The sequence below is a fragment of the Novispirillum itersonii genome, assembly GCF_014205675.1.
Classification (GTDB): domain Bacteria; phylum Pseudomonadota; class Alphaproteobacteria; order Rhodospirillales; family Rhodospirillaceae; genus Novispirillum; species Novispirillum itersonii_A.
On sequence record NZ_JACIIX010000016.1, the window covers coordinates 1 to 109,008 of the forward strand.

The window sequence follows — 109,008 nt, forward strand, 5'->3', positions numbered from 1 at the left end:
CCGTCGGCAGCATCTGCGATCTCTACTCTCCCGACGAATGCTGGAATTACCTCAAGCATGCAGGATATGTATCAGATTAAAGGCTCGATGCTCTAGCATATCTGCGGCGCAGGAAGGCTTACCCCCGGATGATCCAGCCGCCGCCCAGCATGTGGTCACCATCGTAGAACACGCAGGCCTGACCGGGGGCGACGCCATCGACGCTGGCATCCAGAATCACCTCCGCCGTCCGGTCCGACCCGGAAAACACCGTCGCCGCCGCCGGACGGAAGCTGTTGCGGACCTTGACCGTCACCCGGGTGCCGTCCTCCTCGCTCAGGGGCTGCGCCCCCAGCCAGTTGACCGCCCGCAGCCGGAAGCGGTCGCGCCCCAGTGCGCTGCGCGGCCCGGCGATCACCCGGCGGGTATCCGGATCGACCCCGACCACATACAGCCGCTCCGGCAGGCCGCCGAGGTCCAGCCCCCGGCGCTGCCCGACGGTGTAATGGATGATGCCGTCATGGTGGCCCAGCACCCGGCCATCAACATGGACAATCTCACCGGGGCCGGACGCACCGGGCCGCAGCTCCCGCACCACCCGGGCATAATCACCGTCGGGGACAAAACAGATATCCTGACTGTCCGGCTTGTCCGACACCGCCAGCCCATGGCGGCGGGCAATCGCCCGGGTTTCATCCTTGCTCAGGTGCCCCAGCGGGAACCGCAGGAAATCAATTTGGTCCTGCGTGGTGGTGAACAGGAAATAGCTCTGGTCGCGGTTATGGTCACCGCCCCGCCACAGCTGCGCCCCGGCCGGAGTAGCCACCCGGCGCACGTAATGGCCGGTGGCCAGCGCCGCCGCCCCCAGATCGCGCGCCGCCTGCACCAGATCGCGGAACTTAACGGTCTGATTGCACAGCACACAGGGCACCGGGGTCTCCCCGGCGATATACGAATCGGCAAAAGCGTCCATCACGTCTTTCAGGAAGGTCGATTCGTAATCGACGACGTAATGGGGGATTCCCAGATGGTCGGCGGTGCGGCGGGCATCATAAATATCCTGACCGGCACAGCAGGTTTTGCCCCGCCCGACAGTGAACCCGGCGTCATAGAGCTGCATGGTCAGGCCGACCACGTCATACCCGGCCTCTTTCAGCACCGCTGCGGTGACGGAACTGTCCACGCCGCCGGACATCGCCACCACCACCCGGGTGTTGGCGGCATCAGCGGGCAGATCCAGCAGATCCGGGGTGAAAACGGCGGTGCCGTCACCGGGGGCGGTCAGGTCAGGGGAAAACGTCATGTCGGGGGTCCACTCTCAAAAGCCATCCACGCCCGGTGCAGACTGCGGGCTGAAACAGGGCGGACGGCGGCTGATCCGCCATACATAAGCGCATCACTCGGAAATGAAAAGCCCCCCGCTCCCGGCCCGGGAAACGCAAAACGCCCGGCACCAACGGGCCGGGCGTTTTGCATCATCAGCGGATGACCGGATCCGGTCAGTCCTTCAGGACGTTGCGGCTGCCTTCCGGCAGATGCACGACCAGACCGTCCAGATCACCGGTCATCAGAATCTGACAGCCAAGGCGGCTGGTCTTGGTCAGACCGAAGGCGAGGTCCAGCATGTCCTCCTCATCTTCGGTCGGGTCCTTCAGACGGTCGATCCAGTCCGGGTCAACCACGACGTGACAGGTGGAGCAGGCCAGCGAGCCTTCGCAGGCGCCTTCCAGATCCATGTCGTTGCGGTGGGCGATTTCCAGCACCGACAGACCCTCCGGCGCCTCAACCTCGTGGCGCTTTCCGTCCGGGCTGACGAAGGTCATTTTCGGCATTCTTGGTCCTCTCCCACCATGATTGTGTGACAAGTTTGCAGTGCAGAAATGGATAGCCTGAGGTCACCGTCGCGGCAAGCGTTTTCCTGTTTCGCGATGGCAGCCCCGCTCCGGACGCCTGTCACCGCGCCGCCGCCGCCAGCGGGGCATAGGCGGTCAGGAAGGCATCGACATCAGCCTCCGTACTGGCCCAGCCGAAGCTGACCCGGATCGCCTCCCGCGCGGTTCCCTCATCGGCCCCCATCGCCCGCAGCACCGGGCTGGGCTCCAGCTTGCCGGAGGAACAGGCCGACCCGGCGGAGACCGCGATTCCGGCCAGATCCAGCGCCATAATCTGCCGCTGCTGGGCCACGCCGGGCAGACCGATACAACTGGTGTTGGGCAGACGCGGACTGTCCACGCCCCAGATCACCGCCGACGGGGCCAGCGCCCGCACTCCGGCCTCCAGCCGGTCGCGCAGGGCGGCCAGACGACCCTGTTCTTCAGCGCCATGGGCCAGAACCGCCGACGACGCCGCACCAAACCCGGCGATTCCCGGCAAGTTCTGAGTGCCACCCCGCTTGCCGCGTTCCTGCCCGCCGCCGGTCATCAGCGGCGGCACCAGCTCTGCCACCCGGGCGATCAGGGCCCCGATTCCCTGTGGTCCGCCGATCTTGTGGCCGGAGATCACCAGAAAATCGACATCCAGCGCCGCAAAGCTGACCGGGATCTTGCCCAGCGCCTGTACGGCATCGCAGATCACCGCGCAGCCATGGGCCCGGGCCAGCGCCACCACCTGCGGCAACGGCTGGATCACCCCGGTTTCATTGTTGGCCAGCATCACCACCAGCGCCGCCGGGGCTGGCCGGGCCGGATCGGACAGCCGGGCTTCCAGCGCCACCAGATCCAGCAGGCCATCCGCCCCGACCGGCAGCCGTTCCGCCTGTGGGGCGGTGGCCGGGGCACAGGGATGCTCAATGGCTGACATCAGCACACAGCGCCCGGCAAAGCCGTTCAGGGCCAGCGCCATTGCCTCGGTGCCGCCGGAGGTGAAGATCACCTGCCGGGGGCTGGCCCCGGCCAGCGCCGCCACCCGGTCCCGGCTGTCTTCCATCAGGGCACGCGCCGCCCGCCCCGCCCCATGCACCGAGGACGGATTGCCCGGCACCGACAGCGCGGCGGTCACGGCAGCCACCGCCTCCGGGCGGGCCGGAGCGGTGGCGTTATAATCAAGGTAATGGATCACAGCCGCAGTCCGGAACCGGTGAAGGAGATGCGGTTATTCCGCTGCCGGAACGCTGTCACGGAAGAGGCCGCTGGTGCCCAGCACCCGGCGTTCCACCACCTGCTCCAGACTGACCGCGCTGAGGTACAGGTAGATCTGGTTCCCCAGTTCTTCCCACAGGTCGTGGGTCATACAGCGGCCCTTGTTGTTGTGGCAGCCGGCCGGGCTGCCCGGGGTACAGCGGGTGGTCTGGATCGGTTCATCGACCGCCAGAATGATGTCGGAAATCCGCATATCCGACGACGGGCGCGACAGCAGGTAGCCACCGCCCGGACCCCGCACGCTTTTCACCAGTCCGCCCTTGCGCAGGCGGCCAAACAGCTGTTCCAGATAGGACAGGGAGATTTCCTGCCGTTCGGCGATATCCGCCAGCGCCACCGGCTTGCCGCTGGAATTGCAGGCGAGATCCGCCATGGCCATCACGGCATACCGCCCCTTGGTGCTCAGTCTCACGTGGTCAGCTCCTTCATAAAACGTCTGTGCCCGGCCTGCCCGGAGGCAAAACCCTGAGGCGGTCATTCTGGTGTCGCGGTGTGTCCGGGCCGCACCGGCCCGTCAGTTCACCCGCTGTCCGTTCTCCGGTCCGGAAACGGCGGCCACCGCATCGGCGGCCTCCGGCGGGGGCATCCCCGCGCCATCCATCCCGGTCTTTTCCATCTCTTCCAGCCGTGCCGACAGCACGGCGATCTGATCGCGCAGGGCATCCATGGCCCGCATCACCGGGTCAGGCAGCTCATCCCGCACCACGCCATAGGCGCAGAACTCTTCCGCTTTTCCACGGTCCTTCGGCACGGCCGGGCGGCCGGGAATCCCGACCATAGTCACCCCCGGCGGCACATCGGTCAGCACCACCGCATTGGCACCGACGCGGGCCCCTTCACCGACCACCACCGGCCCCAGCACCTGCCCCCCGGCCCCGACAATCACCCCGTCGCGCAGGGTCGGGTGACGCTTGCCCCGGTTCAGCGAGGTACCGCCCAGCGTCACCCCCTGATACAGGGTGACATCGTTGCCGATCTCGGCGGTTTCCCCGATCACCACCCCGGTGCCATGGTCGATGAACACCCGCCGCCCGATGGTGCAGCCGGGATGGATCTCGATTCCCGTCACCATCCGCGCCAGATGCGACACCAGACGCCCCAGCAGCCGGAAGCCCTGCCGCCACAGCCAGTTGGCGGCGCGGTAGGCGATGATTGCATGCACACCCGGGTAACACAGCAGCACTTCCAGCCGCGACCGGGCAGCCGGATCGTGGGCCAGAATTGTGTCTATGTCTTCCTTCAGGTGGGTCAGAAACATATCCGGTTGATATCCGTGGCTGGTGATGTGCTAGTATGCGCCGGTCTCACCCCGGCCCGGGGACCGGAGATCCGACCGCAGGCAGGAGCAGACCAGCCCGGAACGGATACCGGCACCGGATACCGATGCGGGATACTTGGTCACCCCCCGCGACAGGCCACCGCCTTTCTGCAGGAGATCCACCGACCGGACTGAAGCGGACCACCGCGGACCCTGTGGCATTGCTGCCCGGCCGCTTTAGCCCTTCCAGTCTTAAGGACACTATAGGATCTCCGACAAAAGCGGTCAAGATTGAGGGGGTATATTGTTTGCAGGCTTTCCCTTGTCAATCCGGCGGGGGTCGCCTTTATTCTCAGTGCCTGACCCGGGCCGGGGCCGCCCGACCGGATTCGGGTGCCCACCGATGGTTCCGTCTTTTTTCTGATCACCGCGCGAAGAACCCAGAATCCATGCCAGAAGTCATCTTCAACGGCCCCGAGGGCCGACTGGAAGGCCGGTATCACCACTCCAAGGCCGAAAACGCCCCGATTGCGCTGATCCTGCATCCGCATCCGCAGCATGGCGGCACCATGAACAACAAGGTGGTGTACAACCTGTACCACGCCTTCGCCCGCCGCGGTTTCTCGGTGCTGCGCTTCAATTTCCGGGGCGTCGGCCGCTCGCAGGGGGCCTTTGACAACGGTCAGGGCGAACTCTCCGATGCCGCCTCGGCGCTGGACTGGATGCAGAGCCTGAACGCCAATGCCGACCAGTGCTGGGTCGCAGGCTTTTCCTTCGGGGCATGGATCGGCATGCAGCTGCTGATGCGCCGCCCGGAGATTGCCGGGTTCGTCAGCGTTGCCCCCCCGGCCAATATCTACGATTTCACCTTCCTTGCGCCCTGCCCGTCCTCGGGCCTGATCGTGCATGGCACCGGGGACGAAATCGTACCCGGTGCGGCGGTGCAGAAGCTGGCCACCAAACTCCAGAGCCAGAAGAACATCACCGTCGAATACCGCCCGGTGGACGGGGCCAACCACTTCTTCAACAACCACCTCGACCCGATGGTGGCTGTGGTGGATGACTACGTCGCCCGGTCGCTCGGCCGCAAGTAAGCCGCTTCCAGCGCAGACAGCAACAGGCCCGGTCTTCCGCCGGGCCTGTTGCTGTTTTCAGTCAGGGACTGTCAGGCCTGAATATTCAGGGTCTGGCCACTGGTGACGATCAGGCCGAGGGCCAGACCTTCGACATCAGCCGACATCTGTTCCACCACCCCCCGATAGCCACGGCCCTGCTCCGGCTGTTCCGGGCGTCGGTCCGCCGCCGGGTCCGGGCCATCCCCCGTCGCCCCGGTCTCCTCCGCCCGCTGTGTCTGCGCGGGCTGCTTCCCGATGCCCGTCTCCGGCGACGCATCCGCCTCGGCTCCTGCCGGATTTTTCGGCCGCATCGCCCGCAGAATCGCCACGATCTGGCGGGCAATCGCCACCGCCCTGGCCGCTTCGCCCTGCCCTTCAATCAGCACCGGATCGACCCCTGAGCCCGCCGCCTGACGGCCATCGGTGCCGGAAGACGGTGCCCCCGCCTGCTCTGCCTGCTGCTGTACCGCCTGCCGTTCAGAGGCATCGACGGCACCATCCCCGTTCAGATCCTGCCCTGCGGTGGCGGCGGCCTGTGCCTGCCCGTCCTCGCCAGAAACGGAAGCTCCGGACGCCGAAGCTCCGGCCTCTGGGGATACGGCGGCGGTGGATGTCGTCGCCTGTGCCTCGGCCCCCGCCGTCCGGGCCTGTGCCGGGTCACTGCCGGAGGCCCCGGCGCTGCCGCCTCCCCCCGATGCTCCGGTCAGGAAGGCTGTGGCTGATGCGCCGTGCAGGGTGCGCAGGGCAGAACTGATATCCCGCAGCACGCCTTTGACCGCCTGTGCGATTGACCGCGCCCGCTCCACATCCCCGGCAGCAGCGGCAGCCTGCGCCTGTGTTTTCAGGCGCTCCATTTCCTTGCGGGCTTTTTCCAGTTTCCGGGCCGCCTCCTCCTGCTCCGCCTTACGGCGGTCGGTCACCGTCTGCTGCTGGCGGGCTTTGCGGGCATCGTCCAGCGCTTTCTGGCGGATATCCAGTTCCGTCTCAAACCGGTCGGTCAGGGATTGCGCCTGTATCAGGGCTTTACGCTGGGTCTCGGTCAACCCGGTCAGCTCCATCACCGACAGCCGGGCACCGGACGAACGGCGCTGCCGGGCCTTGCGCAGCAGCGTGAAATAATCATCCCCCCCGGCAAAGGGGTTGGACGGGACCTGCGAAGCCATGGCGTTCTGCCTTTTGTCCGGGTCTGTGCACCCGGACAGCCCGGGGCGGCGGTTCCCGGTTCTTTTCCGCGCCGCCGCAAAGGCAGCCCTGAAAAAGCACCGGACCGGCCGCTATTCTCAGCGGCCGGTCCCAGTGTAACGGATTCGCACCCGCCCCGCGAGTGCCGTGGTTACAGGATTTCGCAGGCCTCTTCAAACGACAGGCGCGGATTGCGCGGACGGATCCCGGACGGATCGCCATAGCCGATATTGATCAGCATGTTGGCGGTCCATGGCCGGTCCGGGAAGAAAGCGGCCTTGATCGCATCGGCATTAAAACCGGTCATCGGTCCGGTATCCAGCCCCAGCGCCCGCGCCGCCAGCAGCACATAGGCCGCCTGTAGCGTGCTGTTGCGGGTGGCGTTGTCGGCGATCACCTCCGGCTTGCCGACATACCAGCTGCGGGCATCGGTCTGCGGATAGGTCTGCGGCAGCTTTTCGTAGAATTCCAGATCCTGCGCCACGATCACCGTCACCGGAGCCGCCATGGTCTTATCGACATTGCCCGGCGACAGGGTCGGACGCAGCCGGTCCTTGGCGTCCGCCCCGCGCACGAACAGCAGCCGGGCCGGCTGGGTGTTGGCCGCCGTCGGCGGCATCCGGGCCAGATCCCACAGGCGGTGCAGGGTGGCATCATCCACCGGCCGGTCGTGCCATGCATTGTGGGTATGGGCCTGAAGGAACAGGGTATCAAGGGCGGCGGCATCAACGGGGCGGCTGGCGGTCTGGGTCATGGCCTCAATCCGGTCAGAGAAAACATGCCCTCAGTGATGCCTCAAACTCCGGCGACGTGCCAGAGGGCCGCCGGTTACAACACTGTCTCGGTGGCGGAAACAATTGCATCACCGCCCCCGCCTCATGCCCGGAACCCCGGCATCACGGCGCAAACGAAACGGTCGCCGTCGCCCGGGCCACCTTGTCCGGTCCCCAGACCTGTACCCCACCCGGGGCGCCGCTGCCCTTCAGCACGGTCCCCTGCCCCGGCGCATCCAGCAGGACGCTGCCGTCGGCATTGCGTACCTCGACCTTGCCTTCCAGCAGGAACACATCCAGCGCCCCGTCGAGCGGACCGCCCCAGAACTGAGTCCCCCGGATCCCCAGCGTCGCCACCGGCGTCCGGATCACCGCCCCCGGCGTCGGTGAGGCCACCAGCAGGAAGGCCCCGTTCAGCAGGCTCATCACCTCCCGCGTGGTACCGGGCGGACCGACCACCAGATCATCCAGCGTCATCGCGCCATTCCCGCCCAGCGTCAGATCCGACTGATCTTCCAGCCGGGCCTGCACCCGGCTGTCCTTCCCACCGGTCAGCAGGGTATCGCCTTTGAACAGCTCCGCCCCCGGTGCCAGCCGCCGGGTCTTGCCTTCAAAAGCCGCCGAGACCTCCCCCTGCGTTTTGACGACAGTCCCGACCTTCTCCCGTGCCTGTGCCGGGGCACAGGCCATCAGCACAAGAACCAGACCGGCCACCACGGCCCCCCACGCTTTGTTTCGTCCTATGGTCACGCTGTGGCTCCTTTGCCTGACTGCTGGCCAAGATTAGACAGACTCCAGCCCCAAAAGAAAAGGCCCGCAGCACGGCCGCGGGCCTCTCCTCACAGACTTTTGAGCCGCCCCCGGGCGCACCCGGAGGGCGATGGGGGCTTACGCGCCCATCTTGCGGCGCAGACGGCCGTTCAGCTCTTCCAGGAACAGGGTGGTGGTCATCCACGGCTGTTCCGGGCCGATCAGGATCGCCAGATCCTTGGTCATCTTGCCGGATTCAACGGCTTCGACGCAGACGGCTTCCAGCGCTTCGGCGAACTTCACCACATCCGGAGTGCCGTCGAACTCGCCACGGAACTTCAGGCCACGGGTCCACGCAAAGATCGAGGCGATCGGGTTGGTGGAGGTTTCCTTGCCCTGCTGGTGCAGGCGGTAGTGGCGGGTGACGGTGCCGTGGGCGGCTTCGGCCTCGACGGTCTTGCCATCGGGGCTCAGCAGCACGGAGGTCATCAGGCCCAGCGAGCCGAAGCCCTGGGCGACGGTGTCGGACTGCACGTCCCCGTCATAGTTCTTGCACGCCCAGACGAAGCCACCGGACCACTTCATGGCGCAGGCGACCATGTCGTCGATCAGACGGTGTTCGTAGGTGATGCCACGGGCCTTGAACTCAGCGGCGAATTCGGCGTCGAAGACTTCCTGGAACAGATCCTTGAAGCGGCCGTCATAGGCCTTCAGGATGGTGTTCTTGGTCGACAGGTACACCGGCCAGTTGCGCAGCAGACCATAGTTGAAGCAGGAGCGCGCGAAGCCACGGATGGATTCATCCATGTTGTACATGCCCATGGCGACACCGGCACCCGGGAACTTGAACACTTCGTACTCAACCGGCTCACCACCGTCTTCCGGGGTGAACTTCATGGTCAGGGTGCCCTTGCCCGGCACCAGGAAATCGGTGGCGCGGTACTGGTCACCGAAGGCATGACGACCGATGACGATCGGCTGGGTCCAGCCCGGAACGTAACGCGGCACGTTCTTGCAGATGATCGGCTCGCGGAACACGGTGCCGTCGAGGATGTTACGGATGGTCCCGTTCGGGGACTTCCACATCTTCTTCAGCTTGAACTCTTCGACGCGCTGCTCGTCCGGGGTGATGGTGGCGCACTTCACGCCGACGCCGTACTGCTTGATCGCATTGGCGGAGTCGATGGTGATCTGGTCGTTGGTCTCGTCGCGCTTTTCGATGCCCAGATCGTAGTACTTCAGATCGACATCGAGGTACGGAAGGATCAGCTTGTCCTTAATGAACTGCCAGATGATCCGGGTCATCTCGTCGCCGTCGAGTTCGACGATCGGATTGGCAACCTTAATCTTGCTCATGTGGTCAGGCCCCTGTGGAGGTGAAGCAGGTTCAGAGCTGAAATCCGCCGGGGTGCGCCCCGATATGCCCACCCGGACGGGGCAGACACCCTGCCCCCTGCGGATGGTCACCACCGGCACCGGTTCGATGCCTCGGACGCCGCACATTATGCACAAGGCGGCGCTGATGCAAGACGGAATGGTTTTTTGGCATGGGTGGGATCAGCCTGCCCAAAGGGGCAGGCTGAGGCAAACGGAGCCAAAATCCCGGACCGGACCGGGATCAGAACCGCTCCGGCCGGGCCGCCGGGGCAGAGACGGGCAGCAGATCCCGCGCCGCCTGCAAGGCCTGCGGGGCACTGTCCACCACCGAAAACATCCCCAGATGTTTCTCCCGGATGAACCCGGCCTCCAGCATCGACCGGCAGAAGGTCAGCAGACCGTCCCAGTATCCGGCGGTATTGACCACGATCACCGGTTTGGCGTGCAGGTTGAGCTGCTTCCACGTCAGGATCTCGAAGGTTTCATCCAGCGTGCCGAATCCGCCGGGCAGAACGGCAATGGCATCGCTGCGCTCGAACATCATGCGCTTGCGGGTATGCATATCGGGCACAACATGCAGCTCGGTCAGGCCATCGAGGGCGATTTCCGCCGTCTGAAGGTGCTCGGGGATGATGCCGACCACCTCACCGCCATGCGCCAGCACTGCACGGGCCACCACCCCCATGATACCGATGCCGCCGCCGCCGTAGACCAGCCGCACGCCGTTCTCCGCCATGGCACGGCCCAGCGCCGCCGCCTCGTCGGCGTAGGCAGGCAGAGCCCCCGGCGAGGCCCCACAGAACACACACAATGACCGCAGTTCCGGCATTCTCTTTGATCCTTGTCTCAAATCCGCACTGATCTGGTGCCCTGCACAATCGCGGGGCGGTTCCCGGTCTGTCAAGGCACAGCCCGGAGACAGCCCGTCGGCAGCCTGCCATGCGATCAGAACGGCTTACGATCACTGCTGCATTGCAATGGGGTTCATCTCCGGTTCATGCTGCTCACTGTTTCGTGATTTGCTGCTGCCCCGTTCGCCCCTTACCAACAGAGGTTGCCTGAAGCAGCCCGAAGGCCTGCGGCGCGGCCCAACCAAACCTTATAATAATCCCGGAGTATCCCGTCATGCGTGTTATCCAGGCCCTGACCCTTGGCGCAGCCCTGCTGGCCACCACTGCCGCCACCGCTTTCGCCGGCGATGCCGATGTGGTCAAGTACCGGCAGAAGAACATGGAAATCATGGGCGCCCACATGAACTCCATCGCCGCGATCGTCAAGGGCGACGTCACCAACAAAGATCAGCTGGCAGCCCATGCCAAGGGCCTGTCCGCCGCCGCCGCCCTGGCGCCGGGTGCCTTCAAAACTCAGGCCCAGACCAGCGAATCGACCGCCAAGCCGGACGTCTGGGCTGACTGGGCCAAGGTTGAAGCCGGGTTCGAAAGCCTGCGCACCAAGGCTGACGCCCTGGCTGTCGCCGCCGCTGCCGGGGACCAGTCCGCCATCGGCGCCGCCGTCGGCGACATCGGCAAGAGCTGTAAGTCCTGCCACGACAACTTCCGTGTGAAGAAGTAAGCCTTACCCCCAGAAACAGGCTTCCAAAAGACAGGGTCGGAACACTCCGGCCCTGTTTTTTTCAGCGCTGTCCTGTTCTGCCCGCCAGAGGCACGTCCGCCTGTCAGTCCGCGTGACGCGGCAGGCGCAGGTGCAGGGTTGTTCCCTCTCCGCGCACCGAGACCACCTCCAGATCCCCGCCCAGCAGACGGGCCAGACGGCGTACCCCGGCCAATGGCAGCACCGAAGCCTTCAGGGACCCCGCCGTCCCGAACGGATCATCAATCACCGCCTGCTCATCCTCCGTCAGGCCGATTCCGGTATCCGCCACCGTAATCAGGACCGTCCCCGGCCCTTCCTCCGGATCCGGCTGCACCGCCAGCGTCACCTGCCCGTCCGCCGGAGTGAAATACAGCGCCGTCAGCATCATCGTCTGCACCGCCCGCTCCACCGCCTCGGGGGCGGCGGCGGCCCGCCCGGTCTGCGGATCGCAGTCAAAGTGCAGGATCACCCCTTTTTGGCGGAACGGCTCCCGGCAGTCCGACAGCACCCGCGCCAGCAGAGGCTGGATCTCCGCCTCATCGGCGGGCAGGGCCGCCACATCCTGTTCCAGCGTCAGCAGATCGGCGGCGGCCCCGGTCATCTGCCCGGCCAGCCGGGCCGCATCGGCAATCCCGGCCACATAGTCCGTCTGCCGGACATTCAGGCTGCCGTAATATCCGGCGGACAGGATTTCCGAGAAGCCAAGGATGGTGGTCAGCGGGGCCCGCAACTCCTCCGCCAGACCGGTCAGAAACGCCGACAGACCCGCCACCGTCGGTTCCGCCGCCGGAAGCCGGGACATCGCCTGAAGCTGGATCACCAGCACCGCCCCATCCGGCAGCGGCACCCCGGTGACATCCAGCCAGCGCCCGGCCCCGCCGCTCAGGCGGCCCTGCCGCAGGGTGCGGCCTGACGGCGGTGCCGTCACCAGCGCCCGCACATCCTGCCACGCCGCCGCCTCACGGTACTCCTCCGGCAGGGCGGCAGTCAGGTCGGCCAGCAGCGGCGCGGCTTCCGCCAGATCGGGCGACACCGCCCACAATGCCCGGAACGCCGGATTGGACAGCCGCAGGCGGCCATCGGCGCCAAACACCGCCACCGCTTCCCGCAGATGGTCGATGGTTTCCCGCTGCACCGCCACCAGTTCCTTCAGGCTGGCCTCCAGCGCCAGACGGTCGGTCACGTCCTCATAGGTCGCCAGCAATCCGCCCAGCGGATGCGGGGCCACCACCCGGCGCAGGGTCTTGCCATCCGGGCGGTGCATCAGGTCCTCAAACGGTTCCAGCAGGGACTTGAAGCGGGACAGCTCCTGTTCCTTGAAGGCCGGAAAATCAGCCACCTCCGGCAGTTTTCGGCGCTGACGCAGGGCGTCCAGCACATCGGAGTAGGTCGGTTCCTCGCTGTCGAGCCAGCTGTCATCCACCCCCCACAGCCGGGCAAAGGCGGTGTTGTGGAACCGCAGACGGGTGTCTGGCCCATAGATCACGATGGCGGTGCCCAGACGTTCCAGCACCGCCGCATGGCTGGCGGCTTCCTGTTCCAGCGTCAGGCGCAGGCTTTCCGCCCGGGTCTGGTCCAGCGCCAGCCCGACCGTCACCGTGCCCTCATCCCCGCTGGTGCAGGGGATCTCCCGCACATCCATCAGGCGACGCGCCCCGTTCAGCACCACATGGAAGGAGGCAGAACGGGCCTCGCCCGCCGCCCGCGCCGCCGAGGCCAGGGCCCGCAGCTCCCGCGCTTCCGATCCGGTCACCAGTTCCCGCTCGGCGTGTTGCAGATCCTCCTCGCCGGCAGCTTCCACCGCCCGCAGGAAGGCCCGGTTCCCCGAAACCACCCGCAGGTCAGCATCACGCCGCCACACCGGCAGCGGCAGGGCATCCAGCACATCCTGTACCTGCTGGGCCTGTTGCCGCCAGACACGGGCCTCGTCCTCCGCCAGACGGGCCGCCGTTTCCTCTTCCGTCACATCGCGGACCCACAGCACATCCCCCTGCGGCACCCCGTCGCCATCAAAGGCCCGGATCCCGCGCACCTGCACCCAGCGGCGCAGGTCACCATCATCAAACGGGCGCAGCAGCAGGGTCATGCGGAAGCCCTCCCCCTGCCGCCGCAACCCGAGCAGGGCCGCCCGCAGCCGAAGGGAATCCGCCTCAACAAAGGCATCCAGACAGTCCCGGATGGTGGAAGCCTGCCCGGCATAGAGCGACAGGATCACCGCCAGCCGCCGCGAGCAGTCCCCCCCGGCCAGCAGGCTGTCGTCTTCCGGGGTTGCCCCGTCCGCCGGGAGAGCGGCAGGCCGCGCCCACAGGAACCAGCCATCCGGCGCGGTATCCAGCGCCCGGTCCAGCAGAACGGAGCGATCCTGTAGACGGACCACCGTCTCATCGGCCCGGCGACGGCGGAACCATTGCCACCACAGGATCAGCAGCAACGGCGGCAGCAGCACCACCAGCCCGGACACGGCGGAGACCATGCCCTCGCCGCTGGCGGCGGGCATCAGCAGGGCCAGCAGCCGCATCCAGATCCCCGGCGGGGTGCTTTCCTGAAATTCCAGAGCGCTTTCCATCAGAACACCCGTTTCCCCACACCGTCCGCAGCCCCGTGGTACCGCGCCGCCAGAAAACCACAGGCGGCGAATCGGGCACAACCGCTTTCCCCGCCTGACGGCGGTTATCCACCGGCGATTTCATCGTCCAGAGCGTCCGGACTGTCGGCATCAATCACCCGCCGGGCGATATCATGGCTGAAGCCCTGCCGGGCCAGCGCCGCCATATCCCGTTCCCGCCGGTCTTCCCGCGCCGCGCCATCCCGCCATGGCCCCAGACGGCGGCGGCGGGCATAGGCGGCGGCCGCCTGAAGATCGCGCAGACGCGGATCCTCTACCCCGGTTTCCTCGGCCACCCGCTCCAGCGCCTGATCGATGACCTCGGCGGCAACCCCTTTCCGGCCCAGCGCCATGCGGATTCCCCGCTGCGAAGTCCCCCGCCCGGACAGGCTGCGGACCCGCCCTTCGGCGAACGCCTGATCATTCAGCAGCCCCAGCCGTTCCAGATCGGTCAGCAGCGCCTCAATCCAGCCCTCCACCTCTGCCGGATCACCGCCGTGATGGTCCAGCGACCGCCGGGCCTTCCGCCGCAGCACCTGCGCCACCGCCGACCGGCTGGCGGAAAACCGCTGCAAATAATACAGGGCGGCATTGCGCAGGGACGCCGGGGAGACCTTGCGCGGCACCTTTACCGCCCGTTTTGCCCCATCTGTCTCCGGCTTGCGTCCGCTGTCATTTGTCTGCACTGTCTGCGCCATCCGTTGCTATTCTCCCATGGGCCTTACACCAGAGGGAGGCCTTTCCACATGGGGTCCTTTTCCTCTGGCGGTCCGGTCCCGGCCCGCCCTATATGCTGGCCCTGACCCCGGATCCGAAACGAGAGCTGCCGTCCATGTCCGCCAACACCGTGCCGCCGGAACCCCGGCTGACCGCCCTTGCCACCGAACCGCTGTGCCAGCCGCGCCGCCTTGGCGTCGTCAACTGGCTGGGCCTGTGGGAACTGTATCTGAAGGAAGTCCGCCGCTTCATCAAGGTCTGGCTACAGACCATCGCCGCCCCGGTGGTGACATCGCTGCTGTTTCTGGCGATCTTCGCGCTGGCGCTGGGCGGTGACGTGCGGATGGCCGGACCGGTCAGCTTTCTGGAATTCCTCGCCCCCGGGCTGATCATGATGACGATGGTGCAGAACGCCTTCGCCAACACCTCCAGCTCCGTCATCATTGCCAAAGTGCAGGGCAACATCGTCGACCTGCTGATGCCGCCGCTGTCGCCGCTGGAAATCACATTGGGCCTGTCCCTCGGCGGTGTCACCCGCGGGCTGGTGGTCGGGCTGGTGGTCGGTGTGTGCATGCTGCCCTTCGTCACCCTGCACATTCACCACATCGGCTACATCCTGTTCCATGCCGTCGGCGCCAGCCTGATCCTCAGCCTGCTCGGCACGCTGGGCGGAGTCTGGTCGGAAAAGTTCGACCACATGGCGGCGATCACCAACTTCATCGTCACCCCGCTGTCGTTCCTGTCCGGGACCTTCTATTCCATCGACCGCCTGCCGGAATCCTTCCGCTTCCTCGCCCATATCAACCCGTTCTTCTACATGATTGACGGGTTCCGCTATGGCTTCATCGGCCATGACTCCGCCCTGCCGGTCACCGGGCTGATCGTGGTTGCCGCCACCAACGCCGTGCTGATGCTGCTGTGCTATGTGCTGGTGCGGTCGGGCTATAAGCTGAAGGCCTAACGGCCTTCTTTTTCGGTCCCTCACACGCCGGGCGCGGACATCCGTCCGCTTGGCTTACGTCCGCACGGGCGGACAGGCCCTCAATGGGCCAGTCGCTGCGCTCCGCTTTTTTGGTGGGTCCCTCAATCGCCGGGCGCGGACATCCGTCCGCTTGGCTTACGCGCGAACGGTCGCGCGGGCCCTCAATGGGCCAGTCGCTGCGCTCCGCTTTTTTGGTGGGCCCCTTGTATGTTTGGCCCCTCAGTCGGCGGGCGGGCGCATCCGCGCCCTTGCCTCACGTGCCCATGTGGGCACGGGGCCTCAATGGCCCAGTCGGCCCCGCAGGGGCCTCCAAGAACACGATGGAGATACGACCCTCAAAGGCCGGGCGAAACGCTCTGTCGGGACACAAAACCATCCGCCCCCTCCCCCTCCCCAACCTTTTCTTACCCTCCCGGCCCATCAAATCCAGCCCATGACCGCCGCCGCTGTCATGGGCTGTCCGTTGACAAGACCCCGTCAACCCCCCACAATCCCGCGCTTTCCGGGGATCTTTTCACCGTATCGGGGCATTGCCCCACTGACTTCCCACCGATCCCCCTGTTGAGGACACGGAAAGCGATGACCATCCCGGCTGTCATGCCCACCTATGCTCGGTTCGACCTCGCCTTTGAGCGGGGCGAAGGTGCCTGGATGTACACGGTGGACGGTCGACGATTCCTTGATTTCGGATCAGGCATCGCCGTCAACGCGCTGGGCCATGCCCATCCGCATCTGGTGAAGGTCCTTCAGGATCAGGCTGCCACCCTGTGGCATACCTCCAACATGTTCCACATCCCCGGCCAGCAGAAACTGGCGGAGCGGCTGGTGGCCAACACCTTTGCCGACACCGTGTTCTTCTGCAATTCCGGGGCCGAGGCACTGGAGCTGTCGATTAAGATCGCCCGCCGTTACCAGCAGTCGCAGGGCAATGGCCGCTATCGGGTCATCACCGCCCGCAACGCCTTCCATGGCCGCACGCTGGCAACGCTGGCCGCTGCCGGACAGCAGAAGTATCTCGAAGGCTTCGGCCCGGTAGTGGAAGGCTTTGACCATGTCGCCTTCGGCAACCTGAACGAAGCCCGCGCCGCCGTCACCCCGGAAACCGCCGCCGTGCTGGTGGAACCGATTCAGGGCGAAGGCGGGATCACCCCGGCCTCCGCCGACTATCTGCGCGGCCTGCGCGCCATGTGCGACGAATACGGCCTGCTGCTGATGTTTGACGAAGTGCAGTGTGGCGTCGGCCGCACCGGCAAGCTGTTCGATCACCAGTGGACCGGCATCACCCCCGACGTGATGGCCGTGGCCAAGGGGCTGGGCGGCGGGTTCCCGGTCGGGGCCTGTCTGGCCACCGAAAAGGCCGCCGCCTGCATGGGCGCCGGCAGCCATGGCTCCACCTTCGGCGGCAATCCGCTGGCGATGGCTGTCGCCAACGGCGTGCTGGATGTGGTGCTGGCCCCCGGCTTCCTCGATCAGGTCAATGCCACCGCCGCCGTGCTGTGGCCGAAGCTGGAAGCACTGGTTGCCAAATATCCGGGCGTCATCACCGAAGTCCGGGGCCGGGGGCTGATGATCGGCCTGAAGTGTGCCGTCACCAATTCCGATCTGGTGAAAGCCCTGCACGCACAGGGCATGGTCACCGTGGCCGGGGGCGACAATGTGGTCCGCCTGCTGCCGCCGCTGACCATCGGCGATGCCGAAATCGCCGCCGCCATTGAAAAACTGGACGGGGCCTGCGCCGCCCTGTCAGCCGGAGGGGCCGCGTAAGCCCCTCTCTCAAAAAGGGAGCCCGCCCGCAAGGGCGGGGTACTGTAACGATCATGACCATCAAGCACTTTCTCGATATCGACCGTCTGGACACCGCCACCCTGCGCACCATTCTGGCCCGGGCCACCGAGCTGCGCCGCACCCGTGAGCGACCTCTGAACGGCCAGACCCTGGCGATGATTTTCGAGAAGCCGTCCACCCGCACCCGCGTGTCGTTTGAAGTCGGCATGCGGCAGCTGGGGGGCGAAACGGTGGTTCTGACCGGAACGGAATGCCAGTTCGGCCATGGCGAGACCATTGCCGACACCGCCCGCGTGCTGTCGCGCTTTGTCGATGCCATCATGATCCGCACCGACTACCCGGTGAAGGTCGAGGAACTGGCCGAATATGCCAGCGTCCCGGTCATCAACGGCCTGACCCACGAAACCCATCCCTGCCAGATCATGGCCGACATCCAGACCTACGAAGACCGCTACGGTGCCGGGTCGATCGAAGGCAAGACCGTGCTGTGGACCGGGGACGGCAACAACGTCTGCCATTCGTGGATTCAGGCCGCCGCCCGCTTCGGCTTCGAACTCCGCATCGCCGGGCCGGAAGAACTGCGCGCCGACGCCCGGATCATCGCCTGGGCCCGCGAACAGGGGGCCGCAGTGCTTGAAGGCACCGATGCCATGGCGATGGCTGACGGGGCCGACATCGTCGTCACCGACTGCTGGGTGTCGATGGGCTTTGAACCCGGGGCCCGCCACGATCTGCTGCGCCCCTATCAGGTCAATGAAGCCCTGATGGCCAAGGCCAAGAAAGACGCCATGTTCATGCACTGCCTGCCCGCCCACCGTGGCGAGGAAGTGGTGGACGCGGTGATCGACGGCCCCAATTCCGTGGTGTGGGACGAAGCCGAGAACCGCATGCATGTCCAGAAGGGCATCCTCGCGTGGTGTCTTTCGGTGTAAGGCATCCTGCCCTATATGCAGTCCTGCTGTTCAGCCTGTGCGGCCCGCCGTGCAGGCTGACTGCTTTTTCCGCTCTCCCCTGTTAAGAACCGTCCCCGATTGTGCCCCAGCCCCCGAGATGACCATCATGACTGAGCCGCATACCCACCAGACCGCTGATTTCGCCCTGCCCTTCCTGCTGCACAACGGTGCGGCCCGTGGCCGTCTGGTGCGGGTCTCGGGGGCGGCGGAAGAGATCCTCAGCCGCCACGCCTATCCGCGTCAGGTGTCCCGCCTGCTGGCCGAGACCGCCGCGCTGGCGGTGACGCTGGCCGACGCGCTGAAGTTTGACGGCGTGTTCACCCTACAGGCCAAGGGCTCCGGCCCGGTGCGGCAACTGGTGGCCGATGTCACCTCCGCCGGGATGCTGCGTGCCTGTGCCACCTTTGATGCCGACGCCCCGGGGCTGGATGACGCCGGAACCGATGCCGAAGTCAGCGTGCAGGCGCTGCTGGGCACCGGCTATCTGGCCTTCACGGTCGATCAGGGGGACAACACCGACCGCTATCAGGGTATCGTCGAGCTGACCGGCCACACCCTGACCGAATGCATCCACGAATACTTCCGCTCTTCCGAGCAGCTCGAAACCACGATCAAGGTGGCCTCCCGCCCGCCGCAGGGCGAAGACGGTCACTGGCAGGCCGGGGCCCTGATGATCCAGCGCATGCCCCTGCATGGCGGCACCGACAGCCCGATGCAGGACGAAGAGGAGGCGGAAGACGCCTGGCGCACCGCCGTGGTGCTGCTGGGCAGCCTGACCGCCACCGAACTGCTGGATAACACCCTGCCGGGGCCGGACCTGCTGTACCGCCTGTTCCATCAGGAAGAGCTGCGCCTTTCCGCTGAAAAGACGCTGGCTTTCGGCTGCCGCTGCTCCCGCGAGCGGGTGGAACACACTCTCGCCACCTTTACCGTCGAAAGTCTGGACGAGATGCGCCAAGATGACGGCACTGTCAGTGTCGTCTGTCAGTTCTGCTCGACCGACTATGTGTTCACCGATGCCGATCTGGCGGCCCTGCCGCGTGAGGCGGCCTCTTAAAACAGTACCGCGTGAAGCGGCCTTTTAAAATACAACCGCATGAGGCGGCCGGTTAAAATTCTGCCGCGCAACGCGGCGACTTAAAATACAGCCGCGTAAGGCGGCTTCCCCTTCAGACCGCCCTTCCGGCGGTTGGCTGACCCGTTTTGCACAGGACGTTCCGATCCATGCGCTTTCCCCGCCTGTCTTCTCTCCTCCGCCCGCTGGCGCTGATGCTGGTGGCCGTGACCATGGCCGCCTGCGCCACCGAAGGCCCGCCCAAGCGCGGCACCCCGGAACTGCGGTTCACCAACCTGCCGCCGCTGAACGTCGCGGCACAGGGCCCGCGGATCCAGACCACCTACGTCTCGCCGCTGCGCAACCCCAACGTCGAACACCTGATGCCGGTGTCGCCGGAACGGGCAATCCGCCAGTGGGTGCAGGACCGCCTGCACACCACCGGTGCCGGGACTGACACCGTGGTGGTGGAAATCCGCGATGCGTCGGTGGTGGAAACCCGCCTGAACACCAAAAAGGGTGTCGTCGGCTTCTTCACCGACGATCAGGAAGCCAAATACGACGCCAAGGCCAACGTCGTGCTGCAAATGCGCGGTCCGGATGGCCGGGTGAAGGCCGAAGCCTTCACCTCCGCCTGGCGGACCCGCTCGATCAACGAGAAGGCCTCCCTCGCCGACCGTGAGCAGATCTGGTTCGATCTGGTGGAGGAGCTGATGCGCGACGTTGACCAGCAGATGGAAACCGGGGTGCGTCAGTACTTTTCGGACTACCTCCTGCGCTGATCAACCATAAAAGTTTGTAAAGAATTTCAACGGGCGGCACGATTTTCGTGCCGCCCGTTCCGTTTGCTGTGTATAATCATTGGGTGGGGACAGATTTTGGAAAAGGAGACGCTGCGGGTGCGCGTACTGATCGCCGACGATCATGGGCTGTTCCGTGCCGGTCTCAAGCGGGTCCTTCAGGACCTGACGGAAGATCTGACCGCCCTTGAAGCCTGCTCTTTCGACGAAGCGGTGATCCGCCTTGTAGAAGGAGTCGATATCGTTTTGCTTGATCTGGTCATGCCGGGCATGCCGTGGAATGACTGCCTGCGCCTGCTCAAGTCCCGTCACCCGGAAATTCCGGTGGTGATCCTGTCGGCCAGCGACGACCGCAAGCTGGTGCTGGAGGCGGTCAGCCTCGGTGCCTCAGGCTTTATCCCCAAGACCTCTTCGGCACAGGTGATGCTGTCCGCCGTGCGTCTGGTGCTGTCAGGCGGCGTCTATCTGCCGCCGGAAGTGCTGGGGGCCCAGCATGCCTCTGCCATCGCCCGCACCGCACCGGCTGCCAACCGCCCGGTGCCGCAGACCCCGGAAGACGTGCTGTCCACCCTGACCCCGCGTCAGCGGCAGGTTCTGGCCCTGATCGGACAGGGCCGCAGCAACAAGGACATCGCCTTCACGCTCGGTCTGGCCGAAGGCACCGTCAAGCTGCACGTCACCAGTATCCTGAAGGCCCTGAAGGTCTCCAACCGCACCGGTGCCGTTGTCGCCGCCAGCCGCCTTGGCGTCACCCCGGATGATCAGGCCTGACCCTCAGGCCCGTGGACACAGACCGACCACCGCCCCCCTTACCGGTGTGACTTGCGCCAGTCCTCCGGCGGCTGGAACCGCATGGCCCACAGGCCACGCCCGGCCGCTTTGGCGGCCTTTTCTTCATCTTTGAAATCATCGGTCCAGTAGGCGACGGCCCAGCCCAGAAGGACCATGGCCCGGTTCAGCTCCTGCGCCGGGTCCTTGCCCCGGGCCTCGACCGCGCAGAATCCGACCTTCCGGCCGTAACTGTCTTCCTCGATGATCCGGCAGATCAACGGGCGGTCGGCGATCAGCATTTTCAGCACCGTCGCCGCCTGACGCCCACAGGCCGCCGTCCCGCCGGACAGCGGCTTACACAGCTGTTCGCGCTCGGGGGCATCGATCCCCCGCAGCCGGATGTTCTGCTTGCCGATGGCCACCGTATCGCCATCCAGAACCCGGGCCCGTCCGGTGACTTTGCCAGCCGCCTGCGCCGGAACATCAGAAAGCACACCGAACAGCAGCGCAACCACCGCAAGACACCCCAGACTCCGCATCCTCATCCCTCCGCCAGCGTCAGTTCCAGCGCCCAGGCACCGATGGTCTGTCCTTCCCGCGCCACCGCCCCCCGCACCAGATAAGCCCCGTCCTCTTCCGCCAGCAGGAAGCACTCGGTCAGGCCATAAACGCCATCGTCTGAAAAGGCCTGATTGAGAAAACTGTCGCCGACGGCACAGAAATGCCCGGAAACATCACCCATGGTCAGGCTGTGCCACGACCAGAACGCATCCCGCCCGGCATTGTCCGGCTCATCAATCAGCATCACCGACCGCCACGCCGAATGCTCGCCATCCACCAGCACCAGCCGCAGATCGACATCCAGCCGCCAGTATGCCGGGGCCTCCGGCAGATCCTCCGGATCGTCTTCCGACAGGGAAACCCCGGTCAGGCGGGCATCCTCCGGCGTCGCCCGACGCAGACGGTAGCTTCCCACCGCAGGCAGAACCCGACCGCCCTCCTCGACATAATGGCCGATAGCGGACCAGATGACCCCTTCGGTAAAAAAAGGATGATCTGCCAGTGTCGGTGTCTGCACCATACCCCTGTCCTTTCCGCGCCCCGCCCCGTTCCGGCAGGCAGACATGACAACAGGGTCCGCACAGCCAGTGTGCGGACCCTGTAATCAGAATACCGAGCAGAAAGCTTAGGCCGCAGCGGCCTTGGCAGCTTCGACGCGCTTCTTCATGCGGCGCAGGTCGGTCGGCAGATCGACCGCAGCAGTGCCCAGCAGGAAGGCGTCAATGCCACCACGGTGTTCGATGGTGCGCAGGCCATTGGTCGACACGCGCAGCTTAACGGTTTCGCCCAGGGCTTCGGAGACCAGAGAGGTCACCTGAAGGTTGGGCAGCCAACGCCGGCGGGTCTTGTTATTGGCGTGGCTGACGTTGTTACCGGTCTGAACGCCTTTGCCGGTCACGACGCAACGACGAGCCATGATCCTATCCTCTTCTGCAAATTCGGTATGAAACTCGGTTCAGGAAGCGCGGTAGATATAGATCAAGGCCCGCCCCGTCAAGTGAAATCACCGGAACCATCTCCGGAGAACCCCGCTCCACTGCGGCTGTATTCGCGGTGGAAGCCGGTGTTTTACAGGAGTCGCCCCCGGCATGTCTTCAAAAACCACCGGTCCCGGCCCTGCGACGGAACACATCCGGGCCTTTTTCATGACGGCAAACCCTGTCCGCTGCCGGGCCCCGCCGGGTTATTCAGGGGCGACTCCAAGCGGAACCGCTGTCTCTGCCTTGTATGTCTCCATGACGAACAGCGAGCGGAACTTGACGACGTTAGGGTCATGCCCGAACAGCCGGTCACAGACCGCCTGATATTCCTGCATGTCGCACAGGTGCATCATCAGCATCACATCCGGGTCACCGGTCACCGCCCACGCCTGCGTCACCGCCGGTTCCAGCAGGACCCGACGGACAAAGTCCTGCCGCTGCGGCACCCCATGATGGTCCAGCATCACCTCCACCAGCGCGGTCAGTCCCCGGCCCACCGCCGCCGGATCCACCAGTGCCACGGTTTTCCGCAGAACTCCGGAGTCGCGCAGACGCTGAACCCGGCGCAGGCAGGACGACGGCGACGTGCCGATCCGTTCGGCCAGCGCGGCGTTGGTCAGCCCCGCATCCTGTTGCAGGATTTCGAGAATTCGGTGGTCGAGTCGGTCTAATGCCATTTTTCACCAGAAATATTTATTTTCTGACAGAATATTTCATCATAGCGCAAAGTTTGACCACCCTTTTCAGGGGTTCCCGGATACAACTCTGGCTGCCGGAGCCTTTTCAGACACGGCGGGTCTCCGGCCTGCGGCCGACCGACTCCTGACTCCCCGACAGAACCGGCCGTCAGCCCACCACTGCTGTCCCGTCACCGGATCCTGCCCCCTTTCCCTGCATAGGTGCGCCTGATGCTGTCCTTTACCCGCATGATTGCCACCCAGTCCGCCGGATTGTTCTGGACCCTGCTGAAGATCATGGTTCCGGTGATGATTCTGGTGCGAATCGCCGTCCACTTCGGCCTGATCGACCTGATGGGGGTGGTCTTTGCCCCGGTGATGGCTGTGGTCGGCCTGCCCGCCGCCACCGGTCTGGTGTTTGCCACCACCTGCCTGATTGGCATCTACGGCGGCATCGCCGTCCTGCTGGGGCTGCTGCCGACGCTGGATCTGTCCACCGCCGACCTGACCGTCCTCGCCTGTATGATGCTGGCCGCCCATAACCTGCCGGTGGAACTGCGGGTGGCCCAGAAGGCCGGGGCCAGCCTGACCCTGACCCTGCTGCTGCGGGTCGGGTTTGCCATCCTGCACGGGGCCCTGCTGCATCTGGGCTATCAGGCGGCAGGCATCCTTCAGGAACCCGGCACGGTGATGATCGCCAGCGCCGCGCCGCCCTCCGATGACTGGCTGTACTGGGCGATCGACTCCGCCGAGTCGCTGCTGATGATCTTTCCGGTGATCGTGGTGCTGCTGGTGGTGCTGCGGCTGATGGACCTGCTGGGGGTCACCGCCTTCCTGACCCGGCTGCTGCAACCGGTGTTGAGCCTGATGGGGATGTCGCCGGTGGCCGGACCGCTGACCATGGTCGGTGCCCTGCTGGGCCTGACCTACGGCGGCGGCCTGATCATCGCCGAAGCCCGCGCCGGACACCTGCCGGAACGTGACGTGGTGCTGTCGGTCTGGTTCATGTCGATCTGCCACAGCCTGATTGAGGATACCGCCCTGCTGCTGGCCATGGGTGGCCACTGGTCCGGCATTCTGGTCAGCCGCTTCCTGCTGGCGGTGCTGGTGATGGCCGTTCTGGCCCGGGTGGTCCACCGCCTGCCGGACGGCACCTTCCGCCGCTGGGTGTTCCGCCCCGCCGCTCAGCCCGCCACCTGATTACAACCCCGCCACACAATGGCAACAGCCCCGGCGCACAGGCACCGGGGCTGTCTGTTAAAATCAAAGCTCCATGGGCCGGATCAGGGCCGCAACAACACCGATCCGGTGGTTTGCCCGGCCTCCAGCACCCGATGGGCCTCCGCCGCCTGCTCCAGCGGCAGTTCCAGCCCGATCACCGGCCGCAACCCCTCCTGCAAACGGACAAACAGGGCCTCCACCGCCGTGCGGTAGGTCAGCGGATCACTGAAATAGCGGAATACGCTGGGGCGGCTGACCGACAGGGTCCGCCCCGGCCCGATCTCGCGCAACGGAATCTCCGGCAGGGTCCCCGACGCCTGCCCGACACTGGCAATCATGCCGAAGGGACGCACCGCATCCAGAGTCCGCAGCAGGGTTTCCCCCCCGATGCCATCGACGGCATAGGCCACGCCTTGCCCGCCGGTCAGATCACGGACGGCCCGCACAAAGTCCGTTTCCCGATACAGGATCGTATGGTCTGTGCCGTGGTGGCGGGCCAGAGCCGCCTTTTCAGCCGATCCGACGGTGCCGATCACCGTCGCCCCCAGCACTTTGGCCCACTGCGCCAGAATCAGCCCCAGCCCCCCGGCCGCCGCATGCACCAGCAGCGAGGTGCCGATGCCGACCGGAAACACCCGGGTCAGCAGCATGTGGGCCGTCACCCCGCGCAGCATCGCCGCCGCCGCCACGCGGTCCTCCACATCCTCGGGAATCGGCACCGCCTGCCAGTCCGGCAACAGCCGGTGGCTGGCATACCCGCCGACCGGCAGACCGGTATAGGCAATCCGCTGCCCGGGCGTCAGGCCGGTGACTCCCGGGCCGACCGCCTCGATCACCCCGGCCCCGTCCACCCCCAGCGGCACCGGCAGCGACGGCACCGGGTACAGGCCGGTGCGGTGATAGATATCGACGAAGTTGACCCCGATGGCGGTGTGCCGGATCAGGATCTCTCCGGCGGCCGGGGCAGGCAGGTCCACGGTCCGCGGCTGAAGGACCTCCGGCCCACCGGGGGCGGTCAGTACCATCTGACGGGCCTGAATCGTCTGTGACATTGCCATCTCCTTGACTGTGGCATCGGCTGTGGTGTCCCCGGCGGATCATCCGGGCACGATCAAGGCTACCGGCAGGATTTAATCTGGAAAATTCGGTATAAACTCATACTCTCTGTGCAATTCTGCACAGAGCAGCGGTAAGGGCAGCCAATGCACACCTGGGATGACCTGCGCTTTTTTCTGGAGCTGTCCCGCTGTGGCAGCCTGTCGGAAACCGCCCGGCGGCTGAAGGCGGACCACGCCACCGTCTCCCGCCGCATTACCGCGCTGGAAACCCGGCTTGGCCTGAAGCTGTTCACCCGTCTGCCCCGCGGCTATCTGCTGACCCCGGAAGGCCATGATCTGGCGGACCGGGCCACCGCCGTGGAAACCGCGATGCTGGCGGTGGAACGGCTGGCCCGGGGCAGCACCGACACACTGGACGGGACCGTGCGGATCAGCGCCCCGCCGGTGTTCGCCAGCCATTGGCTGACGCCCCGCCTGCTGCCATTGCGGCAGGCGCACCCGGCCCTGTGTCTGGAGGTGGTCGGCGAAAGCGGGTTTGCCAACCTGAACCGGGGAGAGGCCGATCTGGCCCTGCGCCTGTCCCGCCCGGAAGACAATGGCCTGATTGCCCGCAGTCTGGGGCAGATGCGGTTTGGCCTGTACGGGGCCACGGTTTATGTCGCCGCAACCGCCGAAAACGACCATGTCTTCCTTGGCTATCACGGGGAGCTGGCCGGATCCCCGCAGCAGGTCTGGCTCGACTCGGTGCGCGGCAGACGGCAGACCGGGCTGCGCACCAATGATCTGGCCACCCTGATTGCCGGTGTCCGCAGCGGCATGGGTCTGGCGGCCCTGCCGCATATGATCGCGCAGGATATCCCCGGCCTGACCTGCCTGTGTGATGCCCCGGCGGCAACGCGGGAGCTGTGGCTGGTGGTCCACCCTGACCTGCGGCAGGCGGCCCGGGTCCGGGCCGTTGCCGACCACCTGACCCGGATCACCGCTCCCCTGCGATTCCCCACAGAGGATTAACCTCAGGCGGGACTCCCGGCATCCAGCAGCAGGGACACCCGGTTCCGCCCGGCCCGTTTGGCCTGATACATCCCTTCGTCGGCCCGGTGCTGGAGCTCGACGATACTGTCCGGGGCCACCTCCGCCACCGCCACCGCCACCCCGATGCTGGCGGTAACCGTCAGGCACTGACCGTCACTGATTTCCGGGCACAGCCCTTCAATCGACCGACGCAGGGTTTCTGCCAGACTCAGGGCTCCGTCGCTTCCGGTATCAGGCAGCAGGACCGAAAACTCCTCCCCGCCGATCCGCCCGACCAGATCACTCTGCCGCAGGCCGCCGCGCAGGCAGGAGGCCACGGCTTTCAGCACCCGGTCCCCGGCTTCATGCCCATAGGTATCGTTGATCCGCTTGAAGTGATCGAGATCAACAAACAGCATCGCCAGCGGCGTCCCGGTCCGGCGGGCCTGCTGGGCCACCCGGCCACAGGCATCGTAATAGGCCCGGCCGTTCATCAGGCCGGTCAGCGGATCCCGGGCGGCCAGATCGCTCAGGGCCCGGTTGGCCACCACCATCGCATGGTGGAACGACACCGACTTCGACGACACCGCATGGAAAAAGGCGGCAATGTAGAGAATCGCCACAACGGTGGTGATCACCGCACTGGGGGAGTAAGGAGCCGCCAGCTGGCCGTTGGCCCACAGGACGAACCCCACGGAAACCGCCGCCAGAGCCATGCCGACCCGCCGCCCGGCCAGAATATAGGCCCCGGGAATCGACAGCGGATACCAGATGATCCGCATCTCATCGGCGGTGTTATGAAAAAACGCCACCGACACAATCAGGAACGAGGCGATGACCCCGACCGGGGTGATCTGCGGCAGCCGGTCCGGCCGGACCCGCAGGACAACAAAGATCCCCATCATCACGGCACAGTAGAGCATCCCCCCATAGACATAGTGGTCATCCAGCACCGCCAGCCCGCTCAGGGCCGTCAGAATGAACAGCGCCGTTGTCATCACGCTGAACAGGGTCAGGACACAGGCAAATCGATACTGAAACTGGCGGTATTCCTGCCCCTCCCCGAAAACCGCAGTCCCGAACAGCAGCCTTTGCAGGCCCATCACAGCCTCCCCCGGTTATGGCCTCCCCCGCCACTCCTGTAGTTTAGAAAAGGATCAGGCAAAGGCAAAGCACCGACCGGGCAGAAGAGGGCATGCCTGCCCCGCGAAAACCGCCGCAATCAAAACCGCAGGCTGATGAGCGGATCACCCCTGAAACCGCTGCGGCACAAGGCGGCGCAGCCGGAGGACAATCCCCTGCCGCAGCCGCGGATGATGGAGGCAATACCCCCCCGCCAGCCCGATCACACTGCCCAGACAGGTATCCAGAAACCGGGCCTGTATCAGCTCCATCGGATCGGTCTGGCCCAGTGTCGCCGCCTCCGCCAGCAGAATCGCCATCGGGGTGATGAAGGCGGCGGCGAAGGTGTAATGGCGGACCACCGCCGTTTCGATGACAAAGGTCAGGGCCATCATGATGAAGGGAACGGTCCACGGCGTCAGCGGCAATGACAGCACCGCCAGCGCCACCATCAGACCGATGGCGGTGCCAAGAATCCGGTGCAGCTGCCGGCTCCACACCGCCCGCAGCGAAGCCCCCTGAATCACCGCCAGACAGCTGACCGGCACCCAGTAGGCTTTTTCCATCTGGAAGAGCTGGGCCAACCCCAGCGACGCACCGACCGCCAGCGCAATCACCACCGATTCCACCACCACACCATCGAAAGTGGCCGGAGGCAGCGGCGTCACTGGCAGCGGATCGCGGATCCGCAGCACATACAGGCTGTAGAAAAAGCCGATCAGGGCCGCCAGCAGGGACCCCATCACCAGCAGTCCGACCATCAGCGGAATCTGCACCACATCCACCGGGGAAAAGGCCCCGATCGAGGCCGCCATAATAAAGAACAGGTTGCCCGGTGGCCCCAGCCGGTAAAACCGGCAGACCATGGTGACCAGCAGAGTGATGAACACCAGCACCGGCACCATCAGGGCCGGGATCAGGTGGCTCATCAGCCCCAGCGCATAGCAGGCCGCCATGCCGAAGGCCGCCGCCATCAGCACCACCATGCGGTGATGCAGGGGCGTGCGTGGCAGATACAGCAGACACAGCCCGCCCAACGAAGACACAAGGCCATAGGCCAGATGGCCGAACCACGCCCCGACCAGCAACGGAAGCCCGGTGGCCAGCGCCGCCGCAAATGGCAACTGCCACGGGCGGTCACTGGCCTGCACCGTCACCAGCTGGCGAGCTTCTTCCCGCAGGAACTCAAGGGCCTGAGTCCGGGTCCACATCTGTCCGTCTCTCCGGTGTCTGCCGCCGTTCCCCCATGGTGTGGGGTACCTGTTATAGGATACCGGCGGCAGACTGACACGTCTTCCGGACAGGGAGGAGCCGCAGAGCCTCCGGATCAGCCCCGGGCGGCCTGCTGCTGTTCCACCATCCGCAGATCATCGGCCCAGACCGTGCGGAACGACTCGCGGTCCGTCACCCGGGTCACATACTCCCGCAGGACCGGGTGCTCCGGCACCAGTCCGAACTGGAGGGTCCATTGCAGGGCGGTGGCCCATTGCAGATCGGCCAGACTGATCCGGTCCCCCAGCAGATAAGGGCCGGGAATCAGGGCCGCCTCAAAGGTCCGCAGCATCGAGTCGAAATCGCCGTAGACGGACCGCGACGGCTCCCCCGGATCATGGCCGTTTGCCCGGTCCAGCACCGCCGGTTCAAAGCAGGCGGCGTAATAGACCATCCAGCGCAGGTAGGTGCCCCGGGCCGGATCCTGCGGGGCCGGGGCCAGCCCGGCCTGCGGGAACTGGTCCCCCAGATAGAGGGCGATGGCAATCTGTTCGGTCACCACCACACCACGATGGCGGATGGCCGGGACCTTGCCCAGCGGATTAACCGCCAGAAACTCCGGCAGGCGGGTTTCCCCCCGGTGCATATCCATCACCTGCAGGGTATAGGCGGCCCCCAGCTCCTCCAGCATCACCCGGGTGCCGGAGGCCCGGGTCTGCGGGCAGTAATACAGGGTGACGGGATCAGACGTGGTCATCAGTGCGCTCCATTCAGTCCAGCCCGCCGTGCGGGCCTGTAAAGCACTGTAGGGCGACAAACCTGTCAGATTCTGTCATGTATAAAGTCCACCCCGAAAAAAAGATGAGGCCGCCATGCGCGCCAGCCGCCTGTTGACCCTTCTGACCCTTCTACAGGCGCGGGGCCGGGTCACAGCCCCCCAGCTGGCCGCCGAAACCGGCGTCTCCGTCCGCACCATTTTCCGGGATATTGATCATCTGGCGCTGGCCGGGGTGCCGGTGTATGCCGAGCGCGGGCCGGACGGCGGATACCGCCTGCTGGATGGCTACCGGGTCCGTCTGAACGGCCTGTCCCCCGCCGAGGCCGAAGCCCTGTTCATGACCGGACTGCCCGGCCCGGCGGCAGACCTCGGGCTGGGGGCGGTGGTGGCCAGCGCCGAACGCAAACTGGCGGTGGCCCTGCCCGAAGACCTGCGCCACAGCGCTGACCGCCTGCGCAGCCGGTTTCACCTCGACCCGCCCGGCTGGTACAGCGAAGCCGAATCGCCGCACTCCCTCGCCTCGCTCTCCGACGCGGTGTGGAACCACAAGCGCATCCACATGCGCTACCGCAGCTGGAAGAAGGAAAAGCAGGTCACCACCGAACCGCTCGGGCTGGTCCTGAAAGGCGGGGCCTGGTACATGGTGGCCCGGACGGACGGAACCGCCCGCACCTACCGCGTTGCCCGTGTTGATGACCTGCTGGTGACGGCGGAAACCTTCACGCCGCCGCCGGAGTTCGACCTTGCCGCCTACTGGCGGGACAGCACGGACCGGCTGGCGGCCGAGATGCATCCCGGAACCGCCCGGATCCGCCTGTCGGAGTGGGGGCGCAAGCTGGCCCCACATGTGCTCAGCCCCTACGCTTACAGCCGCCTGACCCTGAACGGTCCGCCCGACGCCGATGGCTGGCAGGACGCAACACTGCCGGTTGGGTCGCTTCTGCATACGGCCCGGGAGTTCCTGCGGTTCGGCACTGACGCCGAAGTGCTGGATCCGCCGGAGCTGCGGCAGGCGATTACCGAGGCCGTCGCCGGACTGGCGCAGATGTACCGCTGAACCGCCCCGGCGATCTCGGGCCAACACAGACCGGACAGACGGTACTGCTCAGGTGGGCCATTGCGGGCAATTGCCCCCGCAGACGACCGCAGCCACTTCAGCCCGGCCAAAAACGCACAGGCCCCCGGCCTGACCTTCCGCCCGGTAGAAGACACCCTGCGCGATGAGATTGACGGGTTCCGCCGCCATGGACTGATGCCATAAGCCAAAACGGAAAAACCCCTGCGGGCTTTCACCTGACCGGCGAAAGACTGCGGGGCGTAACACCTGATTTTGACAAAGGGGAGTTTCTGAATCCTGCATTCCTTCCGGTCTGCCCGGAAGGAATGGCGGAGAGGGTGGGATTCGATTTTTCCACCCCGCAACCCGCAGAAATCCTAGGTTTTCAGCAACCCGAAACTGCCCTTGGTGTAACAGTCCGGGGTATCAAAAGCAAGCTTAGAGGATCGCCCCATAGCGGCGCAGTTCGGCCACCGTCTTGGGCAGGCTTTGCGCCTCCAGGGTGTCCAGGTAATCGGACACCGATTTGGGCGGGTTCTTCAACCGCGCCCGGCAGGTCCGCACCGCTTCCAGCACTCGGGCCAAGTCAAGGTCCAGTTGGTAACGCAGGAAGTCGTCAGGGTGGATGGCTTCCAGCCCATAAGGCTCCAAGGCGGCGGCGGGGAAGTCCTTCAGGTTGAAAGTGACGATGGCGTCGGCTTGGGCGTGATAGGCGGCGGCGATGACGTGACGGTCATCGGCATCGGGGCAATTCTGGACCAGCCCGATCAGGGCTTCGTGACCGCTGACCAAGCTGTCGCGGGCGTGAAGGTTCATCAGGTCGCGCACCCGTTCCAAATCGGCCCGCTTCAGGTCGGGGCGGTTGGCCAACAGGTTGCGCATCCATTCAGCGTGGATCTGGTCGGTCCAACGGGCACGGAACAGATCGGCAGCGGTCAATTGCATCAACAGGTCGCGCAGCGGTGCCGGATACAGCACACAGGCATCCAGCACAACGGTGAAGCGTCCTGCGGCCATCAATAGCCCATCCCCAGTTCCTGCGAGACGCGGGCCAAATCGTCCAAGGCCTGCGAGCGGTTGGCGGTCAGGCGGTCCTTGTAGTCCCGCACATCCTGGAAGCGGACCCGGCGATGGGTGCCGACCTTGTGGAAGGGGATTTCGCGCTTTTCCAGAAGGCTGATCAGATGCGGGCGCGAGACGTTCAAGAAGTCTGCGGCTTCCTGGGTCGTCATCTCGGCATGGATGGGGATCATGGTGACGGCGTTGCCTTCCGCCATCTCGGTCAAGATATGGGTCAGCAGACGGGCGACGGATTGGGGCAGGACGAGGGTCTGGCCGTCTTGCAATTGCACCCGCAGCTCCTCGCGGGCGTGGCCCGCAAGAATACGTCCGGATTCCTCGGCGATCCGGGCCTCGGCTTCCGTCGGCACAACCGGGTCGTAGGCCTTCAGGTCCGACATTGGTTTCTCCCACCCTTTGGTCATTGGTTGGCGCGGGTTTTCCTACACGCCCCTCCCATATGGCACCTAACCGCAATAAACGCAACATCCGAAGCAAGCGCAATAGATCGCGGCGGCGATACGCGTCTTCAGGGCGCGTTCGTCAGAGCCAGGGAATCCAGAATCATGGAATCTTGGCCCGCCGACATGTTCACCTCGGCGAGAAACTGAAGGACATCCTCGCGGCCAAATTCCCCGTCCGCATCGGGATCGACCGAGGCGGCGACGCTTCCGGACACTCGGGCAAGATCATCCCGAATTCCCCACTGAGTAATGGAAATTTCCTTGATCCGGAAATCATCGGCACCACGGCCCAGGCGTCCGAACTCGACAGCCACGCCTTCCGCAATCAGGGGCTTCAGGTTGGCGATGGTGTTTTCCTGCCACCGCTCCTTGGCGGCCTTGAGTTCCTGAAGGTAGGCGTTGCGGTCGTACTGATACATCAGGAAGCTGGGGCGCAAGTCCTTGCCACCCACATAGATGTTCCTGTCGCCCTCTTCTCCAAGCCTGACCGATATGGCCTCGTCCAGTTCCTCGTTGAATGCAGCGAGGTCAAGGCCGGATTCCACCTCGTCAAACGACAGCTTCGTTCTGGCAAGGTCCGGGCCTGCGGCTTCTTCCAAGCTGAGCAGGATTTCCACAAGGTTGGCAAAGGTGGATACGAAGATGTTGATCTCGGTTCGCCCGATCATGGGGCGATAGCCTTCCAAGCCATGCCCCGCGACGGTGTCCTTGTTGCGCATCTCGGCGATGGCCTGGGCAAGGCCGGTGATGTTGCCCACCAATTGCTCGGTCCTGGCCCCCAGGGCGGTGCAGGCTTTCTTGATCAGCTTGGGCAGCTCAAGAAACTTGCCGTCGGGGCTTTTATACTCCTGCCCCCGATCCTCCAGAATGGCCTTGCAGATGGTTTCCAGCGCCGACTTCGCCCAGTCGATGGTCTCGGGGCGGAAGTCCTTCAGCGCCCCTTCCGCTTGCTCAAGCGTATAGCGCAGCCGCTCCAGGTTGTAGCGTTTCTCGAACTCATAGGCGCGGAGGAATGGGTTCGACATATCCGCCTCCGTCAGGCCGCCAGGGTTTGATCGATCAGAGCGACGGCCAAGAGGCGCTGCACCGTGCGGGATTCGGTGATCTGCGCTTTCAGAGTGTCGCAAAGGGCCAGGAGTTCATCGACCTTGGCAACGATGCGCTGCTGTTCTGCGAGGGGCGGGACAGCGAGCGGGGCGACTCTTAGCTTTTCTTGGGAGATGTTCATCTGGCTTTCAGCCATTCCAGATTTTGATGCCTCAAGAAATTCGGCTGTTATGCCGACATTCATAGACAAACAAACAAATCGGGCATCGATGCTATCACCCACGACGTGAATGCGAATTATTTTATCCGAGATCATAAGCCTTGGGCGTGTTTGCAGCACAAGACAAGAAACCCCCACTCTGTTTTTTGGGCCTGCCCTGGTTATGAGGATATCACCGGCCTTCACTTCATATTCTGGCCTTGGGCTGAGGCTTGACGGAAGATGCTTATTTTCAGATTCAATGTATCTTAGCGGCTGAACTGCCGTTGTTTTAAGTACGCCCCAAATATCTTCAGAAGGAGAAGGTTCTGTTAGACAAGCCGGACTCCAGCCAGAATCAATTGAACCGATTACGTCACCAATACATACAACGGACCAGCTTTGTGGAACATTGGTCTGTGCGAAGGACTGTGTCTGTCGAGACGGGTTCCTTTTGAGGATTCCCGCTCCAATCAGTCTTTGCTTCTCGGTCTCAATCCGCTTCAAGAGTTCGCTCGCCGGTTCATCCCTCGGGTCTTGCAGCACCAATTTTCCCCGTACCGCCATGCGCAAAAGCGCCTGCTTCAGCGCATCCACACTTGCTTCGGTGGTGAAGATGGTGGGGAAGTGCTGGCTGAGGCGGTGCCAGTTGGTGGCGAAGTCGTCGGCATCCTGGCTTTGGGTCAGGGTGTCCAGCAGGGTCTTGACCAGGGTGGCGTGAACGGCTTCGGCATCCGCCTGCTGCGCCTGCAACCGGTCGCACAGCGCCATCAACTCATCGACCTTGGCGACGATGCGGCGCTGTTCGGCGAGCGGGGGCAATGGGAACGGCGAGTAAGCAAAATAGTCTGACGGAATACGCTTCTGACCAGCGGTTCCGGTCATCTTTGGAACCCCTGCCGCTACAAACGATGGGCTTTTCAGAAAGAGCAGGATGTAATCAGGCTCGATTATGACGGGACGAACAATATGTAGTTCCGTTGTTCCGCTGCCAAAGCCACCTGTTAAATTCCGGAAAACCGTTGATTTCCCATTCTCGAAGCATGGCGTAATCTTCGCGAGGCCAACATCGCCTTCCGCAAAGTGTGTGTAGCCCTGCTTGATCTCACCCCAGGGGCGAACCTCATGCCCATTGGGCACACCATGCTCCGCCGCAATTAGCGACATCGGAACGAACGAAGCAAGCTGATCATCGTCCCCATCATTTCTGGGGCTGATGAACCCAACTTCAGCCAGTTGGCTCCATTGCCAAGTTTGAGGCAAGGCAGCATCAGGCGAGCTTGCAGAAATTGCACGAGAGGCTTTTTGCCTGCCAGCCTTTCCCAGCCCGACCAACCGCACCTTCTCCGCCGCAATCCGCTTCAACAGCTCACTTGCGGGTTCGTCCTGCGGGTCTTGCGGCACCAGTTTCCCCCGCACCGCCAAATCCAGGATCAGGCCGCGCAGGGCCTTGATGCCATCGGGGGCGGCGGCGATCAGGGGCAGGTTGTCGATCAGGGCCTGGGTCACGCCTTACCCTCCAGCGCGGCGGCCAGGGCGGCTTTGATCTGGTCGCGGGTGGCGGTCAAGGCGGTCTGAAGGTCGGCGTACTGCTTCAGTAGCACGTCGGGATCGTGGCTTTCGACCTCATCCCGATGGGGGTTTGTGAAGTCCAGATTGTAGTTCTTCGCCTTGATCTCGGCGATGTCCACGCACCACGCCTGTTTGTTGGCCTGACGGGCGGCGAAACCGTCCGCCTCGGTGCCCCACCAATCGCGCTCGGGGCCAAATTCCTCGACCCGCATGGGCTTGGTCTTGGAATAGCTTTTCACCCCCGCCGGATAGGGATGTTCATAGAACCAGGTGCGCCGGGTGGGGCGGCCCTTGGTGAAGAACAGCAGATTGGTCTTGATCCCGGTATAGGGGTTGAAGACGCCGTTGGGCAGGCGGACCACGGTATGCAGGTCGCAGGCTTCCAGCAGATGTTCCTTGATGCGGGTCTTGATGCCCTCACCGAACAAGGTGCCATCGGGCAGAACCACAGCGGCGCGGCCCCCGTCCTTTAACAGGTGGGTGATCAGCACCAGAAACAGATCGGCGGTTTCGCGGGTGCGGAAGGTGGCAGGGAAGCTGGCTTCGATGCCGTCTTCCTCGATACCACCAAAGGGCGGGTTGGTGACGATCACGTCCACCCGGTCCTTGGGGCCATAGCTGATCAAGGGCCGCGACAGCGTATTGTCGTGGCGGATGTTGGTGGGCACCTCAATTCCATGCAGGATCATGTTAGTGGTGGCCAGAAGATGGGGCAGCGGCTTTTTTTCCACGCCGTGGATGCAGCCCTGAAGCGTCTTTTCGTCTTCGACCGTCTTCACGTCATTCTTGCGGATATGCTCGATGGCGCAGGTCAGGAAGCCACCGGTCCCGCAGGCGGGGTCCAGCACCTGTTCGCCCAAGCGGGGGTTAACCCGTTCCACCATGAACTGGGTGACGGCGCGGGGGGTGTAATATTCCCCGGCGTTTCCGGCGCTTTGCAGATCTCTCAGAATCTGTTCGTAGATGTCGCCGAACAGGTGGCGTTCTTGGGCCTTGTTGAAGTCGATGCCGTCTTCGATCTTGTTGATCACTTGGCGGATCAACTGGCCCGACTTCATGTAGTTGTAAGCGTCCTCGAACACGCCCTTGATGACGAAGGCCCGCTTGTCGTCGCCCTTGGCTGTCAGATTCTGAAGGCCGGGGAAGAGCGTGGTGTCGATGAAGTCCTTCAACTCATCGCCGGTGATGCCCTCGGCATCGGCGGCCCAGTTGCGCCAGCGCAAAGACTCGGGCAAGGGCGAGACGTAGGACTCGTCCAGCAGCTCCCATTCCTGTTCGCGGTCGTCGTAAATCTTCAGGAAGAGCATCCAGACCAACTGGCCGATCCGCTGGGCATCGCCATCGACGCCCACGTCCTTGCGCATGATGTCCTGAATCGCTTTAACCGTCGCACTGATCGACATAACCGCCCCTGATCATCCGTACAATTGCTGCTCAAGGTCCTGGATCGCTTGCAGATAGCGATCCTTGCCGCCAAACGCCTTGACCAGTTCGACGGCGCTGCCGAGCCGGGTGAACGGGTCCAGTTGCAAGACCTTGATGTCTTCCACGTTTTCTATGCCGGTATCGGCGTATTTGTCGAGCAGGGCTTCCAGCACCTGACGGGCGGTGCCGCCGTAACGGGTAAAATAATCCCGCTTGCGGACGTTGTCGGCCCGCTCCCGCCGTGACAGAGGCGGCTGATCGAAGGCCACATGGCAGACCAGATCGAAGGGGTCCAGGGTGTGGCCCACCTTCTTTTCCACCTCTTCGGCCAACGCTTCCCACAGAACGCCCTGAGTGACCATTTCTTCCATGATCACCTTCTTGCGCTCCGCCGAAGTCCAGCGGCGCAGGAAGTCATCCATGGAGGCGTAGTGCTTGCGGACGCATTTGCGGGTGTAGTCGCGCAGGGATTCAGTGATCAGCTTCCCGTCCGCGCCATAATACTGGACCCGCTCGGCCAGAACCGACACCTCGACGTCATCGACGATATAGCGGAGGCGTGGGTTGCCTGTTTCATCGGGTCGCAGTGGATCACCGGAGGGGCGGGGCTGATCGGGGGTGTCAGGGTGATCCGGTTCTTCCGGTTCGTCGGGGGGGACTGGCAGTTCCCCCGGCCCCGGCTCGAACACCTGGGTTGGGTCACCGTCGAAATCGGGATCGGCAAACAATTCTGACGCCCGTTTGAAGTCCATGATGGTGAACCAGAACTTGTCGTAATCCTCGTTGATACGGGTGCCACGCCCGATGATCTGCTTGAACTCAGTCATGGATTGGATGCGCTGATCCAGCACAATCAGCTTGCAGGTCTGGGCATCGACCCCGGTGGTCATCAGCTTGCTGGTGGTGGTGATGACCGGATAGCGGCTTTCCGGGTTGATAAAGTTGTCCAGCTCTGCCTTGCCTTCCAGTTCATCCCCGGTGATCCGCATGATGTATTTGCGGTTCTCGGCGACTTTGGCGGCATTCAGGTTGACCAAGGCTTGGCGCATCCGCTCTGCGTGGTCGATGTCTTCGCAGAAGATGATGGTCTTATGATAGGGGTCGGTGGCTTGCAGGAACTCCGTCACCTTACGGGCCACAAGCTCGGTACGTTGGGTCAGCACCAGTTTGCGGTCGAAATCCCGTGGGTTATAGATCCGGTCTTCAATCACATTGCCGTACTTGTCGGTCTGCCCGGCCTCGGGTCGCCAGCCCTGAAGATCCTTGTCGAAGTCGATACGGACCACCTTATAGGGGGCCAGGAAGCCGTCTTCGATCCCCTGACGCAGGGAGTAGGTGTAAACTGGCAGGCCGAAGTAATCGATATTGGAGACATCCCGCGTTTCCTTGGGCGTCGCCGTCAGGCCGATATGAGTGGCGGAGGAGAAATAATCCAGAATGTCCCGCCACGCAGAGTCCTCGGCGGCGCTGCCACGATGGCATTCATCGACCACCACCAGATCAAAGAAATCACGGCTGAACTGGCGGTAGATGTTTTTGTCTTCCTCGGCCCCGGTCACGGCCTGATAGAGCGAAAGATAGATCTCAAATGACTTGTCGATCTCCCGCTTGGTGATTTTGGTCATCGCCGCGCCGAACGGCTTGAAGTCGTTGTTTCGGGTCTGATCCACCAGAATGTTCCGGTCAGCCAGGAAGAGGATGCGCTTCTTCTGCTTTCCCTTCCACAACCGCCAGATGATCTGGAAGGCGGTATAGGTTTTCCCGGTGCCCGTGGCCATCACCAGCAGGATACGATCCTGTCCCTTCACAACCGCCTCAATCGTGCGGTTGATGGCGATTGTCTGGTAGTAACGTGGGTCACGCCCCGACCCGTCGTCGAAATACGGTGTGACAACGGTCGGCACGGTCTCAGGCTTCAAGCCTTTCCAGACTTGATAGCGGTCCCAGAGCAGGGCCGGGGACGGGAATTGATCCAGGGCCAGTTCGGTTTCCACCCGGTCGCTCAGGCCAGTGCGGTCATGGAAGAGGAAGCCGTCCCCATTGCTGGAAAAAGCGAAGGGAACGTCCAGCATTTCAGCATACCGTAGGGCCTGCTGCATCCCAGCGCCGATGGAATGGCTGTTGTCCTTGGCCTCAATGACGGCCAGCGGCAGGTTGGGCTGGTGGGACAGGACATAATCAGCCCGGCAGGTCTCCCCACGGGTATGCATCCGGCCCCGCACAATGATGCGGCCTTTGGTAAAGGTGACTTCCTCGCGGATCTGCCCCTGACTGTCCCAGCCCGCACCGGTTACAGCGGGGGTGATGAACTTGGTGCAGATGTCCCGCTCCGTCAGCGCTTTCTTGTCCATCCCTTGCCCTAACCCTTTTATCTGCCGTGAAGTCTAGCGATGACATAGGGGGACGGCAAGAAAAGGCGAAAGGGTGGAGATTTATCGCGCCATACTGGCCGTGATCTCGCTTAGATGATGCTGGGCCAGCAGCTCCACCGCCTGCTCGATGTCTGCGCCGATATGCCGCAGCACCCGGCCCCGGCTGCGGGGATACCAGTGCTTTTCCTCGATCACTGTCTTGGTGCGAAGGCCTGACCAGTCGGGATCGGCGACTTCGCGCTCCCATCGCTTATGGGTGCCGCTGGCCATGCGGTGGACAATCTTGGCGGCCTGGACTTGGGCGAACTCCCTGGTTCTCACCGACTGCGGATCGTCGGCGGTGATCATTTCCACCGCCAGCCATGCGGCGACCACCTGGGCCGGGTCGATCTCGGCCTTGCGCATCCGTGCCCAGTGGGCCTTGGCACGGTCCTGTGGCGACAGGCCGCGCAGGCGGAAGGCTTCAATGTGGGGACCGGCGCTTTGGTACAGGCCCCGCACCCGGTCGATGGCGTTCTTGACCCAGAACAGCTCGGCGTTGGTCTTCAGCCATTTCAACGCAGCACGGCGATAGGGGGACAGTTCCTGGCCGGTATAGGACCGCTTGAACGGGCTCCCGTGGCGTTGGTAATGCTCGGCGTGGGAGCGACAGAACCGGGTATCGAGGCCATCATCAGTTCCTGCGCGGGCAGGCTTGCCACAGCCGATGACCCGGCAATAGCCAAACATGTGGTTCGGTTCGGCGGCTCTGGCCTTGACCTCTTGCTTGCGGCGGCGGGCGGTTTCGGGGCTGCTCATGACTTACGAGTCCCTCACAAGGAGAAGGGTAGAGTTGTACTGGTTGGATATAACCACCATCATCACCCCCTTTCCTCCGATACCATCCCCTCCACCCCAGTATAATCTTTGAAGACCTCCAGCATGATTTTGCTGACCTGGGGAATGGATGATCTGGCAACGATCACCGCATCATGGACGGGAAGACCGATGATCCCTTCCGTCTTCAAGGCCAGCAGGACATCCACCAGGATTTCACTTTCGACGAACTGGACCTGATGGCCGATGCCGGTGAAGAACAAATGGTTGATGGGGGCATGGAGCTGTTGCAGGGCCTCGACCACCTGGGCAAAGGCCATGCGGGTCGGGAACAGCTTCCTGGTATCAGCAGGAAAGCGGGTCAAAGGCTTGTCAGCGAACAGCAGGGCGTTCATCACCTTCTTCACGCCCTTGCGCTGGGCTTCCAGTCCGGGCAGTAGATAGGAATCGGTGGTGGGAGCGGGAACACCGGTCAAGCCGTACAGGATGCGCGGGGCCATCTGACCGTAATCCAGGGTCGCCACTTCCTCGCCGTCGATCAGCAAACCCTTGTGTCGCTGCCACTTGGGCAGGGGTTGCCAGAAGCCGCCGAACAGACGCCCACCGCAATCGAACGATCCCCGGCTGAAATAACGGCGCAACAGCCGGTCGGTGTCATCGACAACCGGGTCCCCATCGAACTGGATATCCGCCTGGGTTAGCCAAGCGTTGATAGCCTGGACCTCATCGCGGTAGTGCCGGGTTTGGTCGGTATCGTCGTATTCGACCAAGCCACCTTCGTCCCAGTAATCGGCCTTGCTGTCTTTCAGGATGATAACCTCTTGGCCCGTGGATTGGGTCAGGTCATCCAGGCCGATGCCGTGGTCGTGCAGCCGTGTCAGCAGCCGTGAACCAGCCTTCATCACCGTGCGACGTGCCGGGCCGAAATAGCCCTGATGCCCGATCTCCATCTCGACGAAGGCCATTTCCGGCTCTGCCAGCCGCTTGATGACGGTAGGCAGGGTCTTGTTCATGGCGGTGGCGCGGTACCGGCTGGCCCGGCCCAAGTCTTGATTGGACAGAGACACCGACACCCAGCCATCGGGCTTGGTGATGAAGCGGTGGATCAGGTCACAGACAACCGCCGCGACCGTGGTTTCAAGGGTCTGTTGGTCAGTGGGTTTGCGTTGGCGCTGACGCAGGCCCTTGACCCGTTCAAAGCACTGAAGCTGTCCCAGCACATCGGCGACGATGGTCTGGGCCTGGACGGTCTTGGGGGCGCGGAACGGGTTGAAGGGGCGGTCGTCGGTGAGCTGTCTCTGGGGGATGTCGTCTTCGTTGTGTTGGGCCATCAGCGTCGGGTCATCAAACTAGCCACCCCGCATCAGCACAGGGTACGACAAGGTTAAAGGGGAGAAAGAGGGGCGGTCTTCTTATGGTGAGATGGCTTCATGAGTACATGGAACCAAGCCTGCAATGGTTGACCGGCTTTCCAACCATGGTCCTTCTGAGCTTGAATGAATGCTTCGGCCCATTCCGTCCGAATGCATTCTTGCCCCTGATCGTTGCGCTGGATGCGGGCGTATTCCCATTGCTGGATGAAGCCTGAAACCTGCTCCCGCAGGTCACGATAGGCAACCCCAGGGAAGGTTTCCCGTAGCTTGGTCAAAGTGGTCGTGGCAGCGCAATATGTATCCTTGAAGGCGAACAGACGCTCAATGACCTGTTCGACAGCAGCTTCCCGTTTCTTGAAAGGGATGCTCAGGAACTCGGCCTCCAGTTGATCGACCAAGGTGGATAGCGGATCTGATGCAGGCATAGAGCCTTCCACCACCTCCGAGAACTCGGCGTCGATGGTCGGCGGTGTTTCGGCCTTGGGGGTGCGGGGCTTGGCCAGCAGTTTGACCGCATCGCGGATGCTCAAATTCGGAACATGTTCCGGATTTCCCGCCGCCAGCGTGTCCCAGCCCTTGGCGATCTTCATGTACTTCTCGGCCATACTGGCGGAGACGCGGCAATGAGTCTCCAGCCACGGCAGCCAGTTGCCATGACCGGCAAGGCGCTTGGCCTCGATCAACATCTCTCCGGCCTGCTTGGCCAGTTCCAGAGTCATGCCCCAGGCTTGCTCAATCTGCTCTTGCTGTTCGTTGATCCTGATCGCCAGAGCATCAAGGCTGACCAACTGTTGGGACACTGTTTCCTCCTTCCAACCTTTCCAACAATCGCTTGACCTGTACCGCCTGCCACTGCCCACCGCGAGAAGTGGCAAGGCCCGCAGAATTTAGGGCGGATGCAATTTCCCGCAAGCTGTTGCCGTTCTCTCTGAGGGGCAGGACAATACCGGCCAGCTTGCCTGCCCGCTGATCTGCCTGTTCCTTTAACACCGCGTTGCGCTTCATGGTGGCGTCACGCATCCCGCCCAGCTTCTTGGTGGATTGGGCCAGAGCTGCCTTGGTGCGTTGGCTGATGAAGTCGCGTTCCTTCTCGGCCAGAGCGGCGTAGATGTGGAGCTGGAACTTATCGGCGCTGGGCATCTGGGCGACCTTGAAGTCCAGCTTAGGGTCGTCGGTCAGTTTACCGATGAACGACACTTTGCGGCTGAGGCGATCCAACTTAGCCACCAACAACACCGCCCGTTCCTTCTTGACCAAGGCGATGGCCTTGCCCAATGCGGGGCGGCTGTCATCGGACCCGGACTGCACATCCACGAACTCGCCGATCACCTCCCACGGTTCCGGGCTATAGGTGGTCAGGAACAGGCGGATATCGCGTTCCTGGGCGGCAAGGCCCAGACCCGAGCGGCCTTGTTCCTTGGTGCTGACACGCTTGTAGGTGACGTAACGGAGCATCGCCGTCCCCTTGGTGATGAGGCTTTCGGCGACGTTACAGCCACAACGTTACAAACGTCAACGAACGTTGTGATTGTAACGGAGATCTCCTGGGGCAGTATCAACCGCCAACACGGCAGATCGGGCACGAATGCACCCCACCCCAGGCATGGGGGGGGAATGTCATGCAGTCGTATCATCGAAAGGGCTCTCGGAAATTTGCCCCGGAAGATTCCGGGAAGGGCTACGCCTTCACCGGAACCAGATCCCCGAGGTCCAACCCTGGATAGGCCAACCGCTGGAGGGCAGCATCCAACGTGGGCAGCGAGAAGCCCATGCCTTCCTCGTCCAGGCCGTAGTCCTCCGCCACGTCCTCGTGGGCATGACCCATCAGGGCATCGCGCAGGGTCTTATCTACCCCCGCATCGCGGAAGGTACGCTTCACCAGATGACGGAAGGAATGGAAGACCTTGCGGCGGTCGTCGATGCCGATGGAATCCATATACCGCGCCCACCATGCCGACCACGCGGAGGTGATCTCGGCCCGTTTGGATTTCAGGTCCGGGAACAAGGTGGTGTCCTTGGCCTTGCGGCGATCCTCCACATAAGCCAGGAAGCCCAGCACGACCAACTGAGCGTGGACCGGAACCTTGCGGCGGGAGGATCGGTTCTTCACCCGCTTGCCTTCGCCGATGGTGTTGATGAACAGATAGGTGACGCCGTCTTCCATCCGCACATCGGCAGGTGTCAGCCGTCCCAACTCTTCCAGGCGAGCGCCCGTAAACAGGGCTAACAACGGCAGCCACTTAGCCGCCTCGCCGCCACCGCCGACCGGGCGGAAACCTTCGATGAAGACCGGCGACGAGAAGATGGTCTTCAGGTCATCCATGGAAAAGGGAATGCGCGGCGGCTCGATTCGGGTGGAACCCGCCACCTCGAAGCCCGAGGCGGGATTGTCGGTGCGGTAATGGTTCTTCTTGGCATAGCCCAGGATGGCGCTGATCGCCCCCAGCGCCTTGTCCTTCACCGTTCGCGGCGACAGGCGCGGCGTCTTGGTGTCGTCCTTGAAGGCCTCCAGAATCTGCGGGACCGTCATCTCCTGGTACTTCTTGGTCAGGGCGCTGGGCATGGCCAGCATGGCGGTCTTGAAGGTGCGGATATGCCCGGCATTGATGGCCTTGATGGGGACATCGCCGTTGATCTCGCGGAAGCGACGGACATAGGTGCCAAAATCGGAAACCGTCTTGGCGGGCGGCTTTCGTTCCATCTTCCAACGGTCGAAGATCACCGACAGCGGCGGGTTCTCGTCATCGGCTGTGCTGGACACCACGGTCAGGAACGGGGCGGGTGCGGGCGGCGTGTCCACCGGCTCGCCCTGTTGACGTTTCTTCTGTGCTTCCAGCGCCTTCAGGCTGGCCTTGAGAACGGCGAAGGACAGCCTGCGATAAGCGGGGGAATTGTTGGCCAGCTTGATGCCGTTGCTGTTCAGCAGTTCCTCGACATCATCACGAATGATGCTGGTGTCACCCCGCGCCAGGGCTTGCCGAAGGTCAGGTTCGATGAAGTCCAGGGCTTCGCCGATTCGATCGTACTCACGCTGGCTCAGACCAAATTCGGCGCGGGTCTTGGGGCTGGAGAAGTTGGCCCGGCCCCCGGCTGCTTCGACCTGTTTGGCGATACTGGCGTAAAGGTCGGCCTCGTTCGCGCCTTCCATGCGCAGTTCCTCGTCCTCTTCCATGATCATGTGGAAGTGGATGGCGGCAAGGCGTTCGATCTCGTTGTCGCTAAGATTGCTCCGCAGGTCAGCGTTCAACTTACGCCGGGCGGTGGTGAATTCCTGATCGACCTTAACCGATTCAATACGGACCCTCTCCAGCGCCTCGCGAGGATCGCTGGTCTTCAGGCTGTAGATGATCTCGGTCTTGGGGGCGTAATGGGCCTTCAGATCAGCAGGCACTTTGGCCCTGATCCAATACATGCGACCGCGCTTAGTCAGGCGAGGATGCTTCACGTCGTCCATGCTCCCGGTGTAACACAGCGGTGTAACAGTCGGGAAGCCGAAAGCTTTTGGTCTCTGGGAAATTCAACCTTCCCAATAGCTTAGGGAAGGAATGGCGGAGAGGGTGGGATTCGAACCCACGGTACCCTCGCGGGTACAACGGTTTTCGAGACCGCCCCGTTCGACCGCTCCGGCACCTCTCCGCAGAGTTCCGAAAAAAATGAAGCGACACAATGTGTCAGCGGTCATCGGAGGGGGCGGAACGTATCCCAGCCCCACACCGCTGGCAAGGGGTATTTTTGGGGTCCGGGCATTATTTTCATCCCCGGGCCCTGCGTGCCTTACACAGAGCATGCCTCTGTCACATCCCGGCATTGCCCGGTCATCCCCCTGTCATCACTAAAGCTGGTGTTTTTGTCCGATTTCCGTATGGTGGGCGCGCGACGCAGTCCGCAGGGGGCCTTCCGGTCCGGCAACAGTCGAAAAAGAGTCATTTTTCGCTGTTGTCCCCATTGACAGGGGCGACCCCCTGCGTATTATTGCGCCCTCTTTCGAACGGGCCCCACCGGGCCCGGCCCTATGTCTTACGTAAAGGTTGCACCATCATGTTCGCAGTCATCAAGACCGGCGGCAAGCAGTACAAGGTCGCCCAGAACGACATCGTCGCGGTTGAGAAGCTCGCTGCCGACGTTGGCGCTTCCGTGACGTTCGACCAGGTCCTGCTGGTCGGCGACAAGGTCGGCGCTCCGGTGGTTGACGGCGCTGCCGTCACCGCTGAAGTGCTGGAGCAGTTCCGGGACGACAAGGTGATCGTCTTCAAGAAGAAGCGTCGCCAGAACTATCGCCGCAAGAACGGTCATCGCCAGTACCTGACTCTGGTGAAGATCACCGGCATCACCGGCTGATATTCGCGCGAAGCGCAGAGTTTAGAGGAGCAGAGCAATGGCTCATAAAAAGGCAGGCGGTTCGTCCCGTAACGGCCGCGACTCCGAAGGCAAACGCCTTGGCGTCAAGAAGTTCGGCGGCGAAGCTGTGATCGCCGGCAACATCATCATCCGTCAGCGTGGCACCAAGTGGCACCCGGGTGAGAACGTTGGCCTCGGCCGCGACTTCACGATTTTCTCGGTGGTGAACGGCAATGTGAAGTTCCACAAGGGCTTCAAGGGTCGTACCTTCGTGTCGGTGGTTCCGGCGGCCGAAGCGGCCGAATAACACCGATCCGCACCGGATCTTCGGTCGAAAAGGGGAATGGATCACCATTCCCCTTTTTGGTGTTCTGATGGTCCCCCCGTGGTGCGGATGCCGGGTGTGCAGGATTTAAGGGAAGGGTCAGAGTCATGAAATTTCTCGACCAGGTGAAGATCTTTGTGAAGTCCGGTGGCGGCGGCAATGGCTGCGTCGGCTTCCGTCGGGAAAAGTTCATCGAATTCGGCGGCCCCGACGGCGGGGACGGCGGGCGCGGCGGCGACGTGATTCTGGAGGCTGCGGCCAACCTGAACACCCTGATCGATTTCCGCTATCAGCAGCACTTCAAGGCTGAACGCGGCCATGACGGCGCCGGGCGCAACATGACCGGCCGCGACGGCTACGACTGCATCATCAAGGTGCCGGTCGGCACGCAGGTGTTCGACGAATCGGAAGAAACCCTGCTCGCCGACATGGTGGAACCGGGTCAGCGCGTGGTGCTGCTGCGCGGCGGCAACGGCGGCTGGGGCAATGCCCGCTTCAAGTCCTCGACCAATCAGGCCCCGCGCCATGCCAACCCCGGCGAAGCCGCCGAGGAAATCGAGGTGTGGCTGCGCCTGAAGCTGATCGCCGACGTCGGTCTGGTCGGTCTGCCGAACGCCGGGAAGTCCACCTTCCTGTCTGCCGTCACCCGGGCCCGCCCGAAGATCGGCGACTACCCCTTCACCACCCTGCACCCGAATCTCGGTGTGGCCTCGGTCGATGGTGATGAATTTGTCATCGCCGACATTCCCGGCCTGATCGAAGGCGCGCATGAGGGCCATGGCCTCGGCGACCGCTTCCTCGGCCACATCGAACGCACCGCCGTGCTGCTGCACCTGATCGACGGTACTGCCGATGATCCGGGCGAATCGTACCGGGTCGTCCGCCACGAGTTGGAAGCCTATGGCGGCAATCTGGTCGGCAAGCCGGAAATCATCGTGCTGAACAAGATCGATGCCCTGTTCCCGGAACTGACCGAAGAACAGTGCCGGATCGTCAGCGAGGCGGCCGGTGGCCGCCCGGTGATGGCAATGTCCAGCATCGCCGGGATGAACCTGACCGACATCCTGCGGGCCCTGAACGACTTCGTGAAGACCGACCGCGAGTCCCGGGGCTTTGGCCCGCGTGAGGCCTCCAACACCGGGATCCGCCGCTTCGAACACCTGCCGGTGGCCGATGAGGACGACGGCGAGGACTGGGACGAGGAAGAGTGGGATGACGAACTCGTCGAGGAGGATGGGGACGGCGAAGCCCACGCTGAGAGCGAAGAAGAAGAGGGTGAGTGGTCCACTCCCCTCAATGATGACGGAGAATGGCGTCCATGACCGCTGCGGCCGAACCCCTGCTTTCCCGTGACCGCCTGTCGCAGGCCCGTCGCGTGGTTCTCAAGATTGGTTCGGCCCTGCTGGTCGACCAGCGCACCGGCCATGTCCACCGTCAGTGGATGGAAAGTCTGGCCGAAGACATCGTCGCCCTGCGGCAGCGCGGGGTGGAGGTGGTGGTGGTGTCCTCCGGGGCGGTGGCCGTTGGCCGCCGCCATCTCGGCCTGCCCGACGGCGTGCTGAAGCTGGAAGAAAAGCAGGCCGCCGCCGCCACCGGTCAGATCCGTCTGGCCCACGCCTATCAGGAGGTGATGGCCCACCACAGCGTCATCGTCTCGCAGGTTCTGCTGACCCTTGGCGACTCGGAAGACCGCCGCCGGTACCTGAATGCCCGCGCCACGCTGGACACCCTGCTGAAGCTGGGGGCCCTGCCGGTCATCAACGAGAATGACACCGTCGCCACCACCGAAATCCGGTTCGGCGATAACGACCGTCTGGCCGCCCGGGTGGCGATGATGTGCGGGGCTGATACTCTGGTCCTGTTCTCCGACATCGACGGCCTGTACACCGCTGACCCCAAGGGGGATCCCACCGCCCGGCTGATCCCGGAAGTGCGGGAACTGTCGCCGGAGATCCGCGCCATGGCGGGCGAGGCCCGGCCCGGTGTCGGCACCGGCGGCATGGTCACCAAGCTGCTGGCCGCCCAGATCGCCATGGGTGCCGGTTGTGCCATGGCAATTGCCCCCGGCAAGCCGATGCACCCGTTGCAGGCCCTGACCGAAGGCGGCCCCTGCACCTGGTTCCTGCCCTCCACCACCCCGCGTGCCGCCCGCAAGAAGTGGATTTCCGGCGCGATCAAGCCGCTCGGCAGCGTGATTGTCGATGCCGGGGCGGTGAAGGCCCTGCGCGACGGCCGGTCACTGCTGCCCGCCGGGGTCACCGCCATTGACGGCGACTTCCAGCGGGGCGATGCCGTGGCGGTGAAGACTGCCGACGGCACCCTGCTGGGCAAGGGCCTGATTGCCTACAGCGCCGAGGATGCCCGTGCCATCCGCGGCCGCCAGAGTTCGGAAATCGAGGATATCCTCGGTTACCGGGGTCGCGAGGAACTGATCCATCGCGACGATCTTGCCATCGACTGACTGACCCACACACCAAACGACCACACCCAAACGGAAGGTGCCCGTGATGACCACGCCGCAGACCCTTGAAGCGCAGATGACCGACCTTGGCCGCAAGGCCCGGGTGGCCCAGACCGCTCTGGCTGCCGCGCCGTCGCCGCGACGCACCCTTGCCCTGACCGCCGCCGCCGCCGCCATCCGTGCCAATGCCGCCACCATCCGCGAGGCCAACGCCAAGGACATGGCCGCAGGCACCGCCAAGGGGCTGACCCCGGCGCTGCTGGACCGGCTGCTGCTGAACGATGCCCGTATTGAAGCGATGGCCAAGGGGCTGGAAGACATTGCCGCCCTGCCCGATCCGGTCGGCAAGGTGCTGTCGTCGTGGCAGCGCCCCAATGGCCTGACCATCGACCGGGTTTCGACTCCGCTGGGGGTGATCGGCATCATCTATGAAAGCCGCCCCAACGTCACCGCCGATGCCGGGGGCCTGTGCCTGAAGGCGGGCAATGCCGCCATTCTACGCGGCGGATCGGAAAGCTATCATTCCTCGCAGGCGATTCTGGCCTGCCTGCATACCGGACTGGCCGAGGCCGGACTGCCGCAGGACGCCATTCAGATGGTGCCGACCACCGACCGTGCCGCCGTCGGCCTGCTGCTGCGGATGGACCAGTTTGTTGATGTGATTGTGCCGCGCGGCGGCAAATCGTTGATCGAACGGGTGTCGGCGGAAAGCCGGATCCCGATGTTCAAGCACCTCGATGGCATCTGCCACACCTATCTGCATGAAGGCGTGGATCCGGCGATGGCCCGGGCCGTAGTCCTGAATGCCAAGATGCGCCGCACCGGTATCTGCGGATCGACCGAAACCCTGCTGATCGACCGCGCCATTGCTCCGGCCCTGCTGCCGGGAATCGCGGCGGACCTTCAGGCCGCCGGCTGTGAACTGCGCGGCGACGACGCGGCCCGGGCGCTGGTGCCGCCGATGGCGGTGGCGACTCCGGAAGACTGGGACACCGAATATCTCGACGCCATCCTGTCGGTGAAGGTGGTCGATGGACTGGACAACGCCATCGCCCATATCCGCGCCCATTCCAGCCAGCATACCGATGCGATCCTGACCGAGGACGCCGAAGCGGCGGAGGCGTTCATGAACGCCCTCGATTCGGCAATCCTGATGTGGAATGCCTCCACCCAGTTTGCCGATGGCAGCGAGTTCGGCATGGGGGCGGAGATCGGCATTTCCACCGGCAAGCTGCACGCCCGTGGCCCGGTGGGGGTGGAGCAGCTGACCACCTTCAAGTACAAAGTGCGCGGAACCGGACAGTGCCGCCCGTAATCCCGCCCTCTGACCCTCTTCCGCCGTCGGCGTGGGGCGACTCACGGCGGCGGCGGATCGGCCTGCTGGGGGGATCCTTCAACCCTGCCCATGCCGGGCACCTGCATATCAGCCGGATGGCGCTGACCCGGCTGGGGCTGGATGAGGTGTGGTGGCTGGTATCGCCGCAGAATCCGCTGAAGGCCCGGTCCGGCATGGCCCCGCTGCACCAGCGGCTGGAGTCGGCCCGCCGCGTGGCCACCCCGGAGCGGCGGTTGCGGATCTGGGCCCCGGAGCAGTCTTTCCGCTCCTCCTACACGGTTGATACCCTGCGCACCCTGCGTCAGCGGTTCCCGCAGGTGGCGTTTGTATGGCTGATGGGGGCCGATAATCTGGTGCAGATCCCGCGCTGGCACCGCTGGACAGAGATCTTCGGGACGGTGCCGGTTGCGATTCTCGACCGGGGACCGTATTCTGGAGCAGCCTTGGCCGGGCAGGCAGCCCACCGTCTGGCCGCTGCCCGCTGCCCGGCGTGGCGGGCCCATCGGCTGGCGGATCTGCCGCCACCGGCGTGGGTGTTCCTGCCAATCCGGCGTCATCCTGCATCTTCCACCGCCCTGCGGGCGGCGGGGGTGTAGTGTTTATTTTATTCGTGTACCCTTTTTCCTCTTCAATCATCAGTCCGTGACCCGGACAGGAGTTCCACCATTACTACGACCGTTGACGCGGTGCAGCCCGGCATGTCGGTGGCTGCATTCATCGAAACCGCGCTGGACGCTGACAAGGGCGAAGACATCATCGTGCTTGATCTGCGCGGGAAGTCGTCGTTTGCCGACACCATGATCATCTGCTCCGGCCGTTCGCCGCGCCATGTCGCCGCCATGGCCGACCACCTGCAGGAAAAGCTGAAGGCCATGGGCCTGTACACGCAGGTGGAAGGCAACCAGACCTGTGACTGGGTGCTGCTGGATGCCGGGGACGTGGTGGTGCACCTGTTCCGTCCGGAAGTCCGCGCCTTCTACAATCTGGAAAAGATGTGGGGCGGCGGCAGCCTGTCGGCACCGGTCAGCGAAAAGTCCAGCCGGGATGCCTATGCTGCCACCCTCGGCGTGCCGGGCCCGGATTCCGTTGATTTCACCTGATCCGGCCTGATCCGCGATGCAGGCCCTTCTTGCCGCCGTCGGCCGGTCAAAAGCCGGACCGGAACGCAGCCTGTTCGAGCATTATGCCGGACGGCTGCGCGGGGGGATCACCGTCCGCGAAGTGGAAGAAAAGCGCCCCCTGCCCGTTGCCGAACGGATGGCGCGGGAAGGGGAGCTGCTGCTGGGCTGCGTCCCCGCCGGGGCGCGGGTGGTGGCACTGGACGAGCGCGGCAAGGCGCTGGACAGCCGCACCTTCGCCGACCGCCTCGGCCGCTGGCGGGATGAGGCGGTGCCGTCCGTCGCCTTCCTGATCGGCGGTGCCGACGGCCATTCCGACGCCGTGCGGCAGCGGGCCGACCTGCTGCTGAGCTTTGGTGTCATGACCTGGCCGCATATGCTGGTCCGGGGCCTGCTGGCCGAACAGCTTTATCGTGCCCAGTGCATTCTTGACGGCCATCCCTATCACCGGGATTAAAGCCCCGCACCAGGCGCGGGCATGCGGGGACCTCCCGGCCCGCCACCGCTACCCCACCAGCTCCGGCAACCCGGCCAGAGACGGCAGCATCCGCGCCGTTCCGCCATATTCCGGGGCCGCGCCGATGCGGTTGATCCACACCCCGTTCAGGCCATAGGCCATCGCCCCGGCCACATCCCAGGCATTGGCACTCTGGAAGCTGATCACCCGCCCGGGCACGCCCAGCGCCTCTCCGGCCAAGGCATAGACCCGGGGATCCGGCTTGAAGACATGCAGGCTGTCCACCGACAGGATCTGAAGCCCCAGATCTTCCAGCCGCGCCGCCGTCACCGCGTGGCGCAGCATCTCCGGGGTGCCGTTCGAGAGAATCGCCAGCCGTTTGCCGCGGTCCCGCAGGCGTTCCAGCGTCGGGCGGACATCGGCATAGGCATCCAGTGTCCGGTAGGCATCCAGAAGCCCCGCCCGGACCGCCGGATCGGCCCCGCCATAGACCGCCAGCGCATGATCCAGTGCGTCCGTCGTGCAGTCCCAGAAATCGACATAGCGCTGCATCAGGCTGCGCACCCAGCTGTATTCCAGCTGCTTGGTCCGCCACAGGGCCGAAACCGCACTGGCGCGGGAGCCCAGCGCCGACCCGGCGCGCCGGACCGCCGAATGCACGTCAAACAGCGTGCCATAGGCATCAAAAACACAGACCTCGATCATACTCCCCCCATCCCCTGTTTCCCCCGACCAGCCCCGGCAAAGGTTGCAGGTTTTTCAGAACACCGGCACAGTGGCATCCAAGGTTCCAGTTCAGCACGCATTCAGGTCCCGGTGCTAGTCTTTACCGTATGAAACGCTTCGCACTTCCCCTTCTCGTCGCCCTTGGCGCGGTCATCGTCACCGGGACACTGGTCTGCCCGGACGATCCGGCGCGGGGGGACGACCGCTTCCGCCCCGGCACCACGGTCGGCGCCCCGGACCATGAGCAGGCACGCCGCGCCATGCAGTCCGGGAAGGCCGCCCCCCTGCGCGAGGTGCTGGCCAAGGCGGAGAAAGACTTCGACGCCCAGATGCTGGAAGCGGAGCTGGATGACGATGACAATCACTGGGTTTATGAACTGAAGATGCTGACCCCCAGCGGCAGCATCCTGAAGCTGAAATACGACGCCATGACGATGGCCCTGGTCAAGGCCCGTGGCCATGATCTGGCCCGGTGGTACCGGGGAGACCCGAAGACGCTGGCGGCTGTCGCCCCCACCCAGCGGCGGGAACGCTGGATGGGCGCACAGGAAGGCCGCCGTGGCGGCCCCCCGCCGTCTGCCGGTCCCTTTGGCGTCCTGTCATGGTTTGGTCTGGATGACGAAGGCGACGACCCCCCGGAAACCCATCCGGTTAGTGATGACAGGACCCCCGACTGATGCGCGTACTGGTGATTGAAGACGAACACACCCTACAGGGTCAGCTGGTCAAGGCCCTGACGGCGCAGGGCTATGCCGTGGATACCGCCGACAACGGCGAGGACGGCCATTACATGGGTGAAACCGAACCCTACGATGTGGTGGTGCTGGACCTCGGCCTGCCGGTGCTGGATGGCCTGACCGTGCTGAAGCGCTGGCGCGCCGCCGGTCTGGCCACCCCGGTGCTGATCCTGACCGCCCGCTCCAGCTGGCAGGAGAAGGTCGATGGCATTGATGCCGGGGCCGATGACTACCTTGCCAAGCCATTCCGGATGGAAGAGCTGCTGGCCCGGGTCCGCGCCCTGATCCGCCGGGCCAGCGGCCATGCCAGCAGCGAGCTGATCTGCGGGCCGATCCGCCTCGACACCCGCTCGTCCAGCGTCTCCGTTGATGGCATTCCGCTGTCGCTGACCAGCCATGAATACCGCCTGCTGGCCTACCTGATGCATCATCAGGGCAAGGTGGTCTCCCGCACGGAACTGACCGAACACCTGTACGCGCAGGATTTTGACCGCGACTCCAACACCATCGAAGTGTTCATCGGCCGCCTGCGCCGCAAGCTGGGGGTGGATGTGATCCACACCGTGCGCGGCCTTGGCTACCGGATGGAAATGCGTGGCGACACCCCGCAGGACCCCACCTGAGGTGTGGCGGTCCCTGCGTCTCCGTCTGCTGGCCAGCGCCGCCGTCTGGGTGGTGGTGGCTCTGGCGTTGGCCGGGATCGGCCTTCAGGCCCTGTTTGAAAGCTACGTCGAACGCCAGATGGTCGGGCGGCTGGTGCTGGCGCTGGACCATATGGCCGCCAATCTGGAGATTGCCCCCAACGGCGACCCGATTCTGCGGTCTCTGGTGCCGGAACCGCTGTTCCAGCGGCCCCTGTCCGGGATGTACTGGCAGATTGAAAGCCCACAGGGCATTGAGATGCGGTCGCGGTCCCTGTGGGACGAGGTGATCCGGGTTCAGAATCCCTCCACCCGCGATGACGGGCTGATCCATATCCACCGCGCCATCGGCCCCGGCAACCAGCGCCTGCTGGTGGTGGAGCGGGTGATCACCATCCCCGAGGCCCCGTATCCGTTCCGGCTGCTGGTCGGGCGCGACGAATCGGGCCTGCGCCGCCTGTTCGGCGGCTTCACCCAGACCATCGCCTTCTCCCTCGGCCTGCTGGCGCTGGGGATCATGCTGGCGGTGTGGGGGCAGGTGACGTTTGGACTGACGCCGTTCCGCCGCCTGCGGGTGGCGCTGGCCCAGATCCGTGGCGGCGACCGCGCCACGCTGGAAGGCCGCTACCCGGTCGAGGTTCAGCCGCTGGTCGATGACCTCAACGCCCTGCTGGTCCACAACAGCCAGATGATCGACACCGCCCGCACGCAGGCGGGCAACCTTGCCCACGCCCTGAAAACCCCGCTGGCGATCATCGCCAACGAGGCGGAGGCATTGGAGGAGCGCGGCGACAGCGACGGCGCGATGCTGCTGCGCCAGCAGGTGGATGCCATGCGCCGCCATGTTGACCACCATCTGGCCCGGGCCCGGGCGCAGGCCGCCAGCGAGGTGCGGACCCTGTCCACCCCGGTGGTGCCGTCGGTGGAGCGGCTGCTGCGGGTGATGCAGCGCCTGCATGACCACCATTTCGATCTGGATCTCGATGATGATCCCCCCGCCTTCCGCGGGCAGCAGGATACGCTGGAGGAAATCCTCGGCAATCTGGTCGACAATGCCTGTAAATGGGCAAAGCACACCGTGATGATCCGCGCCGGGGAAGACAACGGGCAGGTGCTGCTGACGGTGGAGGACGATGGTCCCGGCATCCCGGAGGACCGCATTGCCGAAGTGCTGCGCCGGGGCATCCGGCTGGACGAGAGCAAACCCGGCAGCGGCCTTGGTCTGTCAATCGTCGATGACCTGACCCGCGCCAGCGGCGGCACCCTGACGCTGGACCGGTCGCCGGAGCTGGGCGGACTGCGCGCCGCCCTGCGCCTGCCCGCCGCAACGCGGGAATAAGCAGCCCGGTGAGGCCACCGCCCCCACCGCACCGGTTCCCCATCGCAGGACTTGGTTAAGCCCGGCAGCCGAACTATGATGGTCTCCAATCCTTGGGGCGTTTTCAGAACAAGGGGACGCTGGTTTTGCTGTTGAAAAGGCTCTAAGTTTTTAAAAAACAGAGCATTTTCCGATTGACCGGCTTTCCCTCAACCGGAAAATGCTCTGGCGGGGCAGATGCCTCTGTCCCGTCCTGTTTTTCCTCAGGAGACCGTTTCCTTGACCATCAAGCAGGACGCCCTGTCTGCCACCGCCTCCTCGCTGCGCGCGGTGATGAGCTATGTCTCGGCCAGTGATGAACTGACCGCCCCCACCAGCGTCATCAATCAGGCCCGCGCCGATGAGCCGGTGTTCGTTCTGCGCGCCCGCGACATGGTGGCAACCGCCACCATCGAATGGTGGCTGTGGTGTGCCCGCAACCGGGGTGTGCCCGCCGAAAAGCTGGAACGGGCGGAGCGCCAGCGCCGCGCCGCCGACCTGTGGATCGACAAGCGCCTGCCGACCGTGACCGGCACCGATGGCCGCACCATCGTCCGCACCGCCCGGCTGGAGCGGGAAGACCGCGACTCCGTCCTGAATTCCTGCCACCCGGACGAACCGGTGTTCGTGATTGTCGCCTCCGATGCCGTTTCCACCGAAGTGGTGGAATTCTGGGCCTTCATGGCGGAACGCCACGGGGCCCCGGCCCGCAAGGTGGAAGGGGCGATGGAAGTGGCCAAGGCCATGGCCCGCTGGCAGGAAAAGCGGATTGTCGGCACCGGTGCCCGCCGCCTTGCCGAAGCCCAGCCGCCGCTGGCCGAGGTGCCGCGCCCGCGCCACAAAACGGTGATGCACCTGCTGTGCGTGGAATGCGGCCACGATGAACGCCTCGGCGAACCGCCGTTTGACGAGGAACTGTTGGCGACAGTGCGGGAAACCTGCGAAGGCCCCTGCCCGGCCTGCGGTGCCGAGCCGAAGACCGATGCCGCCAGCGGCCAGATTCGCCGGGTACTGACCACGTCGATGACCACCGAATAATCCTGCCCGGCCCCGCCCGGAGGCCCCCCGGCGAAACACCGAAAGACGGGCGGGTCCTGACCACACCGATAACCACCGAATAACGCTGACCCCGCCCCTCCGGCCCACCCGGCGGGGCGGATCCCACCGGGCGGGAGGCCCTGCATGCGGTCCCTTTATGCATCCCTGTCCGCCCTGCTGCTGGCGGTTGGTCTGATGACCCTCGGCCAGAACCTGCTCGGCACCCTGCTGGCGGTGCGGATGTCGGTGGAAGGCTTCTCGGTGCTGATTTCCGGCGTGGTGATGGCCGGGTACTTCACCGGCCTGCTGGTCGGGTCGCTGACCGTGCAGAACATCATCCGCGCCGTCGGCCACATCCGGGTGCTGACCGCCCTGATTTCCGGCTTTTCCGCCGCCACCCTCGTCCATGCCCTGACCATCGACCCGTGGAGCTGGACCGCCCTGCGCTTCGCCGAAGGCTATTGTATGGCGGGGATCTACATCTGCATCGAAAGCTGGCTGAACGCCCGGGCCACCAACAGTACCCGGGGCACGGTGTTCGGCCTGTACATGATCACCACCTATCTGTTCGGCGGTCTGGCACAGTTCCTGCTCGTCACCGCCGATGTCTCGGGGTTTGAGCTGTTCTCGGTGGCCTCGCTGCTGCTGTCGGTGGCCCTGCTGCCGGTGGCGCTGACCCGGGCCCCGGCCCCGCCGATCCCCGACCGCTCATCCATCGGGCTGCGCCGCCTGTGGCAGATCTCGCCGCTGGGCACCATCGGCTGCACCGTCTCCGGCATCCTGCTGGGGGCCTATTACGGCATGGCGCCGCGCTACGGCACCGCCGCCGGGATGGACGCCTGGGGCATCGCCACCTTTATGGGGGCGGGGATCTTCGGCGGCATGGCCCTGCAATCGCCGATCGGCTGGCTGTCGGACCGCTACGACCGCCGTCTGGTGCTGACCGTGGTCGCCGGGGCGCTGGCCCTGAGCAGCCTGCTGGTGGCGATCCTGACCAACCACAGCCTGACCGGCCAGCCGGTGACCGGGATGGCCACCCTGTCCCGCGTTGACCTGCTGCTGGCAACGCTGGTGTTCGGCGGCCTGATGTTCGTGGTCTATCCGCTGGCGGTGTCGCATGTGAATGACCGGGCTGACCCCAGCGAATATGTCGGGGTGTCCGGCGGGATGATCCTGCTGTATTCGATCGGTGCGGTGTTCGGGCCGATTCTTGCCTCCGCCAGCATGGAAGCGGTCGGCCCGGCCGGGCTGTTCCTGTCGATGGGGGCGGCCTCGGCCCTGCTGTGCGCCTATGCAGTGTGGCGAATGCGGATCAGCTCCCGCCCCGATGATGACAGCCGGGTCCGGTTCCGCCCCTCCGCCCGCGTGGCACAGGTGACACCGGATCCGCCGCCGCCGCCGACCGATGTCCGCTGACCGGCGTCACCGGACGGCCCGCCATGCAGCTGGACCTGCTCAACCGCCCCGATGCCCGCACCGCGATCCTGATGCCCTCCGGCTTCGTGCTGGATCTGGTGACACCGGATGCCACCGGCCTGCCGATCACCGACATCGCCCAGTGTCTTGCCGCCCAACCCCGCTGGGGCGGGGCAGCCCGGCCCTGGTATTCGGTGGCGGAACACTGCGTGATGGCGTCGCATCTGGTGCCACCGGACCTCGCCTATGACGCCCTGATGCATGACTGCGAGGAATTCCTTGGCGACTGGCCCTCTCCGGTGAAGGTGGTCCTCGACCGTGCCTACCTGAAGCAGCGGCTGGGGCCGGTCAAGGCCGCCCTGTGCCGGTGGTTTGGCTTTGAAGAGGATCTTCCGGCGGTCAAACAGGCCGATCTGGTGTGCATGGCGACCGAGCTGCGCGACCTGCTGCCCCCGGCGTGGATGGACTGGGGCCACCTGCCGCCGCCCCATCCGGACCGCATTACCCCGGTGGGGCCGGACCGGGCCTATACCCTGTTCCTCGACCGCTATGAACAGGTGCGGCATCTGGCCCGCCCCCAGACGAAACGGGGCAAAAAGTAAGGCCCGCCTCCGGAAAAGCGGGCCTGTTACCAGACCATACCGGTCAGTCTTTCAGCCACGTGACGCTGACGGTTTTCAGATCGCTGCTGTGTGGCCCGACCCCGATGAGGAAGCGCCCCGGCTCCCACACCCGGTTCAGGGCCGGATCGTGGAATTCCAGATCCGCCGTGGTCAGGGTGAACGACACCGCCTCTGTCTGCCCCGGCTCCAGCCGGATCTTGCGGAACCCGCGCAACTGCTTGCCGGGCCGGACCACGCTGGCCACCGGATCGGTCAGGTACAGCTGGACCGTCTCCACCCCGACGCGGGTGCCGGTGTTGGTGACAGACACCGTGACGGTCAGCGGGCCAGCGCCGTGGACCACTTCCCGGTCCACCGTCACCGCCCCATAGGAGAAACGGGTGGTGCTGAGACCGAAACCGAATGGAAACAGCGGTTCTGACGGGCCATCGAGGTAGCAGCGGGTGCTGTACTTGCCGGGATCGTTGTCGGCGCTGCCGGGGCGGCCGGTGGTGGCCCGGTCATAGGGCAGCGGCACCTGTCCGACATGGCGCGGCCAGCTGGTGGTCAGGCGGCCCGACGGCACCCGGTCGCCGAACAGCAGATCCGCCACCGCATTGCCGGCCTCGCAGCCGCCGAACCACGACACCAGAATCGCCGGCAGGGTCTCCGCCTCCCACGGCAGGGTCAGCGGACGGCCGTTCAGCGTCACCAGCACCACCGGGGTTCCGGTCCGGTGCAGGGCCTTCAGCAGGTCGCGCTGGCCGTCCGGGATGCCGATATCCATGCGGGATGCCGATTCGCCGGACATTTCCGCCGCCTCGCCGACCACCGCAATCACCACATCGGAGCGGCGGGCGATCTCCACCGCCTCGGCGATCATCTCCTGCGGGCTGCGCGGATCCAGATCCACCTTCGGCCCGGCGAAATTCAACAGATCCAGCATCCGCCGGTCTTCGGTGATGTTGGCCCCCCGGGCATGCAGCACCGTCGCCCCGGCCCCGACCGCCGCCTGCACCCCGGCCAGCACCGACACCGCCGTCGCCGGATCCCCCTGAAAGGCCCACGGCCCCAGCACATTGCGGGTGTCGTCGGCCAGCGGCCCGATCACCGCGATGGTGCCGGTTTTGGCCAGCGGCAACAGATCACCATCATTCTTCAGCAGCACGCAGGACTCCGCAGCCACCGCCCGCGCCGCCCGCCGGTGCTCCGGGGCCAGAATCACCCGCGCCGCCCGGTCGGCATCAAAGCGGGCAAAGGGATCGGCGAACAGGCCCAGCTTATACTTGGCCTCCAGCACCGCCCGGCAGGCCGCATCAATCTGCGCCTGCGTCACCCGACCGGCCGTCAGCGCCGCTTCCAGCCGGGTGATGAAGCCCTTGCCCATCATATCCATCTGCACCCCGGCCCGCAGGGCGCGTTCTGACAGGGTCTGCAACGGATCGGCGGCATCAATCTGCCCGGCCTCATCCCCCAGACCATGGGCGATCATTTCCGGGATGCCGTCAAAGTCCGACACCTTCAGCACCCCCGGCAGGATCTTATCCAGCAGATCCTGATCGGCATGCGACGGCACCCCGTTGACCGCCGAGAACGCCATCATCGCCGATCCGGCCCCGGCCGCCACCGCTGCCTGAAACGGTGGCAGATAGACATCCCACAGCCGGGCCGGACTCATATCGGCATTGTTGTAATCGCGGCCCCCTTCCGGCGCACCGTAGGCGACAAAATGCTTCACGCAGGCCATCACGCTGTCGGAGTTAGAGAGGGCGGTGCCCTGCAAACCCCGGATCATCGCCGCCGCAATCTGCGACCCGAGATAGGGATCCTCCCCCGAGCCCTCAGCGATACGGCCCCAGCGCGGATCCCGCCCGATATCGACCATCGGCGAGAACACCCAGTTCAGGCCGCTGGCGCTGGCCTCCCGCGCCGCCGCGCGGGCGGTGGTTTCCACATGGCCGGTGTCCCAGGTGCAGGACAGCGCCAGTGGAATCGGGAACACCGTCTGGTGACCGTGGATCACGTCATAGGCCAGCAGCAGCGGAATCCCAAGCCGGGACTCCTGCACCGCCGCCGCCTGCACCGCCCGCAGTCCCTCCGGCCCGTTGACGCCGAAGGTGCAGGGGAACAGCCCGCCCAACATGCCGCCGACCCGGCCCGCCCGGATCTCCGCCAGCTTGTCCTCTTCCACCGGAATGTTGGTGGTGATCAGGTTCAGCTGGCCTAACTTCTCCGGCAGGGTCATTTCCGCCATCAGGGCATCAAGAAAGGCATCCATCTGCGCCGGATCAGCAGTCTTCGGGGTCTTCGGTATCGGGCTCATCTCGGGTCTTCCAGTCAGGACAGCGGCGGGAACAGGGTCCCCCCATTTCCCGCCGCCGCAACAAAAATGTCAATCACTTCAGATGCATGACAGGATTCTTATTCCCACCCTGTCACACGCTGTAGCACATCCGGAAGGCCCCCCAGTGCCGCCCGCCGAGCGTCAGCGGCACCGCCACCTCCTTCAGCATCACATAGGTGCCGCCGCCCATGTCCCGCCGATAGGTCTTCAGGGTGAAGGGGGCGGTGCTGCGGGCGGAATGCAGGCCGACCGGATCATTAAAAATCCGGCGGTTGCGGCAGTTGGCGGTGTTCCATACCGGGTCCGGCCCCTGCGGGTGGGAATACTTGCGGTTATGGGTCGGCAGATAGCCGTTGCGGTCCACCGTGGCACAGAAGGCAATGCGCGGATCACTCTCCAGCAGCGCTTCCTGCACCGGTGGCAACACCTCATCCATGAACGCGGTGAACCGGGTCATGACCTGCTGCGGATTGCTGCCCGGCACCGGCTGATACTGCTCATCAAACAGGTCCGACAGGGTCAGCCGTCCCTTTTCCAGCCCGGCGTTGATGGCGGCGGTGATCCGGGCCGCCGCCGCCTGCATGGTGCGGACCACCTGCGTCTCCGCCACGTCGATGTCACGGGACACGATATCGGTGATCATCTTCTGGGCCAGATCCATCACCTCGGCGGTCTGGTCCGCCGCTTTGGTCAGGTGGGCGGCATCCCGGCCCAGCCCGCCGGCCATCACCGCCACCGCTTCCGACACCGTCCGGCATTCCGACAGATTGCGGGAACTGTCTGCGGCAATGGAGGTCACCGCCTGTTCCACCCCGGAAAACTCTTCCGTCAGCTCTGCCAGTACCGCTGACAGCGAGGACGTGGCCTGATCGGCCTCTTCGGCATTGCTCAGGTTGGCGGCACTTTCCGTCATCAGGTCCGACACCAGTGCGGTCAGCGCGGTGACGGTGCCGTTGATCTGGGCTGTGGCATCGCTGGTTTCCTGCGCCAGCGCCTTGACCTCGCCCGCCACCACGGCGAACCCCTTCCCCGCCTCCCCGGCGCGGGCAGCTTCGATGGTGGCATTCAAGGCCAGAAGACGGGTCTGGCTGGCAATGCTGCCGATTGAGCGCGACACCTCGCTGATTTCGCCCAGTGTCCGTTCCAGATGCAGCAGGCGGGTTTCCATCTCCTGCACCGACCGGCACAGCGTGCCGATGCGGGCGGATGCGGTGGCCATCGCCTGCTGGGCGGACCGGGTCTGCGAGGCGGCGGTGCGGGCCTTCTCCGCACTGGCCGCCGCCGAGTCGTGGATCGCCGCATTGCTGCCGGTCATGGTTTCCGCCGCCATCTGGAGGCTGCGGCAGTCACCGGAGCGGGCCCCGACATCGCCGGTCACCACCCCGACCTCGCCGGTGATCACCGCCAGACGGTCCCACAGATTGCCAACCATCCGGCCCAGATCCCGGGCTAAAGTATCGCGTGCGAGGGCCTGATCATCCGCCCCGGACACTCCGGCGTCTCCATCCAGCATCGCTTGCTCCCTGTCGTTGATCCGCATTGGTTCCGGTCCGCCCGGGGACCGTGCCCCCGGGCAAACTGGTTACGGTTGCAACTACGGTGTCCTGCTCCGCCGGATCCGTCAAGGCACAGCCTGCCGGAGGCAGGACCCGGTATTAAGGAGACCTGCCGGAGGCAGGACCAGATAAAGGACGACCTGCCAGAGGCCGGATCAGGCGTTACTGGCCCAGCCGGGCTTCCAGCGCCGCGCAGTAGGTTTCCAGCACCTTGACGCGGGCGTGCTTCTTGGAATTGGCCTCAACCAGCGTCCACGGGGTCTTGCGGGTGGAGGTGCGCTCGATCATGTCGTTCACCGCCTGCTCGTAGACGTCCCACTTTTCGCGGTTGCGCCAGTCTTCCTCGGTCAGCTTCCACGCCTTCCACGGAATCGACTGCCGTTCCTCGAAACGGGCCATCTGTTCCTCCTTGGTGATGTGCAGCCAGAACTTGCACAGCACGCGGCCGGAATCGACCAGCTGTTCCTCGAAGTCGTTGATCTCGCCATAGGCCCGCATCCACTCCTCGGTGGAGGCATAGCCCTCGATCCGTTCCACCAGCACCCGGCCATACCACGACCGGTCATAGATGGTGGCCCGCCCGGCCCGGCTGATGTGACGCCAGAAGCGCCACAGGTAATGCTGGGCCTTTTCTTCATCGGTCGGGGCGGCGATGGGGATGACCTTATAGTCGCGGGCATCCAGACCGGCGGTCAGGCGACGGATCGCCCCCCCTTTTCCGGCGGCATCCCAGCCTTCAAACACCAGCGCGCTGGACACCCCACGGTCCCGCGCCAGACGGCTGAGATTATGCAGGCGGGCCCGCGCCACCTTCAGGCGTTCAGCGTAGTCCTCGTCGCTGTAATCCAGCGTCATATCGAGGGCGTTCAGGATGGTCGGCTGCTGCGGCAGGGTCGCCATCACCAGCGAGGACCCATGCACCGCCCCGGCCCCGGCGACGCCATGGGCGGTCTTCTCGGTCCCGGCCGCCTTGTGGTCTTCGGCCTTATGCTCTCCGGCCTCGTCCTTCAGGCGGCGCTGCTCTTCCCGGCGCATGGTTTCCGCCACCCGGCGCTTCAGGTCCATCGCCTCCAGATGGCGGGTGATGGCATCGCGCAGAGTGACCAGCAGGGTCAGGGACCGGTAACGGTCATCCTGCCCCTCAATGATGGTCCACGGGGCATGACCGGCGCTGGTGACCTGAATGGTCCGTTCCGCCGCCGTGGTAAACTGGTCGTACATCTCCCAGTTCTTCCAGTCCTGCTTGGTGACCCGCCACGATTCAGTCGGGTCCTTCTCCAGCTTCTTCAGGCGTTTCTTCTGGGCATCGCGGCCCAGATGCATCCAGAATTTCAGGATCAGCGCGCCGTCATCGGCCAGCATCTTCTCGAAGCGGGTGATGTGCGACAGCCGCTCATCCAGCTCGGCATCGGAAATACGGCTGTTGGCATGGTCCAGCACCGGGGTCGAATACCACGACCGCAGGAACAGGCCGATCCGGCCGCGCGCCGGAAGATCCCGCCAGTACCGCCAGGAATCCGGGCGTTCCCGCTCCTCATCCGAGGGCGGACCATAGGCGTGGGTTTCCATCCAGCGCGGGTCCATCCACTCGTTCAGCAGATTGATGCTTTCGCCTTTCCCGGCCCCGTCCACCCCGGCAAACACCAGAATGACCGGAAACTTCGCCGCCCGCAGGCGTTGTTGAAGCTGCGTCAGTTCAGTCCGAAGCTGCGGAGCCACCGCCTCAAACTCTTCCTTGCTGACCTTCCGCCCCAGTTCTGCGGTTCTGAACATCGTCACCCTCTCCCCGTCATGACGTCGACGCCGGAAAGACTACTCTTTTGTTGCGGATATCGGAAGAGGCCCCGCCACCCGGCCCGGAGGGTGGCCCGGCACCGCAGCCGCCCCACCCGGAAGAGCAGGTTTTCTGTACCCTTTTCTGGACTGCCCCTTGGAACTGTCTGGATTTATGCGGGCGTCCGTGCCATAGATGCCGCAGCGCCCTGTGGGTTGCTGCCGGGGTTTCCTCCACCGGTTTCCCTGCCAGTTCCGACCCGTTCAGGATGGCGCGACGAGTTTCGCAGGCCGTCTTCTGACCCATTCATCCCGGCGGCCTGTTTCTGCGGAGGAAAAAATGGCTGTTCGTGTTGCGATTAACGGCTTTGGCCGTATCGGTCGTCTGGTTCTGCGCGCCCTGGTCGAATCCGGCCGTACCGACGTGGAAGTGGTCGCCATCAACGACCTCGGCCCGGTCGAGACCAACGCCCACCTGCTGAAGTACGATTCCGTCCACGGCGTGCTGAAGAACGACGTGCAGGCCGTTGACGGCAACCTCGTCATCGACGGCAAGGTGATCAAGTGCCTCGCCCAGCGTGACCCGAAGGCCCTGCCGTGGGGCGAGCTGAACGTTGACATCGTCGCCGAATGCACCGGGATCTTCACCGACCGCGACAAGGCCGTGGTGCATCTGGAAGCGGGTGCCAAGCGCGTGCTGGTCTCTGCCCCGTCCAAGGGTGCCGACATCACCGTGGTGTACGGCGTGAACCACGACAAGATCACCGCCGACCACAAGGTGATCTCCAACGCCTCCTGCACCACCAACTGCCTGGCCCCGGTCGCCCACGTGCTGAACACCGTGTTCGGCATCGAAAAGGGCTTCATGACCACCGTGCATGCCTACACCGGTGACCAGAACACCGTGGACACCCTGCACAAGGACCTGTACCGCGCCCGCGCCGCCGCCGTGTCGATGATCCCGACCACCACCGGTGCCGCCAAGGCCGTCGGCGAAGTGCTGCCGGAACTGAAGGGCAAGCTGGATGGCGTGTCGGTCCGCGTGCCGACCCCGAACGTCTCGCTGGTTGACCTGAAGGTCCTGCTGAAGAAGTCCACCACCGCCGAGGAAGTCAACGCCGCCATCGTCGCTGCCGCCAACGGCGCCCTGAAGGGCGTGCTGGGCTACACCGACAAGCCGCTGGTGTCGGTTGACTTCAACCACAACCCGGCCTCGTCCTCCTTCGCGCTGGACGGCACCAAGGTGATGGACGGCAACTTCGTCCGCGTGATGAGCTGGTACGACAACGAGTGGGGCTTCTCCAACCGTATGCTCGATACCGCTGCGCAGATCGCCAAGACCCTGTAATCACAGCGTTCCGGAACGCCGCCCTTCCAACCGGACGGGCGGCGTTTTTTCTTGTGTCCGCAGCCCCGTCCACCCTGTGTGTTAGGGAATCAGCCATGCCCGCTTTCAAGACCATTGCCGACTTCGACGTTGCCGGGAAGCGCGTCCTCGTCCGTTCCGACCTTAATGTGCCGATGAAGGATGGCCGCGTTACCGATGCCACCCGCATCGAGCGTTCTGCCGAGACCATCAAGGCACTGGCCGCCAAGGGGGCCCGCGTGGTCGTGCTGTCGCACTTCGGCCGCCCGAAGGGGGAACGCGTGCCGGAGATGAGCCTGAAGCCGGTCGCCGAAGCCCTTGCCGCGACCCTCGGCCAGCCGGTGGCCTTTGCCGATGACTGCATCGGCGATACCGCCAAGGCCGTGGTGGAGGCCCTCGCCCCGGGTCAGGTGGCGATGCTGGAAAACCTGCGCTACCACAAACAGGAAGAAAAGAACGACGTTGATTTTGCCAAGGCGCTGGCCGTACTGGGCGACATTTACGTCAACGACGCCTTCTCCGCCGCCCACCGCGCCCATGCCTCCACCGAAGGGCTGGCGCACCTGCTGCCGTCCGCTGCCGGTCTGCTGATGCAGGCGGAGCTGGAGGCCCTCGGCAAGGCGCTGGAAAAGCCGGAACACCCGGTGGTCGCCATCGTCGGCGGCGCCAAGGTCTCCACCAAGCTGGACCTGCTCGGCAACCTTGTCAGCAAGGTGGACGTGCTGGTGATCGGCGGCGGTATGGCCAACACCTTCCTGTTCGCGCAGGGCATCGAGGTCGGATCCTCGCTGTCCGAAAAGGACATGGCCGACACCGCCCGTGAAATTCTGGAAAAGGCCAAGGCCGCCAACTGCGAAATCATCCTGCCGTCCGACGTGGTGGTGGCCGGTGAATTCAAGGAACATGCCGCCAATGCCGTGGTGGCCGCCAATGCCGTTCCGGCGGACAAGATGATCCTCGATGCCGGTCCGGCCGCTGCCGCCGCGCTGGCCGAGAAGCTGACCTCCTGCAAGACGCTGGTGTGGAACGGCCCGCTGGGGGCCTTCGAACTGAAGCCGTTTGACGCCGCCACCAATGCCGTGGCGCAGGCCGCTGCCAGACTGACCGCTGAAGGCAAGCTGCTGACCGTGGCCGGGGGTGGTGACACCGTCGGCGCGCTGGCCAATGCCGGGGTGGCTGAGCAGTTTTCCTACATCTCCACCGCCGGGGGCGCGTTCCTGGAGTGGCTGGAAGGCAAGGAACTGCCGGGCGTTGTCGCGCTGAGCAAGTAAACCGCACTGACCGCCTGAGAACAGGCCGCTCCGGGCATCACCGGGGCGGCCTGTTTTTATTGCGCCGGTTCCGGATACGCCGGGGCAGAGAAGCCCGGCCAGCCGGCAAAGAAACCGGGCAGGTCCGCTTCCGGCATCGGTCGGCCGATCAGATAGCCCTGTAGCCAGGTGCAGCCGGACTCCGCCAGTACATCCCGCTGTCCGTCAACCTCCACCCCTTCGCCGACCGTTTCCAGCCCCAGATCCTCGGCGATGCGGATGATCGAACGGACCATCGCACAGTCGGTCCGCTCTTCCGGCAGGCCTTTGACGAAGGATTTATCCAGCTTCAGGGTGGAAAAAGGAAACTGGCGCAGATAGGTCAGGGAAGAATAGCCGACCCCGAAATCATCCAGACTGGTGTTGAACCCGATGTCGCGCAGGGCCCGCAGCCGACGGCTGGCTTCATCATAGGCCCCCATCATCACACTTTCGGTGATTTCCAGTTCCAGACGGCGGGGATCAACCTGCTCCTGCTCAGCGATCCGCGCCGCAGTCTTCACAAAGTCCGACTGCATCAACTGCACCACCGAGACGTTGACGCTGAGGATCAGGTCCGGCACTCCGGCCTCCTCCAGCCGCCGCACCATCCGGCAGGTCTGACGCAGCACCCATTCCCCGACCGGAATAATCTGCCCGGTCTCCTCGCAGGCCGGGATGAACTGATCCGGAGGCACCATCCCCAGTTCCGCATCCCGCCAGCGCAACAGGGCTTCCGCTCCCCTGATCCGGCCATCGGTGGCCCGGACCTGCGGCTGATAATACACCGCGAAAGCCCCCGCGCTTTCCGCCGTGCGCAGACGGTTGAACAGCCGCACCCGGGCGGTGGTGCGTTCACTCATGCTCTGGTCATACTTGACCATGCCGCCTTTTCCCGCCGCCTTAGCCTGATACATGGCGATGTCGGCATTCTGGAGCAGCTCCTCGAAGGTCGTTCCGTCATCGGGATACATCACCAGCCCGGCACTGCACCCCATGTAGAACGTCTGGCCGTCCACATCGAACGGGGCGCGGAAGGCGTTGATCAGTCGGGTGCGGCGGTTTTCCAGATCGTCCATATCTTCTGGCAGCAGAACGACGACAAACTCATCGCCCCCCAGACGCGCCACAACCCGGTCAGCACCGGCCGCCCGTTGCAGGCGTCCCGCTGTCTGCACCAGCAGGCGATCGCCCACGGTATGACCGGCGGAATCGTTGATATATTTGAAGTTATCCATATCAATGAAAATCAGGGCCAGAGGGGCGTCCGGCGTCTCTTCGATCCGCTGCCGGACCTGAAGGCGCAGGTTCTCCCGGTTCGGCAGTTCCGTCAGAACGTCATGGTAAGCCAGAAAATCAATATGCTCCTGATGCCGTTTGGCCTCGGTGATATCGGTATAGGTTCCGACCAGCAGATAGGGAACACCCTGCTCATCGGTTAAGGCCTTGGCATTGGACTGAAGCCAGATGTAGTTCCCGTCGGCCTTCTGAATCCGGTACTCGACCCGATACTCTGTCCTCCGCCCCGACAGATAATCGTCCAGCATCCCCCGGACTTTGGCCTGATCCTGCGGATGGATACGTTCAATCCATTTCGGCAGACTTTTCAGGGCACTGCCATCAATGCCCATCAGCTCATCGACCCGCCCGGAGAAATGCCGCAGGCCGGTCCTCAGGTCCCACTCCCAGATCACATCCCGGGCGGCCCCGGAGGCAAGGCGGTAGCGCTCCTCACTGCGGGCCAGCTCGGTGCGGCTCTGCCGCAGGTCCTGCACCTTCCGGCGCAGCGCCTGTTCTGCCGTCCGTCTCTGGCGGATGTTGAACAGCAGAAACACCGCAAGCATCAGCAGGGCGATGATGATGATCAGGGTCGCCACAATCACCAGGGCGTATTGCTCGAAGACCGAAACCGGCCTGTTCACCAGACGGACATCGGGGGCGAGCAAGGCAGGGGACAGGCCATGCCGCCGCAGCACCCCGTAATCGGCCAGACGTTCTGCGGTCTTTCCATCCTGCCTCGGAATTTGCTGGACCGGGACGCCTTGCAGGACATCCGTCATGATCCGGGCCTGCTGCACCCCGGATGTTGTGCCGGACAACAGGCTGCCCCCGGCAATTCCATGATCGAGCTGATACCGGTAAAACCCGAACACCGGCCCCCCTGCCTCATCCGTCACCCGCCGCACAAAGCTTGGTAACGGCAGGATCATCCCGTTTGTATCGGAAGCATAGGATCCCAGCAGAATCGCCGTGTCCGGCTCCACCGTCCGGATCCGGGCCAGAATCTGGCCGAAGGACAGGGTATGAAGGCTTTCAATCTCCATCGGTGGGGTCAGCTTCTGCGCGGCAGTCCGCAGCTCCGCCTCGAACGCCGTACTGCTTTCGGAACCATCGCGGACCAGAAGGGCCTTCCGGTACGGGGAAAGGGAGCGGGCCAGCTGAAGGGTTCCCAGCGGATCCATGCTCTGGTTGACCCCGGTCACAAGGGGATCAGTCCCGATCAACCGCTCCGCATCTTCCTTCAGGACACCGGCATACACGACCGGTATCCCGGCGAAGAGCGTCTCCCGATGCATCAGGGTAAAGATCAGGGCCGCATCATCGGTCGCTGCCACCAGATCAGGCCGGACGGCACGGTAGCGGTCGCGGAGGGTGGCATAGGCATTCTCATAGGTTGCCTGTTCCGGATGGCGCTTCCAGTCGAGATAGAACACCTCAAGAGTGGCTTCCGGAGCATAGGTCAGCAGCCCATCTTCAATCGCGTTGGACTGTTCATCCGTCCAGCGATAGCCTTTGTGATAGGAATTGATCAGAAGGACCCGGGGCGGCCCGGCCTGTGCCAGTATTGGCACGATCAGGATCAGGCATACCACCCAGCCTGCCAGCACCCTGCGCCAAGCCTGCATCGCGGTCTCCACGCCTACACTCTGCCGTCCCGTTTCATTGCTCTACCGGAGGACTGGGCGGCGACAGGTCTTCCCCTCATATTTTATTTTTCTACTCTAGCACCGAAATACACGCAGAAAGAGAACTGCGGCGTCATCATGGCTGCGCAGGCACATCGGGGGCAGGTGCGTCCTCCCCTCTGACCGAAGACAAAAGAAAACGGCCTGTCCGAAGACAGGCCGTTTCAGCTACAGGCGATTGCAGGCGGATCAGGCGATCGCAGCCAGCATCGCTTCCGCCACTTTCAGTTTGGAAGTGGCAGCAGCCTTTTCGCTGGCACTGTCGGCTTCCTGAAGCGCATCCTTGGCCGCCTGAATACGGGCATCCACGGAGTCACGGGTCAGGGTCGACAGGTCGTGGGCTTCTTCAGCCAGCACGGTGCAGCGGGTCTCGTTCACTTCGGCAAAACCGCCAGCAACGAAAATGCGCTTGGCGATCTGACCGTTCTTATAGACGTCGATGACGCCCGGACGAACGGTGGACAGCATCGGGGCGTGCTGCGGCAGCGCCCCGAAATTGCCTTCGGTGCCCGGCACGACGACCATGCTCACCGGCTCGGAAACGAGCAGCTTCGCCGGAGAGACGAGTTCGAAATCAAGGGTGTCAGCCATAGCCTTCAGGCTCCGCAACAAAGATTAAAAACCGGCGTTCACGGCATAAGGGGCCGGAGGCTGGACAGATCCAGCCTCCGGGAGATCCTTAGGCGGCTTCACCAGCCAGCTTCTTGCCCTTTTCGATGGCTTCTTCGATGGTGCCGACCATGTAGAAGGCCGCTTCCGGCAGGTGGTCGTAGTCGCCGTTAACAATGCCCTTGAAGCCCTTAATGGTGTCTTCGAGGGAGACGAACACGCCCGGGGTGCCGGTGAACACTTCGGCGACGTGGAACGGCTGGGAGAGGAAGCGCTGGATCTTACGGGCACGGGCCACGATCAGCTTATCTTCTTCCGACAGTTCGTCCATGCCGAGGATGGCGATGATGTCCTGAAGGGCCTTGTAGGTCTGGAGGACTTCCTGCACCCGGCGGGCGATGCCGTAGTGTTCTTCACCGACGATGCGCGGGTCGAGGGCGCGGGAGGTGGAGTCCAGCGGGTCCACGGCCGGGAAGATCGCCTGTTCGGCAATCGCACGCGACAGCACGGTGGTGGCGTCAAGGTGGGCGAAGGAGGTGGCCGGAGCCGGGTCGGTCAAGTCGTCGGCGGGCACGTAAATGGCCTGCACCGAGGTGATCGAACCCTTCTTGGTGGAGGTGATGCGTTCCTGAAGGGCACCCATGTCGGTCGACAGGGTCGGCTGATAGCCCACCGCCGACGGAATACGGCCCAGCAGCGCCGACACTTCAGAACCGGCCTGAGTGAAGCGGAAGATGTTGTCCACGAAGAACAGCACGTCCTGACCTTCTTCGTCGCGGAAGTATTCGGCCTGGGTCAGACCGGACAGGGCGACACGGGCACGGGCACCCGGCGGCTCGTTCATCTGGCCGTAAACCAGCGCCACCTTGGAGTTCTTGCCTTCCAGGTCGATAATCCCGGATTCGATCATTTCGTGGTACAGGTCGTTCCCTTCACGGGTCCGCTCGCCCACGCCCGCGAACACGGAGTAACCGCCGTGGCCCTTCGCGACGTTGTTGATCAGTTCCATGATGGTCACGGTCTTGCCGACGCCGGCGCCGCCGAACAGGCCGATCTTACCACCCTTGGAATACGGGGCCAGCAGGTCGATGACCTTAATGCCGGTCACAAGGATCTCGGTTTCGGTCGACTGATCGACGAAAGCCGGGGCAGAACGGTGAATCGGGGCAACGCGGGTGTTGCCGATCGGGCCGCGCTCGTCCACCGGCTCGCCGATGACGTTCATGATGCGGCCCAGCACTTCCGGGCCGACCGGCACGGAGATGGCCGAACCGGTGTCACGCACTTCCTGACCGCGGACCAGACCTTCGGTCGAGTCCATGGCGATGGCACGGACGGTATTTTCACCGAGGTGCTGAGCCACTTCGAGGACCAGGCGGTTGCCGTTGTTGTCAGTTTCCAGCGCCGAGAGAATGGCCGGAAGCTCGCCGTCGAACTTCACGTCCACGACGGCGCCCGTAACCTGAGTGATGCTACCGACGTTTTTGTTCGCCATGGAAGACGCTCCTAATAGCCCGGTCCGAGACCGGAAATCGTCTGAGTCTATGACCGAGGCCCCGAGTAACGGCCGGTCGGTCCGGATCTTGAGTGGCCTTACAGCGCTTCCGCGCCGGAGATGATTTCGATCAGTTCCTTCGTAATCATCGCCTGACGGGTACGGTTGTAGACCAGGGTCAGCTTCTTGATCATGTCACCGGCGTTGCGGGTGGCATTGTCCATCGCGCTCATACGGGCACCCTGTTCGGATGCATCGTTTTCGAGCATGGAGGAGTACACCTGCATCGCAACGTTCTTCGGCAGCAGATCGGTCAGAATGTCTTCTTCGCTCGGCTCGTACTCATAAAGCGCCTTCGGGCCGGCATTGGCCTCGACGCTCACGGCCGGAACCGGGAACGGGACAATCTGCTGACGGGTGGTGATCTGGGCGATCGCCGACTGGAACTTGTTATAAATCAGTGTGCAGACATCGAAGGCGCCCGCGTCAAAGTCAGCCAGAATCTTCTGGGCGACCATGTCGGCATTGGCGAAGTCCGCACCCTTGCGGGCCAGACCTTCGTAGGACTGCACGATCTTGTCAGCGTGATCGCGCTTCAGCTGGTCCCGGCCCTTGCGGCCGACGCACAGCAGCTTCACGGTCTTGCCTTCCGTTTCCAGTTCGCGGATGAACTGGCGGGCGGAGCGCACGACGTTGGTGTTGAAGCCACCGCACAGACCACGGTCAGCGGTCATGACGACGATCAGATGGACGTCGGACTTGCCGGTTCCGGCCAGCAGCTTCGGCGCACCGGCGGTGCCGGCGACCGAGGAGGCCAGGTTGCCCAGCATCCGCTCCATACGCACGGCATAGGGACGGCCCGCTTCGGCCGCTTCCTGCGCCCGGCGCAGCTTGGACGCCGCCACCATTTTCATGGCGCTCGTGATCTTCCGGGTGTTTTTCACCGAGTTGATACGAACGCGGAGATCCTTGAGGCTAGCCATCGGCTGTCAGGCCTTCCTGTTTAGCCTGCCCAGTCTCCGGCGGGGCCGGTCGGGGCGGGCTGGATCTGAAACAAACCGGACAACCGGCAAAGCGGTGTCCGGGGAGCGAAGATCCACCCCGCAGCAGGCGCTGCGGGGTGGATCAGTACGGTCTTACGCCGCGAACGACTTGGCGAAGCCTTCGAGGAACGCCAGAAGCTTGCCTTCGGTGTCCTTCGAGATCGCCTTCTCGGTGCGGATGGCGTTGACGATATCAGCGCCCTTTTCCTTCACCTCGGCCAGCATTTCGCGCTCGTACCGGTTGACGGCATTCAGCGGCAGCTTGTCGAGGAAGCCACGGGTCCCGGCGAAGATGGAGATCACCTGCTCTTCGACCGGCATCGGGCTGAACTGCGGCTGCTTCAGCAGCTCGGTCAGACGGGCACCGCGGGCCAGCAGCTTCTGGGTCGCCGGATCGAGGTCGGACGCGAACTGAGCAAACGCGGCCATTTCACGATACTGGGCGAGGTCCATCTTAATGGTACCGGCAACCTGCTTCATCGCCTTGATCTGGGCGGCGGAGCCGACGCGCGACACCGACAGACCCACGTTCACGGCCGGGCGGATACCCTTGAAGAACAGGTCGGTTTCCAGGAAGATCTGACCGTCGGTGATGGAAATCACGTTGGTCGGAATGTAGGCGGACACGTCGTTCGCCTGGGTTTCGATGACCGGCAGAGCGGTCAGCGAGCCATTGCCCGACTTGTCACCCAGCTTCGCGGCGCGTTCCAGCAGGCGGCTGTGGAGATAGAACACGTCGCCCGGATAAGCTTCACGGCCCGGCGGACGGCGGAGCAGCAGCGACATCTGACGGTACGCGACAGCCTGCTTGGACAGGTCATCATAGAAGATCACGGCATGCATGCCGTTGTCGCGGAAGAACTCGCCCATGGTGCAGCCGGTGTACGGCGCCAGGAACTGCATCGGGGCCGGATCGGACGCGGTGGCGGCGACCACGATGGTGTAATCCAGAGCACCCCGGTCAGCCAGGGTCTTCACGACCTGGGCAACGGTGGAGCGCTTCTGACCGACGGCGACGTAAATGCAGAACAGCTTTTCGCTGTCATTCTTCGCGGCGTCGTTGATCTTCTTCTGGTTCAGGATGGTGTCGATGATGACAGCGGTCTTGCCGGTCTGACGGTCACCGATGACCAGTTCGCGCTGACCGCGGCCGATCGGGATCAGGGAGTCGATCGCCTTCAGGCCGGTCTGCATCGGCTCGTGCACCGACTTACGCGGAATGATGCCCGGGGCCTTGACGTCGGCCAGACGGCGCTCGACATCAGCCAGATCGCCCTTGCCGTCGATCACGTTGCCGAGACCGTCAACAACGCGGCCCAGCAGGCCCTTGCCGACCGGCACGTCCACGATGGTGGCGGTGCGCTTGACGACATCGCCTTCCTTAATGGTGCGGTCGTCACCGAAGATCACGACGCCGACGTTGTCGTTTTCCAGGTTCAGGGCCATGCCCTTAATGCCACCCGGGAACTCGACCATTTCACCGGCCTGGACACGGTCCAGACCATAGACGCGGGCGATGCCGTCACCGACGGACAGAACAGTACCGACCTCGGCGGATTCGGCATCCGTGCCGAAGTTCGCGATCTGATCCTTCAGGATAGCGGAGATTTCCGCGGCGCGGATTTCCATCACCCAACCCCTTTCATGGCGAGCTGTAGACGTTGCAGCTTCGTGCGAATTGAACTATCGACCATCCGGGACCCGACCTTAACGACCAGGCCACCCAGGAGGGACGGATCTACTTTGGCGTCGACGGCAACTTCCTTGCCGACAGCCTGCTTGAGCGCGGCGACCAGTGCGGCCGCCTGTGCTTCGGTCAGCGCCTGCGCCGAAACGACCTCAGCGGTCACTTCCCCCCGGGCAGTAGCCAGTCGGGAGAGGAACGCGCCCACAATGCCCTTGAGGGCAAACAGACGACGGTTCACGGCGAGAAGACCGAGGAAATTACGGGTCAGCTCGTTGAGCCCGGCCTTATCAGCCAGGGCGAGCACCCCTTTTTTCTGGTCTTCACGGGACATGACGGGAGAGGCGACGAAGCGTCGGAAGTCGACACTTTCGCCCAACATGGTCTGAAGCGACCGCAGATCACCGGCTACCTGATCGAGCAGCTTACGGTCTTCGGCGAGCTCATAGAGCGCCGAAGCGTAACGGTCCGCGAGGCCCTTCGTTCCTGCAATTTCGGATGACACGTTCTGCTTGCCCCGGAAATCGAGAGGAAAAGGTGGTGTGAATTCTTTAACGAACTGTTTTGCAATGTGTTTTTGACGCCGAACAAGGGAGGCCCCTGTCAGCGCGGTTGGTTGTTAACATAACCCGTCAGGCGTTGCAAGCGAATGACGCCCAAAACGGCGTCTACTCCTGCGTTCCGGGCCAATTTCCCGGTTTTGTCACGGGTCTTGCCGGTCCGGGGACCCTGCCCGTCCGGGCGGGGCGAAACCCGCCTGCCTCCCCGCCCGCCCCCGGTGGGTCCTTTAATCGGAAAAATCGTCACAAAAAGCTGTACGGATCGATATCAACCTGAATCCGCACCGCAGAGGGACAGGCCACCCCGCCCAGCCACTGCCGGACCACGGTCTGGACCCGGACCTCGCGCGGGGCCTTCAGCAGCAGCCGCCAGCGATGACGGCCCCGCAGCAGGGCCAGCGGTGCCGGGGCCGGACCCAGCACTTCGAGTCCCGCCCCCTGCGGGGCCTGCCGGGCCAGCGCCCGCGCCACCGATTCGACCGCATCCGCCGTTTCGCCGGACACAATCACCGCCACCAGCCGCCCGAACGGCGGCATCCGCAGGAGTCGCCGCCCTTCGGACTCTGCCTCGCGGAAGGCCCGCATGTCGCCGGTTGCCATCGCCTGCAACACCGGGTGATCCGGCTGGAAGGTCTGCACCATCACCCGGCCGGGACGTTCCCCACGCCCGGCCCGGCCAGCCACCTGCGACAGCACCTGAAAGGTCCGCTCCGCCGCCCGCAAATCGCCGCCGGACAGCCCAAGATCGGCATCGACGATGCCCACCAGCGTCAGCATGGGGAAATGCAGGCCCTTGGCCAGAACCTGCGTCCCGATCAGCAGATCCACTTCTTTCCGTTCAATCCGCTCCAACAGCCCGGCGATCCCCTGCGGCCCGGCAAGGGTATCGGAGGCGACCAGTTCCACCCGCGCCTGCGGAAAGCGGCGGGAGGCTTCCTCCGCCACCCGCTCCACCCCCGGCCCGCAGGCCACCAGCGCATCCTCCGCCCCGCAGGACGGGCAGACCTTCGGCAGTGGCTGCTGATGGCCGCAGTGATGGCATTGCAGTTTGCCGAGGCGGCGGTGCTCCACCAGCCACGCCGTGCACTGCGGGCACTGCACCCGGTGGCCACAGGTGCGGCACAGGGTCAGCGGCGCATAGCCCCGGCGGTTGAGGAACAGCATCGCCTGCTCCCCGGCCTCCAGCGTCCGCTCCAGCGCCGTCACCAGCGGCGGCGACAGCCACGACTGCCCCCAGTCCCCTTTTTCGGGGGGGAACCGCCGGATGTCGATCAGATCGATGGTCGGCAGGGTCGCTCCGGCATGGCGGACCGGCAGATCCACCTTGATGTACCGCCCGGCCTCGACATTCGCCACCGTCTCCAGCGACGGGGTGGCCGAGGCCAGCACCACCGGAATATTCCCCAGATGCGCCCGCACCACCGCCATATCGCGGGCGTGATAAATCACGCCTTCTTCCTGCTTGAAAGCCACTTCGTGCTCTTCATCGACCACGATCAGCCCCAGCGCCTGATAAGGCAGGAACAGCGCCGACCGTGCCCCGACCACCACCCGGGCCCGGCCATCGGCAATCGCCCGCCACGTCCGGCGACGACGGGCCGGGGTCAGATCGGAATGCCACACCGCCGGGTCCGCCCCGAAGCGGCGTCGGAACCGCCCCAGCCACTGGGTGGTCAGGGTGATTTCCGGCACCAGCACCAGCACCTGCTGCCCCTGCCGCAGGGCGGCGGCAATCGCCTCGAAGTACACCTCGGTCTTGCCCGATCCGGTTACCCCTTCCAGCAGGGTCGCCGAATAACCCTGCCCGAGGGCCAGAACCAGTTCCTTCGCCGCATCGGCCTGTACCGGACTGAGGGTCGGGCCGGGGTGGTCGCCATCCGGCTCCGGCAGGTCGGGATCCATCGCAAACGGCACCTCGGCCAGCAGACCGGCCTCCGCCAGCCCCTTGATCACCGACGGGCTGACCCCGGCTTCGCGGGCCAGATCGGGGGTGGTCATCGGCACCCCGGTCTGCAACGTCCGCAGCACCCGGTCCCGCGCCGGGGTCTGCCGCAGGCCGGGCACCTCGGCCCCGGACAGCCGCCACGCCACCTGTGCCGCCGGAGGATCCAACGCTTCCGGCACCGGAATCACCATCTTCAGCACCGCACCGGGGAGAGACAGAGTATAGGCCGCCACCCAGTCCACAAACCGCCGGGTCACCTCCGGCAACGGGGCGGCGTGGTCGAGCACCGCCTGAAGCGGGCGGATCTTCGCCGGATCCAGCCCCGACCGCCCGGCGCCCCAGACAATCCCGGTTTCCTGCCGCCGCCCCAGCGGCACGCGCACCGCCTGCCCGTCACACACCGTGCATCCGGCAGGCACCCGGTAATCATAGGCCCCGGCCAGCGGCAACGGCAGCAGAACGGCCACCTGCGTTCCCTCCGGGTACGACGGGGCAGCCATGTCTGCGGAAGGACTGGGATTGGCGGGGGGCATCGGCTACACTCGCGGCTCGGTCATGGGGAGGAGATAGAGCTTTTTGCCCGCAAGGGGAATAACTCTGTCAGGAAAGCCTTCCGGCCATTCACCTGTCTGGTTCTGACTCTGGGTTTTGTGACGCACCATGAAGTTCTTCATCGACACCGCCGATCTTGACGATATCCGCGATCTGGCCGAAACCGGTCTGGTTGACGGCGTCACCACCAACCCGACGCTGGCCGCCAAGACCGGCCGCAGCTTTGTCGAGCTGATCCGCGAGATCGCCGCCGCCGTGCCCGGCCCGGTCAGTGCCGAAGTCACCGCGCTCGACTTTCCGACCATGATGAAGGAAGCCGAAGTGCTGCGCGCCATCGCCAGCAATGTCACCATCAAGGTGCCAATGACCGCCGATGGCCTGAAGGCCTGCCGCGCCATCACCCGTGACGGCGGCATGGTCAATGTCACGCTGGTGTTCTCCGCCGCGCAGGCCCTGCTGGCCGCCAAGGCCGGGGCCACCTTTGTGTCTCCCTTCGTCGGGCGGCTGGATGACCTGTCGCAGGACGGCATGGAGCTGATCGCCGACATCGTCCATATCTATGACCAGTATCCGGGCATCGAGACGCAGGTGCTGGTCGCCTCCGTCCGCCACCCGCTGCATGTGGTGCAGGCCGCCAAGCTGGGGGCCCATGTCGCCACCCTGCCGCCGAAGGTGCTGCGCCAGATGTACCAGCACCCGCTGACCGACAAGGGGCTGGAGTCCTTTATGAAGGACTGGGCCGCCAGCGGCCAGACCATCCTGACCCCGGGGGCGTAAGCGGTGACGCTGCACACCCCGTCGATCCCGGCCTCGGACCTGCCCACACCGGAGCAGGTTCTGGCCTTCCTTCAGGCCCACCCCGACTTCCTGCCGGCGCAGGACGGGGTGATGGCCCGCCTGCTGGCCGACTATATGCCGGACCGGAACCTCGGCTCCGGCGTGGTGGACTTTCAGGGCCACGCCCTGCGGGCCCTGCGTACCGAAATCACCGAGCTGCGGCGCGAGGCACAGGAGCTGATCCGCACCGCCCGCGATAACATGAGTCTGCAACACCGGATCCATGAGGCGGCTCTGGCCCTGATGGCAGCGGAAACCGTCGAGGACGGTGCCAAGGCACTGGCCGAAGACCTGCCCCTGCTGCTGGAAGTGGATCTGGTGCTGCTGTGTCTGGAGCCCGGTGCCCCGGCCGATCTGGCCCGGATCAGCCAGCCGCTGCCCGACGGCACCGTCGAAACCCTGCTGGCCGGATCCGACACCCGCCTGCGGGCCCATCTGCACGGCGAGGCCACGCTGTATGGCGAAGGGGCCGGGCTGATTGAGTCCGATGCACTGGTCCGCCTGCCCGCCACCGACCGCCATCCGGTCGGCCTGCTGGCGTTCGGCAGCCGCCGGGCCCGGGCCTTTGAGCCCGGACAGGGAACGGAGCTGATGAGCTTCCTGTCCGCCGTCCTGCATCACTGCCTGCGCCACTGGAAGGGCTGATCCGGTGGCGGCGGCCCATCCCCTGCCGGTGGTGTTCCCCCCTCTGGGACCAGACCTGACAGCGGCGGTTGTTGACTGGCAGACATGGCTGGCCGCCGAACGGCGGTCCAGCCCGCACACGGTTGCCGCCTATGGCCGCGACCTGTCCGCCTTTTTCACCTTCCTCACCCCGTATCGGGGGGGAATCCCGGAGCTGTCCGATCTGGCTGACCTGCACCCGGCGGATTTCCGGGCGTGGCTGGCCCAACGGACTCAGGATGGCCTGTCCCGCCCCTCGCTTGCCCGGGCGCTGTCAACCCTGCGCGGATTTTTCAAGTTTCTGGAACGCACCGGCCGGGTGGAAAATGCCGCCCTGAAAACCCTGCGCAGCCCGCGCCTGCCGAAACAGGTGCCCCGCCCCTTAAGTGAAACTGACGCCGTGGAAACCCTCTCGACCGCCGCCGAACTTCAGGATGAGCCTTGGCTGGCGGCGCGGGATGTCGCGCTGTTTTCCCTGCTGTACGGCTGCGGTCTGCGTTTGGGGGAGGCCCTGTCGCTGACCGTGGCCGACCGGCCGCGCGGCGACACCCTGCGGGTGCTGGGCAAAGGATCGAAAGAGCGGATTGTCCCGGTGCTGCCGCTGGTGCGGGACGCCATCGCCGCCTATCTGGCCCAACGCCCGGACGGCAGCCCGGAGACCAGCGCCCTGTTCATCGGGGCCCGTGGCGGAGCCCTGAATCCCGGTGTGGTCCAGCGCCAGATGCGGCGGCTGCGGGTCCTGCTGGGTCTGGGAGAACGGGCAACCCCGCACGCCCTGCGCCACAGCTTCGCCACCCACCTGCTGACCAACGGCGGCGACCTGCGCACCATTCAGGAGCTGCTGGGGCACAGCACGCTCGCCACCACCCAGCGGTACACGCAGGTGGACCCCAGCCAGCTAACCCGGGTCTATCAGTCGGCCCATCCCCGCGCCGGAAAGCCCCCGGCGGAATAAAGCCTATCGCAGACAGACCCGGTTGCGGCCGGACTCCTTGGCGTCATACATCGCATCATCAGCCCGGCGCAGCGTATTGCCGATGGCATCTTCCGAGGGGTCAAGCTCTGACACCCCCAGACTGACCGTCACCGCCACCGCCGTGCCATCGGCGATCATCGGCTGGGCCGCCATGGCCTGCCGCAGGCGCTCCGCCACCTGCCGTGCCAGCTCCCTCGGGGTTTCCGGCAGCAGGATCGCGAACTCCTCGCCGCCGTACCGGCCAAGAATATCGCTGTCACGCAGCACCTGACGGCTGCGGGCCACCACGGTGCGCAGCACATCATCCCCGGCCAGATGCCCATAGGTGTCATTCAGGGATTTGAAGTGATCAAGATCGAACATCACCACCGACAGCGGCCGCTGGTAGCGGCGCGCCCGCTCCACCTCCCGCGAGGCCCCTTCCATGAAGCTGCGGCGGTTCAGAGATCCGGTCAACGGGTCGGTGTAAGCCAGCTCCTCCAGTCGGCGGTTGGCCTCCTCCAGCTCCCGGGTCCGGGCCGCCACCCGCTGCTCCAGCCGCTCGTTGGCGGCCTGAAGATCTTCATACAGGCGCACATTGGCAAAGCCGATCGCCATCTTGGAGACAAAAACCTCCAGCAGGCGGCGGTCATCCTCGCCCAGCCGACGGTGGGAATGGATATAGGCCGCCAGCTCCGACCCTTCCGGAACCGGAATGTAGAGGACGGTATAATCCGCCGAATACTGGCTGATCTTCCGTTCAAAGGCGGCGTCAATCACTGTGCCGATCGTCGGATCAACCCCGCTGTCGCGCAGGGTGCGGGTGACAGCTTCGGCATAGCGGCCAACCCCGGCCAGCACGCAGATCTCCCGCTGATCAGCCCCGCCGGGATCCGTCCCGCCGGAAACCGCACGCTGCACGCAGAGGATGCCATTCGGCCCGGCATGGACAAAGGCGGCCAGTTGAAGCAGGACCCCCCGCGAAAACTGCCGCAGGGAATGCAGACGGAACAGCGAATCGGTGCAGTCAATAATCTGCTGCAATCCCAGACGGTTACTTTCCAGCGCCCGGATATCTTCGTACCCGCGCAGGGCGGCGACCACGGTGGTGAACAGCTTCTGGGCCGTCAGTTCCGTCTTGGATTTATAATCGTTGATGTCGTACCCGACGATCACGTCCTCTTCCGGGGCCTGTCCGGGCTGACCGGTGCGCAGGATGATCCGGACCGCGCGGTTGCGCAGATCCTCCCGGATCTCCCGCGCCAGACGCAGACCGGCATCATCGGTCTCCATCACCACATCCAGCAGAACCACGGCAATATCCGGTTCCGCCTCCAGAAGGGCCCGCCCTTCGGCCCCCGAAAAGGCAGACCGGAACACCAGCCCGCGGCCCTTGAACACAAGTTTGCCCAGCGTCAGCCGGGTCACGGCATGGACCTCCGGATCGTCATCGACGATCAGGACCACCCACGGACCCGCAGCATCCGCCACGGCGGCAGGCCGCGCCTCGACCGCCGCTTCGTCAAACAGAAAGCCGTCGGATTTCATCCCGGCGTCCCCTTCCCCACCTCAGCCGTGCACCGTGGAAACCGGAAGGTAAAGCAGACGCCTTCCCCCGGTTGACTGTGCAGATCCACCGTTCCGCCCAATGTGCGTACGACGATATTATAAACGATGTTCAGCCCCAGTCCGCTGCCCCCCGCACCGCGCCGGGTGGTAAAAAACGGATCGAACACCCGGGGCAGGATATCCGGACGGATCCCGGCCCCGTTGTCCTTATACATCAATTCGATGATATCGCTACCGGCCTGTCGGTCTGCGGCGGCGTCTTCAGCGCGGACCGTCACCACACTGGCCGAAATAGTTATATCCCCGGCCTCACGCCCGGCGAATCCATGCAGCAGAGAGTTGATCAGCAGATTGGTCAGCACCTGCGACAACGCCCCCGGATAGCTGTCCATCTCCAGATCCTGCGGACAGTCAACCGTAACCCGGTAAGGCGTGTTCTTGAACTTCGGCCGCAGGCTGAGAAGGACTTCGTCAAGATATTCCGCCAGACGGAAGGTCCGGCGGTGACCGCTGGTCTGGTCAACCGCCACCTGTTTGAAGCTGTGAATCAGATCCGCAGCCCGCTGGTTGCTGGAGACCAGAAGGTCCGTCGCCTCCCGCGCTGTGTCCAGAAAGGCCTGAAGATCGGTCATGGTCAGGCTGCGGTCATCCAGCCGGTGCTGGAGGGCAGCCACTTCCTTGGCCAGATGGCTGGCCCCGGTCAGGCTGACCCCGACCGGGGTGTTCACTTCATGGGCAATTCCGGCCACCAGACTGCCGAGGGAGGCCAGCTTTTCCGACCGGATCAGGCTGGACTGGGCGTCCTGTAGGGTCAGCAGAGCTTTTTCCGCCCGGTCCCGTTCCGCCTGTAGAGACAGCTCCATCATCCGGCGGTCGGAAATATCCATCGCCGTGCCGATCACCGCCGTCACAATCCCATCCGGGGCCCGCAGCGGCGCCTTCGTGATCAGCAGATGATGCTCCGTCCCATCCGGGGCAAAGGCGGTATACTCATAGCTCTGCGGGGTTCCGCTGCGCAGAACCTCCTGATCGGTGCGGATTGCCTGTTCGCCGTCCTCCCCGGACGGCAGATCAGCGATATGCCGTCCGACCACATCCTCCACCCCGCTCTGATCGCGGAATTTCTGGTTGCACCGCAGATAAACCCCGGCGGCATCCCGCACGAACATCAGCACCGGCATGGTATCGATCAGGGTCTGGCTCAGCAGATGTTCCCGTTCCAGCGCCTGTCGGCTGCGCTCCAGCTCATCCGCCGCCCGCAGCCGCGACACCTGCGCCCGCAGGATCCACACGGCGGCAATCCCGATCAGCACCGCAGAGAGGACGGCAAAACCGACCGCATAGGTGAGACCCCGGTACCAGCTTTCCAGCACGACCTCCCGCGGCAGGGAGGCACTGACCACCAGAGGAAACCGCTCCACTTTCCGGAAGGTGATCACCCGGTCCCCGGCCGTGGCCGGTTCAATCGGATCCCGGGCGGCTGTCTCGGTGATTTCGGTCTTATGGACATCCGGATACAGCGGATTGTCCATGGTCCGGCGGGTGACATCAAGACCACCGGGCAGACGCGCCAGAATCACCCCATCGGGATCGGTCACCGTCACCACCTCGCTGGCATCCTGCTGTAGCAGGGCCAGACGGCGGCGCACCAGTTGCAGGTCAATCGAGACCATCAGAACGCCGAGAAAGCGGCCGTCCGGGGCCGACAGCCGCAGACTCATCGGGAAGAACCATTCCCCCAGATAGGCCCGGGAGACCATCCCGGCCCCAAGATACAGCCCATGGTCCGGGGTATCGCGGTGGACCGTGAAATACTGCCGGTCCCCGACAGAAGGAGGATCCCCCGGTCCGGTCCATAGCCCGACGCTGCCATCCGGCCGGATCAGCAGGAAATCCATCATCATCGAGTCTGCGGCCTTGAACCGGCCCAACAGCGCGACGATCTGGCTTTCGGTCAGGGCCGGGGCGTCTTCCGCCCCCCCCTGATCGGTCACGGTCAGACGCAGCCCCTGCAACAGCACTTCGACATGGGTCAGCAGCGTGGTCAGGCTGGCCGAATAAGAGCGGGCCGCCCCCTGCGTGCGTTCCTGCGCTGCCGCCAGTCCACGCCGGTATTCCTGAGCAAGGATGACCGTCATCACCAGAACGGTCAGGCTGAAGGCGAGGACGGCGGCCGCTGTGACCCGCAGTGCGGCCCGGTATAGTTTCTGGCGGAGTCCCGGATCAGTCCCCCCGGAGGGAGGGGCCTGTTCCGGCTCCGGCGGCTCCGACAGGAACGGGGCGAAGTCACCGGCAACGGAGGGTCCCCCCGTCACCGGTCTGCGGCCATCACTTCTGTCTGTCTGTCTGTCCGTCATGCCCGCCCCCTGACAGTCAAGCCATACCGGCAGCTTCACCGGACAGGCAAGAATAAAGTAGGGGTTTTCTCTGAAAACGCCCGGTGCCCCTTGCAGGGCACCGGGTCATGCTCAGACCTTGAAATACGACCGGTACCAGCGCACGAATTCCGCCACGCCAACCTCGACCGGAATCGACGGCACATAACCGATATCGGTCTGCAGGGCAGTGGTGTCGGCATAGGTCGCCGCCACGTCCCCGGCCTGCATCGGCATCATGTTGAACTGCGCCTTGATCCCCAGTTCTTCCTCCGCCACGCGGATGAAGTCCATCAGGTCAACCGGCGCCCCGCGCCCGATGTTGTAGATGCGGTAAGGGGCAATCGCGCTGCGGTCCGGATCCGGATGCGATTCCATCGCCGACCAAGTGGGATCCGCCTGCGCGGGCTTGTCCAGAACACCGATGATCCCGCCGACGATATCCTTCACGTAGGTGAAGTCCCGCTTCATGTTGCCGTTGTTGTACACATCAATCGGCTGCCCGGCGAGGATCGCCTTGACGAACTTGAACAGCGCCATGTCCGGACGGCCCCACGGGCCATAGACGGTGAAGAACCGCAGCCCGGTGGTCGGCAGCGTGAACAGGTGGCTGTAGGAATGGGCCATCAGCTCGTTGGCACGCTTGGTGGCGGCATACAGGCTCATCGGGTGGCCGACGCCGTTGCGTTCGCTGAACGGCATGTTGGCATTGGCCCCATAGACCGAGCTGGTCGAGGCATACACCAGATGATCAACCCCGGAATGACGGGAATTTTCCAGAATATTCAGGAAACCCATCAGGTTGCTGGTGCCATAGACGATCGGGTTTTCGACGCTGTAGCGCACCCCGGCCTGCGCCGCCAGATTGATCACCCGCTGCGGCTGATGGCGGCGGAACACCGAGGTGATCGCCTCGGCATCCTCCAGACTGACCTTCTCAAACCGGAATGCGGCGTGCTGGCGCAGCATCTCCAGCCGGGCTTCCTTCAGGGCCGGATCATAGTAATCGTTGATATTATCAATCCCGATCACCTCGTCGCCCCGCTCCAGCAGCGCCAGAGAGGTGTGAAATCCGATAAAACCGGCAGCCCCGGTGACAAGAACGCGCATGATCAGTCCAAACCGTCAAAAAGGGAGAAACAGGAACCGGCGGAAGGCCGGGGGACACAGGCGGACATGCGCCTCAGGCGCAGCGGAGTTCCACCTGCTCACACAGGAAATGGTACAGCGCGATATGAACTTCCTGAATCCGGGGAGTATCCTTGCTGGGCACCGCCAGCAGGGCATCAGACAGCGCCGCCATCTTGCCGCCACCGGCCCCGGTCATCGCCACCACCGACAGGCCAAGGGCCCGGGCTTTTTCCGCCGCTGCCACCACATTCGGCGAATTGCCGCTGGTGGTGATGGCGATCAGCACGCCGCCGGGGCGGCCAAAGGCCTCCACTTCCCGGGCGTAGGCGGAGGGATAATCGTAATCGTTGCTCCACGCCGTCAGCGCCGCCGCATTGGTGCCCAGCGCAATCACCGGCAGCCCCTGCCGCTCCAGCCGGAAACGGGCGACCAGCTCCCCGGCAATATGCTGGGCATCGGCCATCGAGCCACCGTTACCGCACACCAGAACCGGCAACCGGTTCTTCAGGGCCGTCACCAGCAGATCCAGCGCCTGATCCATGGCGGCGTCCAGTGACGCTTCGGCAGACCGGCGGTGCAGGTCCGAGGTATCAAGAAGGTACTGGGACAAAGACCGGGACTGGAACTGGGACTGGGTCATCAGGACGGATCCATATCACAGGAAATCGGGGCAGAAGACCGGGAGACACCAGCGCGGCAGGCGTCCGGCCCGGAGTGCCGCGCCACCCTAGCGCATTTCCTCCGCCGGAGGAAACAGCTTGATCGCCGCCCGCCCGCCCACGCCGCAGGATTGCCGATCCGCCTGCCCTCTGTTAGAGGTGACCGCCAGTTCCGCCCGGTCTCCACCGCCATTCTTCCGGAGGGTTCCCCTGATGTCCGGTCTCCCGCTTCCGTCCGCCGCACAGGGGGGCCTGTGGCTGCTGTCCGCCTTTGTCCTGTCGCTGGCGCTGACCCGTCTGGTGCTGGGCTGGCTGCGGGCCAAAGCCGTAATGGACATCCCCAACGAACGCTCCAGCCACACCATCCCCACCCCACGCGGCGGCGGTCTGGCGGTGACGCCGGTGGTGATTGGCGGATGGGCGTTGGCCGGATATCTGTCCCCGGCCCCGGTTCCGGTGGCGCTGTGGGCGGTTCTTGCCGCCAGCTTTGCCCTGTCTGTGGTCTCATGGCTGGATGACCGGCTGAACCTGTCCCGCCGCCTGCGGTTTGCCCTGCATATCGCCGCCGCCGCCCTTGGCACCCTGCTGCTGCCGGAGGCCACGCTGGTGTTTCAGGGCTGGCTGCCGCTGTGGGCCGACCGGGCGGTGACGCTGGTCGGCTGGGTATGGTTCATCAACCTCTATAACTTCATGGACGGCATCGACGGCATTACCGGGGTGGAAACCGCCAGTCTGGGGGCCGGGCTGGTGACCGTCAGCCTGCTGCTGCCTACCGCCGCCACCCTGCCCTACGGGCTGTTCGGCCTGACCGCCGTCGGGGCCGCCCTTGGTTTTCTGGTGTTCAACTGGCATCCGGCCAAACTGTTCCTCGGCGATGTCGGGTCGGTGCCGCTGGGGTACCTGCTCGGCTTCGCCCTGATCCTGCTGGCCGGGGACGGTGCCCTGACCGCCGCCCTGATCCTGCCCGCCTATTACCTGCTGGATGCCACCGTCACCCTGCTGCGGCGGCTGGTGCAGGGCAAACCGATCGGGCAGGCCCACCGGGAACACTTTTATCAGCAGGCCGTCCATACCGGCGGCCTGCGCCACAGTCAGGTGTCCGCCCTGATCCTGTGCGGCAATCTCGGCCTGCTGGCGGCGGCGGCCTTTGCCGTCAGCGGGCAGCCGCTGCCGGCGGTGGCGGGCACCGTCGCGGTGCTGGGCCTCATTGTGGTTCTCTTCCGCCGCCGCCCGCGCTAAAACAGCGCCTTCTGTCTTTTGCCTGCCCGGAGCCTGCATCCCTATGCTGTCGCGCCGTTCCATCGCCGTCATCCACGATATCATCATGGCCGCCGCCAGCTTCTGGCTGGCGCTGACCCTGCGGCTGGGCGACAGCCTTCCCCAGACCATCCCGACCGGCACCCTGCTGACCGGCTGCGCCCTGTTCACCGCCACCGCCGCCGTGATGTTCCACCTGCTGGGCATGTACAAGGGAATCTGGCGCTATGCGTCGATGCGCGACCTGATCGCCATCACCCGGGCGGTCACCATGACCGTGCTGGTGTTTACCCTGCTGATGTTCCTGCTGACCCGGCTGAATGACCTGCCCCGGTCCCTGCCGCTGATCAACTGGCTGGTGCTGGCTGCCCTGCTGGGGGGGCCGCGCTTTGTCTACCGGATGTGGAAGGACGGCGGACGCCGGATCTCCGACCTGTCCGGATCCCCGCGCATTCCGGTGCTGCTGGCGGGCACCAACGATGCCGCCGACCTGTTCATCCGCGCCATGGAGCGCGGCGACGGCGAATATTCCGTGGTCGGCACCCTGACCGAACGGCCGGACCGGGTTGGCATGCATATCCATGGGGTGCCGGTTCTGGGGCATTTTGACCAGCTCGGCCCGGTGCTGGCGCAGCTGAAGGCCCGCAACACCGCCCCGCACCGGCTGATCCTGTGCCGGGAGGATGTCGAGGCCAAATCCGTCCGCGCCCTGTTCGAACAGGCGCAGAACCTGAACCTGCCGATGGCCCGCCTGCCCCGGATGAGTGACTTGCGCGAAGGCCTGACCGACCGCCTGAGCCTGCGCCCGATCGCCATCGAGGATCTGCTCGGCCGCCCGCAGGTGACGCTGGACCGCGAGGCAGTGCGCGCCCTGATCACCGGCAAGCGGGTGTTGATCACCGGGGCTGGCGGCTCCATCGGCAGCGAAATCGTCCGGCAGGTGGCCGACCTGTCCCCGGCCCGGCTGACTCTGGCCGACAGCTCGGAATTCGCCCTGTACACCATTGACCTTGAGCTGTCCGAACGCTGGCCGCAGGTGCCGCGTGACGCCAAAATCCTGGATGTCCGCGATGCCGGGCGGATCGAGTCCGTGTTTGCCGGGCTGAAGCCGGAACTGGTGCTGCATGCCGCCGCCCTGAAGCATGTGCCGCTGGTGGAGGCCAACCCGCTGGAAGGCATCCGCACCAACACCCTCGGCACCGCCCTGATCGCCGACGCCTGCCGCCGCCATGGCGTCGGCCTGATGGTGATGATTTCCACCGACAAGGCGGTCAACCCCACCAACGTGATGGGCACCACCAAGCGTCTGGCAGAGCTGTACTGCCAGTCCCGCGATCTGGAAGGCCGGGCCGGGGGATCCACCCGCTTCGTCACCGTCCGCTTCGGCAACGTTCTGGGATCCACCGGATCAGTGGTGCCGCTGTTCCGCCGCCAGCTGGAACGCGGCGGTCCGCTGACCGTCACCCATCCGGAGATGACCCGCTACTTCATGACCATCCGCGAAGCGGTGGAACTGGTGCTGGAAGCCGCCGCCATCGGGCGGCAGGATGACAGTTTCGGCGGCAAGATCGTGGTGCTGGACATGGGCGAACCGGTGAAAATCGTCGATCTGGCCCGGCAGATGATCCGGCTGGCCGGTCTGCGCCCGGATGAGGATGTGAAGATCACCTTCACCGGCCCGCGTCCCGGCGAAAAGCTGTTCGAGGAAATCTTCCACGGGGCGGAACCGCCGCAGCCGACCGACCATGCCGGGCTGCTGATCGCCACCCCGCGTCGGGCAGACCCCGATGTTCTGACGGAGCAGTTCGCCCGCCTGAAGACCGCCTGTGACAGCGGCGACACCGCCCTGATGCACGATGTGTTCCGGGTTCTGGTGCCGGAATATGTGGAAACCCCACACGCCTGAGGCCTGCGGGGCTTCCCTTTCGCGTTACATCACCACAGGGTGGCCTGTGCCCGTTCCGGCCACGCCCGGTCATAGGCATCACCGTCAATCACCGCCTGCGCCGCCATCCGGCTGGTGACCGTCAGGATCTGCCCCGGCGTCGGCAGGGTGGCGGGATCAACGCGGCTGGCCTCGTCCCACAGGGCGGAGCGCACCACCGCCCGGGCACACTGGAAGAACACCGTTTCGATGCGGATCACCAGTACCGACCGGGGCTCCTTGCCTTCCACCGCGAACCGGGCCAGCAGGGCCGGATCAATGCAGACCGCCGCCTGACCGTTCACCCGCAGGGTGGTTCCGCTGCCGGGGATCAGAAACAGCAGACCAATCGCCGGGGTGTGGATCACGTTGCGCAGCGAATCGATGCGGTTGTTGCCCCGGCGGTCGGGCAGCAGCAGGGTCCGCTCATCCTCGACAAACACCACCTGTCCGGCATCACCGCGCGGGGAACAGTCGAGCCCGCCCGGGCCGCTGGTGGCCAGCGCCACAAACGGTGATGCCTCGATCAGGCGGCGGTATTCGGGGGTCAGACGGTCCAGTTCCTTAACCGTCGCCGCCTGCACCGGCGTGCCATACAGGGCTTGCAGGGCCTCTTCAGAGGTCACGAGGGTTTCCGGCGGATACCCGGCGGGGGACAACAACGACTCCGGCATCATCGGCTCCTTGCACTCCGGCGACCCGGACAGGCGGGCAACGGTCACCGGCAAACCCGGGGATCGCCAAAAACGGGGACAGAAAAACAGGACAGAAAAACGGGGGCAGGTCTGGATGACCGCCCCCCTGTTATCCCATCTCCGTCTGCCGGATCCCAGCAGTATCCGGCACCGGTCTCAGTGTCCGCCGTTTTCCCCCGGCCCCATCACCAGATGCACCAGTGCCGCATGCAGCACCTGTTCAGTATCCTCAAGGCCTGTCAGGGCCTTGGCGCGGGCCAGCAGATCCATCGGCACCCGCACCCGGACGGTGCAGCCAATTCCGTCGGCCAGATGCCGCAGATCGGCGGTTGCCAGCTCCTGCCGGACCTGATCACGCAGAACAGACTTCTGCCCCCCGGCGTTCTGATCCCCGGCTGACTGTAAACCTGACATGGCACGTTCCTCCGTCAGAGACCCCGCTGTTTTCCCCGGCACCACCGGGCAGAAGCCATCCTATCACACACGCCGGGACCACTCTATCATGTTGCAAAGCAATAGTTTTTTGGCAATGCGATAACGATATGCGTAAAAATTATTCCCTGTTTGGCAGAGCAGGGGTTGACCATGGCGCAGGCGGCGGACTACAGTTCCGGCCATGAACACGCATCGCACTCCCTTTGTGGCCAGCCTGGCCCTATCGCTACGGACCTGACGGTCCGGCGACCTGACCCCTGAGGCAGGATCGCCGGGACGACCGCTCTGCTGCCCGCGCAGCACCGGATCTCCCCGCTTCCTTCCCCCTCTCCGGGTCCTGAGTGATGATCGCCCTCTCCGTTCTCCTGACATTCTCCCTGATCCTGTCCGCCATCCGCCCGTGGCGTAGTGCGCCGTCGGTCCGCCTGTGGCGTCCGGCGCAGGTGTTTGTCTGGCGTCAGTCGCGACTACCGCAGTCTCCGCGTTCCGCAGCTGCCTTCCATCGCTTCTGATCCGCGCCAACCGCGCCCGCCGACTGAACAGGACCCCCGATCATGACCACCGCCACCGCTTTTTCCGCCCCGGTTGACTGCACCGTAAAGTACCGTCCGTTTCCGCCGGTCGGCCTGACCGACCGCACCTGGCCGAACGCCACCATCACCAAGGCCCCGATGTGGTGCAGCGTTGACCTGCGCGACGGCAATCAGGCGCTGGTGGAACCGATGGGCTGGGAACGCAAGCTCCGCCTGTGGGACATGCTGATCGCCATGGGCTTCAAGGAAATTGAAGTCGGCTTCCCGGCGGCCTCGCAGACCGACTTTGATTTCGTCCGCATGCTGATCGAAGAAAACCGCATCCCCGACGGGGTGGCGATTCAGGTGCTGACCCAGTCGCGCGATGCCCTGATCGCCCGCACCTTCGAAGCGGTACGCGGGGCCAAACACGCCGTCGTCCACCTCTACAACTCCACCTCCACCCTTCAGCGCAAGGTGGTGTTCGGGTTGGAGAAGGAAGGGATCATCGACATTGCCGTCAAGGGGGCCCGGCTGATCCGGTCGCTGGCCGACAGCATGCCGGAAACCAAGATCACCTGCCAGTACAGCCCGGAAAGCTTCACCGGCACCGAGCTGGACTTTGCGGTGGAAATCACCGAGGCGGTGATGGACGTGTGGCAGCCGACCCCCGAGCACCGGATGATCGTCAACCTGCCTGCCACCGTTGAAATGGCCGGTCCGCACATTTATGCCGACCAGATCGAGTGGTTTGCCCGCAACGTGAAGAACCGCGACACCCTGATCCTGTCGGTTCACCCGCACAACGACCGCGGCACCGCCGTGGCGGCGGCGGAGCTGGGCGTGATGGCCGGGGCGGACCGCGTCGAAGGCACCCTGTTCGGCAACGGTGAGCGCACCGGCAATGTTGATGTGGTGACGCTGGCCCTCAACCTGTTCACGCAGGGAGTGGATCCGCAGCTCAACTGCTCCAACATCGCCGAAATCGTCGAGACCGCCGAATACTGTACCCGCCTGCCGGTGCATCCGCGCCATCCCTACGCCGGGGAGCTGGTCTATACCGCCTTCTCCGGCTCGCATCAGGATGCGATTTCCAAGGGCCTGAATGCCCTGCGCAAATCCAACCAGCCGGTGTGGGAAGTGCCGTATCTGCCGATTGACCCCGCCGACGTCGGCCGGGGCTATGAAGCGGTGATCCGTATCAACAGCCAGTCCGGCAAGGGCGGGGTTGCCTATATTCTCGAACGGGATCACGGCCTCCAGACCCCGCGCCGCCTGCGCATTGAATTCTCGGAAACCGTGCAGGCGATCACCGACACGGAAGAGCGCGAACTCAGCCCGGATGAAATCTGGAACACCTTCGAGACCGATTACCTGTCGCGCGACACCGCCGACAATCCGTGGTCGATCACCGAATACACCACCATCCCGCTCGGCCGGGAAGCCGACAGCCCGCGCTCGCTGAAGGCCCTGATTTCCCACAACGGCACCACCACCGCCATTGAGGGCACCGGGAACGGCCCGATCGACGCCTTCGTCAATGCCCTGAACGCCGCCTTCACGCTGGATATTCAGGTGCTGGATTACCACGAGCACGCCGTCGGGTCCGGGGCCGATGCACAGGCGATCTGCTATCTGGAAACCACCGTCGGCGGGAAAGGCCCGCTGTTCGGGGTCGGCCGTCACACCAACATCGTGATGGCCTCGCTGGAAGCGGTGATCAGTGCCGTCAACCGCTCCGGCCGCGCCCGCTATCAGGGGTAACGCCCCCCGCGCGGTCCTGCCCCCTCCGCACAGAAAAACCCCCGCCGAAGACCACGGCGGGGGGTTTCCAGTCTCCCGGGAGTCCCGCAGGCCGGGATCAGGCCGGTTGATGCTGCGGCTGATCCGGGCTGCCGCCCAGCGCCGTTTCCGGATCAAAGGGGGCAACATTGGCCAGAAACTGATCGACGCTGACGGTCCAGTCATTGCGCTCGGCAAAGGCCCGGCAACGGTCGCGGGGGATCTCCAGCGCCCGCAGCGCCGCCTGCCGCAGATCAGCCTCCAGAATGCCGACCGGCTGCGCCGGGTCCTGCTGCTCCAGCACATCCTTCGGCCCCGCCACCGGATAGGCCGCCACCGGCACCCCGCAGGCCAGCGCCTCCAGCGTCACCAGACCGAAGGTATCGGTCAGGCTGGGGAACACGAACACATCGGCGGCGGCAAAGTGGCGGGCCAGATCCTCGCCGGTCTTGGCCCCGACATAGACCGCCTGCGGAAAGCGGCGCTTCAGGCTGGCAAGGTGCGGGCCATCGCCGACCACCACCTTGCTGCCGGGCAGATCCAGCGACAGGAAGGCCTCAAGGTTTTTCTCCACCGCCACCCGTCCGACATTCAGGAACACCGGACGCGGCAGACCGTGGAACAGATCGCTGCCGCGCGGCTGGAACAGGGTGGTATCCACCCCCCGGGTCCAGCGGCGGATGTTGCGGAACCCCCAGCCGGTCAATTCCTCCTCAATCCCCTGCGTTGCCACCATCACCGCCTGTGACGGGGCATGGAACCGCCGCAGGACGGCGTAGGTCCAGCGGGACGGAATCCCGAAGCGGGCCTCGACATATTCCGGGAACTTGGTGTGGAAGGCGGTGGTGAAGGGGATGTCCCGCCGCAGGCATTCCGCCCGCGCCGCCGTCCCCAGCGGCCCTTCGGTGGCGATATGCACCACACAGGGACGGAAGGCCTCCAGCATTTTCCGGATCCGGCGGCGCGGAAATAAGGCCAGACGGATTTCGGAATACGAAGGACAGGGGATGGTCCGGAACAGATCCGGGGTGATGTACAGCACCTCGTGGCCACGCTGTTCCAGAGTGGCCTTCAGGGTGGCAAGGGTCCGCACCACGCCGTTGATCTGGGGAAACCACGCATCCGTCACCAGCAGTATCCGCATCACGGGTCTCCATCACAGGGTTACGGGCGGGCCAGAGTGTTTTCAGCAGATGGGAACATCGGCCTTACGCCTGAAAACGCTCCGGTTTTTCAGTAAACGCTGTCAGGCCGGAACCGGCGGGCGGACGGCGTCTTCGTCCTCCGCCGCTGCGGTCCGGCTGTTGGCGGCCTGCCAGGCCTCCAGCGGCGAATAGGCGCGTTCCCGCGTCCAGTCGATGATTTCCAGACGGCCGTCGTCGTGCTCCACCAGTGCGGTACAGCTTTCCACCCAGTCGCCGTCATTGCAGTACAGGATGCCGTCCACCTCCCGCAGTTCAGCGTGGTGGATGTGGCCGCACACCACCCCGTCAAAACTGCGGCGGCGGGCTTCCTCGACCATCGCCGTCTCGTAGTTGGTGATGAACGACACCGCATTCTTCACCCGGTTCTTCAGGAACCCGGACAGCGACCAGTACGGCAGCTTCAGCTTCCGCCGCACCACGTTGAACCAATGGTTCAGGGTCAGCGCCAGCGTATAGGCATGATCCCCCAGCAGGGCCAGCCACTTGGCGTAGAGCACCACCCCGTCGAAGGCGTCGCCGTGGGTCACCAGCAGGCGACGGCCATCAGCGGTGAGGTGTTCCGCCTCGGCCATCAGCTCGATACTGCCGAAATCATTGCCAAGGTAGGACCGGGCAAATTCATCGTGGTTGCCGGGCACATAGACCACCCGGCAGCCCTTGCGGGCCTTGCGCAGCAGCTTCTGTACCACATCGTTATGGGCCTGCGGCCAGTACCAGCCCTTGCGCAGCCGCCAGCCGTCGATGATGTCCCCGACCAGATAGAGGGTCTCGGACTCAGTATGACGCAGGAAGTCGAGGAGGAAGTCCGCCTTGCAGCCCCGGGTGCCCAGATGCACGTCGGAGACGAAAATGGCGCGGTAGCGGCGGGGGGCGGCCGGGGGATCCGCCAGCGGGGCGGAAGAAGAAGGGGACTGGGGCACGGTCATGCGGACCTCGGGCTCCGTCGCGGTGTCTGTCCGCCTGCATTCCTAGTGCAGGGCCGCAGGTTGCACTAGCGCTTTTCCGGACATTCTTTAAATATTCACCGCCCTGACACTGTATTGTCATACCCTTTCGCCACACTGCCGCCGGTCAAATCTCCACTTTTATTTAAATTCAACGCAGGATCCTGCCCATGACGCGCCCAAAACGCCTGACGGTCATTTTCAATCCGACCGCCGGGGGCGATAAACGCAGGCGGTTACAGGCCGTTCTGGCCCATCTGCGCCGCCGGGGCTGTGATCTTGACCTGCGGGAAACCACCCGCGCCGGGGATGCCGAGCGCTTCGCCGCCGCCCTGACCCCGGGCGAGACCGATCTGGTGGTGGCCGCCGGGGGCGACGGCACCATCAACGAAGTGGTCAACGGCCTGCTCGCCCTGCCTGCCGGAACCGCCCCGCCGCTGGGGATCATCCCGCTCGGCACCGCCAACGTTCTGGCACTGGAACTGAAACAGGGCCTGTCCGCCGCCGCCGTCGCCCGTACCCTGACCGAAGGCACGCCCCGCCCGCTGTGCGTGGTCGCCACCGACCAGCCCTCGCCGGTGGCCCCGGACCGCCGCCGCCATTTCCTGCTGATGGCCGGGGCCGGATTCGATGCCCATGTGGTCGCCCATGTCCGCCTCGGCCTGAAGCGCCACACCGGCAAGCTGGCCTATGTGGTGGAAACCCTGTTGCAGGCGGTGCGCTATGATTTTCCCACCGTCCGGCTGGAGGTGGACGGCCACGCCTACGACGCCGCCACCGCCGTGGTGTGTAACGGGCGGCTCTATGGCGGGCCGTTTGTGGTGGTGCCCGACGGGAATCTGGAAAAGCCGACCCTGCGGATCGCCGTGCTGACCCGCAAGGGCTACCGTAATGTGTTCCGCTACGCCCTCGCCCTCGCCCTTGGCCGCCTGCCGACCCTGAAGGATGTGGAGGTTCTGGAGACCACCCGGGTCCGCCTGATCAGCCCGGAGGGGGCACCCCTACAGGCCGATGGCGACAGTTTCGGCACCCTGCCGCTGGAGATGTGGCTGGCCGACCGCCGGGTTGATGTCGTCTTCCCGCCACAAGAACCCCGCTGATCCGTAAGAACCGTCTTTTATGCGGCGGCGTTCGCTGCTACACGTAGCGCCGTCCCCGGAATTATGACGAGTTCGCGATCTGCCATGACCGCTGCCGCCCCCGATCCGACCACGGCCCCGCTGCCGCCCCTGACCATTGCCCTTGCCGGCCCGCGCGGTTTCTGCGCCGGGGTTGACCGGGCTATTCAGATTGTCGAACGGGCCTTGCAGAAGTTCGGCGCCCCGGTCTACGTCCGCCACGAAATCGTCCACAACCGCTTTGTGGTCGACAGCCTGCGCGCCAAGGGCGCGGTCTTTGTCGATGATCTGGCCCAGTGCCCGGCGGACCGCCCGGTGATCTTTTCCGCCCATGGCGTGCCGAAAAGCGTGCCCGCCGCCGCCGAAGCCCGGCGGATGACCTGGGTCGATGCCACCTGTCCGCTGGTCAGCAAGGTGCATATGGAGGCGGAACGCCACGCCGAGGACCACCGTCAGCTGATCCTGATCGGCCATGCCGGACACCCGGAGGTGATCGGCACCATGGGGCAGGTGCCGGACGGGGCGATGCTGCTGGTGGAAACCGTGGCCGATGCCGAGACCGTGCAGCCGCAGGACCCTGCCGCGCTGGCCTATGTCACCCAGACCACCCTGTCGGTAGATGAGACCGCCGATATCGTCGCCGTGCTGCGCCGCCGCTTCCCCGAGATTCAGGGGCCGCGCAAGGAAGACATCTGTTACGCCACCACCAACCGGCAGGCGGCCGTCAAGGCCATGGTGGAAGGCTGCGATGCGGTGCTGGTGATCGGTGCCCCCAATTCGTCCAATTCCAAGCGGCTGGTGGAAGTCGCCCGCAATGCCGGATGCTCCCGGTCCCTGCTGGTGCAGCGCGCCGCTGATATTGACTGGACACAGATGGACGGCATCCGCCGTCTTGGCCTGACCGCCGGGGCCTCCGCCCCGGAACTGTTGGTGGAAGAAGTGATCGACGCCTGCCGGGAACGCTTTGCGGTGACGCTGGAACATGTCTCCGTCACCGAGGAAAACGTTGTGTTCAAACTGCCCGCCATTCTGGCGGATGCCCCGGCGGCGGAGTAAACAAGCATGGCCGTCTATACCGAAGTCAGCGACGACGATCTCGACGCCTTCATCGCCCAGTACGACATCGGCACGCTGGAAAGCTGCAAGGGCATTGCCGAAGGGGTGGAAAACAGCAATTTCCTGCTGACCACCGACCGGGGCCCCTACATCCTGACCCTGTATGAAAAGCGGGTGAACCCGGATGATCTGCCGTTCTTTCTCGGCCTGACCGAACACCTGTCGGCCAATGGCTTCCCCTGCCCGCTGCCGGTCAAGGCCCGCGATGGCGTCGCCCTGCGCGAACTGTGCGGCCGCCCGGCGGCGATCATCAGCTTCCTGAAGGGGATGTGGCCGCGTAAGATCTCGCTGTCCCACTGTGCCCAGCTTGGCACCGCTCTGGCGAAAATGCATCAGGCGGCGGATGGCTTTACCCTGACCCGGGCCAATGCCCTGTCCGTCTCCGGCTGGCGGCCGCTGTTTGATCTGGCCCGCGACCGCGCCGACGAAGTACTGCCGGGTCTGGCCGCCGAAATCGCCGCCGAGCTGGACTATCTGGAAGCCCACTGGCCGACCGACCTGCCGCACGGGGTGATCCACGCCGACGTGTTCCCCGACAATGTGTTCTTCCTGCATGACACCCTGTCCGGGGTGATCGACTTCTATTTCGCCTGCAACGACCTGCTGGCCTATGATCTGGCGATCTGCCTGAACGCGTGGTGCTTTGAAGGCGACAAAACCTTCAACGCCACCAAGGCCCGGCTGATGATCAACGGCTACCTGAAGCAGCGCCCGATGAGCGATGCCGAGCTGGAGGCCCTGCCGCTGCTGTGCCGGGGCTCGGCGATGCGTTTCCTGCTGACCCGCCTGTATGACTGGCTGAACACGCCGTCCACCGCCATGGTCACCCGCAAGGACCCGCTGGAATACCTGCACAAGCTGCGCTTCCACCGGGCAACCCCCGGCCCCGGCGCCTATGGTCTGGGCTGACCGGCATGAGTGATCCCGCAACCGCCCCGGACACCGTCGAGATCTACGCCGACGGGGCCTGTTCCGGCAATCCCGGTCCCGGCGGCTGGGGGGCGGTGATGCGCTGGCGCGGCCATGAAAAAGAACTCAACGGCGGCGAACCGGACACCACCAACAACCGTATGGAACTGATGGCGGTGATCGAGTCCCTGCGCGCCCTGAAACGGCCAATGACCATCGACGTTTACACCGACAGCACCTATGTGCAGAAGGGGATGACGGAATGGATCTGGGGCTGGCGCAAGAACAACTGGCGCACCGCCGATAAAAAGCCGGTGAAAAACGCCGACCTGTGGCAGATGCTGGATGCCGAGGCCCGCCGCCATACCGTGCGCTGGCACTGGGTGAAGGGCCACGCCGGACACCCGGAGAATGAGCGGGCCGACGCTCTGGCCCGCGCCGGGGTGCCCGGCCGGTCCTGAAATACCCTTGCTGCCGCCCTGATTTCGTTCTTTTTTCTGTGGAGTTTCCGACCCGATGCGGGTGGATGCCTTTGATTTTGACCTGCCGAAAGAGCTGATCGCCGACCGCCCGGTGACGCCGCGCGATGCCGCCCGGCTGCTGGACGTGACCGCCGACGGCTGCCATGACCGGGGCGTGCGCGACCTGCCGGGCCTGCTCCAGCCCGGGGATGTGATGGTATTCAACGACACCCGCGTCATTCCCGCCCGCCTGTTCGGCCAGCGCGGCCCCCGCCAGCCCGGCGGCCTGCCAGCGCAGGTGGAGGTGACCCTGCATCAGGCGCTGGGGCTGGACACCTGGGCGGCCTTCGCCAAGGGGGCTAAACGCCTGTCAGTCGGCGATGTGGTGACGTTTGCCGCTGACTTTGCCGCCTCCGTCCTTGAAAAGCACGACGGCGGCGAGGTGATCCTGCGCTTCAACCGGGCCGGGCCGGAGCTGATGCAGGCGCTGGAAACCCACGGCCACCTGCCGCTGCCGCCCTACATGGGCCGCGACGACGATGCCCGGGACCGGCAGGATTACCAGACCGTCTATGCCCGCCATGACGGGGCGGTTGCCGCCCCCACCGCCGGGCTGCACTTTACCCCGGCCCTGCTGGAGGCGCTGGACGCCCGTGGGGTCAAGCGGGTGCATGTCACCCTGCATGTCGGGGCCGGAACCTTTCTGCCGGTGAAGGTGGATGACACCCGAGACCACCGGATGCACAGCGAAAACGGCCTGATCTCCGCCGAAACTGCCGCCACCCTCAACGCGGCGCGGGCCGCGGGCGGGCGGGTGGTCTGTGTCGGCACCACCTCGATGCGGCTGATCGAAAGCGCGGCGCAGGAAGACGGCACCATCCCCGCGTGGAGCGGTTCGACCGATATTTTCATCACCCCCGGCTACCGCTTCAAGGCGGTGGACCTGCTGATGACCAATTTCCACCTGCCGCGGTCCACCCTGTTCATGCTGGTCTCGGCCTTTGCCGGTATGGACCGTATGCGGGCCGCCTATCAGCAGGCCATCGCCACCGGCTACCGTTTCTATTCCTATGGCGACAGCTCGCTGCTGCGCCGCGAGGAGACCCTGTGATGACCGCTTTTTCCTTCGAGGTTCTGGCCACCGACGGCGCTGCCCGGTTGGGGAAGATCCAGACCGCCCATGGCGAGATTGATACCCCGGTGTTCATGCCGGTCGGCACCGTCGGCACCGTCAAGGGCATGATGCCGGAAAACGTCGCCGCCACCGGGGCCCAGATCATTCTTGGCAACACCTATCACCTGATGCTGCGCCCGGGTGCGGACCGGGTGCAGCGGCTGGGCGGCCTGCACACCATGATGAACTGGCCCGGCCCGATTCTGACCGACTCCGGCGGGTTTCAGGTGATGAGTCTGACCAAGCTGCGCAAGATGACCGAGGAAGGGGTGACCTTCCGCAGCCACATCGACGGCAGCCGCCACACCCTGACCCCGGAAAACTCGACCGACATCCAGTACAAGCTGGACGCCACCATCACCATGGCGTTCGATGAATGCACCCCCTATCCGGTGGAAAAGAAAGTTGCCGCCGAATCGATGCGGCTGTCGATGCGGTGGGCCAGACGCTCCCGCGAGGCCTTTGTGCCCCGCGACGGCTACGGCCAGTTCGGCATCGTGCAGGGCAGCGTGTTCCCCGAACTGCGCGAGGAAAGCATCACCAAACTGCGGGAGCTGGACTTCGAAGGCTATGCCGTCGGCGGTCTGGCGGTCGGGGAAGGGCAGGAAATGATGTTCCGCGTCCTCGACAGCACCATGCCGAAGATGCCGACCGCCAAGCCGCGCTACCTGATGGGGGTCGGCAAGCCGTCCGACATCGTCGGGGCGGTGGTGCGCGGCATCGATATGTTTGACTGCGTGATGCCGACCCGCTCCGGCCGCACGGCGCAGGCCTTTACCCGGCGCGGCACCGTCAACCTGCGCAACGCCCGGCATCTGGATGACACCCGCCCGCTGGACGAAAGCTGTTCCTGCCCGGCCTGCCGCAACTATTCCCGCGCCTATCTGCACCACCTGATCCGGGCGGAAGAGATGCTCGGTCCGATGCTGCTGACCTGGCACAACATCCAGCATTATCAGGACCTGATGCGCGACCTGCGCGCCGCCATCAAGGCCGGAACCCTGACCCAGTTCGTGCAGGCGTTCGAGGCGCAGCAGGCCCTGGGCGATATTGACCCGCTTTAACACCAGAGAGTTCCTGTCATGACCAACAGCGACGCCTCCGGGCTGACCCAGCTCGGCACCAAGACCGACCTGCCGAACGACCCCAACGATGCGGTGCTGGAACGGGTGCCCAATCCGCACCCCGGCACCCTGTATGTCACCCGCTTTGTCGCCCCGGAATTCACCAGCCTGTGCCCGGTGACCGGTCAGCCGGATTTTGCCCATCTGGTGATCGACTATGTGCCCGGTGACTGGCTGGTGGAATCGAAGAGCCTGAAGCTGTTCCTCGGCTCCTTCCGCAATCACGGCGCTTTCCATGAAGACTGCACCGTCTACATCGGCAAGCGGCTGGCGGAAGAACTGAAGCCGGTGTGGCTGCGCATCGGCGGCTACTGGTATCCGCGCGGCGGGATTCCGATCGACGTGTTCTATGCCACCGGCCCGGCCCCGGACGGCCTGTGGCTGCCCGATCAGGGCGTGCCGCCGTACCGTGGCCGTGGCTGATCTGCCCCGCCATGCCTAAAAAACCGCCGCCGGTGCCCGACACCCCGGAAGGCCAGCGCGCCCTGATCCGGGCCGAGGCACTGGCGGCGGGCTTTGATACCGTTGCCTTTTCCCGTGCCACCATCAGCGATGCCGACCGTGCCAATCTGGCCGCCTATGTCGCTGACGGGCGGCATGGCACCATGACGTGGATGGAAGAGACGCTGGAGCGCCGCTCCGCCCCCACCGCCATGTGGCCGGAGGCGGTGACGGCGATCTCGCTGGGCGTCAACTACCGCACCCTGACCGCACCGCTGGACCTGCTGGAGCATCGCGACCGGGGCTATATCAGCGTCTATGCCCGTCACCGCGATTACCATGACCTGATCAAGAAACGCCTGAAGCAGGTGGCCGGATGGCTGCACCAGACCTTCGGGGCCGACGTGAAGGTCTTCGTTGACACCGCACCGTTGCTGGAAAAATCACTGGCGGTGGACGGTGGGCTCGGCTGGCGCGGCAAGCACACCAACGTCGTCACCCGGGGCTTCGGAAGCTGGCTGTTTCTTGGCGAGATCCTGACCACCCTGCCGCTCCCCGCCGACAGCCCGCAGGAGGACCACTGTGGATCCTGCACCCGCTGTCTGGACATCTGCCCGACCGGGGCCTTTGACGGTCCCCGGCGGATTGATGCCCGCAAGTGCATCTCCTACCTGACCATCGAGCATAAAGAGCCGATCCCCCGCGCCCTGCGCCCGCTGATGGGTAACCGCATCTACGGCTGTGATGACTGTACCACCGTCTGCCCGTGGAACCGTTTTGCCCCGCCGACCCCGCATGCTGACTTTCTGCCCCGGATTGAGCTGACCGCCCCCCGGCTGGCCGATCTGGCCCAACTGGATGACGGCAGCTTCCGCAGCCTGTTCACCGCCAGCCCGGTCAAACGCATCGGCCGGGACCGCTTTCTGCGCAATGTGCTGATCGCCCTTGGCAACTGTGGTGATCCGGCACAGGCGGTGGCAGCCCGGCCACTGCTGGACGACCCTGCGCCGCTGGTGCGCGGGGCCGCCGTCTGGGCGCTGTCCCGGTTGCTCCCGGCGGCGGATTTCGCCATGCTGCGGGATCATTACGCCCCCACCGAACCCGACCCGGAGGTACAGGACGAATGGGCCTGCGCCGTTTGCTGTTGACCGCCCTGCTGGGCACCGTTCTGTCCATCCCGGCACAGGCCGCCCCGGACTGTGCCCAGTGCCCGGATATGATGCCGGTCCCCGGCGGCACCCTGATCCGCAGCGATGGCACCGAGGCCGAGATCACCCCGTTCCTGATGGGGGCCACCGAGGTCACCTTCGACCAGTTCCAGCTGTGTGTGGATGCCGGGGCCTGCCGGGCCGATGTCAGTGACCGCGACTGGGGCCGGGGCAACCGCCCGGTGATCAACGTCACCCATGCCGATGCCCGCGCCTATGCCCGCTGGCTCCAGCAGACCACCGGCCTGCCCTATCGGCTGCCGACCGAGGATGAATGGGAATGGGCCGCCCGGGGCGGGACCACAACCCGCTTCTGGTGGGGAAATGAGCCGGGACAGATGCACGCCAACTGCCGCTACTGCGGCCCGGCGGACTCCGGGAAACGCTCCATGCCGGTGGCGTCGTTCCCGCCCAATGCCTACGGGCTGTATGATACCGCTGGCAATGTGATCGAATGGGTTGACGACTGCTGGGCCGACCGCCGCGACACCCCGCCCCAGAAACGCGACTGCGCCTTCCGGGTCGCCAAAGGGGGCGCATGGTACTACGTGCCGGAGCAGGCCCGCCCGGACAACCGCATCCGTCAGCGGGAAGACCTGTGGAGTTATACGGTCGGGTTCCGCATCGCCCGTTAAGGGGCCGATGGCAGGGTCAGGGTAAAGATGCTGCCACCGCCTTCGGCCGGGGCATACTCCAGAGAACCGCCCATCAGCTCCGCCAGACGGCGCGACAGGGCCAGCCCGAGGCCGGACCCCTCAATGGCACTGGCCTCACGGCCCATGCGGTTAAAGGCCTCGAACAGCTGATCCCGCAGCGCCGGAGGAATCCCGACCCCGGTATCCTCCACCTCGATCCGGGTCAGACCATCAACCCCCGAGACCCGCAGCAGCACCAACCCGGAATCGCGGTTGTATTTAACGGCATTGCCCAGAAGATTCAGCATGATCTGGCGCAGGCGGCGCGGATCCGCCATCACCCGCCCGGGGATCAGCACATCAGGATCCGGCAGGGCAATATCCGTGCGCTGCGCCTGCGGCTGAAGAGCGGTCAGGCAGTCCGGGATCACATCCTGAAGCGCCACCGACTGGCACTCGACCGGCATATCCCCCTGAAGACAACTGGAATAATCGAGGATTTCGGTGACCAGTCCATGCAGGTGCCGCCCGCTCTGACGGACCGAGTCAAGAGCCCGGGCCTGCCGGGGCGTCAGCGGGTCCGGCCAGATATCGACCACCAGATCCATGAAGCCGATCACCGCATTCAGGGGGGTGCGCAGTTCGTGGCTGACGCTGGACAGGAAGCGGTCCTTGGCCTCCGCCGCCCGCAGGCTGGCTTCATGGGCTTCCCGCAGGGCCTCTTCATTGCGCCGCCGCTCGGCAATTTCATCCTGTAGACGGGCCTGTTCTGCGGTCAGGTCATCCAGCAGAACCGCATTGCGCTCCTGCAGGGTCAGGCGCTGCTTCATCAGCGTATTGAAGCGGAAGGTGTAAAACAGCAGAAACAGACAGAACGGTGTGGTGAACACCCCGACCGGCAGCAGATAGGACCGCAGGAACGGCTGGCTCATCCCCGCCAGCATCATCAGCAGCAGGGACGTCACCTGTGTCGCCGCCACCTGACGGCTGGCATGGGCTGAAAAAGCGGCCCCGGCAGCGGTCCCGATGATGATGACCAGAATCATCAGAATGTTTTCCGGCCGGATATCGGCGGGCAGGACAAACAGGATCCCGCCCCACAGCACCCCCGACACCAGTGTGGCGACCGTCTGGATCCATTCCCAGACCCCGGGGGAGAACCGCTGCGGCTGCACCCGGAACAGCCCGAACAGGCCAAGCCGCGCCAGCAGAACCACCATCAGGGCCAGCCCCCACAGCGGCAGCGCCGACGGCGAACTGTCCCGCAACAGGAACCCAAGCAGAAGCGCCAGATTGGCCAGAGCAATCAGGATTCCGAACCCGTTGGATTCCATCAGAATCCGGATCCGCTCCCGCTCCACATGCTGGGATATCATCAGTCCGATTGCCCTTCCCCCTGCCGCGCCCGAGCTGACGCTGCGTTAGTCTTCTGTCCCCACGGCAGTGCTAACGGGAAAGCGGAAACATCACAATCCGCCATTGGGCCTACGCCCGGCCCACCGGACCGGAAAAACAGAGACCGGGGATACCCCTATCCCCGGTTGAGGCACGGAACACGGGAAACCGGTTATTCCACCGCCTGCCGCAGCGCCGCCGAAGCCGCCCACGGGCACAGCGCCAGCGTTGCCAGAAAGAAGGCCGACAGCACCAGAAGCTGGGCCCGGACCTCGAACCCCATCACCGCCGCATCGACGGCCGACACGCCAAACACCAGAATCGGGATGTACAGCGGCAGCACCAGCAGCGACAGCAGCACCCCGCCCCGGCGGGCCCCCAGCACCAGCGCCGCCCCCACCGCCCCGATCAGCGACAGGCTGGGGGTACCCAGCAGCATGGCGACGATCAGGATCAGGAAGCCGTCCTGATTCAGGTGCAGCAACACCGCCAGCACCGGCGCCGCCAGCAGCAGCGGCAGGCCGGTGGTCAGCCAGTGGGCGGCCACCTTGCCCATCACCAGCAGAGACAGCGGTACCGGTGACAGCGTGATCAGATCCAGCGAGCCGTCCTCATAATCGGCCTGAAACAGCCGGTCGAGCGACAGCATGGAAGCCAGCAGGGCGGTGACCCACAGCACCCCGGCGGCAATCCGTTCCAGCACCCCGGTTTCCGGCCCAACCCCAAAGGGGAACAGCACCACCGTCAGCACAAAGAACATCACCACCATCAGGCTGTCAGAGCCCTGACGCAGCGCCAGCCGCAGATCGCGGCGGATGATCGCGAGAAAGGCAGCCATGATCAGTCCTCCCCGTCCTCATCAAAGTCATAACGGTGGCGGGGGGCAAAACGGTCCATCCGGAACTCCTGCGCCCCGGGCAGGGCGACATCAATATGGGTGGACAGCACCACCATGCCCCCGGCGGCCCGGTGACCGGCAATCGCCTGCTCCAGCACCGCCACCGAGGCCCGGTCCAGCGCCGTCGTCGGCTCATCCAGCAGCCACAGCGGGGCCGGGGCGGCAAACAGCCGGGACAGATTGGTACGGCGCTTCTGCCCGGCCGACAGCATCTTGCCGGGCACCTCCAGCAGGCGGGTCATGTCAAAACGCGCCACCGCCGCCTCCACCTGCGCATCAGCCTGCGCCGCCGGGCAGTCCGGCTGCCACTGGCGCACCCAGAAGCCGATGTTCTCCCGCACCGTCAGCACCGGCTTGATCGCATCCTGATGGCCGATGTAGCGGGTGCGGCTGCCATGGCCTTCGCGGTCGGAGAAAATGCTCTCCTCCTGCCACAGCACATCGCCCATCGCCGGATGCAGCAGCCCGGCCATCAGCCGCAACAGGCTGGACTTGCCGGAGCCGTTCGGCCCCAGCAGCAACAGCGCCTGCCCGGGGGCCAGCGTGAAGGAAAGATCGGTGAACACCACCCGATCCCCCCGGATGCAGGTCAGGCCGCGCCCTGCAAACACAGGGGCGTCCACAGACGGAACGGGTGGGGTGGCGGGGGGGATCTCGGCGTCAGTCATGGCGCAAGACAATAGAATCTGTCTGCCCGCAGGGGAAGCCGGAACTGGCCGGAACCGGCAGCAGATCAGAACCATTCAAGGTTTGGCAGGGGGGAGGGGGAGGGTCGGCGGCAGCCGGTGCCTTATACGGGTTCGAGGGGGACAGGGTAGGAAGGACGAACCCAAGGACACCGGCGCCGTGCGTGGATGAGGATTGCGGCAGCAACAGGGAAGGGATCTGCCGTAATCGCGGCGCCCTCAGAGCGGTTGAGGGTGTCGGGCTTCAGGGGGATGAAAGCCGGACTGTGCCGTCCACACTGAGGAAGATGGTGGAGAACTGTGGCGAAAATAGGGTGAGGCCAAGGTTTCTTTGTGATGGGATTTTCTGTGTGACCGGGGCCTCTGTCACGACCGGTCAGCCCCAAAAAAACAGACGGGCGGTGGTTCCCTCCGCCCGTCTGGCTGATCACATACCGGAATCCCGGTGCGCTTACTTCGGTTCGCCCATACGCAGGGCTTCGATGAAGGCATTCTGCGGGATTTCGACCTTACCGAACTGCCGCATGCGCTTCTTGCCTTCTTTCTGCTTCTCCAGCAGCTTCTTCTTACGGCTGATGTCACCGCCATAACACTTGGCGGTCACGTCCTTGCGCATGGCACTGATGGTTTCGCGGGCAATCACCCGGCCCCCGATCGCCGCCTGAATCGGAATCTTGAACAGGTGCTTCGGGATCAGATCCTTCAGGCGTTCGCAGATCTGACGGCCCCGGTATTCGGCCTGACTGCGGTGGGCCATGAAGGCCAGTGCATCGACCGGCTCGGCATTGACCAGAATGCCGACCTTCACCAGCTCGCCTTCCAGATACTCGTCCACTTCATAGTCGAAGCTGGCGTAACCCTTGGAGATCGACTTCAGGCGGTCATAGAAATCGAAGACGATTTCGTTCAGCGGCAGGCGGTAGACCGCCATGGCGCGGTTGCCGACATAGGTCAGGTCAACCTGCACGCCCCGGCGTTCGCTGCACAGGGTCAGGACCGAGCCAAGGTATTCATCCGGCACCATGATGGTGGCCTTCACCCACGGTTCCTCGATCCGGTCGATCCGGACCGGATCCGGGAAGTCCGCCGGGTTATGCAGTTCCTTCACCTCGCCATCGGTCATATGCATCCTGTACACCACCGACGGGGCGGTGGTGATCAGATCCAGATCGAATTCGCGGTCCAGACGTTCCTGAATGATTTCCATATGCAGCAGGCCGAGGAAGCCGCAGCGGAAGCCGAAGCCCAGCGCGGCGGAGTTTTCCGGCTGGAAATCGAAGCTGGAGTCGTTCAGGCGCAGCTTGGCGAGGCTGTCGCGCAGGTGTTCGTACTGCGAGGAATCCACCGGGAACAGGCCACACCACACCACCGGCACCGACGGCTTGAAGCCCGGCAACGGCTCGGCGGCGGGCTTCTGGTCATCGGTGATGGTATCCCCGACCTGGGTATCGGCGACGGTCTTGATCCCGGCGATGATGAAGCCGACCTGACCGGCGGTCAGTTCCGGCAGATCGGTCAGCTTCGGGCTGAACACCCCGACGCGGTCGATGGTGTGGCTGGCCCCGGTCTGCATCATGCGGACCTTCATACCCTTCTTCAGGCGGCCTTCGGTGACACGCACCAGAATGATGACGCCGAGGTAAGAGTCATACCAGCTGTCGACCAGCAGGGCCTGCAACGGCTTGGTGACATCGCCCTTCGGCGGCGGCAGGCGGGTGACCACCGCTTCCAGCACCGCCCCGATGTTCAGGCCGGTCTTGGCGGAAATTTCGACCGCCTCGGAGGCATCAATGCCGATCACGTCCTCGATCTGCTGGCGCACCCGTTCCGGCTCGGCGGCGGGCAGGTCGATCTTATTCAGCACCGGCACGATTTCGTGGTTGGCGTCGATCGCCTGATAGACGTTGGCCAGCGTCTGCGCTTCCACCCCCTGCGAGGCATCCACCACCAGCAGCGAGCCTTCACAGGCGGCCAGAGACCGGCTGACCTCATAGGCGAAGTCAACGTGGCCCGGAGTGTCCATCAGGTTGAGCTGATAGGTCAGCCCGTCGGCGGCCTTGTACAGCAGGCGGACGGTCTGCGCCTTGATGGTGATGCCACGTTCGCGCTCGATATCCATCGAATCGAGCACCTGCTCCTTCATTTCGCGGTCGGTCAGGGCCCCGCAATGCTGGATCAGGCGGTCAGCCAGCGTGGACTTACCGTGGTCGATATGGGCGATGATGGAAAAGTTGCGAATAAGGCTGAGATCGGTCATGGCCGTGTTCAATAGACTCTGGGATTGGGGACCATAGGGCCAAAGCCGCCTGCGGGCAACGCCTGTATGCAGCCCGGCGGGCCTTCTGCCGCCGTTTTCACGGTCCCGCAGCGGCAACTTCGCGGTGGCGCCCCGGTTTGCCCTGCCGTAAGGTGGCCGCCTTACTCCCCCCGGCCCGCCGGACCACCCCCTTTCCCCGGTCCGCTGCGCCGCCCAGACTTGAAGACGGATGTCAGGAATGCTGGTCGAAATCACCGCCGAAGGCTTCGGCGTCGAGCTTGATATCGCCTATGCCACCACCAACAACTTCACCGGTGCCCCGGTCTATCGCCGTCATGCCGCCTTCCTGCTGCCCGAGGCTGCGGAGAACCTGCGCAAGGCCTGTGGCATGGCCCGGGCGCTGGGGCTGCACTTCAGGATTTTTGATGCCTACCGCCCGTCGGAAGCCCAGTGGCTGCTGTGGGACCATACCCCGGACCCCGAGTTCCTCGCCGATCCGCACCGGGGATCGCCGCATTCGATGGGGGCGGCAGTTGACCTGACGCTGGTGGACTCCGCCACCGGGCAGGATCTGGACATGGGCACTGCCTTCGATGCCTTCACCCCGCTGTCGCACCATGCCGTCACCGACGGCATTTCCGCCGAAGCCCAGCGCAACCGCCTGCTGCTGCTCGGCATCATGACTGCCGCCGGGTTTGATTTCTATTCGTCGGAATGGTGGCATTATCAGCTGTTCAACGCCCGGGCCCGCTACCCGGTTCTGACCGATGCCGCCTCCGGCGCCCGGATGATGGAGCCCTGATGCGTATTCTGGCTTTCGATACCGCCGGCAACGGCTGCTCTGCCTGCGTCTGGCAGGATGGCACCGTTCTGGCGCAGGCCCGGCTGGGGATGGAACGCGGACAGGCCGAAGCGCTGGTGCCGCTGCTGTCCTCCCTGCTGGAACAGGCCGGTCTGGACTGGCCGCAGCTGGACCGGCTGGCCGTCACCGTCGGCCCCGGCTCCTTCACCGGGGTCCGCGTCGGGCTGGCCACGGCCCGGGCGCTGGCGCTGGCCACCGGCCTGCCGGTGAGCGGTGTCACCACGCTGGACCTGTTCGCCACCGCCGCCCGCGCCAGCCTGCCGGCGCCGCAGGGCGTGCTGCTGGCCCTGATCGATGCCCGCCGCGATGACCTGTACTGTCAGGCGTTCGATGCCGCCACCCTGTCGCCGCTGACCGGGCCGGACAGTCTGCGCCCGGAAGAGATCCGGCCGCTGCTGACCCGCCTCGGCCAGCCCGCCGCCGCCTGCGGCGACGCCCGCCCGCTGGTGGAGACGCTGCTGGAGGACGGGACCCTCGGTGGCTGGCTGGGCGAAACACTGGCGGACCCGGTGGTGCTGGCCGGGATTGCCAGTACCCGCCCCCGGGAAGACGGCGTTCCGTCGCCGCTGTATATCCGCCCGCCCGATGCGGCCCTGCCCGCCAACGGCGGCCAGTTGCGGCCCTGAGCCCGATGACAGCCGCCCTGTGCCCGGCAACTCCCTTACATGCAGCGGTTCTGGCAGGCCTGCATGCCACCGCCTTTGCCCACCCATGGTCAGCGGAAGAGTTTGCCACCCTGCTGGCCGACCCGACCGTGTTCGGCCTGATCGCGACGGACGGGGATCATCCCTGCGGGCTGGTGCTGTTCCGCACCGTTCTGGATGAGGCGGAGGTGCTGACCGTCGGCGTGCCGCCGCAGCAACGGCGGCAGGGGCTTGCCGCCGCCCTGATGAGCGCCGCCCTTGCAACAGCCACCACCCGGGGGGCAGCGCAGGTGTTTCTGGAGGTCGCGGACAGCAATGCGGCGGCGCAGGGCCTGTACCTGCGCCTCGGCTTTACCGCTGCCGGACGGCGGAAGAAATACTACCGCACCGCCGATGGCGGGCAGGAAGACGCGGTCGTGATGGTCCGCCCCCTGCCCTGATCCTGCCAGACCATCCCGGGATCCGGTGCCCTCAGAGTATCCGTGTTGATCAAGCGTTTTTTGGGATCCATGGACGCCCTGCCTTGAGCAGGGCGTTTGCCATGACGATGAGCTTTCGCATGATGGCG

100 protein-coding genes, 1 tRNA gene and 1 pseudogene are annotated in these 109,008 nt (G+C 64.8%); 47 read left to right on the forward strand and 55 right to left on the reverse strand.

Annotated elements, in window-relative coordinates:
* Window positions 1–118 precede the first annotated feature (118 nt).
* The 5 genes from mnmA to cysE all read right to left on the reverse strand — a co-directional run bounded on the left by mnmA (window position 119) and on the right by cysE (window position 4,374).
* Window positions 119–1,282, reverse strand: a complete 1,164-nt coding sequence (gene mnmA, locus FHS48_RS17130; RefSeq protein ID WP_184265280.1) for a tRNA 2-thiouridine(34) synthase MnmA — start codon at window positions 1,280–1,282, stop codon at window positions 119–121.
* 196 nt (window positions 1,283–1,478) lie between these two features.
* A complete protein-coding gene (locus tag FHS48_RS17135; RefSeq protein WP_184265282.1) occupies window positions 1,479–1,811 on the reverse strand; it encodes a ferredoxin family 2Fe-2S iron-sulfur cluster binding protein in 333 nt (110 codons plus the stop codon).
* Between the two features lie 121 nt (window positions 1,812–1,932).
* Window positions 1,933–3,036, reverse strand: coding sequence for a cysteine desulfurase family protein (locus FHS48_RS17140; protein ID WP_184265284.1), 1,104 nt, complete (start codon window positions 3,034–3,036; stop codon window positions 1,933–1,935).
* A gap of 33 nt (window positions 3,037–3,069) precedes the next feature.
* Window positions 3,070–3,528, reverse strand: coding sequence for an Rrf2 family transcriptional regulator (locus FHS48_RS17145; protein ID WP_184265286.1), 459 nt, complete (start codon window positions 3,526–3,528; stop codon window positions 3,070–3,072).
* Between the two features lie 102 nt (window positions 3,529–3,630).
* Window positions 3,631–4,374 (reverse strand): serine O-acetyltransferase, encoded by a 744-nt coding sequence (cysE, locus tag FHS48_RS17150; RefSeq protein WP_260402552.1) that lies wholly within the window; start codon window positions 4,372–4,374, stop codon window positions 3,631–3,633.
* A gap of 449 nt (window positions 4,375–4,823) precedes the next feature.
* Here cysE and FHS48_RS17155 point away from each other — a divergent pair, with 449 nt between their 5' ends.
* Window positions 4,824–5,468: an alpha/beta hydrolase gene (locus tag FHS48_RS17155; RefSeq protein WP_184265288.1), complete on the forward strand. Its 645-nt coding sequence runs from the start codon at window positions 4,824–4,826 to the stop codon at window positions 5,466–5,468.
* A 71-nt stretch (window positions 5,469–5,539) separates the two neighbouring features.
* Here the strand turns inward: FHS48_RS17155 and FHS48_RS17160 are convergent, their stop codons facing one another.
* The 5 genes from FHS48_RS17160 to FHS48_RS17180 all read right to left on the reverse strand — a co-directional run bounded on the left by FHS48_RS17160 (window position 5,540) and on the right by FHS48_RS17180 (window position 10,400).
* Window positions 5,540–6,652 (reverse strand): hypothetical protein, encoded by a 1,113-nt coding sequence (locus FHS48_RS17160; RefSeq protein WP_184265290.1) that lies wholly within the window; start codon window positions 6,650–6,652, stop codon window positions 5,540–5,542.
* A gap of 170 nt (window positions 6,653–6,822) precedes the next feature.
* The gene (locus FHS48_RS17165; RefSeq protein ID WP_184265292.1) at window positions 6,823–7,425 is read right to left on the reverse strand and encodes a malonic semialdehyde reductase; all 603 of its coding nucleotides are present in this window, start codon (window positions 7,423–7,425) and stop codon (window positions 6,823–6,825) included.
* A gap of 142 nt (window positions 7,426–7,567) precedes the next feature.
* Window positions 7,568–8,194, reverse strand: a complete 627-nt coding sequence (locus tag FHS48_RS17170) for a FecR family protein (protein ID WP_184265294.1) — start codon at window positions 8,192–8,194, stop codon at window positions 7,568–7,570.
* A 138-nt stretch (window positions 8,195–8,332) separates the two neighbouring features.
* Window positions 8,333–9,550: an NADP-dependent isocitrate dehydrogenase gene (locus FHS48_RS17175; protein ID WP_184265296.1), complete on the reverse strand. Its 1,218-nt coding sequence runs from the start codon at window positions 9,548–9,550 to the stop codon at window positions 8,333–8,335.
* A gap of 262 nt (window positions 9,551–9,812) precedes the next feature.
* The gene (locus FHS48_RS17180) at window positions 9,813–10,400 is read right to left on the reverse strand and encodes an LOG family protein (RefSeq protein ID WP_184265298.1); all 588 of its coding nucleotides are present in this window, start codon (window positions 10,398–10,400) and stop codon (window positions 9,813–9,815) included.
* Between the two features lie 296 nt (window positions 10,401–10,696).
* On the opposite strand from FHS48_RS17180, the gene FHS48_RS17185 reads away from it, so the two are divergent.
* Window positions 10,697–11,143, forward strand: a complete 447-nt coding sequence (locus tag FHS48_RS17185) for a c-type cytochrome (protein WP_184265300.1) — start codon at window positions 10,697–10,699, stop codon at window positions 11,141–11,143.
* 103 nt (window positions 11,144–11,246) lie between these two features.
* Here FHS48_RS17185 and FHS48_RS17190 read toward each other — a convergent pair whose 3' ends face one another.
* Window positions 11,247–13,730, reverse strand: a complete 2,484-nt coding sequence (locus FHS48_RS17190; protein WP_184265302.1) for a PAS domain-containing sensor histidine kinase — start codon at window positions 13,728–13,730, stop codon at window positions 11,247–11,249.
* Between the two features lie 104 nt (window positions 13,731–13,834).
* Window positions 13,835–14,467, reverse strand: a complete 633-nt coding sequence (locus FHS48_RS17195; RefSeq protein ID WP_184265303.1) for a regulatory protein RecX — start codon at window positions 14,465–14,467, stop codon at window positions 13,835–13,837.
* Window positions 14,468–14,601: 134 nt separating this feature from the next.
* Between FHS48_RS17195 and FHS48_RS17200 the strand changes: the two genes are divergently transcribed.
* The 6 genes from FHS48_RS17200 (at window position 14,602) to FHS48_RS17225 (ending at window position 20,831) form a co-directional block, all read left to right on the forward strand.
* On the forward strand, window positions 14,602–15,447 hold the full coding sequence (locus FHS48_RS17200) for an ABC transporter permease (protein WP_260402553.1): 846 nt from the start codon (window positions 14,602–14,604) through the stop codon (window positions 15,445–15,447).
* A 600-nt stretch (window positions 15,448–16,047) separates the two neighbouring features.
* Window positions 16,048–17,232 (forward strand): aspartate aminotransferase family protein, encoded by a 1,185-nt coding sequence (locus FHS48_RS17205; protein WP_184265305.1) that lies wholly within the window; start codon window positions 16,048–16,050, stop codon window positions 17,230–17,232.
* Window positions 17,233–17,285: 53 nt separating this feature from the next.
* The gene (gene argF / locus FHS48_RS17210; protein ID WP_184265307.1) at window positions 17,286–18,185 is read left to right on the forward strand and encodes an ornithine carbamoyltransferase; all 900 of its coding nucleotides are present in this window, start codon (window positions 17,286–17,288) and stop codon (window positions 18,183–18,185) included.
* A gap of 127 nt (window positions 18,186–18,312) precedes the next feature.
* Window positions 18,313–19,263, forward strand: coding sequence for an Hsp33 family molecular chaperone HslO (gene hslO / locus FHS48_RS17215; RefSeq protein WP_184265309.1), 951 nt, complete (start codon window positions 18,313–18,315; stop codon window positions 19,261–19,263).
* Between the two features lie 167 nt (window positions 19,264–19,430).
* On the forward strand, window positions 19,431–20,042 hold the full coding sequence (locus tag FHS48_RS17220; RefSeq protein ID WP_184265310.1) for a hypothetical protein: 612 nt from the start codon (window positions 19,431–19,433) through the stop codon (window positions 20,040–20,042).
* A gap of 117 nt (window positions 20,043–20,159) precedes the next feature.
* The gene (locus tag FHS48_RS17225; RefSeq protein ID WP_184265312.1) at window positions 20,160–20,831 is read left to right on the forward strand and encodes a response regulator; all 672 of its coding nucleotides are present in this window, start codon (window positions 20,160–20,162) and stop codon (window positions 20,829–20,831) included.
* Window positions 20,832–20,869: 38 nt separating this feature from the next.
* On the opposite strand, the gene FHS48_RS17230 is transcribed toward FHS48_RS17225, so the two are convergent.
* The 4 genes from FHS48_RS17230 to FHS48_RS17245 form a co-directional block, all read right to left on the reverse strand.
* Window positions 20,870–21,370 (reverse strand): thermonuclease family protein, encoded by a 501-nt coding sequence (locus tag FHS48_RS17230; protein WP_184265314.1) that lies wholly within the window; start codon window positions 21,368–21,370, stop codon window positions 20,870–20,872.
* Between the two features lie 2 nt (window positions 21,371–21,372).
* Window positions 21,373–21,912 carry a hypothetical protein gene (locus FHS48_RS17235; RefSeq protein WP_184265316.1) on the reverse strand — a complete coding sequence of 180 codons (540 nt, stop codon included), beginning with the start codon at window positions 21,910–21,912 and terminating at the stop codon, window positions 21,373–21,375.
* A gap of 105 nt (window positions 21,913–22,017) precedes the next feature.
* Entirely contained in the window at window positions 22,018–22,308 is a 291-nt protein-coding gene (rpmB, locus tag FHS48_RS17240; RefSeq protein ID WP_184265318.1) for a 50S ribosomal protein L28, read from the reverse strand.
* Between the two features lie 267 nt (window positions 22,309–22,575).
* Window positions 22,576–23,049 carry an Lrp/AsnC family transcriptional regulator gene (locus FHS48_RS17245; protein ID WP_184265319.1) on the reverse strand — a complete coding sequence of 158 codons (474 nt, stop codon included), beginning with the start codon at window positions 23,047–23,049 and terminating at the stop codon, window positions 22,576–22,578.
* A gap of 231 nt (window positions 23,050–23,280) precedes the next feature.
* Here FHS48_RS17245 and FHS48_RS17250 point away from each other — a divergent pair, with 231 nt between their 5' ends.
* Entirely contained in the window at window positions 23,281–24,249 is a 969-nt protein-coding gene (locus FHS48_RS17250; protein ID WP_184265321.1) for a nucleoside recognition domain-containing protein, read from the forward strand.
* Window positions 24,250–24,332: 83 nt separating this feature from the next.
* Here FHS48_RS17250 and FHS48_RS17255 read toward each other — a convergent pair whose 3' ends face one another.
* The gene (locus FHS48_RS17255; protein WP_184265323.1) at window positions 24,333–25,322 is read right to left on the reverse strand and encodes a quinone oxidoreductase family protein; all 990 of its coding nucleotides are present in this window, start codon (window positions 25,320–25,322) and stop codon (window positions 24,333–24,335) included.
* Between the two features lie 150 nt (window positions 25,323–25,472).
* Between FHS48_RS17255 and FHS48_RS17260 the strand changes: the two genes are divergently transcribed.
* Window positions 25,473–26,339: a LysR family transcriptional regulator gene (locus FHS48_RS17260; protein ID WP_184265325.1), complete on the forward strand. Its 867-nt coding sequence runs from the start codon at window positions 25,473–25,475 to the stop codon at window positions 26,337–26,339.
* A gap of 2 nt (window positions 26,340–26,341) precedes the next feature.
* Here FHS48_RS17260 and FHS48_RS17265 read toward each other — a convergent pair whose 3' ends face one another.
* The 3 genes from FHS48_RS17265 to FHS48_RS17275 all read right to left on the reverse strand — a co-directional run bounded on the left by FHS48_RS17265 (window position 26,342) and on the right by FHS48_RS17275 (window position 29,430).
* Window positions 26,342–27,442, reverse strand: a complete 1,101-nt coding sequence (locus FHS48_RS17265; RefSeq protein ID WP_184265327.1) for a GGDEF domain-containing protein — start codon at window positions 27,440–27,442, stop codon at window positions 26,342–26,344.
* Window positions 27,443–27,586: 144 nt separating this feature from the next.
* Window positions 27,587–28,672: an FUSC family protein gene (locus tag FHS48_RS17270; protein WP_184265329.1), complete on the reverse strand. Its 1,086-nt coding sequence runs from the start codon at window positions 28,670–28,672 to the stop codon at window positions 27,587–27,589.
* 116 nt (window positions 28,673–28,788) lie between these two features.
* Window positions 28,789–29,430 carry a glutathione S-transferase family protein gene (locus FHS48_RS17275; RefSeq protein ID WP_184265331.1) on the reverse strand — a complete coding sequence of 214 codons (642 nt, stop codon included), beginning with the start codon at window positions 29,428–29,430 and terminating at the stop codon, window positions 28,789–28,791.
* A 115-nt stretch (window positions 29,431–29,545) separates the two neighbouring features.
* On the opposite strand from FHS48_RS17275, the gene FHS48_RS17280 reads away from it, so the two are divergent.
* Both FHS48_RS17280 and FHS48_RS17285 read left to right on the forward strand, forming a co-directional pair.
* Window positions 29,546–30,508, forward strand: a complete 963-nt coding sequence (locus FHS48_RS17280) for a helix-turn-helix transcriptional regulator (protein WP_184265333.1) — start codon at window positions 29,546–29,548, stop codon at window positions 30,506–30,508.
* Between the two features lie 60 nt (window positions 30,509–30,568).
* Entirely contained in the window at window positions 30,569–30,712 is a 144-nt protein-coding gene (locus FHS48_RS17285; RefSeq protein WP_184265335.1) for a hypothetical protein, read from the forward strand.
* Window positions 30,713–30,946: 234 nt separating this feature from the next.
* Here the strand turns inward: FHS48_RS17285 and FHS48_RS17290 are convergent, their stop codons facing one another.
* From FHS48_RS17290 to FHS48_RS17345, 12 genes are all read right to left on the reverse strand, one after another.
* On the reverse strand, window positions 30,947–31,525 hold the full coding sequence (locus FHS48_RS17290; protein ID WP_184265337.1) for a PIN domain-containing protein: 579 nt from the start codon (window positions 31,523–31,525) through the stop codon (window positions 30,947–30,949).
* Window positions 31,525–31,968 (reverse strand): helix-turn-helix domain-containing protein, encoded by a 444-nt coding sequence (locus FHS48_RS17295; protein WP_184265339.1) that lies wholly within the window; start codon window positions 31,966–31,968, stop codon window positions 31,525–31,527. Before FHS48_RS17295 ends, FHS48_RS17290 begins: the two co-directional genes overlap by 1 nt.
* Window positions 31,969–32,096: 128 nt before the next feature.
* Complete coding sequence (locus tag FHS48_RS17300; RefSeq protein WP_184265341.1) at window positions 32,097–33,056, reverse strand: hypothetical protein; 960 nt, start codon at window positions 33,054–33,056, stop codon at window positions 32,097–32,099.
* A gap of 11 nt (window positions 33,057–33,067) precedes the next feature.
* Window positions 33,068–34,786, reverse strand: a complete 1,719-nt coding sequence (locus tag FHS48_RS20535; protein WP_184265343.1) for a restriction endonuclease subunit S — start codon at window positions 34,784–34,786, stop codon at window positions 33,068–33,070.
* Complete coding sequence (locus tag FHS48_RS17310; RefSeq protein WP_184265345.1) at window positions 34,783–36,252, reverse strand: type I restriction-modification system subunit M; 1,470 nt, start codon at window positions 36,250–36,252, stop codon at window positions 34,783–34,785. The genes FHS48_RS20535 and FHS48_RS17310 overlap by 4 nt, the downstream gene beginning before the upstream one ends.
* Before the next feature lie 12 nt (window positions 36,253–36,264).
* Window positions 36,265–38,625, reverse strand: a complete 2,361-nt coding sequence (gene hsdR / locus FHS48_RS17315) for an EcoAI/FtnUII family type I restriction enzme subunit R (RefSeq protein ID WP_184265347.1) — start codon at window positions 38,623–38,625, stop codon at window positions 36,265–36,267.
* An 81-nt stretch (window positions 38,626–38,706) separates the two neighbouring features.
* Window positions 38,707–39,444 carry a hypothetical protein gene (locus FHS48_RS17320; RefSeq protein WP_221443574.1) on the reverse strand — a complete coding sequence of 246 codons (738 nt, stop codon included), beginning with the start codon at window positions 39,442–39,444 and terminating at the stop codon, window positions 38,707–38,709.
* Between the two features lie 62 nt (window positions 39,445–39,506).
* The gene (locus FHS48_RS17325) at window positions 39,507–40,793 is read right to left on the reverse strand and encodes a hypothetical protein (RefSeq protein ID WP_184265349.1); all 1,287 of its coding nucleotides are present in this window, start codon (window positions 40,791–40,793) and stop codon (window positions 39,507–39,509) included.
* Window positions 40,794–40,846: 53 nt separating this feature from the next.
* Window positions 40,847–41,635 (reverse strand): DUF3102 domain-containing protein, encoded by a 789-nt coding sequence (locus FHS48_RS17330; RefSeq protein WP_184265351.1) that lies wholly within the window; start codon window positions 41,633–41,635, stop codon window positions 40,847–40,849.
* Complete coding sequence (locus FHS48_RS17335; RefSeq protein ID WP_184265353.1) at window positions 41,610–42,290, reverse strand: recombinase family protein; 681 nt, start codon at window positions 42,288–42,290, stop codon at window positions 41,610–41,612. Before FHS48_RS17335 ends, FHS48_RS17330 begins: the two co-directional genes overlap by 26 nt.
* A 223-nt stretch (window positions 42,291–42,513) precedes the next feature.
* A complete protein-coding gene (locus FHS48_RS17340; RefSeq protein ID WP_260402555.1) occupies window positions 42,514–44,289 on the reverse strand; it encodes a DUF6538 domain-containing protein in 1,776 nt (591 codons plus the stop codon).
* A gap of 92 nt (window positions 44,290–44,381) precedes the next feature.
* Window positions 44,382–44,471 (reverse strand) — tRNA-Ser (locus FHS48_RS17345).
* A 402-nt stretch (window positions 44,472–44,873) separates the two neighbouring features.
* On the opposite strand from FHS48_RS17345, the gene rplU reads away from it, so the two are divergent.
* From rplU to rlmH, 8 genes and pseudogenes are all read left to right on the forward strand, one after another.
* A complete protein-coding gene (gene rplU / locus FHS48_RS17350; protein WP_184265354.1) occupies window positions 44,874–45,173 on the forward strand; it encodes a 50S ribosomal protein L21 in 300 nt (99 codons plus the stop codon).
* Between the two features lie 37 nt (window positions 45,174–45,210).
* Window positions 45,211–45,480: a 50S ribosomal protein L27 gene (gene rpmA / locus FHS48_RS17355; protein WP_184265356.1), complete on the forward strand. Its 270-nt coding sequence runs from the start codon at window positions 45,211–45,213 to the stop codon at window positions 45,478–45,480.
* A 125-nt stretch (window positions 45,481–45,605) separates the two neighbouring features.
* On the forward strand, window positions 45,606–46,820 hold the full coding sequence (obgE, locus tag FHS48_RS17360) for a GTPase ObgE (protein ID WP_184265358.1): 1,215 nt from the start codon (window positions 45,606–45,608) through the stop codon (window positions 46,818–46,820).
* Entirely contained in the window at window positions 46,808–47,959 is a 1,152-nt protein-coding gene (proB, locus tag FHS48_RS17365; RefSeq protein ID WP_184265360.1) for a glutamate 5-kinase, read from the forward strand. The genes obgE and proB overlap by 13 nt, the downstream gene beginning before the upstream one ends.
* A 25-nt stretch (window positions 47,960–47,984) precedes the next feature.
* Window positions 47,985–49,274 (forward strand): annotated as a pseudogene (locus FHS48_RS17370) (glutamate-5-semialdehyde dehydrogenase); the annotation flags it as partial.
* The gene (locus tag FHS48_RS17375) at window positions 49,262–49,891 is read left to right on the forward strand and encodes a nicotinate-nucleotide adenylyltransferase (protein WP_311769159.1); all 630 of its coding nucleotides are present in this window, start codon (window positions 49,262–49,264) and stop codon (window positions 49,889–49,891) included. The pseudogene FHS48_RS17370 and the gene FHS48_RS17375, both read left to right, overlap by 13 nt.
* 102 nt (window positions 49,892–49,993) lie before the next feature.
* Window positions 49,994–50,395: a ribosome silencing factor gene (gene rsfS / locus FHS48_RS17380; RefSeq protein WP_184265364.1), complete on the forward strand. Its 402-nt coding sequence runs from the start codon at window positions 49,994–49,996 to the stop codon at window positions 50,393–50,395.
* A 16-nt stretch (window positions 50,396–50,411) separates the two neighbouring features.
* Window positions 50,412–50,870, forward strand: a complete 459-nt coding sequence (rlmH, locus tag FHS48_RS17385; protein WP_184265366.1) for a 23S rRNA (pseudouridine(1915)-N(3))-methyltransferase RlmH — start codon at window positions 50,412–50,414, stop codon at window positions 50,868–50,870.
* 48 nt (window positions 50,871–50,918) lie between these two features.
* Here rlmH and FHS48_RS17390 read toward each other — a convergent pair whose 3' ends face one another.
* Window positions 50,919–51,575 (reverse strand): haloacid dehalogenase type II, encoded by a 657-nt coding sequence (locus FHS48_RS17390; RefSeq protein ID WP_184265368.1) that lies wholly within the window; start codon window positions 51,573–51,575, stop codon window positions 50,919–50,921.
* A 128-nt stretch (window positions 51,576–51,703) separates the two neighbouring features.
* Here FHS48_RS17390 and FHS48_RS17395 point away from each other — a divergent pair, with 128 nt between their 5' ends.
* The 6 genes from FHS48_RS17395 to FHS48_RS17420 all read left to right on the forward strand — a co-directional run bounded on the left by FHS48_RS17395 (window position 51,704) and on the right by FHS48_RS17420 (window position 57,387).
* Window positions 51,704–52,273 carry a PepSY domain-containing protein gene (locus FHS48_RS17395; RefSeq protein WP_184265370.1) on the forward strand — a complete coding sequence of 190 codons (570 nt, stop codon included), beginning with the start codon at window positions 51,704–51,706 and terminating at the stop codon, window positions 52,271–52,273.
* Window positions 52,273–52,956 (forward strand): response regulator, encoded by a 684-nt coding sequence (locus FHS48_RS17400; RefSeq protein WP_184265372.1) that lies wholly within the window; start codon window positions 52,273–52,275, stop codon window positions 52,954–52,956. The genes FHS48_RS17395 and FHS48_RS17400 overlap by 1 nt, the downstream gene beginning before the upstream one ends.
* Window positions 52,928–54,313 carry a sensor histidine kinase gene (locus FHS48_RS20540; protein WP_184265374.1) on the forward strand — a complete coding sequence of 462 codons (1,386 nt, stop codon included), beginning with the start codon at window positions 52,928–52,930 and terminating at the stop codon, window positions 54,311–54,313. The genes FHS48_RS17400 and FHS48_RS20540 overlap by 29 nt, the downstream gene beginning before the upstream one ends.
* A 258-nt stretch (window positions 54,314–54,571) precedes the next feature.
* Window positions 54,572–55,369, forward strand: a complete 798-nt coding sequence (locus tag FHS48_RS17410; RefSeq protein WP_184265376.1) for a hypothetical protein — start codon at window positions 54,572–54,574, stop codon at window positions 55,367–55,369.
* Between the two features lie 144 nt (window positions 55,370–55,513).
* Entirely contained in the window at window positions 55,514–56,785 is a 1,272-nt protein-coding gene (locus tag FHS48_RS17415; protein WP_184265378.1) for an MFS transporter, read from the forward strand.
* A gap of 23 nt (window positions 56,786–56,808) precedes the next feature.
* Complete coding sequence (locus FHS48_RS17420; RefSeq protein ID WP_184265379.1) at window positions 56,809–57,387, forward strand: hydrolase; 579 nt, start codon at window positions 56,809–56,811, stop codon at window positions 57,385–57,387.
* 43 nt (window positions 57,388–57,430) lie between these two features.
* Here the strand turns inward: FHS48_RS17420 and bglX are convergent, their stop codons facing one another.
* From bglX to FHS48_RS17435, 3 genes are all read right to left on the reverse strand, one after another.
* Complete coding sequence (bglX, locus tag FHS48_RS17425; RefSeq protein ID WP_184265381.1) at window positions 57,431–59,710, reverse strand: beta-glucosidase BglX; 2,280 nt, start codon at window positions 59,708–59,710, stop codon at window positions 57,431–57,433.
* A gap of 112 nt (window positions 59,711–59,822) precedes the next feature.
* Window positions 59,823–61,244, reverse strand: coding sequence for a methyl-accepting chemotaxis protein (locus FHS48_RS17430; protein WP_184265383.1), 1,422 nt, complete (start codon window positions 61,242–61,244; stop codon window positions 59,823–59,825).
* A 205-nt stretch (window positions 61,245–61,449) separates the two neighbouring features.
* Window positions 61,450–63,060, reverse strand: a complete 1,611-nt coding sequence (locus FHS48_RS17435) for a polyphosphate kinase (RefSeq protein WP_184265385.1) — start codon at window positions 63,058–63,060, stop codon at window positions 61,450–61,452.
* Between the two features lie 340 nt (window positions 63,061–63,400).
* Here FHS48_RS17435 and gap point away from each other — a divergent pair, with 340 nt between their 5' ends.
* Both gap and FHS48_RS17445 read left to right on the forward strand, forming a co-directional pair.
* Window positions 63,401–64,408, forward strand: a complete 1,008-nt coding sequence (gene gap, locus FHS48_RS17440; RefSeq protein WP_184265388.1) for a type I glyceraldehyde-3-phosphate dehydrogenase — start codon at window positions 63,401–63,403, stop codon at window positions 64,406–64,408.
* Between the two features lie 95 nt (window positions 64,409–64,503).
* Window positions 64,504–65,697, forward strand: a complete 1,194-nt coding sequence (locus FHS48_RS17445) for a phosphoglycerate kinase (RefSeq protein ID WP_184265390.1) — start codon at window positions 64,504–64,506, stop codon at window positions 65,695–65,697.
* A gap of 56 nt (window positions 65,698–65,753) precedes the next feature.
* On the opposite strand, the gene FHS48_RS17450 is transcribed toward FHS48_RS17445, so the two are convergent.
* The 7 genes from FHS48_RS17450 to FHS48_RS17480 form a co-directional block, all read right to left on the reverse strand.
* On the reverse strand, window positions 65,754–68,621 hold the full coding sequence (locus FHS48_RS17450) for an EAL domain-containing protein (protein WP_184265392.1): 2,868 nt from the start codon (window positions 68,619–68,621) through the stop codon (window positions 65,754–65,756).
* 249 nt (window positions 68,622–68,870) lie between these two features.
* Complete coding sequence (locus FHS48_RS17455) at window positions 68,871–69,272, reverse strand: F0F1 ATP synthase subunit epsilon (protein ID WP_184265394.1); 402 nt, start codon at window positions 69,270–69,272, stop codon at window positions 68,871–68,873.
* 88 nt (window positions 69,273–69,360) lie between these two features.
* A complete protein-coding gene (gene atpD, locus FHS48_RS17460; protein ID WP_184265396.1) occupies window positions 69,361–70,785 on the reverse strand; it encodes a F0F1 ATP synthase subunit beta in 1,425 nt (474 codons plus the stop codon).
* A 98-nt stretch (window positions 70,786–70,883) separates the two neighbouring features.
* Window positions 70,884–71,768 carry a F0F1 ATP synthase subunit gamma gene (locus FHS48_RS17465; RefSeq protein WP_184265398.1) on the reverse strand — a complete coding sequence of 295 codons (885 nt, stop codon included), beginning with the start codon at window positions 71,766–71,768 and terminating at the stop codon, window positions 70,884–70,886.
* Window positions 71,769–71,921: 153 nt separating this feature from the next.
* The gene (gene atpA, locus FHS48_RS17470; protein ID WP_184265400.1) at window positions 71,922–73,457 is read right to left on the reverse strand and encodes a F0F1 ATP synthase subunit alpha; all 1,536 of its coding nucleotides are present in this window, start codon (window positions 73,455–73,457) and stop codon (window positions 71,922–71,924) included.
* The gene (locus FHS48_RS17475) at window positions 73,457–74,017 is read right to left on the reverse strand and encodes a F0F1 ATP synthase subunit delta (protein ID WP_184265402.1); all 561 of its coding nucleotides are present in this window, start codon (window positions 74,015–74,017) and stop codon (window positions 73,457–73,459) included. The genes atpA and FHS48_RS17475 overlap by 1 nt, the downstream gene beginning before the upstream one ends.
* A 298-nt stretch (window positions 74,018–74,315) precedes the next feature.
* Complete coding sequence (locus FHS48_RS17480; RefSeq protein WP_184265404.1) at window positions 74,316–76,550, reverse strand: primosomal protein N'; 2,235 nt, start codon at window positions 76,548–76,550, stop codon at window positions 74,316–74,318.
* A 127-nt stretch (window positions 76,551–76,677) separates the two neighbouring features.
* On the opposite strand from FHS48_RS17480, the gene fsa reads away from it, so the two are divergent.
* Genes fsa through FHS48_RS17495 form a run of 3 tightly spaced genes read left to right on the forward strand, consistent with a single transcriptional unit; the run spans window position 76,678 to window position 79,024 of the window.
* Window positions 76,678–77,346 (forward strand): fructose-6-phosphate aldolase, encoded by a 669-nt coding sequence (gene fsa / locus FHS48_RS17485; RefSeq protein ID WP_184265406.1) that lies wholly within the window; start codon window positions 76,678–76,680, stop codon window positions 77,344–77,346.
* A gap of 3 nt (window positions 77,347–77,349) precedes the next feature.
* A complete protein-coding gene (locus tag FHS48_RS17490; protein WP_184265408.1) occupies window positions 77,350–78,051 on the forward strand; it encodes a DUF484 family protein in 702 nt (233 codons plus the stop codon).
* Window positions 78,052–78,055: 4 nt separating this feature from the next.
* Complete coding sequence (locus FHS48_RS17495; protein WP_184265410.1) at window positions 78,056–79,024, forward strand: tyrosine recombinase XerC; 969 nt, start codon at window positions 78,056–78,058, stop codon at window positions 79,022–79,024.
* A 3-nt stretch (window positions 79,025–79,027) separates the two neighbouring features.
* On the opposite strand, the gene FHS48_RS17500 is transcribed toward FHS48_RS17495, so the two are convergent.
* The 4 genes from FHS48_RS17500 to FHS48_RS17515 form a co-directional block, all read right to left on the reverse strand.
* The gene (locus FHS48_RS17500) at window positions 79,028–80,572 is read right to left on the reverse strand and encodes a diguanylate cyclase (RefSeq protein ID WP_184265412.1); all 1,545 of its coding nucleotides are present in this window, start codon (window positions 80,570–80,572) and stop codon (window positions 79,028–79,030) included.
* Complete coding sequence (locus tag FHS48_RS17505; protein ID WP_184265414.1) at window positions 80,569–82,908, reverse strand: ATP-binding protein; 2,340 nt, start codon at window positions 82,906–82,908, stop codon at window positions 80,569–80,571. The genes FHS48_RS17500 and FHS48_RS17505 overlap by 4 nt, the downstream gene beginning before the upstream one ends.
* Window positions 82,909–83,061: 153 nt before the next feature.
* Window positions 83,062–84,078 carry an NAD-dependent epimerase gene (locus tag FHS48_RS17510; RefSeq protein ID WP_184265416.1) on the reverse strand — a complete coding sequence of 339 codons (1,017 nt, stop codon included), beginning with the start codon at window positions 84,076–84,078 and terminating at the stop codon, window positions 83,062–83,064.
* A 73-nt stretch (window positions 84,079–84,151) separates the two neighbouring features.
* Window positions 84,152–84,739, reverse strand: a complete 588-nt coding sequence (locus FHS48_RS17515) for a D-sedoheptulose-7-phosphate isomerase (protein WP_184265418.1) — start codon at window positions 84,737–84,739, stop codon at window positions 84,152–84,154.
* 232 nt (window positions 84,740–84,971) lie between these two features.
* Between FHS48_RS17515 and FHS48_RS17520 the strand changes: the two genes are divergently transcribed.
* Entirely contained in the window at window positions 84,972–85,997 is a 1,026-nt protein-coding gene (locus FHS48_RS17520; RefSeq protein ID WP_184265420.1) for an MraY family glycosyltransferase, read from the forward strand.
* A 43-nt stretch (window positions 85,998–86,040) separates the two neighbouring features.
* Window positions 86,041–87,921 (forward strand): polysaccharide biosynthesis protein, encoded by a 1,881-nt coding sequence (locus tag FHS48_RS17525; protein ID WP_184265422.1) that lies wholly within the window; start codon window positions 86,041–86,043, stop codon window positions 87,919–87,921.
* Between the two features lie 29 nt (window positions 87,922–87,950).
* Here the strand turns inward: FHS48_RS17525 and FHS48_RS17530 are convergent, their stop codons facing one another.
* Both FHS48_RS17530 and FHS48_RS17535 read right to left on the reverse strand, forming a co-directional pair.
* A complete protein-coding gene (locus FHS48_RS17530) occupies window positions 87,951–88,661 on the reverse strand; it encodes a pyridoxamine 5'-phosphate oxidase family protein (protein WP_311769160.1) in 711 nt (236 codons plus the stop codon).
* Between the two features lie 129 nt (window positions 88,662–88,790).
* Window positions 88,791–89,048 (reverse strand): hypothetical protein, encoded by a 258-nt coding sequence (locus tag FHS48_RS17535; protein WP_184265424.1) that lies wholly within the window; start codon window positions 89,046–89,048, stop codon window positions 88,791–88,793.
* A 365-nt stretch (window positions 89,049–89,413) separates the two neighbouring features.
* Between FHS48_RS17535 and FHS48_RS17540 the strand changes: the two genes are divergently transcribed.
* A complete protein-coding gene (locus FHS48_RS17540) occupies window positions 89,414–89,581 on the forward strand; it encodes a hypothetical protein (RefSeq protein ID WP_184265426.1) in 168 nt (55 codons plus the stop codon).
* A gap of 42 nt (window positions 89,582–89,623) precedes the next feature.
* Window positions 89,624–91,345, forward strand: coding sequence for a 2-isopropylmalate synthase (gene leuA / locus FHS48_RS17545; RefSeq protein ID WP_184265428.1), 1,722 nt, complete (start codon window positions 89,624–89,626; stop codon window positions 91,343–91,345).
* A gap of 97 nt (window positions 91,346–91,442) precedes the next feature.
* On the opposite strand, the gene FHS48_RS17550 is transcribed toward leuA, so the two are convergent.
* Together FHS48_RS17550 and FHS48_RS17555 are read right to left on the reverse strand one after the other, a co-directional pair.
* A complete protein-coding gene (locus FHS48_RS17550; RefSeq protein ID WP_184265430.1) occupies window positions 91,443–92,507 on the reverse strand; it encodes a glycosyltransferase family 4 protein in 1,065 nt (354 codons plus the stop codon).
* Between the two features lie 102 nt (window positions 92,508–92,609).
* Entirely contained in the window at window positions 92,610–93,494 is an 885-nt protein-coding gene (locus tag FHS48_RS17555; protein ID WP_184265432.1) for a UDP-2,3-diacylglucosamine diphosphatase, read from the reverse strand.
* A 188-nt stretch (window positions 93,495–93,682) separates the two neighbouring features.
* Between FHS48_RS17555 and FHS48_RS17560 the strand changes: the two genes are divergently transcribed.
* The 9 genes from FHS48_RS17560 to FHS48_RS17600 all read left to right on the forward strand — a co-directional run bounded on the left by FHS48_RS17560 (window position 93,683) and on the right by FHS48_RS17600 (window position 101,698).
* The gene (locus FHS48_RS17560) at window positions 93,683–94,612 is read left to right on the forward strand and encodes a diacylglycerol/lipid kinase family protein (RefSeq protein ID WP_184265434.1); all 930 of its coding nucleotides are present in this window, start codon (window positions 93,683–93,685) and stop codon (window positions 94,610–94,612) included.
* 84 nt (window positions 94,613–94,696) lie between these two features.
* Window positions 94,697–95,686, forward strand: coding sequence for a 4-hydroxy-3-methylbut-2-enyl diphosphate reductase (ispH, locus tag FHS48_RS17565; protein WP_184265475.1), 990 nt, complete (start codon window positions 94,697–94,699; stop codon window positions 95,684–95,686).
* 6 nt (window positions 95,687–95,692) lie between these two features.
* Window positions 95,693–96,655, forward strand: a complete 963-nt coding sequence (locus FHS48_RS17570) for a homoserine kinase (protein ID WP_184265436.1) — start codon at window positions 95,693–95,695, stop codon at window positions 96,653–96,655.
* A gap of 5 nt (window positions 96,656–96,660) precedes the next feature.
* On the forward strand, window positions 96,661–97,116 hold the full coding sequence (gene rnhA, locus FHS48_RS17575) for a ribonuclease HI (protein WP_184265438.1): 456 nt from the start codon (window positions 96,661–96,663) through the stop codon (window positions 97,114–97,116).
* A 55-nt stretch (window positions 97,117–97,171) separates the two neighbouring features.
* Window positions 97,172–98,227 carry a tRNA preQ1(34) S-adenosylmethionine ribosyltransferase-isomerase QueA gene (queA, locus tag FHS48_RS17580; protein ID WP_184265440.1) on the forward strand — a complete coding sequence of 352 codons (1,056 nt, stop codon included), beginning with the start codon at window positions 97,172–97,174 and terminating at the stop codon, window positions 98,225–98,227.
* On the forward strand, window positions 98,227–99,354 hold the full coding sequence (tgt, locus tag FHS48_RS17585) for a tRNA guanosine(34) transglycosylase Tgt (protein WP_184265442.1): 1,128 nt from the start codon (window positions 98,227–98,229) through the stop codon (window positions 99,352–99,354). Before queA ends, tgt begins: the two co-directional genes overlap by 1 nt.
* Window positions 99,355–99,372: 18 nt before the next feature.
* Entirely contained in the window at window positions 99,373–99,837 is a 465-nt protein-coding gene (gene queF / locus FHS48_RS17590; RefSeq protein ID WP_184265444.1) for a preQ(1) synthase, read from the forward strand.
* Between the two features lie 11 nt (window positions 99,838–99,848).
* Window positions 99,849–101,003, forward strand: coding sequence for a tRNA epoxyqueuosine(34) reductase QueG (gene queG, locus FHS48_RS17595; protein ID WP_184265446.1), 1,155 nt, complete (start codon window positions 99,849–99,851; stop codon window positions 101,001–101,003).
* Entirely contained in the window at window positions 100,979–101,698 is a 720-nt protein-coding gene (locus tag FHS48_RS17600) for a formylglycine-generating enzyme family protein (RefSeq protein WP_184265448.1), read from the forward strand. Before queG ends, FHS48_RS17600 begins: the two co-directional genes overlap by 25 nt.
* On the opposite strand, the gene FHS48_RS17605 is transcribed toward FHS48_RS17600, so the two are convergent.
* The 4 genes from FHS48_RS17605 to lepA all read right to left on the reverse strand — a co-directional run bounded on the left by FHS48_RS17605 (window position 101,695) and on the right by lepA (window position 106,934).
* Entirely contained in the window at window positions 101,695–103,074 is a 1,380-nt protein-coding gene (locus FHS48_RS17605) for a sensor histidine kinase (protein WP_184265450.1), read from the reverse strand. The genes FHS48_RS17600 and FHS48_RS17605 overlap by 4 nt on opposite strands.
* Before the next feature lie 191 nt (window positions 103,075–103,265).
* The gene (ccmB, locus tag FHS48_RS17610) at window positions 103,266–103,931 is read right to left on the reverse strand and encodes a heme exporter protein CcmB (RefSeq protein WP_184265452.1); all 666 of its coding nucleotides are present in this window, start codon (window positions 103,929–103,931) and stop codon (window positions 103,266–103,268) included.
* A gap of 2 nt (window positions 103,932–103,933) precedes the next feature.
* Window positions 103,934–104,659: a heme ABC exporter ATP-binding protein CcmA gene (gene ccmA, locus FHS48_RS17615; RefSeq protein WP_184265453.1), complete on the reverse strand. Its 726-nt coding sequence runs from the start codon at window positions 104,657–104,659 to the stop codon at window positions 103,934–103,936.
* A gap of 469 nt (window positions 104,660–105,128) precedes the next feature.
* On the reverse strand, window positions 105,129–106,934 hold the full coding sequence (gene lepA / locus FHS48_RS17620) for a translation elongation factor 4 (protein ID WP_184265455.1): 1,806 nt from the start codon (window positions 106,932–106,934) through the stop codon (window positions 105,129–105,131).
* A gap of 238 nt (window positions 106,935–107,172) precedes the next feature.
* Here lepA and ddpX point away from each other — a divergent pair, with 238 nt between their 5' ends.
* The 3 genes from ddpX to rimI are packed head-to-tail and all read left to right on the forward strand — an operon-like array spanning window position 107,173 to window position 108,880.
* Window positions 107,173–107,736 (forward strand): D-alanyl-D-alanine dipeptidase, encoded by a 564-nt coding sequence (ddpX, locus tag FHS48_RS17625; RefSeq protein WP_184265457.1) that lies wholly within the window; start codon window positions 107,173–107,175, stop codon window positions 107,734–107,736.
* Window positions 107,736–108,422, forward strand: coding sequence for a tRNA (adenosine(37)-N6)-threonylcarbamoyltransferase complex dimerization subunit type 1 TsaB (gene tsaB, locus FHS48_RS17630; protein ID WP_184265459.1), 687 nt, complete (start codon window positions 107,736–107,738; stop codon window positions 108,420–108,422). The genes ddpX and tsaB overlap by 1 nt, the downstream gene beginning before the upstream one ends.
* 5 nt (window positions 108,423–108,427) lie before the next feature.
* On the forward strand, window positions 108,428–108,880 hold the full coding sequence (gene rimI, locus FHS48_RS17635; protein ID WP_184265461.1) for a ribosomal protein S18-alanine N-acetyltransferase: 453 nt from the start codon (window positions 108,428–108,430) through the stop codon (window positions 108,878–108,880).
* The last annotated feature ends 128 nt before the right edge of the window (window positions 108,881–109,008 follow it).

Excerpts from the sequence above, each read along its gene's own strand:
- FHS48_RS17550 (WP_184265430.1), bottom strand. The coding sequence starts at position 92,507 with ATGCGGATACTGCTGGTGACGGATGCGTGGTTTCCCCAGATCAACGGC.
- FHS48_RS17390 (WP_184265368.1), bottom strand. The coding sequence starts at position 51,575 with ATGATCGAGGTCTGTGTTTTTGATGCCTATGGCACGCTGTTTGACGTG.
- FHS48_RS17185 (WP_184265300.1), top strand. The coding sequence starts at position 10,697 with ATGCGTGTTATCCAGGCCCTGACCCTTGGCGCAGCCCTGCTGGCCACC.
- FHS48_RS17540 (WP_184265426.1), top strand. The coding sequence starts at position 89,414 with ATGATCGCCCTCTCCGTTCTCCTGACATTCTCCCTGATCCTGTCCGCC.
- FHS48_RS17415 (WP_184265378.1), top strand. The coding sequence starts at position 55,514 with ATGCGGTCCCTTTATGCATCCCTGTCCGCCCTGCTGCTGGCGGTTGGT.
- fsa (WP_184265406.1), top strand. The coding sequence starts at position 76,678 with ATGAAGTTCTTCATCGACACCGCCGATCTTGACGATATCCGCGATCTG.
- cysE (WP_260402552.1), bottom strand. The coding sequence starts at position 4,374 with ATGTTTCTGACCCACCTGAAGGAAGACATAGACACAATTCTGGCCCAC.
- FHS48_RS17220 (WP_184265310.1), top strand. The coding sequence starts at position 19,431 with ATGCGCTTTCCCCGCCTGTCTTCTCTCCTCCGCCCGCTGGCGCTGATG.
- queA (WP_184265440.1), top strand. The coding sequence starts at position 97,172 with ATGCGGGTGGATGCCTTTGATTTTGACCTGCCGAAAGAGCTGATCGCC.
- FHS48_RS17275 (WP_184265331.1), bottom strand. The coding sequence starts at position 29,430 with ATGACCACGTCTGATCCCGTCACCCTGTATTACTGCCCGCAGACCCGG.
- FHS48_RS17175 (WP_184265296.1), bottom strand. The coding sequence starts at position 9,550 with ATGAGCAAGATTAAGGTTGCCAATCCGATCGTCGAACTCGACGGCGAC.
- FHS48_RS17340 (WP_260402555.1), bottom strand. The coding sequence starts at position 44,289 with ATGGACGACGTGAAGCATCCTCGCCTGACTAAGCGCGGTCGCATGTAT.
- gap (WP_184265388.1), top strand. The coding sequence starts at position 63,401 with ATGGCTGTTCGTGTTGCGATTAACGGCTTTGGCCGTATCGGTCGTCTG.
- ddpX (WP_184265457.1), top strand. The coding sequence starts at position 107,173 with ATGCTGGTCGAAATCACCGCCGAAGGCTTCGGCGTCGAGCTTGATATC.
- FHS48_RS17245 (WP_184265319.1), bottom strand. The coding sequence starts at position 23,049 with ATGGCATTAGACCGACTCGACCACCGAATTCTCGAAATCCTGCAACAG.
- FHS48_RS17280 (WP_184265333.1), top strand. The coding sequence starts at position 29,546 with ATGCGCGCCAGCCGCCTGTTGACCCTTCTGACCCTTCTACAGGCGCGG.
- FHS48_RS17155 (WP_184265288.1), top strand. The coding sequence starts at position 4,824 with ATGCCAGAAGTCATCTTCAACGGCCCCGAGGGCCGACTGGAAGGCCGG.
- obgE (WP_184265358.1), top strand. The coding sequence starts at position 45,606 with ATGAAATTTCTCGACCAGGTGAAGATCTTTGTGAAGTCCGGTGGCGGC.
- ccmB (WP_184265452.1), bottom strand. The coding sequence starts at position 103,931 with ATGGCTGCCTTTCTCGCGATCATCCGCCGCGATCTGCGGCTGGCGCTG.
- FHS48_RS17260 (WP_184265325.1), top strand. The coding sequence starts at position 25,473 with ATGCACACCTGGGATGACCTGCGCTTTTTTCTGGAGCTGTCCCGCTGT.
- mnmA (WP_184265280.1), bottom strand. The coding sequence starts at position 1,282 with ATGACGTTTTCCCCTGACCTGACCGCCCCCGGTGACGGCACCGCCGTT.
- FHS48_RS17445 (WP_184265390.1), top strand. The coding sequence starts at position 64,504 with ATGCCCGCTTTCAAGACCATTGCCGACTTCGACGTTGCCGGGAAGCGC.
- rlmH (WP_184265366.1), top strand. The coding sequence starts at position 50,412 with ATGCAGGCCCTTCTTGCCGCCGTCGGCCGGTCAAAAGCCGGACCGGAA.
- FHS48_RS17430 (WP_184265383.1), bottom strand. The coding sequence starts at position 61,244 with ATGCTGGATGGAGACGCCGGAGTGTCCGGGGCGGATGATCAGGCCCTC.
- FHS48_RS17290 (WP_184265337.1), bottom strand. The coding sequence starts at position 31,525 with ATGGCCGCAGGACGCTTCACCGTTGTGCTGGATGCCTGTGTGCTGTAT.
- FHS48_RS17395 (WP_184265370.1), top strand. The coding sequence starts at position 51,704 with ATGAAACGCTTCGCACTTCCCCTTCTCGTCGCCCTTGGCGCGGTCATC.
- lepA (WP_184265455.1), bottom strand. The coding sequence starts at position 106,934 with ATGACCGATCTCAGCCTTATTCGCAACTTTTCCATCATCGCCCATATC.
- FHS48_RS17165 (WP_184265292.1), bottom strand. The coding sequence starts at position 7,425 with ATGACCCAGACCGCCAGCCGCCCCGTTGATGCCGCCGCCCTTGATACC.
- argF (WP_184265307.1), top strand. The coding sequence starts at position 17,286 with ATGACCATCAAGCACTTTCTCGATATCGACCGTCTGGACACCGCCACC.
- FHS48_RS17450 (WP_184265392.1), bottom strand. The coding sequence starts at position 68,621 with ATGCAGGCTTGGCGCAGGGTGCTGGCAGGCTGGGTGGTATGCCTGATC.
- rpmB (WP_184265318.1), bottom strand. The coding sequence starts at position 22,308 with ATGGCTCGTCGTTGCGTCGTGACCGGCAAAGGCGTTCAGACCGGTAAC.
- queG (WP_184265446.1), top strand. The coding sequence starts at position 99,849 with ATGCCTAAAAAACCGCCGCCGGTGCCCGACACCCCGGAAGGCCAGCGC.
- FHS48_RS17420 (WP_184265379.1), top strand. The coding sequence starts at position 56,809 with ATGCAGCTGGACCTGCTCAACCGCCCCGATGCCCGCACCGCGATCCTG.
- tsaB (WP_184265459.1), top strand. The coding sequence starts at position 107,736 with ATGCGTATTCTGGCTTTCGATACCGCCGGCAACGGCTGCTCTGCCTGC.
- FHS48_RS17135 (WP_184265282.1), bottom strand. The coding sequence starts at position 1,811 with ATGCCGAAAATGACCTTCGTCAGCCCGGACGGAAAGCGCCACGAGGTT.
- FHS48_RS17195 (WP_184265303.1), bottom strand. The coding sequence starts at position 14,467 with ATGGCGCAGACAGTGCAGACAAATGACAGCGGACGCAAGCCGGAGACA.
- FHS48_RS17295 (WP_184265339.1), bottom strand. The coding sequence starts at position 31,968 with ATGTCGGACCTGAAGGCCTACGACCCGGTTGTGCCGACGGAAGCCGAG.
- FHS48_RS17190 (WP_184265302.1), bottom strand. The coding sequence starts at position 13,730 with ATGGAAAGCGCTCTGGAATTTCAGGAAAGCACCCCGCCGGGGATCTGG.
- FHS48_RS17335 (WP_184265353.1), bottom strand. The coding sequence starts at position 42,290 with ATGCTCCGTTACGTCACCTACAAGCGTGTCAGCACCAAGGAACAAGGC.
- FHS48_RS17570 (WP_184265436.1), top strand. The coding sequence starts at position 95,693 with ATGGCCGTCTATACCGAAGTCAGCGACGACGATCTCGACGCCTTCATC.
- FHS48_RS17455 (WP_184265394.1), bottom strand. The coding sequence starts at position 69,272 with ATGGCTGACACCCTTGATTTCGAACTCGTCTCTCCGGCGAAGCTGCTC.
- FHS48_RS17180 (WP_184265298.1), bottom strand. The coding sequence starts at position 10,400 with ATGCCGGAACTGCGGTCATTGTGTGTGTTCTGTGGGGCCTCGCCGGGG.
- FHS48_RS17515 (WP_184265418.1), bottom strand. The coding sequence starts at position 84,739 with ATGACCCAGTCCCAGTTCCAGTCCCGGTCTTTGTCCCAGTACCTTCTT.
- FHS48_RS17520 (WP_184265420.1), top strand. The coding sequence starts at position 84,972 with ATGTCCGGTCTCCCGCTTCCGTCCGCCGCACAGGGGGGCCTGTGGCTG.
- bglX (WP_184265381.1), bottom strand. The coding sequence starts at position 59,710 with ATGAGCCCGATACCGAAGACCCCGAAGACTGCTGATCCGGCGCAGATG.
- FHS48_RS17510 (WP_184265416.1), bottom strand. The coding sequence starts at position 84,078 with ATGCGCGTTCTTGTCACCGGGGCTGCCGGTTTTATCGGATTTCACACC.
- FHS48_RS17255 (WP_184265323.1), bottom strand. The coding sequence starts at position 25,322 with ATGTCACAGACGATTCAGGCCCGTCAGATGGTACTGACCGCCCCCGGT.
- FHS48_RS17400 (WP_184265372.1), top strand. The coding sequence starts at position 52,273 with ATGCGCGTACTGGTGATTGAAGACGAACACACCCTACAGGGTCAGCTG.
- ispH (WP_184265475.1), top strand. The coding sequence starts at position 94,697 with ATGACCGCTGCCGCCCCCGATCCGACCACGGCCCCGCTGCCGCCCCTG.
- FHS48_RS17465 (WP_184265398.1), bottom strand. The coding sequence starts at position 71,768 with ATGGCTAGCCTCAAGGATCTCCGCGTTCGTATCAACTCGGTGAAAAAC.
- FHS48_RS17525 (WP_184265422.1), top strand. The coding sequence starts at position 86,041 with ATGCTGTCGCGCCGTTCCATCGCCGTCATCCACGATATCATCATGGCC.
- rimI (WP_184265461.1), top strand. The coding sequence starts at position 108,428 with ATGACAGCCGCCCTGTGCCCGGCAACTCCCTTACATGCAGCGGTTCTG.
- FHS48_RS17235 (WP_184265316.1), bottom strand. The coding sequence starts at position 21,912 with ATGGTGCAGACACCGACACTGGCAGATCATCCTTTTTTTACCGAAGGG.
- FHS48_RS17300 (WP_184265341.1), bottom strand. The coding sequence starts at position 33,056 with ATGTCGAACCCATTCCTCCGCGCCTATGAGTTCGAGAAACGCTACAAC.
- hslO (WP_184265309.1), top strand. The coding sequence starts at position 18,313 with ATGACTGAGCCGCATACCCACCAGACCGCTGATTTCGCCCTGCCCTTC.
- FHS48_RS17560 (WP_184265434.1), top strand. The coding sequence starts at position 93,683 with ATGACGCGCCCAAAACGCCTGACGGTCATTTTCAATCCGACCGCCGGG.
- FHS48_RS17230 (WP_184265314.1), bottom strand. The coding sequence starts at position 21,370 with ATGCGGAGTCTGGGGTGTCTTGCGGTGGTTGCGCTGCTGTTCGGTGTG.
- FHS48_RS17250 (WP_184265321.1), top strand. The coding sequence starts at position 23,281 with ATGCTGTCCTTTACCCGCATGATTGCCACCCAGTCCGCCGGATTGTTC.
- rnhA (WP_184265438.1), top strand. The coding sequence starts at position 96,661 with ATGAGTGATCCCGCAACCGCCCCGGACACCGTCGAGATCTACGCCGAC.
- tgt (WP_184265442.1), top strand. The coding sequence starts at position 98,227 with ATGACCGCTTTTTCCTTCGAGGTTCTGGCCACCGACGGCGCTGCCCGG.
- ccmA (WP_184265453.1), bottom strand. The coding sequence starts at position 104,659 with ATGACTGACGCCGAGATCCCCCCCGCCACCCCACCCGTTCCGTCTGTG.
- FHS48_RS17600 (WP_184265448.1), top strand. The coding sequence starts at position 100,979 with ATGGGCCTGCGCCGTTTGCTGTTGACCGCCCTGCTGGGCACCGTTCTG.
- FHS48_RS17535 (WP_184265424.1), bottom strand. The coding sequence starts at position 89,048 with ATGTCAGGTTTACAGTCAGCCGGGGATCAGAACGCCGGGGGGCAGAAG.
- FHS48_RS17325 (WP_184265349.1), bottom strand. The coding sequence starts at position 40,793 with ATGGCCCAACACAACGAAGACGACATCCCCCAGAGACAGCTCACCGAC.
- FHS48_RS17270 (WP_184265329.1), bottom strand. The coding sequence starts at position 28,672 with ATGTGGACCCGGACTCAGGCCCTTGAGTTCCTGCGGGAAGAAGCTCGC.
- FHS48_RS17605 (WP_184265450.1), bottom strand. The coding sequence starts at position 103,074 with ATGATATCCCAGCATGTGGAGCGGGAGCGGATCCGGATTCTGATGGAA.
- FHS48_RS17205 (WP_184265305.1), top strand. The coding sequence starts at position 16,048 with ATGACCATCCCGGCTGTCATGCCCACCTATGCTCGGTTCGACCTCGCC.
- rplU (WP_184265354.1), top strand. The coding sequence starts at position 44,874 with ATGTTCGCAGTCATCAAGACCGGCGGCAAGCAGTACAAGGTCGCCCAG.
- FHS48_RS17480 (WP_184265404.1), bottom strand. The coding sequence starts at position 76,550 with ATGCCCCCCGCCAATCCCAGTCCTTCCGCAGACATGGCTGCCCCGTCG.
- hsdR (WP_184265347.1), bottom strand. The coding sequence starts at position 38,625 with ATGGACAAGAAAGCGCTGACGGAGCGGGACATCTGCACCAAGTTCATC.
- rsfS (WP_184265364.1), top strand. The coding sequence starts at position 49,994 with ATGTCGGTGGCTGCATTCATCGAAACCGCGCTGGACGCTGACAAGGGC.
- leuA (WP_184265428.1), top strand. The coding sequence starts at position 89,624 with ATGACCACCGCCACCGCTTTTTCCGCCCCGGTTGACTGCACCGTAAAG.
- proB (WP_184265360.1), top strand. The coding sequence starts at position 46,808 with ATGGCGTCCATGACCGCTGCGGCCGAACCCCTGCTTTCCCGTGACCGC.
- FHS48_RS17555 (WP_184265432.1), bottom strand. The coding sequence starts at position 93,494 with ATGACCGTGCCCCAGTCCCCTTCTTCTTCCGCCCCGCTGGCGGATCCC.
- FHS48_RS17500 (WP_184265412.1), bottom strand. The coding sequence starts at position 80,572 with ATGAAATCCGACGGCTTTCTGTTTGACGAAGCGGCGGTCGAGGCGCGG.
- FHS48_RS17310 (WP_184265345.1), bottom strand. The coding sequence starts at position 36,252 with ATGTCGATCAGTGCGACGGTTAAAGCGATTCAGGACATCATGCGCAAG.
- queF (WP_184265444.1), top strand. The coding sequence starts at position 99,373 with ATGACCAACAGCGACGCCTCCGGGCTGACCCAGCTCGGCACCAAGACC.
- FHS48_RS17160 (WP_184265290.1), bottom strand. The coding sequence starts at position 6,652 with ATGGCTTCGCAGGTCCCGTCCAACCCCTTTGCCGGGGGGGATGATTAT.
- FHS48_RS17320 (WP_221443574.1), bottom strand. The coding sequence starts at position 39,444 with ATGAGCAGCCCCGAAACCGCCCGCCGCCGCAAGCAAGAGGTCAAGGCC.
- atpA (WP_184265400.1), bottom strand. The coding sequence starts at position 73,457 with ATGGAAATCCGCGCCGCGGAAATCTCCGCTATCCTGAAGGATCAGATC.
- FHS48_RS17265 (WP_184265327.1), bottom strand. The coding sequence starts at position 27,442 with ATGGGCCTGCAAAGGCTGCTGTTCGGGACTGCGGTTTTCGGGGAGGGG.
- atpD (WP_184265396.1), bottom strand. The coding sequence starts at position 70,785 with ATGGCGAACAAAAACGTCGGTAGCATCACTCAGGTTACGGGCGCCGTC.
- FHS48_RS17200 (WP_260402553.1), top strand. The coding sequence starts at position 14,602 with ATGTCCGCCAACACCGTGCCGCCGGAACCCCGGCTGACCGCCCTTGCC.
- rpmA (WP_184265356.1), top strand. The coding sequence starts at position 45,211 with ATGGCTCATAAAAAGGCAGGCGGTTCGTCCCGTAACGGCCGCGACTCC.
- FHS48_RS17435 (WP_184265385.1), bottom strand. The coding sequence starts at position 63,060 with ATGTTCAGAACCGCAGAACTGGGGCGGAAGGTCAGCAAGGAAGAGTTT.